The sequence below is a fragment of the Kitasatospora sp. NBC_00458 genome, assembly GCF_036013975.1.
In the GTDB taxonomy this organism is placed as follows: Bacteria; Actinomycetota; Actinomycetes; order Streptomycetales; family Streptomycetaceae; genus Kitasatospora.
The window spans coordinates 7,699,312-7,814,654 of record NZ_CP107904.1; the positions used below are offsets into that span (position 1 = coordinate 7,699,312).

89 protein-coding genes, 3 rRNA genes, 2 pseudogenes and 2 riboswitches (1 of these 96 running past the window's edge) are annotated in these 115,343 nt (G+C 73.5%); of the genes and pseudogenes, 55 read left to right on the top strand and 39 right to left on the bottom strand.

The window, feature by feature from the left end; translation table 11 throughout:
- Positions 1-117: 117 nt before the first annotated feature.
- The gene (locus OG550_RS31450) at positions 118-813 is read right to left on the bottom strand and encodes a FadR/GntR family transcriptional regulator (protein ID WP_327683267.1); all 696 of its coding nucleotides are present in this window, start codon (positions 811-813) and stop codon (positions 118-120) included.
- A 160-nt stretch (positions 814-973) separates the two neighbouring features.
- On the opposite strand from OG550_RS31450, the gene OG550_RS31455 reads away from it, so the two are divergent.
- Positions 974-1,528 (top strand): gluconokinase, encoded by a 555-nt coding sequence (locus OG550_RS31455; protein WP_327683269.1) that lies wholly within the window; start codon positions 974-976, stop codon positions 1,526-1,528.
- Positions 1,525-2,913, top strand: coding sequence for a GntT/GntP/DsdX family permease (locus OG550_RS31460; protein ID WP_327683271.1), 1,389 nt, complete (start codon positions 1,525-1,527; stop codon positions 2,911-2,913). The genes OG550_RS31455 and OG550_RS31460 overlap by 4 nt, the downstream gene beginning before the upstream one ends.
- A gap of 107 nt (positions 2,914-3,020) precedes the next feature.
- Here the strand turns inward: OG550_RS31460 and OG550_RS31465 are convergent, their stop codons facing one another.
- The 7 genes from OG550_RS31465 to mmuM all read right to left on the bottom strand — a co-directional run bounded on the left by OG550_RS31465 (position 3,021) and on the right by mmuM (position 10,437).
- Entirely contained in the window at positions 3,021-3,557 is a 537-nt protein-coding gene (locus OG550_RS31465; RefSeq protein ID WP_327683273.1) for a hypothetical protein, read from the bottom strand.
- Positions 3,557-4,063, bottom strand: coding sequence for an amidase domain-containing protein (locus OG550_RS31470; protein ID WP_327683275.1), 507 nt, complete (start codon positions 4,061-4,063; stop codon positions 3,557-3,559). Before OG550_RS31470 ends, OG550_RS31465 begins: the two co-directional genes overlap by 1 nt.
- 90 nt (positions 4,064-4,153) lie before the next feature.
- Positions 4,154-5,749 carry a glycerol-3-phosphate dehydrogenase/oxidase gene (locus OG550_RS31475; RefSeq protein WP_327683277.1) on the bottom strand — a complete coding sequence of 532 codons (1,596 nt, stop codon included), beginning with the start codon at positions 5,747-5,749 and terminating at the stop codon, positions 4,154-4,156.
- Positions 5,750-5,899: 150 nt separating this feature from the next.
- Positions 5,900-7,426: a glycerol kinase GlpK gene (gene glpK / locus OG550_RS31480; RefSeq protein ID WP_327683279.1), complete on the bottom strand. Its 1,527-nt coding sequence runs from the start codon at positions 7,424-7,426 to the stop codon at positions 5,900-5,902.
- Positions 7,427-7,517: 91 nt separating this feature from the next.
- Positions 7,518-8,255 (bottom strand): MIP/aquaporin family protein, encoded by a 738-nt coding sequence (locus OG550_RS31485; protein WP_442906111.1) that lies wholly within the window; start codon positions 8,253-8,255, stop codon positions 7,518-7,520.
- Between the two features lie 339 nt (positions 8,256-8,594).
- Positions 8,595-9,359: an IclR family transcriptional regulator gene (locus tag OG550_RS31490; RefSeq protein WP_327683283.1), complete on the bottom strand. Its 765-nt coding sequence runs from the start codon at positions 9,357-9,359 to the stop codon at positions 8,595-8,597.
- A 157-nt stretch (positions 9,360-9,516) separates the two neighbouring features.
- Positions 9,517-10,437, bottom strand: a complete 921-nt coding sequence (gene mmuM, locus OG550_RS31495; RefSeq protein WP_327683285.1) for a homocysteine S-methyltransferase — start codon at positions 10,435-10,437, stop codon at positions 9,517-9,519.
- 187 nt (positions 10,438-10,624) lie between these two features.
- Here mmuM and OG550_RS31500 point away from each other — a divergent pair, with 187 nt between their 5' ends.
- The 3 genes from OG550_RS31500 (at position 10,625) to OG550_RS31510 (ending at position 14,391) form a co-directional block, all read left to right on the top strand.
- Entirely contained in the window at positions 10,625-11,629 is a 1,005-nt protein-coding gene (locus OG550_RS31500) for an NUDIX hydrolase (RefSeq protein WP_327683287.1), read from the top strand.
- Positions 11,630-11,669: 40 nt separating this feature from the next.
- Positions 11,670-12,218 carry an NUDIX domain-containing protein gene (locus tag OG550_RS31505; RefSeq protein ID WP_327683289.1) on the top strand — a complete coding sequence of 183 codons (549 nt, stop codon included), beginning with the start codon at positions 11,670-11,672 and terminating at the stop codon, positions 12,216-12,218.
- A 136-nt stretch (positions 12,219-12,354) separates the two neighbouring features.
- Positions 12,355-14,391: an acetoacetate--CoA ligase gene (locus tag OG550_RS31510; protein WP_327683291.1), complete on the top strand. Its 2,037-nt coding sequence runs from the start codon at positions 12,355-12,357 to the stop codon at positions 14,389-14,391.
- Positions 14,392-14,535: 144 nt separating this feature from the next.
- Here OG550_RS31510 and ptsP read toward each other — a convergent pair whose 3' ends face one another.
- Both ptsP and OG550_RS31520 read right to left on the bottom strand, forming a co-directional pair.
- Complete coding sequence (ptsP, locus tag OG550_RS31515) at positions 14,536-16,206, bottom strand: phosphoenolpyruvate--protein phosphotransferase (protein WP_327683293.1); 1,671 nt, start codon at positions 16,204-16,206, stop codon at positions 14,536-14,538.
- Positions 16,207-16,308: 102 nt separating this feature from the next.
- Positions 16,309-16,758, bottom strand: a complete 450-nt coding sequence (locus tag OG550_RS31520; RefSeq protein ID WP_327683295.1) for a PTS sugar transporter subunit IIA — start codon at positions 16,756-16,758, stop codon at positions 16,309-16,311.
- Positions 16,759-17,424: 666 nt separating this feature from the next.
- On the opposite strand from OG550_RS31520, the gene OG550_RS31525 reads away from it, so the two are divergent.
- The 14 genes and pseudogenes from OG550_RS31525 (at position 17,425) to OG550_RS31590 (ending at position 34,712) form a co-directional block, all read left to right on the top strand.
- Positions 17,425-18,948 (top strand): 16S ribosomal RNA (locus tag OG550_RS31525).
- Positions 18,949-19,227: 279 nt separating this feature from the next.
- Positions 19,228-22,348 (top strand): 23S ribosomal RNA (locus OG550_RS31530).
- An 85-nt stretch (positions 22,349-22,433) separates the two neighbouring features.
- Positions 22,434-22,550: ribosomal RNA gene (gene rrf, locus OG550_RS31535) — 5S ribosomal RNA — on the top strand.
- The 16S, 23S and 5S rRNA genes sit together here, the layout of an rRNA operon.
- Before the next feature lie 97 nt (positions 22,551-22,647).
- A complete protein-coding gene (locus OG550_RS31540; protein ID WP_327683297.1) occupies positions 22,648-23,268 on the top strand; it encodes a CDP-alcohol phosphatidyltransferase family protein in 621 nt (206 codons plus the stop codon).
- A 124-nt stretch (positions 23,269-23,392) separates the two neighbouring features.
- The gene (locus OG550_RS31545) at positions 23,393-25,888 is read left to right on the top strand and encodes a mannose-1-phosphate guanyltransferase (RefSeq protein WP_327683299.1); all 2,496 of its coding nucleotides are present in this window, start codon (positions 23,393-23,395) and stop codon (positions 25,886-25,888) included.
- Between the two features lie 152 nt (positions 25,889-26,040).
- Positions 26,041-26,916 (top strand): annotated as a pseudogene (locus OG550_RS31550) (DUF881 domain-containing protein); the annotation flags it as partial.
- A gap of 248 nt (positions 26,917-27,164) precedes the next feature.
- The gene (locus OG550_RS31555) at positions 27,165-27,497 is read left to right on the top strand and encodes a small basic family protein (RefSeq protein WP_327683302.1); all 333 of its coding nucleotides are present in this window, start codon (positions 27,165-27,167) and stop codon (positions 27,495-27,497) included.
- Between the two features lie 421 nt (positions 27,498-27,918).
- Complete coding sequence (locus OG550_RS31560) at positions 27,919-28,941, top strand: DUF881 domain-containing protein (RefSeq protein WP_327683304.1); 1,023 nt, start codon at positions 27,919-27,921, stop codon at positions 28,939-28,941.
- A 115-nt stretch (positions 28,942-29,056) separates the two neighbouring features.
- Positions 29,057-29,929 (top strand): FHA domain-containing protein, encoded by an 873-nt coding sequence (locus tag OG550_RS31565; protein WP_327683306.1) that lies wholly within the window; start codon positions 29,057-29,059, stop codon positions 29,927-29,929.
- 182 nt (positions 29,930-30,111) lie between these two features.
- Positions 30,112-30,807: a transcriptional regulator FtsR gene (ftsR, locus tag OG550_RS31570; RefSeq protein WP_327684296.1), complete on the top strand. Its 696-nt coding sequence runs from the start codon at positions 30,112-30,114 to the stop codon at positions 30,805-30,807.
- A 75-nt stretch (positions 30,808-30,882) separates the two neighbouring features.
- Positions 30,883-31,359 (top strand): bifunctional nuclease family protein, encoded by a 477-nt coding sequence (locus OG550_RS31575; RefSeq protein ID WP_030303568.1) that lies wholly within the window; start codon positions 30,883-30,885, stop codon positions 31,357-31,359.
- A gap of 303 nt (positions 31,360-31,662) precedes the next feature.
- Positions 31,663-32,322 (top strand): MerR family transcriptional regulator, encoded by a 660-nt coding sequence (locus OG550_RS31580; protein WP_327683308.1) that lies wholly within the window; start codon positions 31,663-31,665, stop codon positions 32,320-32,322.
- A 93-nt stretch (positions 32,323-32,415) separates the two neighbouring features.
- On the top strand, positions 32,416-33,156 hold the full coding sequence (locus OG550_RS31585; protein WP_442906112.1) for a SanA/YdcF family protein: 741 nt from the start codon (positions 32,416-32,418) through the stop codon (positions 33,154-33,156).
- An 89-nt stretch (positions 33,157-33,245) separates the two neighbouring features.
- Positions 33,246-34,712 (top strand): DNA polymerase IV, encoded by a 1,467-nt coding sequence (locus OG550_RS31590; protein ID WP_327683310.1) that lies wholly within the window; start codon positions 33,246-33,248, stop codon positions 34,710-34,712.
- Between the two features lie 184 nt (positions 34,713-34,896).
- On the opposite strand, the gene OG550_RS31595 is transcribed toward OG550_RS31590, so the two are convergent.
- Both OG550_RS31595 and OG550_RS31600 read right to left on the bottom strand, forming a co-directional pair.
- Positions 34,897-36,387 (bottom strand): MFS transporter, encoded by a 1,491-nt coding sequence (locus OG550_RS31595; RefSeq protein WP_327683312.1) that lies wholly within the window; start codon positions 36,385-36,387, stop codon positions 34,897-34,899.
- A gap of 166 nt (positions 36,388-36,553) precedes the next feature.
- The gene (locus OG550_RS31600) at positions 36,554-37,921 is read right to left on the bottom strand and encodes a PRC and DUF2382 domain-containing protein (RefSeq protein WP_442906113.1); all 1,368 of its coding nucleotides are present in this window, start codon (positions 37,919-37,921) and stop codon (positions 36,554-36,556) included.
- 223 nt (positions 37,922-38,144) lie between these two features.
- A riboswitch (glycine riboswitch) is annotated at positions 38,145-38,248 on the top strand.
- Between the two features lie 244 nt (positions 38,249-38,492).
- Between OG550_RS31600 and gcvP the strand changes: the two genes are divergently transcribed.
- A complete protein-coding gene (gcvP, locus tag OG550_RS31610; RefSeq protein ID WP_327683314.1) occupies positions 38,493-41,393 on the top strand; it encodes an aminomethyl-transferring glycine dehydrogenase in 2,901 nt (966 codons plus the stop codon).
- A gap of 190 nt (positions 41,394-41,583) precedes the next feature.
- Here gcvP and OG550_RS31615 read toward each other — a convergent pair whose 3' ends face one another.
- The gene (locus OG550_RS31615) at positions 41,584-41,775 is read right to left on the bottom strand and encodes a DUF5999 family protein (protein ID WP_327683316.1); all 192 of its coding nucleotides are present in this window, start codon (positions 41,773-41,775) and stop codon (positions 41,584-41,586) included.
- A 371-nt stretch (positions 41,776-42,146) separates the two neighbouring features.
- Positions 42,147-42,719 carry a hypothetical protein gene (locus tag OG550_RS31620; protein WP_327683318.1) on the bottom strand — a complete coding sequence of 191 codons (573 nt, stop codon included), beginning with the start codon at positions 42,717-42,719 and terminating at the stop codon, positions 42,147-42,149.
- A gap of 368 nt (positions 42,720-43,087) precedes the next feature.
- Between OG550_RS31620 and OG550_RS31625 the strand changes: the two genes are divergently transcribed.
- Together OG550_RS31625 and OG550_RS31630 are read left to right on the top strand one after the other, a co-directional pair.
- Entirely contained in the window at positions 43,088-44,593 is a 1,506-nt protein-coding gene (locus OG550_RS31625; RefSeq protein ID WP_327683319.1) for a glutamate--cysteine ligase, read from the top strand.
- Positions 44,594-44,742: 149 nt separating this feature from the next.
- A complete protein-coding gene (locus OG550_RS31630) occupies positions 44,743-45,531 on the top strand; it encodes a CPBP family intramembrane glutamic endopeptidase (RefSeq protein ID WP_327683321.1) in 789 nt (262 codons plus the stop codon).
- A 101-nt stretch (positions 45,532-45,632) separates the two neighbouring features.
- Here the strand turns inward: OG550_RS31630 and OG550_RS31635 are convergent, their stop codons facing one another.
- From OG550_RS31635 to OG550_RS31660, 6 genes are all read right to left on the bottom strand, one after another.
- Complete coding sequence (locus OG550_RS31635) at positions 45,633-46,166, bottom strand: HAD domain-containing protein (protein WP_327683323.1); 534 nt, start codon at positions 46,164-46,166, stop codon at positions 45,633-45,635.
- 100 nt (positions 46,167-46,266) lie between these two features.
- A complete protein-coding gene (locus tag OG550_RS31640) occupies positions 46,267-47,580 on the bottom strand; it encodes an MFS transporter (RefSeq protein ID WP_327683325.1) in 1,314 nt (437 codons plus the stop codon).
- Between the two features lie 61 nt (positions 47,581-47,641).
- Positions 47,642-48,343, bottom strand: a complete 702-nt coding sequence (locus tag OG550_RS31645) for a dienelactone hydrolase family protein (protein ID WP_327683327.1) — start codon at positions 48,341-48,343, stop codon at positions 47,642-47,644.
- A 53-nt stretch (positions 48,344-48,396) separates the two neighbouring features.
- Positions 48,397-49,809, bottom strand: a complete 1,413-nt coding sequence (locus OG550_RS31650; RefSeq protein WP_327683329.1) for a sugar porter family MFS transporter — start codon at positions 49,807-49,809, stop codon at positions 48,397-48,399.
- Between the two features lie 259 nt (positions 49,810-50,068).
- Positions 50,069-50,701: an FMN-binding negative transcriptional regulator gene (locus OG550_RS31655; protein WP_327683331.1), complete on the bottom strand. Its 633-nt coding sequence runs from the start codon at positions 50,699-50,701 to the stop codon at positions 50,069-50,071.
- 14 nt (positions 50,702-50,715) lie between these two features.
- Positions 50,716-51,387: a pyridoxamine 5'-phosphate oxidase family protein gene (locus tag OG550_RS31660; RefSeq protein WP_327683333.1), complete on the bottom strand. Its 672-nt coding sequence runs from the start codon at positions 51,385-51,387 to the stop codon at positions 50,716-50,718.
- A gap of 34 nt (positions 51,388-51,421) precedes the next feature.
- Between OG550_RS31660 and OG550_RS31665 the strand changes: the two genes are divergently transcribed.
- The gene (locus OG550_RS31665; protein ID WP_327683334.1) at positions 51,422-52,759 is read left to right on the top strand and encodes an aminotransferase class I/II-fold pyridoxal phosphate-dependent enzyme; all 1,338 of its coding nucleotides are present in this window, start codon (positions 51,422-51,424) and stop codon (positions 52,757-52,759) included.
- A gap of 156 nt (positions 52,760-52,915) precedes the next feature.
- Positions 52,916-54,136: a GDSL-type esterase/lipase family protein gene (locus OG550_RS31670; RefSeq protein WP_327683336.1), complete on the top strand. Its 1,221-nt coding sequence runs from the start codon at positions 52,916-52,918 to the stop codon at positions 54,134-54,136.
- 144 nt (positions 54,137-54,280) lie between these two features.
- Here the strand turns inward: OG550_RS31670 and OG550_RS31675 are convergent, their stop codons facing one another.
- A complete protein-coding gene (locus OG550_RS31675; protein WP_327683338.1) occupies positions 54,281-55,639 on the bottom strand; it encodes an NAD(P)/FAD-dependent oxidoreductase in 1,359 nt (452 codons plus the stop codon).
- Positions 55,640-55,938: 299 nt separating this feature from the next.
- Between OG550_RS31675 and OG550_RS31680 the strand changes: the two genes are divergently transcribed.
- The 3 genes from OG550_RS31680 (at position 55,939) to OG550_RS31690 (ending at position 57,640) form a co-directional block, all read left to right on the top strand.
- Positions 55,939-56,694 (top strand): HipA family kinase, encoded by a 756-nt coding sequence (locus OG550_RS31680; RefSeq protein ID WP_327683340.1) that lies wholly within the window; start codon positions 55,939-55,941, stop codon positions 56,692-56,694.
- Positions 56,691-57,107, top strand: a complete 417-nt coding sequence (locus tag OG550_RS31685; RefSeq protein WP_327683342.1) for a DUF3037 domain-containing protein — start codon at positions 56,691-56,693, stop codon at positions 57,105-57,107. Before OG550_RS31680 ends, OG550_RS31685 begins: the two co-directional genes overlap by 4 nt.
- A gap of 83 nt (positions 57,108-57,190) precedes the next feature.
- On the top strand, positions 57,191-57,640 hold the full coding sequence (locus OG550_RS31690) for a MarR family winged helix-turn-helix transcriptional regulator (protein ID WP_327683344.1): 450 nt from the start codon (positions 57,191-57,193) through the stop codon (positions 57,638-57,640).
- Here OG550_RS31690 and OG550_RS31695 read toward each other — a convergent pair.
- Entirely contained in the window at positions 57,618-60,026 is a 2,409-nt protein-coding gene (locus tag OG550_RS31695; RefSeq protein WP_327683346.1) for a HelD family protein, read from the bottom strand. The two genes, OG550_RS31690 and OG550_RS31695, sit on opposite strands and share 23 nt — an antisense overlap.
- A 118-nt stretch (positions 60,027-60,144) precedes the next feature.
- Between OG550_RS31695 and purB the strand changes: the two genes are divergently transcribed.
- The gene (gene purB, locus OG550_RS31700) at positions 60,145-61,575 is read left to right on the top strand and encodes an adenylosuccinate lyase (protein ID WP_327683348.1); all 1,431 of its coding nucleotides are present in this window, start codon (positions 60,145-60,147) and stop codon (positions 61,573-61,575) included.
- A gap of 19 nt (positions 61,576-61,594) precedes the next feature.
- Here the strand turns inward: purB and OG550_RS31705 are convergent, their stop codons facing one another.
- The gene (locus OG550_RS31705; RefSeq protein ID WP_327683350.1) at positions 61,595-63,145 is read right to left on the bottom strand and encodes an MFS transporter; all 1,551 of its coding nucleotides are present in this window, start codon (positions 63,143-63,145) and stop codon (positions 61,595-61,597) included.
- A gap of 308 nt (positions 63,146-63,453) precedes the next feature.
- Positions 63,454-63,617, top strand: a riboswitch (cyclic di-AMP (ydaO/yuaA leader).
- Between the two features lie 3 nt (positions 63,618-63,620).
- Between OG550_RS31705 and OG550_RS31710 the strand changes: the two genes are divergently transcribed.
- The gene (locus OG550_RS31710; protein WP_327683352.1) at positions 63,621-64,607 is read left to right on the top strand and encodes a M23 family metallopeptidase; all 987 of its coding nucleotides are present in this window, start codon (positions 63,621-63,623) and stop codon (positions 64,605-64,607) included.
- 591 nt (positions 64,608-65,198) lie between these two features.
- On the opposite strand, the gene OG550_RS31715 is transcribed toward OG550_RS31710, so the two are convergent.
- Positions 65,199-65,918, bottom strand: coding sequence for a DUF2470 domain-containing protein (locus OG550_RS31715; protein WP_327683354.1), 720 nt, complete (start codon positions 65,916-65,918; stop codon positions 65,199-65,201).
- 246 nt (positions 65,919-66,164) lie between these two features.
- On the opposite strand from OG550_RS31715, the gene OG550_RS31720 reads away from it, so the two are divergent.
- Positions 66,165-67,451, top strand: a complete 1,287-nt coding sequence (locus tag OG550_RS31720) for an MFS transporter (RefSeq protein WP_327683356.1) — start codon at positions 66,165-66,167, stop codon at positions 67,449-67,451.
- Positions 67,452-67,519: 68 nt separating this feature from the next.
- Here OG550_RS31720 and OG550_RS31725 read toward each other — a convergent pair whose 3' ends face one another.
- The 3 genes from OG550_RS31725 to OG550_RS31735 are packed head-to-tail and all read right to left on the bottom strand — an operon-like array spanning position 67,520 to position 70,141.
- The gene (locus OG550_RS31725; protein WP_327683358.1) at positions 67,520-67,927 is read right to left on the bottom strand and encodes a RidA family protein; all 408 of its coding nucleotides are present in this window, start codon (positions 67,925-67,927) and stop codon (positions 67,520-67,522) included.
- A gap of 25 nt (positions 67,928-67,952) precedes the next feature.
- The gene (locus OG550_RS31730) at positions 67,953-68,705 is read right to left on the bottom strand and encodes an IclR family transcriptional regulator (RefSeq protein ID WP_327683360.1); all 753 of its coding nucleotides are present in this window, start codon (positions 68,703-68,705) and stop codon (positions 67,953-67,955) included.
- Positions 68,702-70,141 carry a sugar kinase gene (locus OG550_RS31735; RefSeq protein WP_327683362.1) on the bottom strand — a complete coding sequence of 480 codons (1,440 nt, stop codon included), beginning with the start codon at positions 70,139-70,141 and terminating at the stop codon, positions 68,702-68,704. Before OG550_RS31735 ends, OG550_RS31730 begins: the two co-directional genes overlap by 4 nt.
- A 177-nt stretch (positions 70,142-70,318) precedes the next feature.
- Between OG550_RS31735 and OG550_RS31740 the strand changes: the two genes are divergently transcribed.
- The 5 genes from OG550_RS31740 to OG550_RS31760 all read left to right on the top strand — a co-directional run bounded on the left by OG550_RS31740 (position 70,319) and on the right by OG550_RS31760 (position 77,200).
- Complete coding sequence (locus OG550_RS31740) at positions 70,319-71,644, top strand: alanine racemase (protein WP_327683363.1); 1,326 nt, start codon at positions 70,319-70,321, stop codon at positions 71,642-71,644.
- 119 nt (positions 71,645-71,763) lie between these two features.
- Entirely contained in the window at positions 71,764-73,380 is a 1,617-nt protein-coding gene (locus OG550_RS31745; protein ID WP_327684302.1) for an N-acyl-D-amino-acid deacylase family protein, read from the top strand.
- Positions 73,377-74,045, top strand: a complete 669-nt coding sequence (locus tag OG550_RS31750) for a bifunctional 4-hydroxy-2-oxoglutarate aldolase/2-dehydro-3-deoxy-phosphogluconate aldolase (protein WP_327683365.1) — start codon at positions 73,377-73,379, stop codon at positions 74,043-74,045. Before OG550_RS31745 ends, OG550_RS31750 begins: the two co-directional genes overlap by 4 nt.
- Positions 74,046-74,377: 332 nt before the next feature.
- Complete coding sequence (locus tag OG550_RS31755) at positions 74,378-75,973, top strand: alpha-amylase family glycosyl hydrolase (RefSeq protein WP_327683367.1); 1,596 nt, start codon at positions 74,378-74,380, stop codon at positions 75,971-75,973.
- A gap of 132 nt (positions 75,974-76,105) precedes the next feature.
- Positions 76,106-77,200 carry a hypothetical protein gene (locus OG550_RS31760; RefSeq protein ID WP_327683369.1) on the top strand — a complete coding sequence of 365 codons (1,095 nt, stop codon included), beginning with the start codon at positions 76,106-76,108 and terminating at the stop codon, positions 77,198-77,200.
- Positions 77,201-77,273: 73 nt separating this feature from the next.
- On the opposite strand, the gene OG550_RS31765 is transcribed toward OG550_RS31760, so the two are convergent.
- Positions 77,274-78,245 (bottom strand): GlxA family transcriptional regulator, encoded by a 972-nt coding sequence (locus OG550_RS31765; protein WP_327684303.1) that lies wholly within the window; start codon positions 78,243-78,245, stop codon positions 77,274-77,276.
- Between the two features lie 267 nt (positions 78,246-78,512).
- On the opposite strand from OG550_RS31765, the gene OG550_RS31770 reads away from it, so the two are divergent.
- Together OG550_RS31770 and OG550_RS31775 are read left to right on the top strand one after the other, a co-directional pair.
- A complete protein-coding gene (locus OG550_RS31770) occupies positions 78,513-79,424 on the top strand; it encodes an NAD(P)-dependent oxidoreductase (protein ID WP_327683371.1) in 912 nt (303 codons plus the stop codon).
- Entirely contained in the window at positions 79,421-80,044 is a 624-nt protein-coding gene (locus OG550_RS31775; protein WP_327683373.1) for a maleylpyruvate isomerase N-terminal domain-containing protein, read from the top strand. Before OG550_RS31770 ends, OG550_RS31775 begins: the two co-directional genes overlap by 4 nt.
- Positions 80,045-80,136: 92 nt before the next feature.
- Here the strand turns inward: OG550_RS31775 and OG550_RS31780 are convergent, their stop codons facing one another.
- Together OG550_RS31780 and OG550_RS31785 are read right to left on the bottom strand one after the other, a co-directional pair.
- Entirely contained in the window at positions 80,137-80,406 is a 270-nt protein-coding gene (locus OG550_RS31780; protein ID WP_327683375.1) for a hypothetical protein, read from the bottom strand.
- 481 nt (positions 80,407-80,887) lie between these two features.
- Positions 80,888-81,721 (bottom strand): (2Fe-2S)-binding protein, encoded by an 834-nt coding sequence (locus OG550_RS31785; RefSeq protein ID WP_327683377.1) that lies wholly within the window; start codon positions 81,719-81,721, stop codon positions 80,888-80,890.
- A 366-nt stretch (positions 81,722-82,087) separates the two neighbouring features.
- Here OG550_RS31785 and OG550_RS31790 point away from each other — a divergent pair, with 366 nt between their 5' ends.
- Positions 82,088-83,425 carry a sensor histidine kinase gene (locus OG550_RS31790; protein ID WP_327683378.1) on the top strand — a complete coding sequence of 446 codons (1,338 nt, stop codon included), beginning with the start codon at positions 82,088-82,090 and terminating at the stop codon, positions 83,423-83,425.
- A 57-nt stretch (positions 83,426-83,482) separates the two neighbouring features.
- Here the strand turns inward: OG550_RS31790 and OG550_RS31795 are convergent, their stop codons facing one another.
- Positions 83,483-84,253: a transposase gene (locus tag OG550_RS31795; RefSeq protein ID WP_327683248.1), complete on the bottom strand. Its 771-nt coding sequence runs from the start codon at positions 84,251-84,253 to the stop codon at positions 83,483-83,485.
- Positions 84,254-84,494: 241 nt separating this feature from the next.
- On the opposite strand from OG550_RS31795, the gene OG550_RS31800 reads away from it, so the two are divergent.
- Entirely contained in the window at positions 84,495-85,178 is a 684-nt protein-coding gene (locus tag OG550_RS31800) for a response regulator transcription factor (RefSeq protein ID WP_327683380.1), read from the top strand.
- A gap of 397 nt (positions 85,179-85,575) precedes the next feature.
- Here OG550_RS31800 and polX read toward each other — a convergent pair whose 3' ends face one another.
- Positions 85,576-87,303 carry a DNA polymerase/3'-5' exonuclease PolX gene (gene polX / locus OG550_RS31805; protein ID WP_327683382.1) on the bottom strand — a complete coding sequence of 576 codons (1,728 nt, stop codon included), beginning with the start codon at positions 87,301-87,303 and terminating at the stop codon, positions 85,576-85,578.
- 487 nt (positions 87,304-87,790) lie between these two features.
- Here polX and OG550_RS31810 point away from each other — a divergent pair, with 487 nt between their 5' ends.
- The 3 genes from OG550_RS31810 to OG550_RS31820 all read left to right on the top strand — a co-directional run bounded on the left by OG550_RS31810 (position 87,791) and on the right by OG550_RS31820 (position 90,927).
- Entirely contained in the window at positions 87,791-88,609 is an 819-nt protein-coding gene (locus OG550_RS31810) for an ATP-binding protein (protein WP_327683384.1), read from the top strand.
- A 219-nt stretch (positions 88,610-88,828) separates the two neighbouring features.
- On the top strand, positions 88,829-89,458 hold the full coding sequence (locus tag OG550_RS31815; protein ID WP_327683386.1) for a winged helix-turn-helix domain-containing protein: 630 nt from the start codon (positions 88,829-88,831) through the stop codon (positions 89,456-89,458).
- Positions 89,455-90,927 carry an MFS transporter gene (locus OG550_RS31820; RefSeq protein ID WP_327683388.1) on the top strand — a complete coding sequence of 491 codons (1,473 nt, stop codon included), beginning with the start codon at positions 89,455-89,457 and terminating at the stop codon, positions 90,925-90,927. Before OG550_RS31815 ends, OG550_RS31820 begins: the two co-directional genes overlap by 4 nt.
- A 310-nt stretch (positions 90,928-91,237) precedes the next feature.
- On the opposite strand, the gene OG550_RS31825 is transcribed toward OG550_RS31820, so the two are convergent.
- Together OG550_RS31825 and OG550_RS31830 are read right to left on the bottom strand one after the other, a co-directional pair.
- Positions 91,238-91,924 carry a DUF6629 family protein gene (locus tag OG550_RS31825; RefSeq protein WP_327683390.1) on the bottom strand — a complete coding sequence of 229 codons (687 nt, stop codon included), beginning with the start codon at positions 91,922-91,924 and terminating at the stop codon, positions 91,238-91,240.
- 351 nt (positions 91,925-92,275) lie between these two features.
- A pseudogene (locus OG550_RS31830) lies at positions 92,276-93,115 on the bottom strand (DMT family transporter); the annotation flags it as partial.
- 307 nt (positions 93,116-93,422) lie between these two features.
- Here OG550_RS31830 and OG550_RS31835 point away from each other — a divergent pair.
- The gene (locus OG550_RS31835; RefSeq protein WP_327683392.1) at positions 93,423-93,686 is read left to right on the top strand and encodes a dsRBD fold-containing protein; all 264 of its coding nucleotides are present in this window, start codon (positions 93,423-93,425) and stop codon (positions 93,684-93,686) included.
- Positions 93,687-93,954: 268 nt separating this feature from the next.
- Here OG550_RS31835 and OG550_RS31840 read toward each other — a convergent pair whose 3' ends face one another.
- On the bottom strand, positions 93,955-95,511 hold the full coding sequence (locus tag OG550_RS31840) for an MFS transporter (protein WP_327683394.1): 1,557 nt from the start codon (positions 95,509-95,511) through the stop codon (positions 93,955-93,957).
- Positions 95,512-95,791: 280 nt separating this feature from the next.
- Between OG550_RS31840 and OG550_RS31845 the strand changes: the two genes are divergently transcribed.
- The 3 genes from OG550_RS31845 to OG550_RS31855 all read left to right on the top strand — a co-directional run bounded on the left by OG550_RS31845 (position 95,792) and on the right by OG550_RS31855 (position 97,892).
- Positions 95,792-96,484, top strand: coding sequence for a TetR/AcrR family transcriptional regulator (locus OG550_RS31845; RefSeq protein WP_327683396.1), 693 nt, complete (start codon positions 95,792-95,794; stop codon positions 96,482-96,484).
- Positions 96,485-97,077: 593 nt separating this feature from the next.
- On the top strand, positions 97,078-97,356 hold the full coding sequence (locus OG550_RS31850; protein WP_327683398.1) for a hypothetical protein: 279 nt from the start codon (positions 97,078-97,080) through the stop codon (positions 97,354-97,356).
- Positions 97,353-97,892, top strand: a complete 540-nt coding sequence (locus OG550_RS31855) for an RNA polymerase sigma factor (RefSeq protein WP_327683400.1) — start codon at positions 97,353-97,355, stop codon at positions 97,890-97,892. The genes OG550_RS31850 and OG550_RS31855 overlap by 4 nt, the downstream gene beginning before the upstream one ends.
- Positions 97,893-98,727: 835 nt before the next feature.
- Here the strand turns inward: OG550_RS31855 and OG550_RS31860 are convergent.
- On the bottom strand, positions 98,728-99,582 hold the full coding sequence (locus tag OG550_RS31860) for an alpha/beta fold hydrolase (protein WP_327683401.1): 855 nt from the start codon (positions 99,580-99,582) through the stop codon (positions 98,728-98,730).
- Positions 99,583-99,729: 147 nt separating this feature from the next.
- On the opposite strand from OG550_RS31860, the gene OG550_RS31865 reads away from it, so the two are divergent.
- The gene (locus tag OG550_RS31865) at positions 99,730-100,167 is read left to right on the top strand and encodes a MarR family winged helix-turn-helix transcriptional regulator (RefSeq protein ID WP_327684305.1); all 438 of its coding nucleotides are present in this window, start codon (positions 99,730-99,732) and stop codon (positions 100,165-100,167) included.
- Between the two features lie 125 nt (positions 100,168-100,292).
- On the opposite strand, the gene OG550_RS31870 is transcribed toward OG550_RS31865, so the two are convergent.
- Positions 100,293-101,303 carry a hypothetical protein gene (locus tag OG550_RS31870; RefSeq protein WP_327683403.1) on the bottom strand — a complete coding sequence of 337 codons (1,011 nt, stop codon included), beginning with the start codon at positions 101,301-101,303 and terminating at the stop codon, positions 100,293-100,295.
- A 380-nt stretch (positions 101,304-101,683) separates the two neighbouring features.
- Here OG550_RS31870 and OG550_RS31875 point away from each other — a divergent pair, with 380 nt between their 5' ends.
- The 7 genes from OG550_RS31875 to OG550_RS31905 all read left to right on the top strand — a co-directional run bounded on the left by OG550_RS31875 (position 101,684) and on the right by OG550_RS31905 (position 112,272).
- The gene (locus tag OG550_RS31875) at positions 101,684-103,345 is read left to right on the top strand and encodes a DUF3604 domain-containing protein (RefSeq protein ID WP_327683405.1); all 1,662 of its coding nucleotides are present in this window, start codon (positions 101,684-101,686) and stop codon (positions 103,343-103,345) included.
- A 77-nt stretch (positions 103,346-103,422) separates the two neighbouring features.
- The gene (locus tag OG550_RS31880) at positions 103,423-104,271 is read left to right on the top strand and encodes a polysaccharide lyase (RefSeq protein WP_327683406.1); all 849 of its coding nucleotides are present in this window, start codon (positions 103,423-103,425) and stop codon (positions 104,269-104,271) included.
- Positions 104,272-104,336: 65 nt separating this feature from the next.
- A complete protein-coding gene (locus tag OG550_RS31885; protein ID WP_327683408.1) occupies positions 104,337-105,902 on the top strand; it encodes an ABC transporter substrate-binding protein in 1,566 nt (521 codons plus the stop codon).
- 188 nt (positions 105,903-106,090) lie between these two features.
- Positions 106,091-107,050: an ABC transporter permease gene (locus tag OG550_RS31890; protein ID WP_327683410.1), complete on the top strand. Its 960-nt coding sequence runs from the start codon at positions 106,091-106,093 to the stop codon at positions 107,048-107,050.
- Positions 107,047-107,982: an ABC transporter permease gene (locus tag OG550_RS31895; RefSeq protein ID WP_327683412.1), complete on the top strand. Its 936-nt coding sequence runs from the start codon at positions 107,047-107,049 to the stop codon at positions 107,980-107,982. Before OG550_RS31890 ends, OG550_RS31895 begins: the two co-directional genes overlap by 4 nt.
- Positions 107,979-109,973: a dipeptide ABC transporter ATP-binding protein gene (locus OG550_RS31900; RefSeq protein WP_442906114.1), complete on the top strand. Its 1,995-nt coding sequence runs from the start codon at positions 107,979-107,981 to the stop codon at positions 109,971-109,973. Before OG550_RS31895 ends, OG550_RS31900 begins: the two co-directional genes overlap by 4 nt.
- Positions 109,974-110,217: 244 nt before the next feature.
- A complete protein-coding gene (locus OG550_RS31905; RefSeq protein WP_327683414.1) occupies positions 110,218-112,272 on the top strand; it encodes an outer membrane protein assembly factor BamB family protein in 2,055 nt (684 codons plus the stop codon).
- A 112-nt stretch (positions 112,273-112,384) separates the two neighbouring features.
- On the opposite strand, the gene OG550_RS31910 is transcribed toward OG550_RS31905, so the two are convergent.
- Positions 112,385-113,311, bottom strand: a complete 927-nt coding sequence (locus OG550_RS31910; protein ID WP_327683416.1) for an AEC family transporter — start codon at positions 113,309-113,311, stop codon at positions 112,385-112,387.
- A gap of 183 nt (positions 113,312-113,494) precedes the next feature.
- Here OG550_RS31910 and OG550_RS31915 point away from each other — a divergent pair, with 183 nt between their 5' ends.
- A complete protein-coding gene (locus OG550_RS31915; protein WP_442906197.1) occupies positions 113,495-113,938 on the top strand; it encodes an HD domain-containing protein in 444 nt (147 codons plus the stop codon).
- Between the two features lie 84 nt (positions 113,939-114,022).
- Here the strand turns inward: OG550_RS31915 and OG550_RS31920 are convergent, their stop codons facing one another.
- On the bottom strand, positions 114,023-115,343 hold the 3' portion of the coding sequence (locus OG550_RS31920) for a sulfatase family protein (protein WP_327683420.1). The gene runs 68 nt beyond the window's last position; 1,321 of the gene's 1,389 nt are visible here — the last part of the coding sequence; its start codon lies off the right edge, out of view — the gene reads right to left on this strand; its stop codon occupies positions 114,023-114,025.

Consider the following 115,343-nt stretch of genomic DNA (forward strand, 5'->3'; position numbering starts at 1 on the left):
CCGGAACGCGCCCCTGCGCACCACTCTGCCCTGTCGTACCCGGACTATGCGCGCGAATCCGCCGAACTGACACCAAATCGTGTGATCGGGCCCAGAGCGGCCGAAACCCCGGCGGGCTCAGCCCAGTTGGCGGCCGAGCTCCTCCAGTGCGCCCGCCACGATCGTCCGCATCGCCCGCTCCGCGTGCTCGGCGTCCCCCGCGCAGACCGCCTCCGCGACCTCGCGGTGCAGCCGGATCGCGTACGGCTCGGGCTGATGGGGCATCAGATGGTACTCGGTCCTGCCGGTCAGCACCGCCCCGACGGTGTCGCCGAGGTGCGCGAACATCTCGTTGCGGGAGGCTCGCAGCACGGTGGCGTGGAACTCGATGTCGTGCCGGAGGAAGGCGGCCAGGTCGGCGGCGCGCGCGGTCACCGTCAACTCGACCGCCAGGGCGCTGAGTCGGCGCCGTTCGTCGTCGGTGGCGTGGTGCGCCGCGAGGGCGGCCGCGGCGGGTTCGACGGCCAGCCGGAGCGAGCCGAGGGAGCGCAGCTGCGCGGGCCGGTCGGCGCCGGCCAGCCGCCAGCGGATCACCAGGGGGTCGAAGACGTCCCAGTCCGACTTGGGCTGCACGGTGATCCCGACCCGGCGGCGGGAGGCCACCATGCGCATCCCCTCCAGGATCCGCACCGACTCGCGGACCACGGTCCGCGACACCCCGAACCGCTCCTCCAGCTCCTCGGCGCGCAGGACGGCGCCTTCGGGAACCTCCCCGGACGCGATGGCCGGCCCCAGCTCCGCGAGCAGTCGGCCGGGCAGCCCCTGGATCTCCATCCGCCCAGCCTAGACGCCCGGGCGGGGCGCGGAGCCCCCGACCCCGGTCCGCAGGGCGCGCCAGCCCTCCAGTAAAAGTATGACGATTTGATTTCTAGCACTTGAATACGTCATATCTTTGAGGCGATAGTGGCGGCCAGGCAACGAAGGAGCACCACCCATGGCTCTCAGCGTCGAGAACCACGACACCCGGGAGACACCCCTCACCGTCGTCGTGATGGGCGTCTCGGGCGTCGGCAAGACCACCCTGGCCCGCCTCCTGGCAGACCGCCTCGGCCTCCCCTTCGCCGAGGCGGACGACTTCCACCCGGCCGCCAACATCGCCAAGATGTCGGCCGGCACCCCGCTGGACGACCAGGACCGCGCCCCCTGGCTGCGCGCCGTCGGCGCCTGGCTGGCGGAGCGCACCGAGGCGGGCACCGGCGGCGTGGTCACCTGCTCGGCGCTGAAGCACGGCTACCGCGACATCCTCCGCGCCGCCTGCCCGGACGCCTGGTTCCTGCACCTCTGCGGCGGTCACCGGCTGGTCGAGGACCGGCTCGCCCACCGCACCGGCCACTTCATGCCGACGTCGCTGCTGGACTCGCAGTACGCCGCCCTGGAACCCCTCGGCGCGGACGAGCGAGGCGCCGTCCTGGACGTCGGCCCGTCCCCCGAACAGCTCGTCGAGAAGGCCGTGGCGCTGCTGCGGCCCGTCAATGGAGACCTCGCGTGACCACCCTCCTCGCGGCCGCCCCACCGGCCCTGCCGCACACCGACAGCGACATCCGGCTGTTGATCGCGGTCCTGCTCAGCATCGGCGCCATCGTCCTGCTGATCACCAGGCTCAAGCTGCACCCGTTCCTGGCCCTCACCCTCGGCTCGGGGCTGCTGGCGGCCGTCGCGGGCGCCCCCTTCGACAAGCTGCTAGGCAGCTTCTCCACGGGCTTCGGCGCCACCGTGGCCGGCGTCGGCCTGCTGATCGGCCTGGGCGCGATGCTCGGCAAGCTGCTCGCCGACTCGGGCGGGGCGAACATCATCGCCGACACCGTGCTTGCCCGTTCCGGCCCGAAGGCGCTGCCCTGGGCGATGGCGCTGATCGCGGCCGTGCTCGGCCTGCCGCTGTTCTTCGAGGTCGGTGTGGTCCTGCTGATCCCGATCGTGCTGCTGGTGGCCCGCCGGGGCAACGTCCCGCTGATGCGGATCGGCATCCCGGCCCTGGCCGGACTCTCGGTCCTGCACGGCCTGGTGCCGCCGCACCCGGGCCCGCTGGTCGCCGTCGACGCGCTGAACGCCGACCTCGGCATCACCCTCGCCCTCGGCCTGCTGATCGCCGTCCCGACCCTGGTCGTCGCCGGGCCGCTGTTCGCCCGCGTCGCCGAGCGCTGGGTCGGCCCGCTGGAGGTCCCGGAGAACACCGCCCCGGCCGGGACCGCCGAGCGGCCCGAGCACACCCCGTCCTTCGGTGCCGTCCTGGCGACCATCCTGCTGCCGGTGGTGCTGATGCTCGGCAAGGCGCTGGCCGACGTCGTCGTCGACGACCCGAAGGCGCTTCCGCAGCGGGTGTTCGACTTCATCGGCTCGCCGCTGATCGCCCTGCTCGCCGCGACCCTGCTCGGCATGGTCACCCTCGGCAGGGCGGCCGGGTTCGACCGGAACCGGATCTCCGACACGGTCGGCAAGTCGCTCGGCCCGATCGCCGGCATCGTCTTCATCGTCGGCGCGGGCGGCGGCTTCAAGCAGACCCTGATCGACGTGGGCGTCGGCAACGCGGTCAGCGAGTGGTCCGCCCGGTGGCACATCTCGGCGCTGCTGCTCGGCTGGCTGATCGCCGTGCTGATCCGCCTCGCCACCGGGTCCGCGACGGTGGCCACCATCACCGCGGCCGGCATCGTCGCCCCGCTGGCCGCCGACATGTCCTCCACCCACGCGGCCCTGCTGGTGCTCGCGATCGGTGCCGGCTCGCTGTTCTTCTCGCACGTCAACGACGCCGGCTTCTGGCTGGTGAAGGAGTACTTCGGGATGAGCGTCGGGCAGACCCTGAAGTCCTGGTCGGTGATGGAGACGGTGATCTCGGTGGTCGCGATCGCCCTGATCATGCCGCTCAGCCTGATCATCTAGCGGTACCGGGGGCCGGCCGGCGCGGGCCGGCCCCGGAAACGGCGGACGGGCGGGCGCTCCTCGAAGGAGCGCCCGCCCGTCCGCCGTTCAGGCCGGTTCCGGCGGAGTCACCGCACGGCCGGCGGCAGGGTGCCGCCGGGTGTCGCCGGTGCCCAGGTGGGCGGGGCGGCGGCCTCCTGCGGGTCGGTCTCCCGCAGCAGGACCCGCCAGCCGTCCGCGCCGCCGATCCCGTCGAGGCGCAGCTTCAGCTGTTTGACCTGCCGGCTGCGCTCGAAGTAGAGCACCACGGACTGCCGGACCGAACCCTCGCCGTGGAACTCGGCGGTCACCGGGCCCCGCGCCCCCTCCTGGAAGCTCCGGACCCAGTTCTCCGCCGTGGTGCCGGCCTCGGCGGCCGACCCGTCGGAGGTGGCCAGCGCCGCCAGCTCGTCGTGCGAGCCGTCGGCGAGCCGCCACACCACCTCCTGGGTGAGCCGCAGGCTGCCGGTGGAGGGGTAGCCGACGACCCTCAGCGGCTCGTGGCCCGCGTAGTCGTCGGCGTACCGCAGCCCGTCGTCCCCGGAGAGCCACCAGGCGGTGGCCCCGGAGGCGGCGACGGCGGCTGCGAGGGCGGCGGCGGTCGCCGCCTTCCACCGGCGAGCCATCAGGAGCGGCCCAGCGGGCGGACGATCCAGAACCGCTCGACCGGCGTGCCGAAGCGGCGCTGGCGGGCCAGGGCGTCGTAGAGCGTGGTCTGGTCGGTCGGACCGTGCTGGCGCAGTTCCATCTTCCGTCCGTAACTCACCACGACGGCGGCGTGGTTGATCCCCCGGTCGGTGTACCACTTGAAGAACACCAGGTCACCGGGCTTGGCCGAGTGCACGCTCATGATCGACTGCGTGTACCGGTAGCCGGTCAGGTGATTGTAGAGGTTCTGCGCGGCGGACCAGGTGTAGCTCTTGAAGGGCTTCCAGAACAGGTAGCCCTGGTCCCACCAGGCGTAGTCCCGGGTGCGGTCGCCCTGCCGGGTCCGCATGCCGCCGCCGTGGTACAGCGCCTTGGAGACGAAGTCGGTGCAGTCCTGGCCGTACTCGCGGCGGACCCCGATGCTGCGCCGGGCCCGGTCCGCGGTGCCGTTGCCGTAGACGCCCGCGTAGCTCGCGGTGGTCACGCCGGCCGGGGCGCCGCCCGGGCCCGGACACGCCGGAGGGCGGGCACCCCCAGCCCTGGGGTGCCCGCCCGGCGCGGTCCGGCCGCGGCCCTACTTGCCCTGGCGCTTGCCCAGGAAGGCCTCGACCTCGTTGCGGATCTCCGGCGTGTCCAGACCGCGGACGGTCATCGTGGTGCGGCGGCGCAGCACGTCGTCCACGGTGTACGCCCACTCGCTGTCGGCCGCGTAGGCGACCTGCGCCCAGACGTCCGGGCCGTCCTCGTGGATCGGCCGGCCGAGCTCCGGGTTCTCGTCGATCATGCGGGCGATCTCGAAGGAGAGGGTGCCGTAGTGGCTGGCCAGGTGCCTGGCCACCAGCGGCTCCATCCGGGAGCCCGGCTCGCGGTCGATCAGCAGGCGGTGCGCGACGGCGTTCGGCGCGCCGACGCCCGGCAGCGGGACGGTCGCGGCGATCGGGGACATGTCCTCGCCGAGGGAGGTGCCGGGCACGTGGGCCAGCTTCTCCAGCACGGTCCGGCCGATGTGCCGGTAGGTGGTCCACTTGCCGCCGGCGACCGACAGCATGCCGCCCTTGCCCTCGGTGACGACCGTCTCGCGCTTGGCGGCGGCGGTGTCGCCGGGGCCGCCGGGCAGCACCCGCAGGCCGGCGAAGGAGTAGGTGATCAGGTCGCGGTCGAGGTGCTCGTCGCGGATCGCGTGCGCGGCCTCGCCCATGATCTGGTCGATGTCCGCCTCGGTGGCCCGGACGTCCTGCGGGTCGCCGGTGTACTCCTCGTCGGTGGTGCCGAGCAGGACGTGGTCCTCCCACGGGATGGCGAAGGAGACGCGGTACTTGTCGATCGGGATGGTCAGCGCGGCGCGCCACGGCGAGCGGCGCTTGACGACGACGTGGGCGCCCTTGGAGAGGCGGATCGACGGCGCGGCGCCGGCGTCCTCCATCCGGCGCAGGTGGTCCACCCACGGGCCGGTGGCGTTGAGCACCAGGCGGGCGTCGACGCCGAACTCGGTGCCGTCCAGGCGGTCCTTGAGGTCGGCGCCGGTGACCCGGCCGCCGGTGAAGCGCAGGCCGGTGACCTCTGCGTGGTTCAGCACGACCGCGCCGGCGTCGACGGCGGCGCGCACCGTCATCACCGCGACGCGGGAGTCGTTCATCTGGTGGTCGCCGTAGACGGCCACCGAGCGCAGGCCCTCGGTGCGCAGCGCGGGCACCTGCTGCGCGGCGTGCGCGGCGGTGGAGACCCGGCCCATGCCGTCGCGGAACGCCGAGAGGGCGGAGTAGAGGAAGACGCCGGCGCCGAGCTTGGGCGCGCTGTGCGGACCGCCCTTGTAGACCGGCACGAAGAAGGTCAGCGGGTTGACCAGGTGCGGGGCGACGTCGGTGGCGAGCGCGCGGCGCTCCTTGTGGTTCTCTGCGACCAGCCTGACCGCGCCGGTCTGCAGGTAGCGCAGACCGCCGTGGACCAGCTTGGAGGAGGCGCTGGAGGTGGCGCCGGCGAAGTCGCCGGCGTCGACCATGGCGACCTTCAGACCGGCCTGGGAGGCCGTCCAGGCGACGGCGGTGCCGAGGATGCCGCCCCCGATCACCAGCAGGTCGTAGGTGGCCTTGCCGAGCAGCTCGCGGGTCTCGGCACGGGAGGCGGTGTGGCCGGCGGTGCGCTCGGCGCCCAGGGTCGGGATGGTTGCCATGGTGTGTGTACGGCGCGCGCGGGTCGGGCGGCGCCGCTACTCCTCTCGGTGTGCGTACGGCCCCTGGGAGAGGCCGGGTCGGCCCGGTGCGGCGGGCCGGTGAAACGGGAGCGGGCCGGCCGGGGCACGGGGCCCCGACCGGCTTCGCGATCAGTTGTTCTCGTCCTCCTCCACCCAGCCCATGGTGCGCTCGACGGCCTTGAGCCACTTCTTGTACTCGCGCTCCCGGGTGGCCTCGTCCATGCGCGGGGTCCACTCGGCGGCGCGGTGCCAGTTGGCCCGCAGGGTGTCGAGGTCGCTCCAGAAGCCGACCGCCAGGCCGGCCGCGTAGGCGGCGCCGAGGGCGGTGGTCTCGGCCACGTACGGGCGCTCGACCGGGGCGTCCAGGACGTCGGCGATGTTCTGCATGAGCAGGTTGTTGCTGGTCATGCCGCCGTCGACCTTGAGGGCGGTGAGCTCGACCCCGGAGTCCTTCTGCATGGCGTCGACGACCTCGCGGGTCTGCCAGGCGGTGGCCTCCAGGACGGCCCGGGCCAGGTGGCCCTTGGTGACGTACCGGGTGAGTCCGGCGATCACACCGCGGGCGTCGGAGCGCCAGTACGGGGCGAACAGGCCGGAGAAGGCCGGGACGAAGTAGGCGCCGCCGTTGTCCTCGACGGTGTTGGCGAGGGTCTCGATCTCGGCGGCGGTCGAGATGATGCCGAGCTGGTCCCGCAGCCACTGGACGAGCGAGCCGGTGACGGCGATCGAGCCCTCCAGCGCGTAGACCGGCTTCTGGTCGCCGATCCGGTAGCCGACGGTGGTCAGCAGGCCGTGGTAGGAGTTGACGATCTTCTCGCCGGTGTTCAGCAGCAGGAAGGTGCCGGTGCCGTAGGTCGACTTGGCCTCGCCCTCGTTGAAGCAGGTCTGGCCGAACAGCGCGGCCTGCTGGTCGCCGAGCGCGGCCGCGACCGGCACGCCGGCCAGGTCGCCGACGGCCTCGCCGTAGATCTCGGCGGAGGAGCGGATCTCCGGGAGGACGGCCATCGGCACGCCCATCGACTCGGCGATCTTCTCGTCCCAGGCGAGGGTCTGGAGGTTCATCAGCATGGTGCGGCTGGCGTTGGTCACGTCCGTGACGTGCTTGCCGCCCTCGACGCCGCCGGTGAGGTTCCAGATGACCCAGGTGTCCATGGTGCCGAAGAGGATGTCGCCGGCCTCGGCGCGCTCCCGCAGGCCCTCGATGTTGTCCAGCAGCCAGCGGATCTTCGGACCGGCGAAGTAGCTGGCCAGCGGGAGGCCGGTCTCGCGGCGGAAGCGGTCCTGGCCGACGTTGCGGCCCAGCTCGCGGCAGAGCGCCTCGGTCCGGGTGTCCTGCCACACCAGGGCGTTGTGCACCGGCTCGCCGGTGTGGCGGTCCCACAGGACGGTGGTCTCGCGCTGGTTGGTGATGCCGATCGCGCGGATGTCGTCCTTGGTCAGGCCGGCCTTCTCCAGCGCGCCGCGGACGACCGACTGCACCCGGGTCCAGATCTCGGCGGCGTCGTGCTCGACGTAGCCCGGCTGGGGGAAGATCTGCCGGTGCTCCTGCTGGTCGACGGAGACGATCCGGCCGTCCGCGCCGAAGATGATGCAGCGGCTGGAGGTGGTGCCCTGGTCGATCGCGGCGATGTAGTTGCCAGTGCCAGTGGAGGTCATGAGGGTCCTCGGCTCGTTCAGCGGTGTTCGGGGGTGGGTGGGTCCGACTCTCGGTCAGTCCCCGTGCTCGGGTCGGGTGGAAACCCGTGGGTCAGAACGCGACGTGGTACAGGCCGCCGGCCAGCAGGCCGCCGATGACGGGGCCGACCACCGGGATCCAGGCGTAGGACCAGTCGGAGCCGCCCTTGTTGGGGATCGGCAGCAGCGAGTGGACGATGCGCGGGCCCAGGTCGCGGACCGGGTTGATGGCGTACCCGGTCGGGCCGCCGAGCGACAGGCCGATGCCGACCACGGTGAAGGCGACGATCAGGATGCCGGTGCCGGAGAGGCCGAGGCCCTTGGTGAGGCCCTGGGTGAGGATGCCGAGGCAGAGCACGAAGGTGCCGATGACCTCGGTGAGCAGGTTCTGGACCGGGTTCCGGATCTCGGGACCGGTCGAGAAGATGCCGAGGGTGGGCTCCTGGTTGGCCTGGAACTGGCCGAGGTAGGTGAGCCAGACGAAGACGGCGCCGATCATCGCGCCGAGCAGCTGGGAGCCGAGGTAGAGCGGGACCTTGCCCCAGTCGCCGCTGTCCACGGCGAGGGCCAGGGTGACGGCCGGGTTCAGGTGGGCGCCGGACTTCGGGGCCGACATGTAGGCGGCGATCATCACCGCGAAGCCCCAGCCGAAGGTGATCGCCAGCCAGCCGGCGTTGAGGGCCTTCGACTTCTTGAGCGTCACGGCGGCACAGACGCCACCGCCGAGAAGTATCAGGGCGGCGGTGCCGAGGGTTTCGCCGACGAAGATGTCGCCGTTGGAGAACGCGGACACAAAGACTCCCTTGTCCATATGGCCCGGAGGTGCGGGTGGGGGCAGGGGCCGGGCGACCGCGGGGGCGGGTGAGCGCTCTGTGGGATCGAGTCGCACGGCCATCGTTCGACAATGTCGACCGTCATGCGGAAGCTTCCTCCCCGGGTCGCCCTCTCGTCAAGGCCGGGTTACGCAGCTGTGACCCTTCGCTGGTCCGGCTACTCGGTGTCACCGGTTGGATAGTTGCGATTTCGGACAAAACGGTAAGGCGCGGACAGGCGACTCGCCTGTCCGCGCCTCAGCGTGAACGTCGTGTTTCCGGTGGACGCCCGGTTCCCCGGCGCCGCCGTCCCGGCCCGGGCCTCCCGGGGGCCGGGGTCAGAACCGCCCGGCGCCCAGGTCCCGGGAGATCGCCCGTGCGGCGCTGCGCACCGACGCGACCAGCGAGGGCCGCACGAAGCCGTCCTCGCAGACCCGCTCCACCGCGCCGCTGACGCAGACCGCGCCGACCGGGTTGCGCCGCCGGTCCTGGATCAGCGCGCCGATCGAGGCCACGCCCTCCCAGGTCTCCTCGACCGAGTCCGCCCAGCCCCGTTCGCGGGTCAGCGCCGCCTCGGCGTCCACGTCGGCCGCCGAGGTCAGCGTCCGCGCGGTGTACGGCTCGAACGGCCCGTCGCCGAGCTCGCCGCGCGCCACCGGGTCGTACGCCAGCAGGACCTTGCCGAGCGCGGTGGAGTGCAGCGGCTGCATCGAGCCGACCTCCAGCACCTGCCGGGTGTCGTCCGGCCGGAAGACGTGGTGCACGATCAGCACGCCCTGCTGGTGCAGCACCCCCAGGTAGACGGTCTCCCCGGCCGCCCTGGCCAGGTCGTCCGCCCAGACCAGGGCCCGGGCGCGCAGCTCGTGCACGTCCAGGTAGCTCTGGCCGAGCCGCAGCAGCTCCGCGCCCAGCTGGTACTTGCCGCTCTCCGGGTCCTGCTCCACGAACCCCTCCTGCTGGAGGGTCCGCAGGATGCCGTGCGCCGTCCCCTTGGCCAGGTCCAGCGCCGTCGCGACCTCCGACAGGCCCAGGCGGCGCTCACCGCCGGCCAGCAGGCGCATGATCGCGGCGGCCCGGGAGAGCGACTGGATCGGGCCGGGCATTGGTACCTCCGCGCTGACAGGCGGTCGACAATGTCGACCGCAGTGGTAACGGCACGAGTCTGCCAGGCCGCGGCCCGTCCGTGCACCTTCCCCCTCGGTAACCTCACCCCGGGAGCCCGGCGGAGCACCGCGCGGGCCGGTCAGGTCGGGCCCGGCCTCAGGAGCGTACGCGGGCCACCTCGTCGGCCAGCTCCCGGATCCGGTCCGGCCCCACCCGGCAGCAGCCGCCCACCAGCCGCGCGCCGTCCGCCAGCCACCCGGCCACCCGCCCCGCCGCGAACGTCGGCGCGCCGCGCCACCGCCCGGCCCCGGCGTCCCAGCCCTCGCCGCTGTTCGGGTACGCCACCACCGGCTTGCCGGTCACCCGCGCCGCCAGCGCCACCGCCCGGTCCGCCTCCCGCGGATCGCAGCAGTTCACCCCCACCGCCACCACCTCGTCCACCTCCGCGGCCAGCGCGAACGCCTCCGCCAGCGGCTGCCCCGCCCGGGTCCGCCCGCCCGCCGCGCCGAACGACAGCCAGGCGGGCACCCCGAGCCCGCGCACCGCCCGCAGCAGCGCCCTGGCCTCGTCGGCGTCCGGCACCGTCTCCAGCGCCAGCAGGTCGGGCCCGGCCGCCGCCAGCACCTCCAGCCGCGGCCGGTGGAACGCCTCCAGCTCGGCCACGCCCAGGCCGTAGCGGCCCCGGTACTCGGCCCCGTCCGCGGTCACCGCCCCGTACGGCCCCACCGACGCCGCCACCCAGCGCCGCCGGCCGGGCGCCCCGCCCGCGGCCTCCCGGGCCAGCTCCACGCTGAGCGCCAGCAGCCGCTCCGCCCCCGCCCGGCCCACCCCGCACCGGGCGAACCCCTCGAAGCTCGCCTGGTAGCTCGCGGTGATCACGACCTCGGCCCCCGCGTCGAAGTACGCCCGGTGCGCGGCCGCCAGCGCCTCCGGCGCCTCCAGGAGCAGCCGGGCCGACCACAGGGCGCCCGACAGGTCGTGGCCGGCCGCCGCCAGCTGTTCGGACAGCCCGCCGTCCAGCACCAGCGGACCGGCCGCCAGCGCCGCGGCGAAGTCCGGCGGGGGAGTGCCGGGCATGGGACCTCCTCGCAGCGGAACACCTGGTCACAGCCTACGGGCGGGCCGCCGCCCGGTCCCCGGAAAACCATTTGCCGCAGAGGCAACCGGTCGCTACGTTGTGCTCATCCCGAGAACGACGACCCCGACAACGACGACACCGGCCACCACCGGCGACGAGGCACCGGCCGACGGAGAGGAGCGCGCCGTGACCACCCCACCCGACACCGCGGACGGCGCGGCCGCCGAGCAGGAGTGGCTCGCCTCCTACGACCCCCGCGCCTACACCCCGGTCGCCGTCACGGTCGACGTGGTCGCCCTGACCCTGCGCCACGGCTGCCTGCACGTCCTGCTCGTGGAGCGGGCCCTCCCGCCGTACCAGGGCCGCTGGGCACTGCCCGGCGGCTTCCTGCGGGCCGGCGAGGAGAGCCTCGACGAGGCCGCCGCCCGCGAGCTCGCCGAGGAGACCGGCCTGCACGGCACCGTCGAGGCCGCGGCCGCGCTCAGCCGGATCCACCTGGAACAGCTCGGCACCTACGGCGCCACCGACCGCGACCCGCGCATGCACGTGGTCGCCGTCGCCTACCTCGCCTTCGCCCCCGACCTGCCCGACCCGCAGGCCGGCACGGACGCGGCCCGGGCCGCCTGGCACCCCGTCACCGACCTCGACCTCCGGCCGACCGGCCGGCCCGAGACCGCCGGTGCACCCGCCGACACCCACGGGGGTGGCGTCGGCCGGTGCACCGGCCCCCACACCGCTCCACCGGCCGCGGAGGCGCCCCCCGCGGGCGGGACCGCCCCGATCGAGCTGGCCTTCGACCACGCCCGGATCCTCACCGACGGCCTCGACCGCGCCCGTGCCAAGATCGAGTACAGCCCGGTCGCCACGGCCTTCCTCCAGCACGACTTCACCATCCCCGAGCTGCGCGCCGTCTACGAGGCCGTGTGGGACGAGAAGCTCCACCCCGGCAACTTCCACCGCAAGGTGCTCTCCGTCCCCGGCTTCGTCCGGGGCACCGGCACCACCACCAAGCACGGCGGCGCCCGCGGCGGCCCGCGCGCCCGGACGTACCACGCCGGCGACGCCCGCCTCCTCCACCCCGCCCTGCTCCGCCCCGCACGCGAGGACGAGGCCGGCGGAGCGCCGGGCGGGGTGCCGGACGGGGTGCCTGGGCGGGCGACCGGGGAAGCGGCGGGAGAGCTGATCCGATGACCGGCCCCGGCACCCGGCCGACCCGCACTACCATCCGGCCATGACGACTCACGAGGCCGAAGCGGTGCTCCACCGACCCAACTCGCACTGCCACTTCTGCGGCACCCCCTACCCCACCGGCACCGACGGCTGGCCCCGCGCCTGCCCGCACTGCGCCGAGATCAGCTACCGCAACCCGCTCCCCGTCGTCGTCACCCTCCTCCCCGTCACCCGGGACGACGCCGCCGACGGCCTCGTCGTCATCCGCCGCACCATCGAGCCCGGCTACGGCGAGCTCGCCCTCCCCGGCGGCTACGTCGACTACGGCGAGAGCTGGCAGCAGGCCTGCGTCCGCGAACTCCGCGAGGAGACCGGCATCCCGGCCGACGCCGCCGACATCACCCTGGTCGCCACCGACTCCGACACCCGGGGCGGCTTCCTCTGCCTCTTCGGCCTGCTCCCCGCCCGCCCGTTCACCACCCTCCCGGCCTCCCGGCCCACCGACGAGACCGACGGCTGGCAGCTCTCCACCCCCGACACCCCACTCGCCTTCCCCTTCCACACCCGCGTCTCCCTCTCCTGGTACAACGGCGAGTTCAGCCGCCCCTGACCAGCGCCTGACCGCGCCGGGCAGACCCTGGCGCACCGGCCGATCACGTGGCAGGGTCTGCACCGACAGCCCCCAACCGGACGCGGGCCCTGCCACAAGCAGCCCCGTCCTTACCACCGGCCGGGAGACCACCACCGTGAGCACCCCACCCCAGGACCAGCCGCTCTGGCGCCCCGCCCCCGCCCGTGCCGCCAGCACCGGGATCGTGGCCTTCCAGGCCTGGGCCGCCCGACACCACGGAGCCCCGGCCGCCCCGCTCGCACCCACCGCCTCCGACGAGGAGGCCGCCGCCCGCTACGCGGCCCTGCACAGCTGGTCCGTCGAGGACCTCGACCGCTTCTGGACCGCCGTCACCCAGTGGTTCGCCGTCTCGATGGGCACCGCCACCGACCCCGACGGGCCCACGGGGGTCCTGCCCGACCCCGCGATGCCCGGCGCCCGGTGGTTCCCCGGCAGCACGGTCAACTACGCCGAGCACGCCCTCCGCCACGGCGAGGACCCGGCCAACGCCGACAAGCCGGCCATCCTCCACCTCGACGAGACCACCGAGCAGCCCGTCACCCTCACCTGGGCCGAGCTCCGCCGCCAGGTCGGCGCCCTCGCGGCAGCCCTCCGCGCGCACGGCATCGGGCCCGGCGACCGCGTCGGCGCCTACCTCCCCAACATCCCGCAGGCCGCCGTCGCCCTCCTCGCCACCGCGGCCGTCGGCGCCGTCTGGACCAGCTGCGCCCCCGACTTCGGCGCCCGCAGCGTCCTCGACCGCCTGCAGCAGATCGAACCCGCCGTCCTCTTCGCCGTCGACGGCTACCACTACGGCGGCAAGGACCACGACCGCACCGAGGTCGTGGCCGAACTCCGCCGCGAACTCCCCTCGCTGCGCGCCGTCGTCCACGTCCCCCTGCTCGGCGCACCCGCCCCGGACGGCGCCCTGCACTGGGACGACCTGGTCGCCGGCGACGTCCGGCCGGTCTTCGAGGCCGTCCCGTTCGACCACCCGCTCTGGGTCCTCTACTCCTCCGGCACCACCGGTCTGCCCAAGGCCATCGTCCAGAGCCAGGGCGGCATCCTCGTCGAGCACCTCAAGCAGGCGGGCCTCCACCTTGACCTGGGCCCCGAGGACCGCTTCCTCTGGTACACCTCCACCGGCTGGATGATGTGGAACTTCCTCATCGCCGGCCTCCTCGTCGGATCCACGATCGTCACCTACGACGGCAGCCCCGGCCACCCCGACACCGGCGCCTTCTGGTCCGTCGCCGCCCGCACCGGCGCCACCGTCGTCGGCACCTCCGCCGCGTACGTCATCGCCAGTCGCAAGGCCGACCTCCACCCCGGCCGGGACCTCGACCTCTCCGCGGTGCGCTGCATCGGCACCACCGGCTCCCCGCTCCCGCCCGACGGCTTCCGCTGGATCTACGACGAGGTCAAGGAGGACGTCTGGCTCGCCTCCGTGAGCGGCGGCACCGACGTCTGCTCCTGCTTCGTCGGCGGCGTCCCCACCCTCCCGGTGTACCTCGGCGAGATCCAGGCCCCCTGCCTCGGCGCCGCCGTCGAGTCCTGGGACGTCCAGGGACACCCGCACACCGACGAGGTCGGCGAACTCGTCGTCACCAAGCCCCTCCCGTCGATGCCCACCGGCTTCTGGAACGACCCCGAGGGCACCCGGTACCACGACAGCTACTTCGACACCTACCCCGGCATCTGGCGCCACGGCGACTGGATCACCGTCACCTCGCGCGGCACCGTGGTCATCCACGGCCGCTCCGACTCCACCCTCAACCGGCAGGGCGTCCGGATGGGCTCCTCCGACATCTACGAGGTCGTCGAGCGGCTCCCCGAGATCGCGGAGTCCCTGGTCATCGGCCTGGAGGAGCCCGACGGCGGCTACTGGATGCCGCTCTTCGTGGTCCTGGCCCCCGGCGCCGAACTCGACGACGCCCTCGTCGGCCGCATCCGCACCGCACTGCGGACCGAGCTCTCCCCGCGCCACGTCCCCGACGAGGTCATCGCCGTCCGCGGCCTGCCGCACACCCTCACCGGCAAGCGCATCGAGGTCCCGGTCAAGCGCCTGCTCTCCGGCACCCCGCTCGACCAGGCCGTCAACCCCGGCTCCGTCGACAACCTCGACCACCTGCGCTTCTTCGAGCAGCTCCGGCGCGACCGCGCGGCGAAGTAGCCGACCCCGCCGGCCCCGCCGGCAAGGCCCGCGCGCTGCCGCTGCTCCCGGACACGCCGAAGGGGCCCCTCCACAGCCACAGTGGAAGGGCCCCTTTCGCAGCGGAGGGGAAGCGCGTCGCCGCGCTCCCGCCCGCCCACGCGACTACTCGCCGGACAGCACCTGCTGGGCCGCGGCGCGCGCCTCCTCGGCGCTGTCCGCCGCCCGCGCGGCCTCGGCCGCCCGGCGGCACTGCGCCAGCGTGTACTTGGCCAGCGTGGACCGCACGTAGGGGATCGACGCCGCCCCCATCGACAGGCTGGTGACCCCGAGGCCGGTCAGCACCACGGCCAGCAGCGGGTCGGAGGCGGCCTCGCCGCAGACGCCGCAGCTCTTGCCGGCGGCCGCGGCCGCGTCGGCGGAGAACGCGATCAGGTCCAGCAGGGCCGGCTGCCACGGGTCCTGGAGCCGCGCCAGCGCGCCCACCTGGCGGTCGGCGGCGAAGGCGTACTGGGCGAGGTCGTTGGTCCCCAGGGAGAGGAACTCGACCTCCTGCAGGATCGAGCGGGCCCGCAGCGCGGCCGACGGGATCTCGACCATCGCGCCGAACTTGGCGTTCAGCCCGGCTTCACGACACGCGTCGGCGAAGTCCTTGGCGTCCTTGCGGTCGGCCACCATCGGGGCCATCACCTCAAGGTGCACGGGCAGGCCCTCGGCCGCCGTGGCCAGCGCGCGCAGCTGGGTCTGCATGACCTCCGGGTGCTCCAGCAGCGTCCGCAGACCGCGCACGCCGAGCGCCGGGTTCGGCTCGTCTGCGGGGGTCAGGAAGTCCAGCGGCTTGTCCGCGCCCGCGTCCAGCGCCCGGACCACGACCCGGCCCTCCGGGAACGCCTCCAGCACCTTGCGGTACGCCTCGACCTGCTTCTCCGCGCTGGGAGCCTTCGCCGAGTCGTCCAGGAAGAGGAACTCGGTCCGGAACAGACCGACGCCCTCCGCGCCCGCCTCCAGCGCGGCCGGCAGGTCGGCCGGGCCGCCGATGTTCGCCAGCAGCGGGACCTTGTGCCCGTCCGAGGTCGCACCCGGACCGGAGGACGCGGCCAGCGCGGCCTTCCGCTCGGCGGCCGCCCGGCGCAGCTCCTCCTGCTTCTCGGCGGTCGGCTCGACCAGGACGTCGCCCGAGCTGCCGTCCACCGCGACGACGCTGCCCTCGGCGACGTCGGACGCGCCCGGCAGGGCCACCACGGCCGGGACGCCCATGGCCCGCGCCAGGATGGCGCTGTGGCTGGTCGGCCCGCCCTCCTCGGTCACGAAGCCGAGCACCAGCGTCGGGTCCAGCAGCGCGGTGTCGGCCGGGGCGAGGTCCCGGGCGAACAGCACGTAGGGCTCGTCGCTGTCCGGGACACCCGGCATCGGCACGCCCAGCAGCCGCGCCACGATGCGGTTCCGCACGTCGTCCAGGTCGGCCACCCGGCCGGCCAGGTACTCCCCGGCCGAGGCGAGCAGCGCGCGGTAGGCGGCGAACGCGTCGTAGACGCCGCGCTCGGCGCTGCTGCCGACGGCGATCCGGCGGGCGACGTCGGCCATCAGCTCCGGGTCCTGGGCCATCAGGGCCTGCGCCTCCAGCACGGCCTGCGCCTCGCCACCGGCCAGGTTGCCGCGGGCGATCAGGTCCGCGGCGACCGCCTCGACGGCGGCCTGGGCGCGGGCCTGCTCACGCGGCGCGTCCTCGGTGGGGATCTGGGTGGCCGGCGGCTCCAGAACCGCCGTACCCATGTGCCGCACCTGGCCGATCGCGACCCCGTGGCTGACACCCACGCCGCGCAGCGTCTTCTCCATGTATGTCTCCGCTGAGGGAAGCGGCCCCGCCGGGTACCGCTGTGTGCCGGGACGCCCCGTCCGGTGCGGAGGGGCGGATGTGTCGGGAAGGACTGAGAGGGGTCAGCTCCAGCTGAACAGGGCGTCGCCCACGGCGACCTCCCCGTTCTCGCGGACGCCGATCAGCGCGTCGGGCGCCGCCTCCAGGGCGACGATCGGCGAGATCGGCGACTTGCCGGCGGCCTCGACGGCGGCCGGGTCCCACTTGATGACGGCCTGGCCGCGGGTGACCGTGTCCCCCTTGTTGACGAGGAGCTCGAAGCCCTCGCCGTTGAGCTGGACGGTGTCGATCCCGAGGTGCGTCAGCACACCGTGCCCGTCCGCGTCCACGACGACGAACGCGTGCGGGTGCATGGAGACGACCACGCCGTCCACCGGCGCGACGGCCTCGGTCGGGCGGCGCACCGGGTCGATCGCAGTGCCGGGGCCGACCATCGCACCCGAGAAGACGGGGTCCGGCACGCCGGCGAGCCCGACGACCTTGCCGGTCAGCGGCGACGTCACAGTGGTCATGGTTGAGCCTCCCAAGTGCGCAGTACAGGCGAGCGGCCGCGAACAGCGGCAGGGTGATCGAATGCAGTGATCGACTGAAGCCTAGATCATGTCAACTTCGGACATCTTCTGACATTCCCAGGCGAAGCGCCCCGCCTGCCCGCCCTCACCAGCTGGCCATCTCGCCGACCGCTAGTGGTCTAGTCCTCTTGGCCGATGCGCCGCACTCTACAGGCATCTTGGCGAATCGGGACCATTGCTGTATATGCTCGCGAGAGCAACAAATCACGCGTCCGACCGGGTGATGCCCGGCGCGGCTCGATTCGCGCTCCGGCCGACGACCCGCTATGGTTGGGCGAGTCGCCACGAGTTGGCGGTTAACACCAGGTTTCAGATACGAAAAGCACCGGTTAAGCAACGGTAAACGGATCTGCTAAGCTGGAATCACGAACGAAGCGCCCGGAGGGCCGGTGTGAAAGCCGCCTGAAGGAAGTGTCCGTTCCTTGAGAACTCAACAGCGTGCCAAAAGTCAACGCCAGATATGTTGACATCCCCGGCCTCAGATCATCTGGGGTTGGAGATTCCTTTTGAAGTAAAACACTAGCGAGGACGCAGTGCGCGGGACCGCCCTATTCCGGTGGTTGCCGTGCCGCTCAACGCGGGTGTCGACCGGATTACCGGTAAACATTCACGGAGAGTTTGATCCTGGCTCAGGACGAACGCTGGCGGCGTGCTTAACACATGCAAGTCGAACGGTGAAGCCCTTCGGGGTGGATCAGTGGCGAACGGGTGAGTAACACGTGGGCAATCTGCCCTGCACTCTGGGACAAGCCCTGGAAACGGGGTCTAATACCGGATATGACCTTCCTCCGCATGGGGGTTGGTGTAAAGCTCCGGCGGTGCAGGATGAGCCCGCGGCCTATCAGCTTGTTGGTGGGGTAATGGCCTACCAAGGCGACGACGGGTAGCCGGCCTGAGAGGGCGACCGGCCACACTGGGACTGAGACACGGCCCAGACTCCTACGGGAGGCAGCAGTGGGGAATATTGCACAATGGGCGAAAGCCTGATGCAGCGACGCCGCGTGAGGGATGACGGCCTTCGGGTTGTAAACCTCTTTCAGCAGGGAAGAAGCGCAAGTGACGGTACCTGCAGAAGAAGCACCGGCTAACTACGTGCCAGCAGCCGCGGTAATACGTAGGGTGCGAGCGTTGTCCGGAATTATTGGGCGTAAAGAGCTCGTAGGCGGCCTGTCGCGTCGGATGTGAAAGCCCGGGGCTTAACCCCGGGTCTGCATTCGATACGGGCAGGCTAGAGTGTGGTAGGGGAGATCGGAATTCCTGGTGTAGCGGTGAAATGCGCAGATATCAGGAGGAACACCGGTGGCGAAGGCGGATCTCTGGGCCATTACTGACGCTGAGGAGCGAAAGCGTGGGGAGCGAACAGGATTAGATACCCTGGTAGTCCACGCCGTAAACGTTGGGAACTAGGTGTTGGCGACATTCCACGTCGTCGGTGCCGCAGCTAACGCATTAAGTTCCCCGCCTGGGGAGTACGGCCGCAAGGCTAAAACTCAAAGGAATTGACGGGGGCCCGCACAAGCAGCGGAGCATGTGGCTTAATTCGACGCAACGCGAAGAACCTTACCAAGGCTTGACATATGCCGGAAACATCCAGAGATGGGTGCCCCCTTGTGGTCGGTATACAGGTGGTGCATGGTTGTCGTCAGCTCGTGTCGTGAGATGTTGGGTTAAGTCCCGCAACGAGCGCAACCCTTGTTCTGTGTTGCCAGCATGCCTTTCGGGGTGATGGGGACTCACAGGAGACTGCCGGGGTCAACTCGGAGGAAGGTGGGGACGACGTCAAATCATCATGCCCCTTATGTCTTGGGCTGCACACGTGCTACAATGGTCGGTACAAAGGGCTGCGATGCCGCGAGGCGGAGCGAATCCCAAAAAGCCGGCCTCAGTTCGGATTGGGGTCTGCAACTCGACCCCATGAAGTTGGAGTTGCTAGTAATCGCAGATCAGCATGCTGCGGTGAATACGTTCCCGGGCCTTGTACACACCGCCCGTCACGTCACGAAAGTCGGTAACACCCGAAGCCGGTGGCCTAACCCGTAAGGGGAGGAGCCGTCGAAGGTGGGACCAGCGATTGGGACGAAGTCGTAACAAGGTAGCCGTACCGGAAGGTGCGGCTGGATCACCTCCTTTCTAAGGAGCACATAGCCGCTTGCAGGCGAATGTCCTGCACGGTTGCTCATGGGTGGAACGTTGACTATTCGGCACGGTTGGGACTGAGTCTCTTAGTACTGCTTCGGCGTGGAAGAGAGTCTTGGTCTGGATCGTGTCGGGCACGTTGTTGGGTCCTGAGGGAACGGCCGTATGGTCGTTGCTTCAGTGATGCCGGTCCCATGCGAGGCGGTCTTCGGGTCGTTGAGCGTGGGTGTCTGGTCGTTGTTTGAGAACTGCACAGTGGACGCGAGCATCTGTGGCCAAGTTTTTAAGGGCGCACGGTGGATGCCTTGGCACCAGGAACCGATGAAGGACGTGGGAGGCCACGATAGTCCCCGGGGAGCCGTCAACCAGGCTTTGATCCGGGGGTTTCCGAATGGGGAAACCCGGCAGTCGTCATGGGCTGTCACCCATACCTGAACACATAGGGTATGTGGAGGGAACGCGGGGAAGTGAAACATCTCAGTACCCGCAGGAAGAGAAAACAACCGTGATTCCGGGAGTAGTGGCGAGCGAAACCGGATGAGGCTAAACCGTATTGGTGTGAGACCCGGCAGGGGTTGCCGATACGGGGTCGTGGGATTTTTCTTGACCGGTCTGCCGGCCGGTCGGCGAGTCAGAAACCGTATGGATAGTCGAAGGACATGCGAAAGGTCCGGCGTAGAGGGTAAGACCCCCGTAGGCGAAATCTGTACGGCTCGTTTGAAGAACTCCCAAGTAGCACGGGGCCCGAGAAATCCCGTGTGAATCTGGCGGGACCACCCGCTAAGCCTAAATATTCCCTGGTGACCGATAGCGGATAGTACCGTGAGGGAATGGTGAAAAGTACCGCGGGAGCGGAGTGAAATAGTACCTGAAACCGTGTGCCTACAAGCCGTGGGAGCGTCGTTCATCAGCTTGCTGGTGGGCCGTGACTGCGTGCCTTTTGAAGAATGAGCCTGCGAGTTTGCGGTGTGTAGCGAGGTTAACCCGTGTGGGGTAGCCGTAGCGAAAGCGAGTCCGAATAGGGCGGTTGAGTTGCATGCCCAAGACCCGAAGCGGAGTGATCTAGCCATGGGCAGGTTGAAGCGGAGGTAAGACTTCGTGGAGGACCGAACCCACCAGGGTTGAAAACCTGGGGGATGACCTGTGGTTAGGGGTGAAAGGCCAATCAAACTCCGTGATAGCTGGTTCTCCCCGAAATGCATTTAGGTGCAGCGTCACGTGTTTCTTGCCGGAGGTAGAGCACTGGATAGGCGATGGGCCTCACCGGGTTACTGACCTTAGCCAAACTCCGAATGCCGGTAAGTGAGAGCGTGGCAGTGAGACTGTGGGGGATAAGCTCCATGGTCGAGAGGGAAACAGCCCAGAACACCGACTAAGGTCCCTAAGCGTGTGCTAAGTGGGAAAGGATGTGGAGTCGCAGAGACAACCAGGAGGTTGGCTTAGAAGCAGCCACCCTTGAAAGAGTGCGTAATAGCTCACTGGTCAAGTGATTCCGCGCCGACAATGTAGCGGGGCTCAAGCACATCACCGAAGTCGTGTCATTGCAGCATATAGGGCCAACGCCTGCTGTGATGGGTAGGGGAGCGTCGTGTGCCGGGTGAAGCGGCGGTGGAAACCAGTCGTGGACGGTACACGAGTGAGAATGCAGGCATGAGTAGCGATACAAGAGTGAGAAACTCTTGCGCCGATTGACCAAGGGTTCCTGGGTCAAGCTGATCTGCCCAGGGTAAGTCGGGACCTAAGGCGAGGCCGACAGGCGTAGTCGATGGACAACGGGTTGATATTCCCGTACCCGCTTTGAAGCGCCAACGCTGAACCAGGTGATGCTAAAGCCGTGAAGCCGGCCCGGAGTCTTCGGACAAAGGGACGTGGTGGAGCCGCTGAACCAAGTCTGTATTAGGTGAGCGATGGGGTGACGCAGGAAGGTAGTCCAGCCCGGGCGGTGGTTGTCCCGGGGTAAGGGTGTAGGCCGAGTGATAGGCAAATCCGTCACTCATTGAGGCTGAGACCTGATGCCGAGCCGATTGTGGTGAAGTGGATGATCCTATGCTGTCGAGAAAAGCCTCTAGCGAGTTTCATGGCGGCCCGTACCCCAAACCGACTCAGGTGGTCAGGTAGAGAATACCGAGGCGTTCGGGTGAACTATGGTTAAGGAACTCGGCAAAATGCCCCCGTAACTTCGGGAGAAGGGGGGCCATTCCTGGTGACGGCACTTGCTGCCAGAGCTGGGGGTGGCCGCAGAGACCAGCGAGAAGCGACTGTTTACTAAAAACACAGGTCCGTGCGAAGCCGTAAGGCGATGTATACGGACTGACGCCTGCCCGGTGCTGGAACGTTAAGGGGACCGGTTAGCTCCACTTCGGTGGGGCGAAGCTGAGAACTTAAGCGCCAGTAAACGGCGGTGGTAACTATAACCATCCTAAGGTAGCGAAATTCCTTGTCGGGTAAGTTCCGACCTGCACGAATGGCGTAACGACTTCTCGACTGTCTCAACCATAGGCCCGGTGAAATTGCATTACGAGTAAAGATGCTCGTTTCGCGCAGCAGGACGGAAAGACCCCGGGACCTTTACTATAGCTTGATATTGGTGTTCGGTTCGGCTTGTGTAGGATAGGTGGGAGACTTTGAAGCAGCAACGCCAGTTGTTGTGGAGTCGTCGTTGAAATACCACTCTGGTCGTGCTGGATGTCTAACCTGGGTCCGTGATCCGGATCAGGGACAGTGTCTGGTGGGTAGTTTAACTGGGGCGGTTGCCTCCTAAAGAGTAACGGAGGCGCCCAAAGGTTCCCTCAGCCTGGTTGGCAATCAGGTGTTGAGTGTAAGTGCACAAGGGAGCTTGACTGTGAGACTGACGGGTCGAGCAGGGACGAAAGTCGGGACTAGTGATCCGGCGGTGGCTTGTGGAAGCGCCGTCGCTCAACGGATAAAAGGTACCCCGGGGATAACAGGCTGATCTTCCCCAAGAGTCCATATCGACGGGATGGTTTGGCACCTCGATGTCGGCTCGTCGCATCCTGGGGCTGGAGTAGGTCCCAAGGGTTGGGCTGTTCGCCCATTAAAGCGGTACGCGAGCTGGGTTTAGAACGTCGTGAGACAGTTCGGTCCCTATCCGCTGTGCGCGTAGGAGTGTTGAGAAGGGCTGTCCCTAGTACGAGAGGACCGGGACGGACGAACCTCTGGTGTGCCAGTTGTCCTGCCAAGGGCATGGCTGGTTGGCTACGTTCGGGAGGGATAACCGCTGAAAGCATCTAAGCGGGAAGCCTGCTTCGAGATGAGCACTCCCACCTCCTTGAGAGGGTAAGGCTCCCAGTAGACGACTGGGTTGATAGGCCGGATATGGAAGCCCTGTAAGGGGTGGAGTTGACCGGTACTAATAGGCCGAGGGCTTGTCCTCAGTTGCTCGCGTCCACTGTGTTGTTCTGAAACAACGACCCCCACATCAGGTCACGGTGTGGGTGCGGTTGACAGTTTCATAGTGTTTCGGTGGTCATAGCGTGAGGGAAACGCCCGGTTACATTCCGAACCCGGAAGCTAAGCCTCACAGCGCCGATGGTACTGCAGGGGGGACCCTGTGGGAGAGTAGGACGCCGCCGAACAATTCTTCTAGAGAAGCCCCCGCCGGGGAACCGGACGGGGGCTTTTCTGTTGTAAGGTCGACGTGCGAAGTTGCCACACATGACAGGAGGCTCCCGGGTGGAGGTCCAGGAGACGCGGGTCCAGACCGATCGCGTCCTCACCATCCCCAACCTGCTGAGCATGGGCCGGCTGGTCGGTGTTCCGCTCTTTCTCTGGCTGATTCTCTGGCCGGTGTTCGACGGACCGAACAACGACGGGTGGGCATTGCTGATCCTGATGCTCAGCGGCATCAGTGATTACCTGGACGGGAAACTCGCCCGCCGGTGGGGGCAGGTCAGCCGGGTGGGGCAGCTGCTCGACCCGCTGGCGGACCGGCTCTACGTGCTCTCCACACTCCTCGGTCTGACCTGGCGTGAGATCCTGCCGTGGTGGCTGACGGCGATCCTGCTGGCCCGTGAGCTGTTTATCGCGGCGCTGCTGCCGATTCTCAACCGGCACGGCTACGGGCCGTTGCAGGTGAGTTTCCTGGGGAAGGCGGCGACATTCAATCTGATGTACGCCTTTCCGCTTCTGCTGCTCGGCGCCGGTGACACCTGGATCGCCCAGCCGGCCGAGATCGTGAGCTGGGCGTTCATCTGGTGGGGGACGGCCCTCTACTGGTGGGCCGGCATTCTTTACGCCGTTCAGGCGCGGCAGATCGTCCGGGGCGGCCCGGCCTCCTCGGCGTCCACGGTCTGAGACGTGATCTGAGAGAAGTCCCACGGCGACACGGTGCGTCGGACGATACCTTCCGGGTAGAGAACCTCTGGAACGGTTTGATGGACCTGCAGGGTCCACCACCGCGAAGGAGGACGCACCCGTAATGAAAGCCGTTGTAATGGCAGGGGGCGAAGGCACCCGACTCCGCCCGATGACCTCCAGCATGCCGAAGCCGCTGCTTCCCGTGGCCAACAGGCCGATCATGGAGCACGTGCTTCGGCTGCTGAAGCGGCACGGCCTCTCCGATACCGTCGTGACCGTCCAGTTCCTGGCCTCACTGGTCAAGAACTACTTCGGTGACGGTGAAGAGTTGGGCATGAATCTCACCTATGCCAACGAGGAGACGCCGCTCGGCACTGCGGGGAGTGTCAAGAACGCCGAGGACGCGTTGAAGGACGACTCCTTTCTGGTGATCTCCGGTGACGCACTGACCGACTTCGACCTCTCTGAATTGATCGAGTTCCATCGCAGCAAGAACGCACTGGTCACGGTGTGTCTCACCAGGGTGCCCAATCCCCTTGAGTTCGGTATCACGATCACCGACGACGAAGGCCGGGTGGAGCGCTTCCTGGAGAAGCCGACCTGGGGGCAGGTCTTCTCCGACACGGTGAACACCGGTATCTACGTCATGGAGCCCGAGGTCTTCGACTACGTCGCGGCCGGCGAGTCCGTCGACTGGTCGAGTGACGTGTTCCCGCAGTTGCTCAAGGAGGGCAAGCGGGTCTACGGGTACGTCGCCGAGGGCTACTGGGAGGACGTGGGCACCCACGAGAGCTACGGCAAGGCCCAGGCGGACGTCCTGGAGGGCAAGGTCGACGTCGAGATCGACGGGTTCGAGATCTCGCCCGGCGTGTGGGTCGCGGAGGGGGCCGAGGTCGACCCCGAGGCGGTGCTCCGCGGGCCGCTGTACATCGGGGACTACGCCAAGGTCGAGGCCGGGGTGGAGATCCGCGAGCACACCGTGCTCGGCAGCAACGTGGTCGTGAAGCGCGGCGCGTTCCTGCACAAGGCGGTCGTCCACGACAACGTCTACGTGGGACCGCAGAGCAACCTGCGGGGCTGCGTGGTCGGGAAGAACACCGACGTGATGCGGGCCGCGCGGATCGAGGACGGCGCGGTGATCGGGGACGAGTGCCTGATCGGCGAGGAGTCGATCATCGCGGCCAACGTCCGGGTCTACCCGTTCAAGACCATCGAGGCCGGCGCCGTCGTCAACACCTCGGTGATCTGGGAGTCGCGCGGGCAGGAGCACCTGTTCGGGCTGCGCGGCGTCTCCGGGATCCTGAACGTCGAGATCACCCCCGAGCTGGCCGTCCGGCTGGCCGGCGCGTACGCCACGACGCTGAAGAAGGGGGCGACCGTCACCATCGCGCGTGACCACTCGCGAGGTGCGCGGGCGCTGAAGCGGGCGATGATCTCGGCACTGCAGACCAGTGCGATCGACGTCCGCGACCTGGAGAACGTGCCGATGCCGGTGGCCCGGCAGCACACGGCCCGGGGCAGTGCCGGCGGGATCTTCCTGCGGACCACTCCCGGGGTGCCGGATTCGCTGGACATCCTCTTCTTCGACGAGCGCGGGGCCGACCTGTCCCAGGCCGGGCAGCGCAAGCTCGACCGCGTCTACGCGCGGCAGGAGTACCGGCGGGCCTTCCCCGGCGAGATCGGGGACCTCACCTTCCCGTCCAGCGTCTTCGACGCCTACGCGGGGAACCTGCTGCGGGCCGTGGACACCACGGGCGTGCGCGAGGCGGGGCTCAAGGTGGTCGTGGACACCGCGCACGGGAGTGCGGGGCTCGTCCTGCCGAGCATCCTCGGCCGGCTCGGGGTCGAGGCGCTGAGCGTCTCCAGCGGGCTGGACGAGTCGCGGCCCACCGAGGACGCCGAGGAACGACGGGCCGGGCTGGCCAGGCTGGGCGAGCTGGTGGCCTCCTCCCGGGCCGCGTTCGGGGTGCGCTTCGACCCGGTGGGCGAGCGGGTGGCCTTCGTCGACGAACTGGGCCGGGTGATCGACGACGACCGGGCGCTGCTGGTCCTGCTGGACCTGGTGGCGGCCGAGCGGCGGAGCGGCCAGGTGGCGCTGCCGGTGACCACGACGCGGATCGCCGAGCAGGTCGCCGCTTACCACGGCACCCAGGTCATCTGGACCACGACCACACCGGACGACCTGGCCAAGGCGGCCGCCGCCGAGGGCACGGTGTTCGGTGGTGACGGGCGCGGCGGGTTCGTCGTTCCCGAGTTCAGCGGGGTGCTGGACGGGGCCGCGGCGTTCGTCCGACTGGTCGGACTGGTGGCCCGGACCCAGCTCACGCTGAGCCAGATCGACGCGCGGATCCCGCAGGCGCACATCCGCCGGCGGGACATCGCGACGCCGTGGGCGGCGAAGGGCATGGTCATGCGCTCGGTGGTGGAGGCGGCCGGGAGCCGGCAGCTGGACACCACCGACGGGGTCCGGGTGGTCGAGGCGGACGGGCGGTGGACGCTGGTGCTGCCCGACCCGGCCGAGGCGGTCACCCACCTGTGGGCCGAAGGCCCGGACGACGAGGCGACCGAGGCGCTGCTGGACGAGTGGGCGGCGGTGGTCGACGGCGCCGGACGGTGACGACCGGAGCCCGGTGACGGGCGGACGGCGGGGCGGGCGGCCGGGTGCCGCACCGTCCCGCTGTCCGTTTCGGGCGGTTGGTGGCGGTCGGTCCCGTTTGGCGTGTGTGCAGGTCAGGGGCTGTGCACAGGCCCCCCGTTCGCCGTGGGACGATGGTCCGCATGTCAGCGACGCCGACGCCGAGTGCCAGCAGTGGACGGTACAACCGTCCGGATGCCTCGATGTCCCTGCTGACCAGCGTCATGGACCACAGCCTGGACGAGGGGTACGCCGAGGCGGCCGCGGCGCGGGGCGGGGGCGGTCCGTACCGGATACCCGGCACGACCAGGGGCCTGCTCACGCTGGGGGCCGGGCTCGCCCTGGTCGGCGCGGTCCTCACGGTCGGGGCGGTGAACGCGCACAAGGCCGAGCCGACGCTCGCCAAGGAGCGCGACGCCCTGATCCACCGGATCAACGACTCCAACGGCTCGGCGGACCAGCTCCAGAAGCAGGTCCAGGACCTGCGGCGGAAGGTCGACAGCACCCAGCGGCAGGCGCTCGCCCCGGGTGAGGGCGACGCCGCCGTGCTGGCCGGTGCGGTCGGCCTGGGGGAGGTGACCGGCCCGGGAGTGAAGCTGGTGCTGGAGGACGCGGCCGGTACCGGCGCCGGCGGGAACGTGGACCCGCGGGCCGGGCAGGGGTTCTCCAACAGCGGACGGTTGCGGGACCGCGACCTGCAGCTGGTGGTGAACGGGCTCTGGGCCTCCGGGGCGGAGGCCGTCGCGATCAACGGGCAGCGGCTCACCGCGCTCTCCGCGATCCGCGCCGCCGGTGAGGCCGTGCTGGTGGACAACCGGCCGCTGGTGCCCCCGTACACCGTGCAGGCGCTGGGGGACGGGCCGAAGCTGGTGGGCGCCTTCGAGAGCGCCATGGCAGGCCAGTACCTGCGACTGCTGCAGGAGAAGTACGGCATCAAGTCGACCATCTCCGCGCAGAAGAACCTGACACTGCCCGCGGCCGTCGGCGTCACGCTGCGGACCGCCCAGCCGGCACCACCCGAACCCTCGCCGACCGTGTCCCCGTCCGCCTCCGGGGAGGCGTCCCCGCCCGCCGGTCCGGTCACGCCGTCGGCCACCGGCAGCGCGAGCCCCTCGGCCAGTGCCTCGCCGTCCGCGAAGCCGAGCGGACAGACCGGGGGGAAGCGCTCGCCGAGCCCCTCCGCCAGGACCACGACCGGCCACCCGACCACCGCGACCACCACCGGGTCGTCCTCCGCAGCGACAGGAGCAGCTAGACCGTGATTGCCGTACTGGGTCTCGTGATCGGGGTCGTCGTCGGGCTCGTCGTCCAGCCCGAGGTGCCGGACGCCGTCGTGCCGTACCTGCCGATCGCGGTGGTGGCGGCGCTGGACGCGGTGTTCGGCGGTGTCCGCGCGATGCTGGACGGGATCTTCAACGACAAGGTGTTCATCGTCTCCTTCCTCTCGAACGTTGTGGTGGCGGCGCTGATCGTCTTCCTCGGCGACCAGCTGGGCGTGGGCTCGCAGCTGTCCACCGGCGTGGTCGTCGTCCTCGGTATCCGGATCTTCTCCAACGCCGCTGCGATCAGGCGCCATGTCTTCCGCGCCTGAGCCGGGCCGCGGACGGGCGGCGGAGGAGAAGGTGGACGGATCTGCGGGAGATGTTGTGCGCGAGGACGGTGGCGGGGAGCGCGGGCCGGTGCCGGTGGAGGCCTCGGCCGGTGACCGGGAGGAGAAGCGCGGGGAAAGCTCTGCGGACCGTGCGGTGACCCAGGACGGGACCCGGGTCGGGACCCGGACCGGGACCCCGGTCGACGGGCGTCCCGAGGAAGGGGCTGCTGACGGGGAGCCGGCGGAGGACGGGGGGACGACCGTCTCCCCGGCCCCCGGAGCGCCGGAGGACGGCGCCCTGGAGGAGCCGCCGGGGGAGTCCCCGGAGGAGCCTGCGGTCGAGGCCGCAGTGCCCGTTCCGGGGCGCGCCCCCGAGGTGATTCCTGCGCCCGCGCGTGCGCCTCTGGCGGAGGCCGCGGCGGTGCCGGAGCCGGTGCGCCGGCCGGAGCCGCCGACCGAGGCCGACGTGAAGACCGAGGCTGACGTGAAGGCTGACGTGAAGGCGGAGGCGGAGGCGAAGGCCGAGGCCGGGGCGGAGCCCGGGCCAGGGCCGCAGCCGGAAGCGGAGTCCTCCGCGTCGTCGGTGCCCCTGACCGTGTCGGTGCCCGTGTCGGTGCCTGTGGTGGAGACCGGAGCGGCGAAGGCGTCCGAGCCGCTCGCCGCCGCCGGACCGGGGTCCGCCCCGGAAGCCGCGCCCGCGTCGGGCGCCGACGACCGGGCCGAGGGGCGCAGGAGGATGAAGGCCGCACTCTGGCCGCCGCGGCTGTCGCGCGGCCAGCTGGTGGTGGCGGTGCTGCTGTTCTCGCTCGGACTGGCGCTGGCGATCCAGGTCCGCTCCACCAACGACCACCACAGCCAGCTGCGGGGTGCGCGGCAGGAGGACCTCGTTCGCATCCTCGACGAACTGGACAGCCGTCAGCAGCGTCTCCAACAGGAGAAGGCGGAGCTTGAGCAGTCCCTGGCCAAGTTGGAGAACAGCTCCAACCAGGCCAAGGAGGCCCAGGAACAGACCAGGAAGAAGGTGACGGAGCTCGGCGTACTGGCCGGGACCGTCCGAGCCACTGGTCCGGGCATCGTACTGACGGTCGATGATCCCCAAGGGCAGGTGAAGGCAGATATGCTGCTGGACACCCTGCAGGAACTCCGAGCGGCGGGGGCGGAGGCGATTCAGATCAACGATGTGCGCGTGGTGGTCGACACCTACTTCACGGACGTGTCCGGCGGCGGTGTGCAGATCGACGGCAAGAAGGTCTCGGCGCCCTACCGGTTCACCGTCGTGGGGAACCCGCAGGACCTCACACCCGCGCTGAACATCCCGGGAGGTGTGGTCCGCACGCTGGAGAGCCATCAGGCGCGCGCGACCATCTCCCAACAGCAGAAGGTGCTCGTCGACGCACTCGTCGAACCGAAGACGCCGCAGTACGCCAAGCCGGCTCCGAAGTGAGCATCACACCCGGAGTTCCACACCAGCCGGTCCGACCAGCCGTCGGGCCCGCAAGCTGTCCGAGGTCCTCACCCTGCCCCGCGGGCGGGTCTGTCACACGCAAGGGGATTCGCCCGTGAGTTTCTTCTCCAAGTTGTTCGGTCGTAACAAGGGCCGCGACGCGGCCGCCGTCGAGGCGCCCACCGCGCGCCACCGCCGGGACGACGAGCCCGCCGTGCCGGGCATGCGCCCCGCCCCCGAGGGGTCGGAGTACGCCGAGCGCCCGCTGTTCCGGGACGGCGCCCAGTACGCCGGGAATCAGGGGGGCTACGGCGCGTCGGTTGACCCCTCCGGCGCCCCGCGCATAGGTTTCCCGTCAGGACCCTCAACCTCTGGTGGAGGGTTTGCCCCGGACCCGTACGCCGGGCACAACCCGTCGGGTGTGCCGCGCCAGGAGGCTGTGAACATGGCTGGCCCCACTCCGTGCTCCAGGTGCGGCAACCAGAACCCGGCCGCGGCCCGCTTCTGTTCCAACTGCGGCTCGGCGCTGCGCGGCGGCCTGCTGCCCGAGGGGTCGGCGGAGACCACGTCGACGATCTCGATCTCCGGCCTGGAGTCGTACGACCCCAACACCACGACCGGGACCGGTACGCCGGCCCTCTCGGCCGAGGTGCTGGCCGCGATCGACGCGCTGCCCCCGGGCTCGGCGCTGCTGATCGTCCAGCGCGGCCCGAACTCCGGCAGCCGGTTCCTGCTGGACTCGGACAAGACGACGGCCGGCCGCCACCCGCAGGGTGACATCTTCCTGGACGACGTCACCGTCTCCCGCAAGCACGTGGAGTTCCGGCGGACGCCCGGCGGTGGCTTCACCGTCGCGGACGTGGGCAGCCTCAACGGCACCTACGTCAACCGGGAGCGGATCGACGAGGTCGCGCTGAACAACGGCGACGAGGTGCAGATCGGGAAGTACCGGCTGGTCTTCTTCGCCAGCCACAACCGGGGGTACTGAAACCAACGTCGGCAGGAGCCCGAGTGAGCACGAATACCCCTTCATCTCCTCTCGGGGCGGCCACCCCCGCGCCGTTCGGCCCCGTGCCGGACAACGGCTCGCGCGGGGTGGTCGCGGCCCCCAGGCAGCCGGTCCGTCCGGACCGGACCGCCGGGGGCGGCCGGCGCCGCGGCGGTGTCGAACTGCTCAGCATCGGCGCGGTGCTGACCTTCCTGCGCGACGACTTCCCCGAGGTCACCATCTCCAAGATCAGGTTCCTGGAGGCGGAGGGCCTGGTCGAGCCCCAGCGCACGCCCTCGGGGTACCGCAAGTTCAGCCCGGCCGACGTCGAACGGCTGGCCTACGTGCTGCGGATGCAGCGCGACCACTACCTCCCGCTGCGGGTGATCCGCGAGCACCTCGACGCGATCGAGCGCGGCGAGGCCCCGCCCGCCCTGCCCGCCGCCGACGCCCGGCCGGGGCCGATGGAGGAGGCGGACCGCGAGCTGACCGCCTCGGCCGAGGCCTCCGCCGGGGTCCGGCTGGGCCGGGCGGAGCTGCTGGCCGCCGCCGAGGCCGGTGAGCGGGAGCTGGCCGAGTGGGAGGCGTACGGGCTGGTCCTGCCCGGGCCGGACGGCGGGTACGACGGCGAGGCGCTCCAGGTGGCCAGGCTGGTCGCCGAGCTGGGCCGCTACGGGCTGGAGCCGCGCCACCTGCGGGCCATGAAGGCCGCCGCGGACCGCGAGATCGCCCTGGTCGAACAGGTGGTGGCACCCCTGCGGCGGCACCGGAACCCGCAGACCCGGGCGCACGCCGAGGCCACCGCGCGGGAGCTGGCGACCCTCTCCGTGCGGCTGCACGCGGCGATGGTCCAGGCCGGTCTGCGGACTCGCTCCTGACCTGCGCCACCGCGCTGACCAGCACCGTCGGCGCTGCGCTTTCATATCCGGGTCGGGAGCCATAGGGTTGCGTGTGTGAATGAGCTCGACGTCGTGGGTGTCCGGGTGGAGATGCCTTCCAACCAGCCGATCGTGCTGCTCCGGGAGGTCGGCGGCGATCGGTACCTGCCGATCTGGATCGGCCCCGGCGAGGCGACTGCGATCGCCTTCGCCCAGCAGGGCATGACGCCGGTGCGCCCGCTGACGCACGACCTGTTCAAGGACGTCCTGGAGGCGCTCGGCCAGCAGCTCACCGAGGTGCGGATCACCGACCTGCGGGAGGGCGTCTTCTACGCCGAGCTCGTCTTCGCCGGCGGGGTCGAGGTGAGCGCCCGCCCGTCCGACGCGATAGCGCTGGCGCTGCGGACCGGGACGCCGATCTACGGGAGCGAGGAGGTGCTCGCCGAGGCGGGCATCGCGATCCCGGACGAGCAGGAGGACGAGGTCGAGAAGTTCCGCGAGTTCCTCGACCAGGTGTCGCCCGAGGACTTCGGCGGGAGCGGCCCGCAGTAGGGCGTGCCGCGCGGGTCGAGGTGTCCCCGCGCCTGAGCCGCCCCCGGTGGGTGTGACCCGGGGTGAGGCGCCCCGTCGGCCTGCGGGCCCGCGGGCCGTAAGTGCGCCGCCGTTTTGCCAAACCGCGTCCACCTACCCACACTAGGGGCACGAAAAACCACTCTCTTGAGTGATGTGGTCTGCCCGCCACGGCGTGGCGATCGTTGACGGGCCATAGGGGACTGCCTACCGTCAGGAGGGGCTGCCCGGGTGTCCGACGCCCGTGGTCTGGGTTGCCCGCAGCACGAGTGGACGGAGGTAGGCATGACCGGCACCGGCGATGAAGCGGCCGTGGGAGGCCTGTGCACCGTGCACATGCCGCGCACCGCCCGCAACGTGACCGAGCTGCCCCGCACGGAACTGCCCCGGGTGGGCCGGTTCCCGGCGGTCCAGCCCGGCCAACCGGCCATCGAGCGGCTCGCGCCCACGTCCGAGCTGATCGGCTACCGCGGTCCCACGGCCTGCACCGCGGCGGGGATCACCTACCGCCAGTTGGACTACTGGGCCCGGACGGGCCTGTTGGAGCCCAGCGTCCGTGCGGTCTACCCGGCGAGCAGCCATCGGCTCTACAGCTTCCGCGACATCCTGCTGCTGAAGATCGTCAAGCGGCTGCTGGACGCCGGCGTCTCGCTGCAGAACATCCGTGTCGCGGTCGCCCACCTGCAGTCCGCCGAGGTCTGCGACCTGCCCGGGCTGACGCTGATGTGCGACGGCGCGACGGTCTACGAGTGCGTCACGCCGCAGCAGGTGGTCGACCTGCTGAAGGGCGGCCAGGGGGTCTTCGGGATCGCCGTCGGCGCGGTCTGGCAGGAGCTGGAGCTGACCCTCGGGCGGCTGCACGCGGAGCGGACCGACACCGGGGAGACGGTGGTCGGGCACGACCCGGCGGACGAACTGGCGCAGCGCCGCAACAGGGCGGTCTGAACGAGGATCTGACGAGGCCGCGGGCCCGGACGGGGAACCGTCCGGGCCCGCGGCCTCGTCGTGCCCGGTGGTGAACCGAGAGAGGGAGGGCACGTGCGGTTCGGCTCCGGCATCCCCGGTCTGTTGGCGCGCAGGGCGGTGCGGCTCGGCGTCCGGTTGCGGCGGCGGCGGGCACAGCGACGGCTGTTCCAGCTCGCGACGGTGTGCTGCTCGCTGGCACTCGCGCCGAGCGCCTGGCTCTGGACCTCGGCGGGCGAACGGGTGGGCACCGTGGCGACCGCGCCCGAGGCACCGGTGGCGGTGGTGTTCGGCGCCGGGCTCTTCGACGGCAGGCCCTCGCCCTACCTGGCGCACCGGCTGGACGCGGCGGTCGAGCTGTTCGAACGGCGGAAGGTCCAGGCGATCCTGGTGACCGGGGACAACGGCCGGGACAGCTACGACGAGACCGACGCGATGCGGCGGTACCTGATCGAGCACGGGGTGCCGGACGTCCGGGTGGTCGGCGACCACGCGGGCTTCGACACCTGGGACTCCTGCACCCGGGCGCACCGGATCTTCGGGGTGGACCGGGCGGTGCTGGTGAGCCAGGACTTCCACGTGCGGCGGGCGCTGGCGCTCTGCCGGGCGGCCGGCATCGAGTCGTACGCGGTGGGTGTGCCGGAGGTGCGGGACGCCACCTGGCTGTACGGCGGGCTGCGGGAGATCCCGGGGGCGGGGAAGGCGGCGCTGAACGCCTGGCTGCGGCCGGACCCGCTCTTCCTGGGGCCGCGCGAGCCGGGGATACCGCGGGCGCTGGCGGACGCGGGGGCGGGACCGGGGGCGGCGGGCGGGTAGGACGCCGCCGGGGGCGCGGGCAGGGCTCGGCGGTCGGGCCGGCGGCCCGGTTCGCACGGGCTGTCGGACCCTTGCGGCATGATCGGCCCGTGCGGTCACTGCCGAGCATCATCCACCTCGACATGGACGCCTTCTTCGCGGCGGTGGAGCAGGCGTCCAAGCCGAGCCTGCGTGGGAAGCCGGTGGTGGTCGGCGGGCTCGGCGGGCGTGGGGTGGTGTCCACGGCGTCCTACGAGGCGCGGAAGTTCGGGGTGCACTCGGCGATGCCGATGGCGCAGGCCCGCCGGCTGTGCCCGAACGCGGCCTTCCTGGCGGGGCGCTTCGAGGCGTACCGGTCGGTGAGCGAGCTCGTGATGGGGCTGCTGCGGGAGCTGTCGCCGCTGGTGCAGCCGCTGAGCCTGGACGAGGCCTTCGTCGACCTGGAGGCCGGTCCGTACGGCGCGCTGCTGGCGGAGGCCGAGCACCGGACGGGCGAGCGGCTGGTGCTGGCGCTGGCCGAGGACCTGCGCGCGGACATCCACCGGCGGACCGGGCTGACCGCCTCGGTTGGGGCGGCCGGGTCCAAGCTGATGGCCAAGATCGCCTCGGAGCGGGCCAAGCCCGACGGGCTGGTGATGATCGAGCCGGGGCAGGAGCGCGCGGTGCTCGGGCCGATGCCCGTCCGGGCGCTGCCGGGGATCGGCCCGGCCACCGAGCAGGTGCTGCGCCGGGCCGGGCTGGACTCGGTGGCCGACCTCGCCGCGGCGGGGGAGGGTGAGCTGGTGCAGCTGCTGGGGAAGGCCCACGGCACCGGTGTGTTCCAGATGTCGATAGGGCTGGACGACCGGCCGGTGGTGGCCGACCAGGACGCCAAGTCGGTCTCGGTGGAGGACACCTTCGAGGTGGACCTGGCCGACCGGGACCGGATCCTGCGGGAGGTGGAGGCCCTGGCGGCGCGGTGCGTCCGGCGGCTGCGGGGCGCCGGGCGGTCGGGGCGGACGGTCGTGCTGAAGGTGCGGCGGTTCGACTTCTCGACGCTGACCCGTTCGGAGACGCTGCGCGGGCCGACGGACGACGAGGCGGTGATCACCGAGACGGCCCGCCGGCTGGCTTCGCAGGTGGACGTCACCGGTGGGGTGCGGCTGCTGGGCGTCGGGGTGGCGCAGCTGGCCGACTACACCCAGGAGGACCTGTTCGCGCAGGCCGTCCGGGAGGAGGCGGCCGCGGCCGGGCACGGGCACGGGGACGGCCCGGACGAGGAGGCGGAGGCGGACCGCGAGGAGGCGGCGTCTGCCGCGCGGCGCTGGCTGCCCGGGCAGGACGTGCACCACGCGGAGTTCGGGCCGGGGTGGGTGCAGGGCAGCGGGGTGGGGCGGGTGACGGTGCGGTTCGAGACGCCGTGGAGCGGGCCGGGGAGGGTGCGGACCTTCGCGGTGGAGGATCCGGCGCTGGAACCGGCCCGGCCGCTGCCGCTGCGGGGGAGCGGCGGTGCGGACGGTGGTGGCGCGGAGGGCGGTGCCGACGGGGGCGGCGGTGCGGACGGGGCGCGGACGGAGGACGGCGCGGGCGGCGGCTGAGGCACCGGCCGGGGGCCGGTGCGGCGGGCCGGGCCGCGGGCGGTGGGAACGGAGCGGCCCCACCCGGCAGGGGAGCCGGGTGGGGCCGCGTGCGGTTCCGGGCCGCGGACGGTCGCGATGCCCTCGCGGACCGTCCGGGTCCGGTCCCCGCGCCCTGTCCCTGGGCGCGGGGCCGGACGCCTCGTCAGGCGTCGGTCTTCACCGGCCGGGGGCCGGAGGTCAGGTCCGCGACCTCGTTGCCGTGGGCCACGATCGTGGCGGGCTTGACGGTGCGGATCAGGAACGGGACGGCGCCGGCGATCACGCAGACCACGGCGGCGGTCCAGAACGCGTGCTGGTAGGCGTCCAGGGTGGGGAGCGCGATCGGGATCGGCAGCTTCATGGTGTCGCCGGTGAGGATGGCGGCCATGACGGCGGTGCCGATCGCGCCGCCGACGGTGCGCAGCACGGCGTTCATGCCGTTGGCGATGCCGCTCTGCTCGACCGGGACGGCGCCGTTGATGTAGGCGGGCATCGCCGAGAAGGCGAGGCCGATCCCGAGGCCGAAGATCGCCGAGGAGAGGTAGATGTCCGCCTCGTGGCTGTGCCGCACGGCCAGGTAGGCCATCGCGACGGCGCCGAGGACCCCGCCGAGGACCAGCGGCAGACGCGGGCCGCGGCGGGCGATCAGCAGGGCGCCGACCGGGGCGGCGACCATCGAGCCGAGGGCGGACGGCAGCAGCATCACGCCGGCGTGCAGCACGGTGGCGGTGAAGCCGTAGTGGGCGTACTTCTCCGGGGTCTGGGCGAAGTTGCTGATCACCATGAACGAGCCGTACATGCCGAAGCCGATCAGCAGGCCGGCCAGGTTGGTGAAGGCGACGGCCGGGCGGGACATCATCTTCATGTCGACCAGCGGGTGCTTGACCTTGACCTCGATGACGCCCCAGACCAGTGCGACCACGGCGGCGACGGCGAACAGCCCGAGGGTGCGGGTCGACGTCCAGCCCCAGGTGTTGCCCTGGCTGACCGCGACCAGCAGGGCGGAGAGCCAGCCGGCCAGGGTGATCGCGCCGAGCGGGTCGGCGCCGCCCTCCTTGTCGGTGACCGGGTCGGTGGGGACCCGGACGGCGACCAGGGCGACCGCGAGCAGGCCGAAGAACAGGCCCATCCAGAAGATCGACTTGTAGCTCCAGTGCTCCAGCAGGAGGCCGGTGGCGACCAGGCCGAGGCCGCTGCCGACACCCATCGAGGCGCTGATGGCGGCGACGCCGCCGGTCACCTTCTGCTTGGGCAGCTCGTCGCGGACGATGCTGATGGCGAGCGGGAGCACGCCACCGCCGGCGCCCTGCAGGACGCGCGCGACGACCAGCCACGTGAAGGAGTGGGTGGAGACGGCGAGCGCGGAGCCCGCGACCAGACCGGTCAGCGAGATCAGCAGCATCGGCTTGCGGCCGCGCAGGTCGCCGAAGCGGCCGAGCAGGGGCGTGAGCACGGCGGCGGAGAGCAGATTGGCCGTCATCAGCCAGGTGATGCTGGAACCGGAGACGTTCAGTTCCTTGGCGAGCGAGGGCAGGATCGGGACGACCGCGGTCTGCACCACGCTGAACGACAGCATCGCCAGGATGAGGGCCGGCAGGACCCGGGCGGTGCTCTGCTTCTCGGCCGCGGTGGTGGGCTGTGGTGCCTCACTCACGGTTGCTTCCTCCCGTACATAGTGAATGAACTGAAGTAACCATGCCGGGAGATACTTCAGAGTGTCAAATATCCATTGGTTAAGCCTTGGCAAAGTCGAAGGGTTCGGCCGGCGCGGAACGCAGAAGGACCCCGGCCGGATCGGCCGGGGTCCTTCGGGTCCGGGGTCAGACCAGGGGCCTGAGCGGGAGCGGGCGCACCGAGTCCTCGGGGGTGGGGGAGACGGGACCGACCGGGGGGACGGACGAGTCCGGCGGGGTGTGCGCGGCGGGCGGGGGAGAGGCCGGGGCGGTCGCGGTGTCGTCGTGGACCTCGACGTGCTCGCGCCGCAGTTCGTCGCGGATCACCTCCTCGGTGGTGTACCGCTCCACCACCAGGCGGACCCGCTCGATCGGCGCCAGGTACTTGCGGACCACCGGGCGCTCCTCGCGCAGGGTGACCTCCTCCACCGCCTCGGCGATGTCCTTATCGCTCAGCGCGGCCCGCTCGGCCTCGCCGACCGGCATCCGCTCGACCCGGACCCGCTCGCGGACCACCGGGACCCGGCGCTCGACCGGCTCGCTGGTCACGTACTTGCGCAGCTTCGCGGTGCCGACGACGTGCCACTCGGTCGTGATGTCCAGCCGCTCCTCGCGGCAGGTGATCTCCACCGGGCCGCCGGGGGCGGACGGGGCCGGACCGCCGGCCGGGCGCGGGGCGGCGGCCGGGGAGGGCTGGGCGGTCTGCGCGGCCGGCTGCTGGGAGCCCGCGGCCGGGGAGGGCGCCGCGGTGCTCTGCGGGCGCGGCTCCGCCGCCGGGGGCGCCGCGACGGGCGTGGGGGTGGCGAGGGTTCGCACGTTGGCCTCCGTGCCGGGGTCGGCCGGCTTGCCGGGGCCGGCTGCCGGGCTGGTGGTGGGGGTGGCCGCGGTGGACGCGGCGGTGTGGAAGGTGAGCGACTTGGCGGGTGCCGCGGCGGACGGAGCGGGAGAGGAGTCCCGGATGCCGGCCGCCGTCCCCGCCAGTGCCGCGGTGCCCGCGAGGGGTGCGCCGTTCGACGGGGCGGTGTCCGTGCCGGGTGAGCCGTTCGAGGGCGTGCCGTTCGGGGTGCCGTTCGAAGGGGTCCCGTTCGAGGGGGCGGCGGCCGGGGTGCCGTTCGAAGGGGTGCCGTTCGACGCGGTCGTCCCGAAGTCGAGGTCGGCCGGCTCGGAACCGGAGCCGTCGCCCGCCGGGGGCTGCCCGTCCAGCACGGTGTCCAGCCCGTAGTAGCGGTAGAGCTGGAGCTCCTGGGCCGGCGACAGGTGCTGGCCCACGCCGAAGTCCGGTGACTCCTTCACCAGCGACTTGTCGTACGGCACCCGCAGCTCGTCACCGGAGAACTCGCTCGTGGTGAGGGGGACGAAGGCGTCGCGGCCGAAGATGCCGGTCCGCACGGCGGCCCACTCGGGCCGGCCGGTGGCGTCGTCGAGGTACACCTCGTCGATGGTGCCGATCTTGTCTCCGTTGCGGTCGACCGCCTTGTGGCCGATGAGGTCCCGGGGGTCGATATCGGTCTGCACTCTTTCCTCCAGTGCGCTGATCCTGCGGAATCCCCGCAGGACGGCGGCCGGCCCGCCCGTCCTGCCCGCCACTTCACACCAAAAGCCATGAACCGGACGCCCGCGACCGGGGCGGGGCCGGACGGGCCGGGCGGTGCGCCGTCCGGGTCACGGGCGAACCGGCCGAGTGACCTGACGCACCCGTGATCGAAGGGCCTCCCGCTGGTACCCTGGGCCCGACCGCCGAGCCCGCGCGGGAGAGTCCCCGACAGTCGAAAGCGCTGGTCGGGGCGCCGAAGGAGCAACTCCTCCCCGGAATCTCTCAGGCATCCGTACCGTGTGGGCTAGGTCACTCTGGAAAGCAGGGCAGGACTGCGGGCGAGGGAGCCGGCGGACACCACCCTCACCGACGGTGCAAGCCGGCGGGGCGCGCCCACCGCGCCCCCGCGCGGGTGAAGCTCTCAGGTCCCGATGACAGAGGGGGAGGCCTGTCGGGTTCGTCCGCCGCAGGCCGCTCCGCTGTTCTCCGCAGCGGCGAAGCCGTCCGGCGTACGTACCCCCGCCGGTCCGTGACCAGGAGGCCTCGACCACCATGAACGCCCAGCCGAACTCGGGACGCCCCACCACCCCCGCGACCCTCACCGAGCTCGAACAGGCCAGCCCCTTCGAGAACCGCCACATCGGCCCCGACGCCGCGGCGCAGGAGAAGATGCTGGCCCAGGTCGGTTACGGCTCGCTGGACGAGCTGGCCACGGCCGCCGTCCCCGAGGCGATCCGCTCCATCACCGCCCTCGACCTGCCCGCGGGCCGCAGCGAGGCCCAGGTCCTCGCCGAGCTGCGCGAGCTGGCCGGCCGCAACCAGGTGCTCCAGCCGATGATCGGCCTGGGCTACTACGGCACCTTCACCCCGCCGGTGATCCTGCGCAACGTGCTGGAGAACCCGGCCTGGTACACCGCCTACACCCCGTACCAGCCGGAGATCTCGCAGGGCCGCCTGGAGGCGCTGCTCAACTTCCAGACCCTGGTCTCCGACCTGACCGGGCTGGCCACCTCCGGCTCCTCCCTGCTGGACGAGAGCACCGCGGCCGCCGAGGCGATGGCGCTCGCCCGCCGCGTCACCAAGGTCAAGGGCGGTGTCTTCCTGGTCGACGCCGAGACCCTGCCGCAGACCGTCGCGGTCATCAACACCCGCGCCGTGCCGACCGGTGTCGAGGTCGTCGTCGCCGACCTGTCCGCGGGCATCCCGGCCGAGATCGCCGAGCGCGGCGTCTTCGGCGTGCTGCTCCAGTACCCGGGCGCCTCCGGTGTGGTCCGCGACCTCACCCCGGTGATCGAGCAGGCCCACGGCCTCGGCGCGATCGTCGCCGTCGCCGCCGACCTGCTGGCGCTCACCCTGCTCAAGTCCCCGGGCTCGCTCGGCGCCGACATCGCCTGCGGCACCTCGCAGCGGTTCGGCGTGCCGATGGGCTTCGGCGGCCCGCACGCCGGCTACCTCGCGGTGCGCGCAGAGTACGCCCGCTCGCTGCCCGGCCGCCTGGTCGGCGTCTCCGTCGACGTCGACGGCAACCGCGCCTACCGCCTCGCGCTGCAGACCCGCGAGCAGCACATCCGCCGCGAGAAGGCCACCAGCAACATCTGCACCGCCCAGGTGCTGCTCGCCGTGATGGCCTCGATGTACGCGGTCTACCACGGCCCGGACGGCCTGGCCGACATCGCCCGCCGCACCCACCGCTACGCCGCCGCGCTGGCCGAGGGCCTGACGGCCGGCGGCGTCGAGCTGCTGCACGGCGAGTTCTTCGACACCGTCACCGCCGTCGTCCCGGGCCGCGCCGCGGAGATCGCCGCCGCCGCCCGCGCCAACGGCGTCAACGTGTACCAGGACGGCGAGGACCGGATCTCGGTCTCCACCGACGAGACCACCACCCGCGAGCACCTGGCGGCGGTCTGGGCGGCCTTCGGCGTCGAGGGCGTCGAGGTGGCGGAGGGCGCCGAGGCGCTGCCCGCCGCGCTGCTGCGCGAGGACGAGTACCTGACCCACCCGGTCTTCCACAGCCACCGCTCGGAGACCGCCATGCTGCGCTACCTGCGCCGCCTGTCGGACCGCGACTACGCGCTGGACCGCGGCATGATCCCGCTGGGCTCCTGCACCATGAAGCTCAACGCGACGACCGAGATGGAGCCGGTGACCTGGCCCGAGTTCGGCCAGCTGCACCCGTTCGCGCCGGTCGACCAGGCCGCGGGCTTCCTCACCCTGATCCGCCAGCTGGAGCAGCAGCTCGTCGAGGTGACCGGCTACGACGCCGTCTCCATCCAGCCGAACGCCGGCTCCCAGGGCGAGCTGGCCGGCCTGCTGGCCGTCCGCGCCTACCACCACGCCAACGGCGACACCCAGCGCGACGTCTGCCTGATCCCCTCCTCCGCGCACGGCACCAACGCCGCCTCCGCGGTGATGGCGGGCATGCGCGTGGTCGTCGTCAAGACCCTCGTCGACGGCGACGTGGACGTGGCCGACCTCAAGGCCAAGATCGAGCAGCACCGCGACCAGCTCTCCGTGCTGATGGTCACCTACCCGTCGACCCACGGCGTGTACGAGACCGAGATCACCGACATCTGCGCGGCCGTGCACGAGGCGGGCGGCCAGGTCTACGTCGACGGCGCCAACCTGAACGCCCTGGTCGGCCTGGCCAAGCCGGGCAAGTTCGGCGCGGACGTCTCGCACCTGAACCTGCACAAGACCTTCTGCATCCCGCACGGCGGCGGCGGCCCGGGCGTCGGCCCGGTCGCGGTCCGCGCGCACCTCGCGCCGTACCTGCCGAACCACCCGCTGCAGCCGGAGGCCGGCCCGGCCACCGGCGTCGGCCCGATCTCGGCCGCGCCGTGGGGCTCGGCGGCCATCCTGCCGATCTCCTGGGCGTACGTCCGGCTGATGGGCGGCGAGGGCCTCAAGCGCGCCACCCAGGTCGCGGTGCTCAACGCCAACTACATCGCCAAGCGGCTGGCGCCGCACTTCCCGGTGCTCTACACCGGCCCCGGCGGCCTGGTGGCGCACGAGTGCATCATCGACCTGCGCCCGCTCACCAAGGAGACCGGCGTCTCGGTGGACGACATCGCCAAGCGCCTGATCGACTACGGCTTCCACGCGCCGACCATGTCGTTCCCGGTGGCCGGCACGCTGATGATCGAGCCGACCGAGTCCGAGGACCTGCACGAGATCGACCGGTTCTGCGACGCGATGATCGAGATCCGCGCCGAGATCGAGAAGGTCGGCTCGGGCGAGTGGGCCGCCGAGGACAACCCGCTGCGCAACGCCCCGCACACCGCCGCCACGCTGGTCGGCGACTGGGCGCACGGCTACTCGCGGCAGGAGGCCGTCTTCCCGGCCGGGGTGAACCCGTCGGACAAGTACTGGCCGCCGGTCAGCCGGATCGACGGCGCGTACGGCGACCGCAACCTGGTCTGCTCCTGCCCGCCGCTGGACGAGTACGGCGTCTGACGCAGGACCGGTACGGCCGGTCCGCACGGACACGGATGGGGCAGGGCCCCGGCGGAGCGTTCCGCCGGGGCCCTGCCCTGTGTTCCGTGGAGGTCCGGGCCGGTCGGTACCCGGGCCGGTCGGTTTCCGGTGGTTCGGTACTCGGTGGTTCCGTGCCCGGTGGTTCCGTGCCCGGCCGGTCCGGGGCGGGTCAGCCCGCCTGGACGGTCTGGCGGCGGGGAGCGATCACCCGGCCGTCGGGCAGCAGCTCGCCGGTGTCCTCGAACAGCAGGACGCCGTTGCAGAGCAGGCTCCAGCCCTGCTCCGGGTGGCAGGCCACGGGGACGGCGGCCTCGCGGTCCTCGGACTCGGCCGGCGGGCACTCAGGACGGTGCTGGCACATGTGTACCCTCGCTTCGCTCTGCGATCCTCCCCGTGACACGGTGCCGCCGGTCTGCCGTCGGGCGCTGCCGCGGTGGTCGGATTCTGTCCGGCGCCGGGCCAGGTGTGGACCGGCACTCAAGTGGGTAGGACAGCAGGTCCTTCCACGCTGGTTCCCAGTGTCGGCATCCGGGGACGCGCGCGCAGCGATTTCGTGACATGCGCCACAACCCCCGGGCAGAGATCACCCGTTCGGGTGGATTCGGCGTGCGGCCGGTTCCAGGTGGGCCATCCGGCGCCCGGCCCGGACGGGCCATGCCGAATGGCCCGCCCGGGCGATGACCGGGCGGGTCGGGGTGCGAGCGGGCGGTGCGCCGGGTGGGGCGCCCGACCTCAGGGCGAGCCGAGCAGCAGCGGTCGGCCGATCGGCGTCCGGGCCAGCAGCGGCAGCAGCTCGGCGGCCGGGTGGGCGCGGTGCGCGGTGACCCCGAGCGGCGCCGGTGCCAGCGGGATCAGCAGGTCCGAGCCTGTGTCGCCGTCCGGACCGTGCAGCCACAGGGCCGTCGCGTACTGGCCGGGGAAGGTCAGCAGCCGGGGCTGCCGCCGGGCCCTGGAGGACTGCGCGAGCTGCCAGGCCTGGCGCAGCGCCCGGACCGTCGAGTCCAGGTAGGGACCGGCGGTGAAGTGCGAGAAGGTGTGGCCCTCGGCCCCCTGCACCACCTCGGCCGCGGCGGCCACCTCGGCGCCGTCCTTGATCAGGAAGCGCCACCCCGTCCGCCGGGCGGCGGCGAGGTCGGCGCGCGGCCCGTCCAGGACGTGGACGGCGAGCGGATGCGCGGGGAGCAGTGCTCCGGTCGGATGGCGGAGCGCGGCGGCGGCGGGCTGGCGCAGCGCGGTCTCGGAGTCGAGTGCGGCGAGGACGGCGCGGAGCGCGCTGGGCGGGGGCTGGGGGGTCTGCAGAGTCATGGCAAGGTCGCCTCTCCGTGCGAGATCGGCGTGCGAGTGCGGCATACCGGCATGGCATGGTGCGTCGACGGTGACGGAACCTGGGCCTTGTCCGGTTGGGCAGGATCGCGGTGCCGGCGCGGCCGCCGTCGACTGGTGGTCTCGGGCTGAAAGCGGGCCGGGCCGTGGGGCAGTGCGAATTCTACTCGAACAGGTGCGCAGGGTGACCTGTTTATCACAGGCGGTGGCGCCGAGCAAGTCGGCAGATTAGCTGAAACGGCATCAGTTCCCTTGCATTGCAAGCCGATCGAAGCGTTCGGGTATCGATCTTCCGGGTGGGCATGATGCTTGCACGGTCGGTCGGCCGGCCGGCTCAGGAGGAGGGGATCATGGGCGAGAAGGTCGTGGCGACGCGGGCGGACCTGTCGGACCGGCAGCTCTACCGGCGCAAGCTGCAGTCCTGCCTCGACGTGTTCGGCCGAATGCTCCAGGAGGACAGGTTCGACCGGCCACGGGCCGTGATGGGGCTGGAGATCGAGCTCAACCTGGCCGACGAGCAGGGCCTGCCGGTGATGAACAACGGGCAGGTCCTCACCGCGATCGGCTCCAGCGACTTCCAGACCGAGCTCGGCCGGTTCAACATCGAGGTCAACATCGCGCCGCACCGGCTCTGCGGGCACGTCTTCGACGAGCTGCGCGAGGAGATCGACACCGGACTGCGCTACGCCGACCGGCGGGCCGGGGAGGCCGGGGCGCGGATCGTCATGGTCGGGATCCTGCCGACCCTGGAGCACGGCCACACCGGGCTGGACGCGATGTCCCACAACCAGCGGTACAGCCTGCTCAGCGACCAGATCCTGGCCGCCCGGGGCGAGGAGATCACGCTGGACATCGAGGGGGTCGAGCACCTCCAGCTGGAGTCCATCACGATGGTGGCCGAGGCGGCCGCCACCTCGCTCCAGCTGCACCTGCAGGTGACGCCCGAGCGGTTCTCCTCGGTCTGGAACGCCGCCCAGGCGATCTGCGGTCCCCAGCTCGCGCTCGGTGCCAACTCGCCGTTCCTGTTCGGCCGGGAGCTGTGGCGGGAGACCAGGCCGGTGCTCTTCCAGCAGGCCTGCGACACCCGTTCGGCGGAGCTCAAGGCACAGGGGGTGCGCCCCATCACCTGGTTCGGCGAGCGCTGGGTCGACTCGGCGTACGACCTGTTCGAGGAGAACCTGCGGTACTTCCCGGCGCTGCTGCCGATCTGCGACGACGAGGACCCGGTGAAGGTGCTCGGTTCCGGCGGCGTGCCCCGGCTCGCCGAGATGCGGCTGCACAACGGCACCATCTACCGCTGGAACCGCCCGGTGTACGACGTCAGCGGCGGGGTGCCGCACCTGCGGGTGGAGAACCGGGCGCTGCCGGCCGGGCCCACGGTCGCCGACACGCTCGCCAACGCGGCGTTCTACTACGGCGTGGTCCGGGTGCTGGCCGAGCAGTCGCGGCCGATCTGGACCAGGCTGCCGTTCGAACGGGCCGACGAGAACTTCCGGCAGGCGGCCCGCTACGGCGTCGACGCGGTCTTCCAGTGGCCGCGGCACGGCCGGGCCGGACGCGGCAGCGCGCTGACCGCGGTGCCCGCGGTCGACCTGGTGCTGGGCGAACTGCTGCCGATGGCCCACCAGGGACTGGACGCCTGGGGCGTGGAGCCGGCCGACCGGGACCGCTACCTCGGCATCATCGAGCAGCGCTGCCTGCGCCGGACCAACGGCGCCGCCTGGCAGAGCGCGACCTTCCACCGGCTGCGCGAGCAGTACGGGATGGACCGGCCGGCGGCGCTGGCGGCGATGACCCGGCGGTACATGGAGTACTCGCGCGGAGGGGAGCCGGTGCACACCTGGCCGGTGGGGTAGGGCCGGTCCCGGTGCCCCCGGTGCCCCCGGCTGGTCTCGGGCCGGTCCACCGGGGGTGCCCGGGACGCGCTGTGGAAGGATGACCGCTCCGGTGGTCGGCCGACGGCCGGAGCGACGCCCGTCCGCCGCCGTCCGTGCTGGAGCACCTGGTGACCACCGTCCCGACCGAACCGGAGACCGCGAAGCCCACCCGCCGGCTGCTCGGGGTCGAGCTGCTGACCGTCCTCGGCCTCTCGCTCGGGGCCAGCGGCATCGGTGCGCTGATCAGCTTCGCGGGTTCGCTCACCGAACCGCTCAACCTGGGCCGGCAGGTCGCCACGCTGAACGGCTCGCGCGCCCCCGGCCGGCCCTGGCTGGACCTGCTCTGGCAGCTGTACTACGTCGGCCGCGGTCTGATGCCGGTCGTGCTGGTGGGCTACCTGCTGGTCCGCGAGGGCGTGGCGCTGCGGGTGCTCGGCTTCGACCTCGGGCAGAAGCTGCGCGACCTCGGCCGGGGTACGGCGGTCGCGGCCGCGATCGGCGGTTCGGGACTGGTGCTGTACCTCGCCTCGCAGGCGGCCGGCTACAACCTGACGGTCGCGCCGTCCGGGCTGCCGGACGTGTGGTGGCGGATCCCGGTGCTGGTCGCCTCGGCCTGGCAGAACGCGATCCTGGAGGAGGTCGTCGTCCTCGGCTACCTGCTGCGCCGGCTGGGGCAGCTGGGCTGGTCGTGGCCGGCGGCGGTGGCGGCGAGTTCGCTGCTGCGCGGCTCCTACCACCTGTACCAGGGGGTCGGCGGGCTGGTCGGCAACATCGTGATGGGGGTGGTGTTCTGCCTGCTGTACCGGCGGTGGGGGCGGGTGATGCCGCTGGTGGTGGCGCACGCGCTGATCGACACGGTGGCCTTCGTCGGGTACGCGCTGCTGGCCGGTCACGTGAGCTGGCTGCCGACCGGGTGAGGCGGGGCGGTACGGGCGGGGCGGTACGGGCACGGCGCGGGTGACGGCCCGGCCGACCGGTCCGGGCGGCGGGTCCGGGTGGCGGGTCCGGGCGGCGGGGGTCAGCCGGCCCCGGGGCGGGCGGTCGGCAGGCGCAGGGCGCCGGGACGCGGCGGCCGGGCCAGCAGCCGGTCCACGTGGCGGCGTTCGAGGCCCTGGCCCGGGTCGATCGGCAGCAGCACGCGGTCACGGCGCCAGAGCGCGTTGCGGACCAGCCGGCCCGGGATGAGGTCGTCGACCCAGGCGAACGGCCGGCCGGCCGCGTAGCGCAGCAGCGGGGCCCACTTGCGGGCGGAGAACAGCTCCATCAGCGGGACGCGCGGGTCGCCGGGTTGCGGCGTGTAGCCGGTGAAGCGGACCACCGGCAGGTCCGGCAGGCCGACCGCCGGGGCGATGTGGGTGTTGGCGTGCTCCTCCCACGTGGTGGCCCACACCAGTTCGTAGCTGCCGGCCAGTTCGCGCAGCCAGCTGCCGTGCCGGGCGGAGAGCAGCACCGTGTAGCCGAGCAGGGTGTGCGCGTCGAAGTCGGCCTCCGGGGCGGGACAGACCGGGTTGAGCACTCCGTCGACGTCCAGGAACAGCAGTGGCTTCGGCATCGGGCGCCCCCCAGGTCTCACTCGTCGTCACCTGGTCGGACGAGCCCCGCCTGCCGGTGGTTGCCCGCCGAAGGGCGCATACGGGGGCGCACGGGGTGCGTCAGCGGGTGGGGGCGGGTTCCGTGCGCGGTGCGGCCGGGCCGTCCGCGGCGTCGTCGGCACCGCTCTCGGCGCCGGCACCGGCCGGACGCCTGGAGAGCCGGCGGACCTGGGGCTCCAGCAGCACCGCGGCGCTGAGGAGGAGGCAGAGCACGGCGCAGGCCCAGAGCGCGCCGGAGAGGCCGAGCACGACGGCGGCGGGCCCGGCCAGCGCCGTGCCGAGCGGCGCCAGCGAGAGCGAGCCGAGCTCGTCGTAGGCGGCGACCCGGGAGAACGCCTCGGCCGGGATCTCCTGCTGGAGCGCGATCATCCAGTTGACCCCGAAGACGGTGACCCCGACGCCGGAGAGGAACATCGCCGCCGCCAGCACCGGCAGCGGGGCGGACAGCGCCAGGGCCGGAGCGGGCGCGCCGAACAGGAAGACGCCCCAGTTGCCGACCAGCAGGATCCGGCGCGGCTGCCAGCGCGCCATCAGCACGCCGGTGGCGACCAGGCCGACGCCGTAGGCCGCCATCGCGAGCCCCCAGTCGCGGGCCCCTCCGAGCCGCTCCTTCGCGACGATCGGCCCGTACACCGCCTCCACCGCGCTGATGCAGGCGACCAGGACCGAGAACTGGAGCACGATCACCCAGAGCCAGCGGCGGGAGGCGAACTCCTGCCAGCCCTCGCGCAGGTCGCGCAGCATCCCGCCGCCCGCGGCCGGAGCGGCGGGCGGCACCGTCTCCAGGAGGAACCGCAGCGCCGCGGCGATGAGGAAGCAGCCGGAGTCCAGGGCGAGCACCCAGCCGGGACCGACCGCGGCGGTCAGCGCGCCGCCGAGCGCGGCGCCGCCGATCTGGGCGGCGTTGAGGCCCATCCGGTACACCGAGAAGGCGCGGGCGGCGTGTTCCGGCGCGACGCTCTCCAGGACCATGCCCCCGGAGGCGGGGGAGTAGAACGCGTAACCGGCGCCGCCGCCGGCGGAGAGCAGCATGAGCTGCCAGAGCGGGGCGTTCCCGGCCAGCACGACCGCGGCGAGGCCCGCCTGCGCGACGGCGCTGAAGAGGTTGGCGCCGACCATGACGTGGTGGCGCGGCAGCCGGTCCGCGACGGCGCCCCCCAGCACCAGCAGCAGCACGGTGGGCAGCAGCCGGGCGGCGGTGACGTAGCCGACCTCGGCGGTGGAGCCGCCGCCCTCCAGGACCGCGAACGCGGTGGCGATGGGGGCTCCGGCGTTGCCGAGACCGCCGATCACGGTGGCGGCGGTCTGGATCCTGAAGTTGCGGCTCGCCCAGGCGAACCGGCGGTGTGGCGCGGGTGGGGGTTGGCTCTGCACCCGGCGACCATGCCAGGGGGGCGGACAGCTGTCCAGGGAGTTTCGGGCCTTACCGGAGGGGTCAGCCGAGGTGGCCCCGGAGGAAGCTGAGGGTGCGCTGCCAGGCCGCCCGGGCCTGGAGGGGGTCGTAGGTGCCGAGCGGGTTCTCCTCGTTCATGAAGGCGTGCCCGGCCGGGTAGAAGTGGATCTCCGGACGGATGTCGGTGGCCTCGCCGATCCGGGTCGCCGCCTCGTCCACGGCCGCCATCGGGATCGACCGGTCGTGTTCGCCGAAGTGGCCGAGGACGTGCGCGGTCAGGCCCCGGTACTCGAAGTCCGGGTCGGGCGGCAGGCCGTAGAACGGCACCGCGGCGGCCACCCGGTCGCCCTCGGCGGCGGCCAGCAGGAGGGCGAAGCCGCCGCCCATGCAGAAGCCGACCACCCCGACCGCGTCGCCGACCACGCCGTCCAGGCCGAGCAGGTGGTCGACCGCGCCGCGCAGGTCCCGGACGGCCTGCTCGACCGGCAGCTCGCGCTTGAGCCGGGCGGCCTCGGCGCTGTCGTGGGTGGTGGCACCGCCGAAGAGGTCCGGCGCCAGGACGGTGAAGCCCTCGGCGGCGAACCGGTCCGCGACCCCGGCCAGGTACGGGGTGAGCCCCCACCACTCCTGGACCACCACCAGGCCGGGGCCGAGGCCCTGCGGCGGGCGGGCCAGGTACCCGTGGGCCTCGCGGCCGTTGCTCGGGAAGACGACGTTCTGCCGGGAGCCGTGCTGGTCGGGCATGGCTTCCTCTCGGGGACGGGCCGCGCGCGGCGGCGTGGACGTCGGCGCGGGGCTCAGCCCATCTCCTCCAGGGCGCGGCCCTTGGTCTCCTTGATGCAGAAGGCCACGAACGGGATGGAGAGCAGGGCGAAGACCGCGTAGATGACGTACGTCGCCGACAGGTTCCAGTCGGCGAGGTCGGGGAAGCTGACGGTGATCGCCCAGTTGGCGATCCACTGGGCGGAGGCGGCGACGGACAGGGCGAGCGCGCGGATCCGGTTCGGGAACATCTCGCCGAGCAGCACCCAGACCACCACGCCCCAGGAGAAGGCGAAGCAGAACACGAAGACGTGGGCGGCGACGAGGGCGACCGTGGCGTGGGTGTCGTCCAGGGTGGCGCTGTCGCCGGTGCCCTGCCGGAAGGAGAACGCCCAGGCGGCGGTGCCCAGCGCCACGGCCATGCCGGCGGAGCCCGCCAGGGCGAGCGGCTTGCGGCCGATCCGGTCGACCAGGGCGATCGCGACCACCGTGCCGACGACGTTGACGATCGAGGTGGAGAGGCTGATCAGCAGCGAGTTGGACTCGTTGATGCCGACCGACTGCCAGAGGAAGGAGGAGTAGTAGAAGATCACGTTGATGCCGACGAACTGCTGGAAGACGGAGGCGCCGATGCCGATCCAGACGATCGGCAGCAGCCCGAACCGGCCGCCCAGCAGGTCCTTCAGCCGCGGCTTGTGGCTGGACTCCAGCACCGCGCGGATCTCCGCGACCCGGGCGTCGAGGTCGACGGCGTCGCCCTCGACCTCGCGCAGCACCTTGCGGGCCTGCTCCTCGCGGTGGTCGGCGATCAGGTAGCGCGGGGACTCCGGGATGGCCAGCGCCATCAGCCCGTAGACGAGGGCCGGGATGGTCTCCACACCGAGCATCCACTGCCAGGCCTGGATGCCGCCCAGGTGGCCGGTGGACTCGCCGCCGGCCGCCTGGTTGAGCGCCCAGTTGGCCAGCTGGGAGACGGTGATGCCGAGCACGATCGCCAGCTGCTGGAAGGATGCCAGCCGGCCGCGGTAGGCGGTCGGGGCGACCTCGGCGATGTAGGTCGGTGCGATGACCGAGGCGATGCCGATCGCCACACCGCCGACCACCCGCCAGGTGGCCAGCACCTCGATGCTCGGCGGGAACATCGAGCCGACGCCGCTGACCGCGAAGAGGACGGCGGCCAGCAGCATGGTGCGGACCCGGCCGAGGTGGTCGGCCAGCCGCCCGGCGGCCACCGCGCCGGCCGCGGAGCCGAGCAGGGCGATGGCCACCACGAAGGCGGTCTCGCCGTTGCCCACCCCGAAGTGCTTCTGGATGCCCGTCACCGCGCCGTTGATGACCGCGCTGTCGTAGCCGAACAGGAAGCCGCCCATCGCGGCGGCCGCGGAGATGAAGACGACGTGTCCGAGGTGGGCCTCACCGGAGGCCGGATGGGTCTGGGTACTGGACACGTGCGCTCCCCGGGTGGACGGCCCGCCCCACGGCCGAGCGGGCAGGATTCGTGTCACATTCGACCAGCGGTGGTCGGGTTCCGCCCGAATTCGGGCTGATCGGGTGACTTGGCGTCAGCCCGGCTACCCCGGCACCCGGGTTCCATGCGGGGTGCCGGGGTGCCGGGGTGCCGGGGTGCCGGGGTGCCGGGGTGCGCGCTCGTGTCGGGGTGCCGGGGCGGGGCGTCGTGGCCGGACTGCGTGCCGGGCCGCGGCCGGACTACGGCCGGGGCGTCTGGCGGCGGGCGTTGCGGCGCAGCAGCTGCGCGCGGGTGCCCGCGTCCAGGCCGGCTCCGCGTTCGGCGAGGCGGTCGGCCAGCGCGTACTGCTCGGCCGGCGGCTTCTTGTCGTCGAACTTGAACTTGGCGCGGACCTCGCGGACCGTCAGCCGCAGCCCGCGCAGGCCGGGCAGGAGCCGGCCGAACGCGCTGTCGCCGGGGAGCACCCGGGTCTGCGGGGTCTCCGGCTGGAAGTGGGCCAGCTGGCGGTTGAGGATCTCCGCCTTGCCGGCCGCGTCCTCGACGATCTCGGCGGTGGCGTGGAAGTGCACCGAGGCGTAGTAGCTGGTCGGTGTGCCGGGTTCGCCGCGCCAGTGGCCGGGGGCGAAGGCGTAGTCGTCGGTGACCGCGAGGGTGACCTCGGGGTCGTCCCGGACGGCGGCCAGCAGCGGGTTGGGGGCGGCGAGGTGGAGCAGGATCTCGCCGCGCCCGGCGTCCAGCAGGAAGTGGGTGGGGACGAGGACGGGGCCCCGGCCGGGCCCGCCGTTGGCGGCGAGCAGGCCGAAGTCGCGCCCCTCGGCGAGCCAGGCCCGCCACTCGGCCTCGTCGCCGCGGTCCCAGGAACGGATCAGCACCGGTGCGCCCCCCGTCAGGCCGTCAGGTCGCGGAGGTTGGCGGGCAGCGGCACGGTGGTGGAGGCGTCCGGCTCCGGGGTGCCGTAGCCGCTGGTGACCGGGACGATGCCGGCCCAGTGGGGCAGGCCGAGGTCCTCGGGGTCGTCGTCGGCGAGGTCGGCGCGGGTCTTGGCGGAGACCTCGTCGAGGTCGAGGCGGATCACGGCGGTGGCGGCGAGTTCCCTGGCGTTGGCCGGGCGGACCTCGGCGGAGCGGCCGGGGACGACCTGGTCGACCAGTGCGTCGAGGGCGACCGTCAGCTCGTCGGGGTCGGTGACCTGGTGGGCCGTTCCGTGGGCGACCACCGAGCGGAAGTTGATCGAGTGGTTGAACGCCGACTTGGTCAGCACCAGCGCGTCGACCAGGGTGACGGTGACGCAGACCGGCAGGCCCCGGTCGCCCCCGGCACCGCGCAGCGGCCGGCTGCCGGTGGAGCCGTGCACGTAGAGTCGGTCGCCGACGCGGGCGTGGATGGTGGGCAGTACGACCGGGGCGCCGTCGGCGACGAAGCCGAGGTGGCAGAGGTAGGTGGCGTCGAGGATGGCGTGGATCGCCTCCCGCTCCCAGGTGGCGCGGTCCTTGTAGCGGGTGGGAGTGGTGCGCGGGGTGCGGGGGTAGGACGCTTCGCCGTCCGCTATGGTCGACATGACAACCTCTATGTACTAGTGCATAATCTGTTTTGTGCTAGGAGACTATCGGATCACCGGTCGGCGTGCCAGCGAAATCGCGGCCGACGTCGAGCAGGGCGTCAGCAGTGGCCGACTGGCCCCCGGCACGGCGCTGCCGCCGCTGCGCGACCTCGCCGCCGAACTCGGCGTCAACCCCAACACCGTGGCCGCCGCCTACCGGCTGCTCCGCGACCGGGGGGTGATCGAGACCGCCGGCCGCCGCGGCAGCCGGATCCGCCCCCGGCCGGCCCACACCCCGCGCGACCAGCTCCGGCTGCCCGTCCCGCCGAACGCCCGCGACCTCTCCAACGGCAATCCCGACCCGGCACTGCTGCCCGACCTCACCCCGGCCCTCGCGGCCGCCGCCGAGGCCGCCCGCCGCAACCCGGTGCGCTACGGCACCCCGGCCGCCGACCCCGGTCTGCTCGCACTCGCCGGTGCGGCCTTCGCCGCCGACGGCCTGCCGTCCGGGCCGATCGCCGTCGCCTCCGGCTCGCTCGACACCATCGAGCGGATCCTGGCCACCCGGCTGCGCCCCGGCGACGCCGTCGCGGTCGAGGACCCGGGGTGGGGGAGCCTGCTCGACCTGCTGCCGGCGCTCGGACTGCGGGCCGCGCCGGTCCGGCTGGACGACGCGGGCCTGCTGCCCGACGCGCTGGCCGACGCGCTCGCCGACGGCGCCCGCGCGGTGGTGGTGACCAGCCGGGCGCAGAACCCCACCGGGGCGGTGCTCACCGCGGACCGGGCCGCCGACCTGCGCGCGGTGCTGGCCGGCCACCCGGACGTCCTGCTGATCGAGGACGACCACGGCCACGGCATCGTCGACGCGCGCTACCACCCGCTGGCCGGTGCCGGATCGGCGCACTGGGCGGTGGTCCGCTCGGCCGCCAAGGCCTACGGTCCGGACCTGCGGCTCTCGGTCGCGGTCGGCGACGAGGACACCATCGGCCGGGTGCTCGGGCGCCAGCGGCTCGGGGCCGGCTGGGTCAGCCATCTGCTCCAGTGCACGGTGGCCGAGCTGTGGCGCACCGACGCGGCGCCGGCCGGCCGGGTCGCCGCCGCCTACCGGGCGCGCCGGGACGCGCTGATCGTCGAACTGGCCGCGCGCGGGATCGGGGCGCACGGCGCGAGCGGGCTCAACGTCTGGGTGCCGGTGCCGGACGAGACCACCGCGCTGGCCTCCCTCGTCCAGCGGGGATGGGTGGTGGCGCCCGGCGCGCGGTACCGGCTGCAGTCCCCGCCCGGCCTGCGGATCACCGTCGCCGAGCTCGACCCGGCGCAGGCGCGGCAGCTGGCGGACGACCTGGCCGCCGTCCTCGGAACGGGCGGGGCCGGTTCGCGACTGATCTGAACCGGCCGGTAACCCAAAGAGAAATACGGTGCAGATACCTAGCGGTAACAAGCGCGAGCATGTCATCTTCATCGCGCCACCGGCCGGCGGCCCACCCTCACCTCCGCGTCTCCCCGTCCCCACCATGCGGGCGAGACCGACCGCAGGAGTTCCGCCGTGCCCGAAAACCGTTCGAGCATCATCCGCAGGACCACCTCCTGGCGAGGGCGACTGCTCACCGCAGCCCTCGCACTCCCGCTGGCCACGGCCATGGCCACCGCCGGGCTCGTCGCCGGCACCGCCGCGCCGGCCCGGGCCGCCGCCGGTGCGCCCGCCGCCGTCCCCACCGGGCCGACCGCCAGCGTCACCCTCGGCGACAGCTACATCTCCGGAGAGGCCGGCCGCTGGAAGGGCAACTCCGTCGCCTCCGGCGGGAGCCGGGCCGGCACCGACCGGGCCTGGAGCGGCAGTGCGGCCGACCCGGCCAAGGTCTACGGCGCCACCTACGCGAGCGGGTGCGACCGCTCGGACGTGGCCGAGGTGCGCAGCGCGCCGACCGTGGCCCAGACCCAGATCAACCTGGCCTGCTCGGGCGCCGTCGCCGAGAACGTCTTCCGCGCCTCCAACGGCGGTCGGCCGTTCAAGGGCGAGGCCCCGCAGGCCGACCAACTCGCCGCAGTGGCACGGCAGTACGCCGTCAAACTGGTCACGCTCTCGGTCGGCGGCAACGACCTCGGCTTCGCCGACGTGATCGAGGCCTGCGTCGCCGACTACCTCGTCTGGTACTCCTACTGCCACGACGAGCAGCAGGGCGAGGTCGACGCCCGGATGCCGGCGGCGATGGCCGGGGTCGGCAAGGCGGTGGACGAGGTCCGCGCCGTGATGGCGGGCGCCGGGTACGCGGCCGGCGACTACCGGATCGTGCTCCAGTCCTACCCCTCGCCGATCCCCCGCGCCGCCGAGATCCGCTACCCGGAGAGCGGTTGGAGCCGCTCGGACACCGGCGGCTGTCCGCTCTGGAACGGTGACGCGGACTGGGCGCGGGACTCGCTGGTGCCGCAGATCTCCCGGTCGCTGGCCGGTGTCGCGGCCGCCAAGGGGGTGCAGTTCCTCGACCTGTCCGACATGCTGCAGGGGCGCGAGGTCTGCTCGAAGGCCACCCGGCAGGCCACCTCGACCAGCGCGCCGTCCGCCACCACCAGTGAGTGGGCGCGGTTCCTGGACGGCGGGCTCAACGCCTCGCAGGGCGCCCTCCAGGAGTCGCTGCACCCCAACTACTACGGGCAGTCGGCGCTCGGGCGCTGCCTGACGCTGGTGTTCGGCAAGGCGGGCGGCAACTGGGCGTGCCGCAACACGGCGGGGCAGGACGCCAACGGGATGTACCTGACCGCGAAGTAGCGGCCGGAGACCGGCCGGTGCCCCTTCCCGCGGTCGTCGGGGGAGGGGCACCGGTTCCGGCTCTTCGGGGCGTCGGGGGCTGTCCGGGGGTGTTCGAGGGTGTTCGGGGCGCTGCTGCCGGGCCCCGGGCGGACGCCCGGCCGGTCAGCCCTTGGCGAGCAGGGCCTGGGCGTGCGCCTTCACCTGATCCTTCGTCAGATAGGCGTCGGTGTACTCGAAGTCGCGCAGTCGGGCGGGCTGGCGGGCCAGGAGCCCGGTGCGGACGAAGTCGTCGCCGGCGGTCGCGTTGAGCAGCCAGTTGGCGCCGACCCGGAACTTGGCGGCGTTGGTGCGCATCGCCATCAGGTGGTATCCGCGCGCCACCACCTGCGCCGGCACGCCGCGCAGTTCCACGCCGACCGGCTTGGAGACGGCGTCCTTGCCGCCGAGGTCCACGACCAGGCCCAGGTCCTTGTGGTAGTAGGGCTCCAGGGGCTGGTTGCGGAGCGCGGCGATCACGTTGCCTGCCACCGCCCGGCCCTGGCGGGCCGAGTGCTGGGCGGTCGGCGGGCAGACCGCGCCGTCGCCCTTGGCGAGGTCGGGCACGGCGGCCGCGTCGCCGAGCGCGAACACACCCTCGAACTGCGGCACGCGCATCTCCGCCGTCACCGCGATCCGGCCCCGCACGGTCTCGGCGTCGAGGGTGCCGATCAGCGGGCTGGCCGCGACGCCCGCCGTCCAGATCAGCGTCCGGCAGGGCAGTACCCGGCCGTCGGTGAACTTGACCGACTCCGCGCCGACTTCGGCCACCGAGACGCCCAGCGACACCTCGATGCCGCGCCCGCGCAGTACCTCCAGCGCGGCGGTGCCGAGCGCGTCGCCGAGTTCGGGCATCAGCTTCGGGGCGATGTCGATCAGGTGCCACTTGATCTGCCGGGCGTCCAGCCGCGGGTAGCGGAGGGCGGCCGCGGTGGTGAGCCGCTGCAGGCAGGCGGCGGTCTCGGTGCCGGCGTAGCCGCCGCCGACCACCACGAACTGGAGCCGGGACTCGCGCTCGCGCTGGTCCACGGTGGCCGAGGCGAGGTCGAGTTGGGCGATCACGTGGTCACGGACGTAGGTCGCCTCGGCGAGCGTCTTCATCCCGCGCGCGTAGTCCGTCAGGCCGGGGATGTCGAAGGTGCGGGTGACGCTGCCGGGCGCGAGGACCAGGTAGTCGTACTTCAGCGCCACCACCTCGTCGGTGATCTTGCGCACCACGCACACCTTGGAGCCGGGATCGACGCCGATCGCGCCGCCGGGGACGATGTGGGTGCGCCGCAGCGTCCGGCGCAGCGAGACGGCCACCGACTGCGGGGTGAGCACGCCGGCCGCCACGTGCGGCAGCAGTGGCAGGTACAGCTGATAGCTGAACGGCGTGACCAGGGAGATCTCCGCCTCCGAGGGAGAGAGCTTGCGCTCCAGGCGGCGCGCGCACTCCAGCCCGGCGAAGCCGCCGCCCACGATCAGGATCCGGGGTCGTTCCATCGTGCGTCCCTCACAGTGCAGGTCGTTCAGTCACGGTGCCGGTCGTATAGAGGTGCCGGTCGTACGGGAGGTGCAGGTCGTACGGAGAGGTGTCGTACGGAGAGGTGCAGGTCGCGCGTCCGTGCAGGGTGGTGCGGGGTGGTGCGGGGAGGCGCCGGCCGTGCCCGGGCGGACGTCCGCCCCCGACTACTGTCCGCCACACTCGCACGGAGCAGCACGGGCTGCCACCGGGACGACCCGGGAGGGCGAGCCGGCCGACTGACACCCGCCCCCTGCATATGCCCGATAGGCTGTCGGCCGTGCTCCCCGAGGTGACGGCGGTCCGATACGTGACGCCACTGCGAGAAGGCGGCTCGATGCCGGGCCTGGTCGAGGCCGACGACCGGCGGCTCTACGCGCTGAAGTGGGTCGGTGCGGCGCAGGGCCGCAAGGCGCTGGTCGCGGAGGTGCTGGCCGGGGAACTCGGCCGGCGGCTCGGCCTGCCGGTGCCCGAACTGGTCGCCGTCGACCTGGACCCGGTCCTGGCCCGCAGCGAGCCGGACCCGCAGATCCAGGACCAGATGCGGGCCAGCGGCGGGGTCAACCTCGGTATGGCCTTCGTCAGCGGTGCGCTCAACTTCGACCCGCTCTGCTTCGAGGTGGACTCCGGGCTGGCCGGGCAGGTGCTCTGGTTCGACGCGCTGATCGGCAACGTCGACCGCTCCTGGCGCAACCCCAACCTGCTGGTGGCCACCGGCGGACTGCGGCTGATCGACCACGGTGCCAGCCTGATCTTCCACCACCACTGGCCCGGCGCCGCCGCCTGGACCCGCCGTCCGTACGACGCCTCCGACCACGCGCTGCTGCGCGCCGAGCCGGACCTGCTCGCGGCCGACAAGGCGCTCGCCCCGCTGGCGGAGACGGCGATCGCGGAGGCGGTCGCGCAGATCCCCGACGTCTGGCTGGTGGACGAGCCCGGGTTCGACTCCCCCGAAGCGGTGCGCGCCGCGTACCGCGCCCAGCTGACCGAACGACTGGCCGGTCCGCGCGACTGGCTGCCGGAGGTGTCCGCGTGACCGGGCCGATCCGGTCGGCGCTGCCGGCCGTCGCCGAGCTGCACGACTACGAGTACGCGGTGATCCGGGCGGTGCCCCGGGTGGAGCGCGGTGAGTGCGTCAACGTCGGCGTGCTGTTGTACTGCCGGCAGAGTTCGCACCTGGCGGCGCGGACGCACCTGGACCAGGCGCGGCTGCTGGCGCTGGACCCGGTGGCCGACGTGGCCGGGGTGCGGCGGGCGCTGCACGGGATCGAGGCGGTCTGCCAGGGCGGCCCGCAGGCCGGTCCGGCGGCGGCGGACAGCCCGGGGCAGCGGTTCCGCTGGCTGGCCGCACCGCGCAGTGCGGTGGTCCAGCCGGGGCCCGTGCACACCGGGCTGACCGCGGACCCGGAGGCCGAGCTGCGGCGGCTGTTCGACCAGCTGGTGCTCTGAGCGGTGGGGCGGCGGTTCGGCCGCCGGATCTTTGCTGTGATCAAATCTTGAGTTACTGAAGCACTCGGTCGTACCCTGACCTCATGGGTTCGACAGCGACGACGACCGTACCGACCAACGCCCAGCTGATGGAGGCGCTGGCCGCCGTCGGCGCCGCGTACTTCCAGGACTTCGCGGCCGCCGCGGCCCGGCACGGTCTCTCCTCCTCGCAGGCAAAGGCGCTCGGCGCCGTCCAGGAGCCGGTGCCGATGCGCGCCCTGGCGGGCCGTCTCGGCTGTGACGCCTCCAACGTCACCGGGATCGTCGACCGCCTGGAGTCGCTGGGCCTGGCCCACCGCGAGGCGGCGGCCGGCGACCGGCGGGTCAAGATCGTGGTCATCACCGATCAGGGCCGGGAGATCCTGGGGCTGATCCGGGGCGAGATGGAGCGGACCCACCACGCCATCGGGACCATGACCGACGAGCAGCGGGTGGCGCTGCACTCGATCTGCCTCCAGGTCCTCCCGGTGCTCAGCGGCCGGTCGGCCCCGTAGGGTCCGCCGCTCCCGTGGTGCCCGTGGTCTCCGCGGTGCCCGCGGGGCTCGCCACGGCCGTCGGCTCCCCGGGCGGCTGACCCTGCTGCGCCGACAGCTCCGCCGCGAGCGGGGCCGGCAGTGGGCCGTGGTGGAGCAGGGTCAGCCGCCGGGCGGCCCGGGTGAGCGCGACGTACAGGTCCGAAGGCCCCTGGGCGAGCAGCCCGGCCGGGTCGACCAGCACCACCGAGTCGAACTCCAGGCCCTTGCAGGCCCGGACGGTCAGGGCGCCGAGGCCGGCGGCGAGCGCGTCCGGGGCGATCACCCCGAGGGTGCCCGGCGCCGCGGGGAGCCCGGCGAGGGCGGCGGCGTAGTCGCCGTCCGGCACCGGCACCGCGCGCGGCCGGTCGTCGGTGCTCCGGACCGACTCCGGCGGCCGCCGGGCCGGGTCGTGCACCCGCAGGACGGCGGCGGCCAGGGCCATGACCGCGGCCGGGGTGCGGTAGTTGACCGTGAGCCGCTCCTCGCGCCAGCGGCCCGGCAGTTCGCGGTCCATCACCTCGGCCCAGGACCGGGCACCGGCCGGCGAACCGGTCTGGGCGAGGTCGCCGACCACGGTCAGCGAACGGGCCGGCACCCGGCGCATGACGGCCCGCCAGGCCATCGCGGACAGCTCCTGGGCCTCGTCGACCACCACGTGCCCGTACGCCCAGCTGCGGTCGGCGCCGGCGCGTTCGGCGGTGCTCCGGTACGGGCCGGCGTCGTGGAACCGCTCGGCGAGCAGCTCGGCGTCCAGGGTCGGATCGTCAGACTGGCCGGTGCCGGTGAGCACGCCCCGGGCGTACCGCAGGTCATCGGCGTGCGCCCGGTCGGCGGCGCGGGCCCGGGCCCGGGTCACCGAGGGGTCCTCGCCGAGGAGTTCGGCGGCCTCGTCGAGCAGCGGGACGTCCCCGGCGGTCCACGCCGAACCCGGCGGGCGGAGCAGGGCCCGCCGCTCGGCCGCCGCGAGCCCGGGGGCGGCCGCGGCCAGCAGTCCGGGATCGGAGAGCAGCCGGTCGATCAGCCGGTGCGGCGTCAGGACCGGCCAGAGGGCGTCCAGCCGGGCGCGGACGTCCGGCTGCGCCCAGAGCTCGCGCGGCGCGTACCGGGCCTCCTCCTCGTCGTACGGGTGGCCGAGGGTGAGCGACTGCTCGACGGCGAGGGCGTCGAGCAGGGTGCGGAGGAAGAACACCCGGGCGCGGTTGTGCGGCAGCCGGAGCCCCCGGGCGGCCTCCCGGGCCTCGGCGCAGACCCGTCGGGGCAGCCGCAGCTCCCCGCCGAGGGCCACCGGATCGCCGTCGGGCAGCAACTGGTGTGCCGCGACGGCGCGTTCGACCACGTCCGCCATCCACGGGCCGCCCTTGACCGCGGCGGTGGCCGGAGCGTCCTCGCCGGTGGCCCGGACACCGGGGAACAGCTCCCCGACGGTGCGGAGCACCACCCCGGTCTCGCCGAGCTCGGGCAGCACCCGGCCGATGTAGCGGAGGAAGGCCGGGTTCGGGCCGATCACCAGGATGCCGCGGCGCTCCAGCACCGCGCGGTGCGTGTACAGCAGATAGGCGGCGCGGTGCAGCGCGGTGACGGTCTTGCCGGTGCCGGGCCCACCCTGGACGACCAGCGCGCCGGGCAGCGGGGCGCGGATCACCCGGTCCTGCTCGGCCTGGATGGTGGCGACCACCGTGTCCATCCGGCCGGTCCGCTCCCGGTCGAGCGCCGCCAGCAGCGCGGCCTCGCCGACCAGCGTGCGCCGAGCGTCCTCGGGGAGGGCGGCCAGGTCGAGCGCCTCGTCGTCCAGTCCGGTCAGGGTGCGGCCTTCGGTGCGCAGGTGGCGGCGGCGGACCACGTCGCCGGGCTCGGCCGGGGTGGCGGTGTAGAACGGGCGGGCGGCGGGGGCGCGCCAGTCGAGCAGCAGCGGCTCGTGGCCGTCGTCGGTGAGGCCGGTCCGGCCGACGTAGCGGGTGGTGCCGTCACGGTGGTCGAGGCGGCCGAAGCAGAGGCCGCGTTCGACGGCGTCGAGCCGCGCGGTGTGGCGGGCGGCCTCGGCGGCGCGGAGCTCGCGCTCCAGCCGGGCCTGGTGGGTGCCGCCCGGGCCGGCTCCGGCGCCCGCGGCGGCGAGGTCGCGGCGGGCGCGGGCGCGGGCTCCGTCGAGTTGGGCGTAGAGGGCGGTGAGCTGCGCCTGTTCGGCGTCCAGGGCCTCGGCGTGGTGGGGCTCGGGGTGGTGGGGCTCGGAGCCGGCGTGGTCGGGTTCGGGGGCGGTGCGGTGGGGCCCGGGCGCGGCGGGGTGGTGGCGCTCGGCGGGGTGGGCCCCGGGCGGGCGGGGCGCACCCGCGGGGAGCGGAGTGGTGGGAACCGCTGGAGATTCGCTCATCGATGTGGTATCCTTGCGGCGTAAGACTTCTGCGGACACGTGCGGTGAGTGCTCAATTGCCGCAGCCTACCCGATCCGGCGGCGTTCGGGCTGACCTCGGCTGTTAGGCTTGCGAAGCGTGAGCGCGAAGCCCCAGATCCCCAATGTCCTGGCCTCCCGGTACGCTTCGGCGACCCTGGCCCAGCTGTGGTCCCCCGAGCACAAGGTGGTGCTGGAGCGGCACCTCTGGCTTGCCGTCCTGAAGGCCCAGCAGGACCTCGGCGTCGAGGTGCCGGCCACGGCCGTCGCCGACTACGAGCGAGTGCTCGACCAGGTCGACCTCGGCTCGATCGCCGCCCGTGAGCGGATCACCCGGCACGACGTCAAGGCCCGGATCGAGGAGTTCAGCGACCTCGCCGGCCACGAGCAGATCCACAAGGGAATGACCTCCCGGGACCTGACCGAGAACGTCGAGCAGCTGCAGATCCGGCAGTCGCTGGAGCACGTGCGCGACCGCACCGTGGCCGTCCTGGTCCGGCTCGGCCGCCTCTCCGCCCAGCACACCGAGCTGGTCATGGCCGGCCGCTCCCACAACGTGGCCGCGCAGGCCACCACCCTGGGCAAGCGCTTCGCGACCGTCGCGGACGAGCTGCTGGTCGCCTTCCGCCGCCTGGAGGAGCTGATCGCCCGCTACCCGCTGCGCGGGATCAAGGGCCCGGTCGGCACCGCCCAGGACATGCTGGACCTGCTCGGCGGCGACACCGACAAGCTCTCCGAGCTGGAGCGCCGGGTCGCCGCGCACCTCGGCTTCGACAACGTGCTCACCAGCGTCGGCCAGGTCTACCCGCGCTCGCTGGACTTCGAGGTGCTGACCGCCCTCGTCCAGCTGTCCGCGGCCCCGTCCAGCCTGGCCAAGACGATCCGTCTGATGGCCGGCCACGAGCTGGTCACCGAGGGGTTCAAGGAGGGCCAGGTCGGCTCCTCCGCGATGCCGCACAAGATGAACACCCGTTCGTGCGAGCGCGTCAACGGCCTGGCCGTCATCCTGCGCGGCTACGCGTCGATGACCGCCGAGCTGGGCGGCGACCAGTGGAACGAGGGCGACGTCTCCTGCTCCGTGGTCCGCCGGGTCGCGCTGCCGGACGCCTTCTTCGCCTTCGACGGCCTGCTGGAGACCTTCCTGACCGTCCTCGACGAGTTCGGCGCCTTCCCCGCCGTGATCGAGGCCGAGCTGGACCGCTACCTGCCGTTCCTGGCCACCACCAAGGTGCTGATGGGCGCGGTCCGCGCGGGCGTCGGCCGGGAGACCGGGCACGAGGTCATCAAGGAGCACGCCGTCGCCTCCGCGCTCGCCATGCGCGCCGGCGCCCGGGAGAACGAGCTGCTGGACCGCCTCGCGAACGACGGGCGGATCCCGCTCGACCGGGCCGCGCTGGACGCGCTGCTGGCCGACCGGCTCTCCTTCACCGGCGCCGCCGGTGCCCAGGTCGCCGAGGTCGTCCGGCAGATCGAGGCGGTCGCGGCCGCCCACCCCGAGGCCGCCAAGTACGCCCCGGGTGACATCCTCTGACGTTCCGTCAGGCCTTCCGTCAGGCCTTCGAGGGCCCCGTCGCCGTACCGGTGGCGGGGCCCTCGCCGTGCCCGGACGCCCCCGGCGCGAGGTGGCCCGGGTCCAGCGGCGGGCCGTTGGTGGAGCAGGAGTAGCGGCAGTCCGGCTCGGCCACCGGGTGGTCCTCCGGGGCCAGTACGTTGCCGCGGACGGTGGCCAGCGCGGTCAGCCCGCCGGCCACCAGCAGCCCCGCGCAGATCAGCATCGCGGTGTGGAACGCCGCGTCCACCGAGGCCGGCACCTGGTAGGCGTCCCCGCTCAGCCCGGCCAGGGCGGGCAGCGCGGCGACCGCGAGCAGGCCGGCCGCCCGGGCGGCGGCGTTGTTGACGCCGCTGGCGATGCCCGCGTGCCGCACCTCCACCGCCGCCAGCACCGTCGCGGTCAGCGGCGCGACCAGCAGCACCATTCCGGAGCCCATCACGGTGACGGCCGGCAGCACGTCCGTCCAGTACGAGGCGTCCGGGCCGATCCGCAGCATCAGCAGCACCCCGGCCGCGCAGAGCAGCGGTCCGACGGTGAGCGGCAGCCGGGGCCCGATCCGCTTGCCCAGCCGGCCGGCCCGCGCGGAGAGCGCCAGCATCAGCACCGTGATCGGCACCAGGGCCACCCCGGAGACCAGCGGGGAGAAGCCGGAGACGATCTGCAGCTGCACGACGAGCAGGAAGAAGACCCCGCTGAACGCCGCGTAGACGGCGAGGGTGACCAGGTTGACCGCGGTGAACAGGCGGGACGAGAAGAGGCCCAGCGGCAGCATCGGCTCCGGCGTGCGGCGCTCGACGACGACGAAGGCCACCCCCAGCAGGATCCCGGTCGCCCCGGTGAGCCATACACCGGGGGAGAGCCCCTCCCCGGCGGCGGTGAGCGCATAGGTGAACGTGCCCAGGGCCAGCGCGGCCAGCACCGCGCCGAGGACGTCGAACCGCCCGCTGGAGGCCTCGTCCCGGCTCTCCGGCACGTGCCGGGCGGCCACCGCGACGACCAGCACGGCCAGCGGGACGTTCAGCAGGAAGATCCACCGCCAGCCGGGCCCGTCCACCAGCCAGCCCCCGAGGAACGGTCCGACCGCCGCCGACACCCCGCCGAGTCCGGACCAGAGGCCGACCGCGGCCGAGCGGTCCTCCGGGTGGAAGACCGCCTGGAGCATCGCCAGCGACCCCGGGGTGAGCAGCGCCCCGCCGACGCCCTGCACCGCGCGGGCGGCGACCAGGACCTCGATGGTGGGGGCGGCGGCGCAGGCCGCCGACGCGACGGCGAACCAGACCACGCCGAGCAGGAAGATCCGGCGCCGGCCGTACCGGTCGCCGAGCGCGCCGCCGAGCAGGATCAGTCCGGCCAGGGTGAGCAGATAGGCGTTCAGAGTCCACTGCAGGGCGGAGAGCGGGGCGTCGAGGTCGACGCCGATCCGGGGCAGCGCGACGTTCACGACGGTCCCGTCGAGCATCGCCAGGCTGGAACCGAGCACCGTCGCCAGAAGTACCCAGCGACCCTGCGCGGTGCCCAACCGCAGGGTGCCGGCCTCGGAGGTGGCCACGGCCCGATCGTCCGCCCCGGGGGCCTACGTGACAAGGGTCACCGGGGGCGTGTCGGCGAATGGCTTTCCGTGAGTGATCGTGTGCGGAACGGTCCGGAAATCGGCGGAGGGTCGTGGATCAGTGGCACGCGGTGAATTGATTGTGTGCGTACTGTGCAGCCGATCATTCGGAGCGTGACGGGCCCCGGGGGTTTTGTTGCGGGTTCAAGAGATCGACATTGCTTCACTCGGACGGATGAGTTTTAGTTCAGCGACCGCCCGGCGTCAGCCCGGGTGGCCACCGGGTGGAACGCCTAGTCCTGCCGCTGCCCGGTGGTACGCAACGAACTCTGTACGGCAGGAGCGGGGGACCCAAAGGTAAGTCGCCGGACCGGAATTCACGGTCCGGCTTGGGGTGAAGCCGCCTTGATGCGGCCGGGCAACTCCAGCCCGAACCCGACAGCTCACCTCGCAGGCGTCGGAGAGGACATTCCCCATGCCCGCACAGGCTCGTCGTATCGCCCTGCCCCGCGCCGTCCGCATCGGCATCGCCACCGCCGTCACCGGCGCCGCCTTCGCCCTCCCGCTGGTCACCACCGTCAGCGCCCAGGCCCACGAGGCCCCGGCCGCGAAGCCCCACACCAGCACCTGGACCGGCGCCGCCAGCGTCGACGCCACCCCGGCCGCTCCGGCCGCCGAGACCGCTCCGGCCGCCCAGGCCGAGGCGAGCTACAAGGTCGTCGGCGGGGATACCCTGTCGAAGATCGCCGCCGCCAAGAACGTCCAGGGCGGCTGGGAAGCCCTCTACGAGCACAACCGCTCGGTCATCGGCGCCAACCCGAACCTGATCTACCCGGGCCAGCAGCTCGGACTCGGCGGCAAGGCCGTCGAGTCCGCGAAGCCCGCCGCGCCCGCCGCCAAGCCGCAGGCCTCGCAGGACTCGGCGAAGCCGGCCGCCAAGCCGACCGCGCCCGCCGCGAAGCCCGCCGCCCCGGCCGCCAAGCCCGCTGCCCCGGCCGCCAAGCCGGCTCCGGTCCAGGCCGCGAAGCCCGCCGCCCCGGCCCCCGTCGCCGCCTCCGGCTACGTCGCCCCGCTGGCCGGCGCCAAGCTCGGCACCGCCTACGGTGTGGCCGGCTCGATGTGGTCCTCCGGCCACCACACCGGTGTCGACTTCTCCGCTGCCACCGGCACCCCGCTGCGCGCCATCGCGGCCGGCACCGTGGTGAAGGCCGGCAACGGCGGCGCCTACGGCAACGAGGTCGAGATCAAGCTCGCCGACGGCAAGTACGCCCAGTACGCGCACCTGTCCTCGATCGCGGTGAAGGTCGGTCAGACCGTCACCGCCGGCCAGCAGATCGGCCTCTCCGGTGCGACCGGCAACGTGACCGGCCCGCACCTGCACTTCGAGATCCGCACCGGCTCGGAGTACGGCTCGGACATCGACCCGATCGCCTACCTGCGGGCGCACGGCGTCTCGATCTGACCCGTCCGGTCGATTCGAGCGGCCTGAGGGTCTGAGGGCTTGAAAGCCTGAGGGTCTGAAGGACTGAGGGGCTTGAAGGCCTGAGGGTTTGAAAGTCTGAAGGCTTGAAGGCTTGAAGGCCTGAACGGCCTTGGCGGTCGGACCGGTCCGATTGGGCGGACCGGTCCGACCGAATACCAGAACCACCGCTGGGTGCGGGGTGAACGACCTCCCGGGATGGTCATGTCGGGTGACCGCTCGACCGGGTGATCGCCGCACCACCAGTGGATCCACGGGCGCGGGACACGCCCGTTCGACCGGCCCGGTTCGCGAAACCTCCTTTCGCGAACCGGGCCGGTCGTCTTTGTTTTCACCCCCCCTGACTCGGGGGGAATTCCTTCGGCGTTTTCCCGGCGGAGTCCGGTCGCGGGGTGGGGCCGTGGAGCGCCGGCCGGGGTCGCGGGTCGCGGGTCGCGGGGTCGCGGGTGTGGGTGCGGTCGACCCGGTGGGGTGTTCGCGGGGCTCCTGGCCGTCCGTCACCGGCGCGTGGGTGACCGGCGGGCGTCGGGACGGCCGCTCCGCCGGGTCGGGTGGTGGGGCGCGCCGGGGCGCTCAGGGCCGGTGGGCGGGCTCCGCATGCTGGGCGGCGGTCAGCAGCTGGTGCACGCGGTGCCCGAAGTCGTCGGCGTCGTGGGCCGGTTCGGGGAAGACCAGACGCACGTCGCGGTGGCCGTGCGGGTGGTCGAGGCGGAGCACCAGGCCGTACCGGTCGAGGGCGAGCGGACGGACGTCGGGCCGCTCGGTGAGCAGCTCCTGGTCGAGGAGGCGGGTGAGCACCTCCAGGGCGTCCGAGTGGTCGTCGGCGAGGTGGGTCAGCATGCCGGCCTCGTAGCGCGCGAGCGGGTCGGGCGCGGCGAGCGCGAGGTCGGCGCCGGTGAGCGCACTGGTGCCGTACGGGGTGGAGAGGACGGCGTGGGCGACGTCCAGGCGCAGGTGGACGCTGAGGCCGTCGTCGGCGAGGTGGGCGAGGTGGAGTCGCCCGGCCAGGGTGAGGCGGCCGCGGACCCGGTCGCGGACGGCGACCGGGGCGATGTCGGTGAGGTCGAGGACGACGGGGAGGCCGTCCTGCTCGCGGGCGGTGGCCAGGGTGAGCGGGGCGTCGAGCGGTGCGCGCAGCCGGATCCGGGAGCCGTGCACCGACACGGGGGTGGTGAGTTCGTGGTGCTCGCCGCAGGCGCGGACGACGACGGAGGAGGCTGCGCAGAGCAGGCTGCCGACCCGTTCGGCGGCGGTGGGCTCGGGGACCTCGGCGTCGATGGGGGTGGGGCTCATGGCAACCTCCGGCTAGTTAGGTGAGCCTAACCTAATGACTTGCATGGCGGTAGGCAAGGCGGCGCGGTCGTCCCGCGCGGTCGTCCTGGGCGGGTGAGTGGAGGGGGAGGTGTGCGCGGACCGATATGCCGCGCTTGCAAGTAACCGGCGGTCGGTCGTATTGTCGACGCTGGTAGTTGCGCACGCAATGGTCTGCTGCGCGGTCGACCGGTACCCCCTGCAACGCTCCGGAAAGCGGTCCCTCTCATGCCCCTCGCGCTCCTGGCGCTGGCGATCAGCGCCTTCGGCATCGGCACCACCGAGTTCGTGATCATGGGCCTGCTGCCCGAGGTCGCCGGCGACTTCTCGGTGTCCATCCCCACCGCCGGCCTGCTCATCTCCGGCTACGCGCTCGGCGTCGTCGTCGGCGGGCCGCTGCTCACCGTCCTCGGTACCCGGGTGCCCCGCAAGGGCATGCTGCTGATGCTGACCGGCCTGTTCATCGCCGGGAACCTGGTCTCCGCGGTGGCCCCCGCCTTCGGGCTGCTGATGGCGGGACGGATCCTCGCGGCCTTCGCGCACGGCGCGTTCTTCGGCATCGGCTCGGTGGTCGCCGCCGACCTGGTCGCCCCCAACAAGCGGGCCGGTGCGATCGCCCTCATGTTCACCGGGCTCACCGCCGCCAACGTGCTCGGTGTGCCGATGGGGACCCTGCTCGGCCAGCACTTCGGCTGGCGTTCCACCTTCTACGTGGTCGCCGGGCTCGGGGCGATCGGCTTCGCCGGCATCGCCGCGCTCGTCCCCGTCCAGCCCAGGCCGGAGGGCGCCCGGCTCGGCGCCGAGCTGGCGGTCTTCCGGGCCCCGCAGATCTGGCTCGCGCTGACCATGACGGTGCTCGGCTGGGGCGGCATCTTCGCGATGTTCACCTACATCACGCCGATGATGACCGAACTCGCCGGCTTCTCCGCGTCCAGCGTCACCTGGCTGCTCTTCCTCTTCGGCGTCGGCCTCTTCGTCGGGAACCTGTTCGGCGGCTGGTTCGCCGACCGCGCGCTGATGCGCAGCCTGTACGTGATCATCGCGGTCCTCACGGTGCTGCTGTTCGCCTTCACCTTCACCGCGCAGAGCAGGGCCGGTGCGATCGTCACCATCCCGTTGATCGGGGTGTTCGGCTTCGCGACCGTCGCCCCGCTGCAGAAGCGGGTGATGGACCAGGCCGCGGGCGCGCCCACGCTCGCCTCGGCCGCGAACATCGCCGCGTTCAACCTGGGCAACGCGCTGGCCGCCTGGCTCGGCGGGCTGGTCATCTCGGCCGGGCTCGGCTACCAGGCGCCGAACTGGGTGGGCGGGCTGATGGCCGCCGGGGCCCTCGGCGTGACCGTGCTCTCCGGTGCGCTGGAGCGGCGCTCGGGCCTGCGCGGTGCCGGACGGGCGGTGGCGGAAGGTGGCGCGGTCCCCGGTGTTCCCGGCTCCGGCTCCGGCGACGGCTCTGCCGCCGGTGGGACCGCCGGTGCCGCGTCGCCGGTGGCGGGGGCGGTGGCCGCCCGGAGGTGAGGCCCCGGTTGCGTCGAAGGGCCCGGACGGGAAGCCGTCCAGGCCCTTCCGCGTACGGGGGCGCGGCGTCAGCCGACGACGGCCTGGGCGTCGATCTCGACCAGCATCGGCTCCTGCGGCAGCTCGACGAAGATCGTGGTGCGGCAGGGCTTCACCCCGCCCGGCTTGATGTTCTCGTCGATGAACGCGGCGTACACCTCGTTCATCAGCGGGAAGTCGGCGCGCTTGGTGAGGTAGACGCGGAACATCACCACGTCCTCGATCGTCGCGCCGCCCGCCTCGACGATCGCCTTGACGTTCTCCAGCGTCCGCCGGGTCTGGGCCTTCACGTCACCGTGGAACAGGTACTCGCCGGTGGCCGGGTCCTGCGGGCCCTGGCCGGAGACCTGGAGGATCGGGCCCTTGCGGACGCCCTGGGAGAACATCCACGCCGGGGCGGGGGCGCCGTCGGTGCGGATCTCGGTCTTGTCGCTCATGAGCTTCCTTCGTTCCGGTGATTGCTCAGGTGGTCGGCGGGGTCTGGCCGCAGTCGGCGGAGACGGCCCGGGTGGTGGCGAGCAGGTGGGGCAGCAGCTCCAGCACCTGCTCGTACGGGAGGACGACGTCAGGGACCGAGATCGAGGCGGCGGCGACCACCCGGCCGCTGGCGTCCCGGATCGGCGCCGCCACGCAGTTGATGAACGCCTCGTGCTCGGCGTGGTCCTGAGCCCAGCCCTGGACGGCGACCTTCTCCAGCTCGGCCAGCAGCGCCTCGGGAGTGGTCAGGGTCCGGGCGGTGTGCGGGGTGAAGTCGATGCCGGCCACCACCCGGCGGCGCTCGGGCACCGGCAGGTCGGCCAGCAGCACCTTGGAGACGGCGGCGCAGTGCAGGGCCGCGCGCAGGCCGATCCGCGAGTACATCCGCACCGGGTGGCGGGAGTCGTACTTGTCGATGTAGACCACCTCGCCGCCCTCGTACGCGGCCAGGTGCACGGTCTGGCCGGTGGCCGCGTTCAGCTCGGCCAGGTGCGGTGCGGCGATGCGGCGGACCCCGCGCTGTTCCAGGGCCAGGCCGGAGAGTGCGAAGAGGCCGGCGCCCAGGTGGTAGCGGTAGGCCGGGTCCCGGTAGACGAACCGTTCCTCTTCGAGGCTCTGGAGCAGCCGCAGCACGGTGGTCTTGTGCACGCCGAGCACCTCGGCGAGCTGGTCCAGGGAGCGCTCGCCCTCGCCGAGCTCGGCGAGGATGCGCAGGGCGCGGGTGACGGTCTGGCTCATCGTGCTCCAAGGGCCGGGGAGGCGGCCGGTCGGGGGTCGGCGGCACCGCCCCCGGGCGCCGGTGCCGAGACGGGCGCGGCCGTCGTGGGGGCGACCGGTCCGGACGCCCCCGCCGCGGGGGCCGTCCCGGCGGGTGCGGCCGCGGGCAGTACAGGGGACACGATGCCATCCGCCGACACCCGGGTGGCAGCCCAGTCCTCCGGGGAGGCGGCGAGCAGGGCCTCGACCACCGGCTCCGGCGGCAGCTCGGCCTGGTCGCCGTGGGCGGTCAGCGCGCAGGCCGCGCTCAGGTGGCCCAGCCGCAGCCGGCGCCGCTGGTCGAGGCCGCGCACCGTCCCGGCCAGGTAGCCGGCGGCGAAGGCGTCGCCCGCGCCGGTCGCCTCGACCACCTCGACGGTCAGGGCGGGCTCGGTGACGGCGGTTCCGTCCCGCTCCAGGGCGGTGACCAGCCGGGCGGCGTCCTTGACCACCACGGTCGCGGGGGAGGGGAAGCGCCGGCGCAGCGCGTGCGGGTCGCCGGTGCCGAAGGCGGCCTCGGCCTCGTCGGCGCCGAGCAGCAGCAGGTCGGCCGCGTCCAGCAGCGGCGGCAGCACCGAGACGTCGCGGTCGCGCCAGAGCGCCGGGCGCCAGTTGAGGTCGAAGCTGACCAGCCGGCCCGGGCGGCGCTCGGCGAGCAGCGCGCGGAGCAGGGCCAGGCAGTCGTCGGAGAGCGCCGCGGTGATGCCCGACAGGTGCAGCAGGCGGGCCCCGGCCAGCAGGCGGGCGGCGGCCGGGTCGGCGAGCAGCGCGGGGGAGAGCGCCGCGGCGGCGGAACCGCGCCGGTGGTAGTGGAGCCGGCTGCGGCCGGGCCCGAGGTCGTGCCGGTCGCCGGTGGTGCCGCCGACCTCCTTGAGGTACACGCCGGTCGGGCGGTGGGGGTCGACGGCGACCGCCGACACGTCCACCCCCCGTGCGGTGAGTTCGCCGAGCAGGCGGCGGCCGAAGCCGTCGTCGCCGACCCGGCTGATCCAGGCGCTCGGCACGCCCAGCGCGGCCAGGGCGCCCGCCACGTTCGATTCGGCGCCGCCGACGGAGAGCCGGAACGCCTCCACCGACTCCAGGGGGCCGGGGCGGTCGGGCAGCAGGACGGCCATCGACTCGCCCACGCAGACGGCGGCCGGGGCGGTGGGCGGGGCCGGGGCGGTGGGCGGGGCGGTGGGGTCGGGGGCGGTGCGGGGGTCCGTACCGGTGGGGCGGTCGGGTGATCCGGGAGCGGGCGGGGCGGCGTCGGGCGCCCCGGTTCCGACCGCGTCCGCTCCGGTTGCGTCCGCTCCGCGTGCGTCCGGGCCGGTCGTGCCCGGTCCCGGTGCGTCCGGCCCGGTCGCCGACGGGTCGCCGAGTGACGGGGTACCGGGCGTGGGGGTGCCCGGGCTCACGGCGGCGTCCTGTCGTGGCATCTGCTGGGCTCCTCGGATTGCTGCGGCCGACCGGGTGGGGGTGCTGCGGCCGACCGGGTGGCCCGCCTGCCGCGGGCGACCGTCGTTGACCTTCGTCCGGCGCCGATGCTAGAACCGTGTTGCCAGCATGTGCAACCCTCGTTGCACATGTTGCAACACGGCAAATGGAGGAAGACGGTGGACCAGACCTTCGCAAGCAGCGGCACCGGGCCGGGCATCGACACCGCGGCGGTGGCGGCCCTCGCCGACGAGTCGCTCGACTGGCGGTTCAAGGCGCTGCCGCCCGCGGCCTGGGGCCTGAGCGTCCGGGACTACCTGGCCACCGGCCCCGCGCTCGCCGACCTCGGCACCCCGCTGCTCACCCTCGACGCCGGCGCGCTCGACCACAACCTGCGGACCATGGCCGCCTGGTGCGCCGACGCCGGGCTGGCGCTCGCCCCGCACGGCAAGACGACCATGGCCCCCGCGCTCTGGCAGGCCCAGCTGGCCGCCGGCAGCCACGGCATCACCCTCGCCAACCTGCCGCAGATCCGGGTCGCGCGAGCCTTCGGTGTCCAGCGGGTGCTGCTCGCCAACACCCTGCTCGACCCGGCAGGCCTCGGTTGGCTGGCCGGCGAGCTGGCCGCCGACCCGTCCTTCGCCTTCACCTCCTGGGTGGACTCCACCGCGAGCGTCCGGCTGATGGACGACGCGCTGCGCGCGGCCGGCGCCGAGCGGCCGGTCGAGGTGCTGGTCGAACTCGGCGGCCCGGGCGGGCGGACCGGCGTGCGCACCGTCGACGAGGCGGTCGAGGTCGCCGCCGCGGTGCTGCGCGCGCCCACGCTGCGACTGGCCGGCATCGGCGGCTACGAGGGCGCGCTGGCCCACGACGCGAGTGCGGACGGCCTCACCGCCGTCCGCACCTACCTGCGGAGCCTCGCCGAGTTGCACGGGCGGCTGGCGAGCGCGTACCCCGACGGCTCGGCGCCCGTGGTGACGGCCGGCGGCAGCGCCTACTTCGACCTGGTGGCCGAGGAGTTGGGGGCCCTGCCGGACGCGTTCGTGGTGTTGCGCTCCGGCGCGTACATCGCCCACGACGACGGGTTCTACCGCGGGATCTCCCCGCTCGCCCGGGGTGCGGGCGCGGCTGCCGGTGCCGGTGCCGGTGCGGTGCCGCTGCGCAGTGCGTTGCACGGGTGGGCCCGGGTGGTCTCCCGGCCGGAGCCGCAGTTGGCGCTGCTGGACGCCGGGAAGCGCGACCTGCCGTTCGACGAGGGACTTCCGGAGCCCCAACTCGTCCGCGGGGGAGCCGAGCTGACCGGAACATCGGCGCGGATCACCGCGCTCAACGATCAGCACGCCTTCCTGCGGGACGCCGGCGACCTCGCGCCCGTCGGCGCCGTGCTGCGACTGGGTGTCTCGCACCCGTGCACCGCCTTCGACAAGTGGACGCTGATCCCGGTGCTGGACGACGCCTCTGCCGCCGAGCCGAAGGTCACCGGACTGGTCAGGACGTTCTTCTGATGGGTCGACAGGGCGAGCCGGTCGGGCCGGCCGAGCCGGCCGGGCAGGTCGGGCCGGTCGGGCAGGGCGACCCGGTCGGGCAGGGCGACCTGGCCGGGCAGGTCGGGCGGGCCGGTCGGATGGGTCGGGGCCCCCGGGAGGTGGTCTTCAAGGGGGCCACCGTCGTCGACGGCACCGGCGCCGACCGGTACCGGGCCGACGTCCGGATCGCCGACGGGATGATCGCGGAGATCGGCCACGGCGTGGACGGGGCACGGGTGGTGGACGCCACCGGGCTGGTGCTGGCGCCCGGGTTCATCGACATGCACGCCCACTCCGACCTCGCCCTCCTGCTCGAACCCGAGCACCCGGCCAAGGTCACCCAGGGCGTCACCTGCGAGGTCCTCGGCCAGGACGGCCTCTCCTACGCCCCGGTCGACGACCGCACGCTGCCCGCGCTGCGCCGCCAGATCGCCGGCTGGAACGGCGACCCGGAGGGCTTCGACTGGGACTGGCGGACGGTCGGCGGCTACCTGGACCGGTTGGACCGGACCGGCCCCGCCGTCAACGCCTGCTACCTGGTGCCGCACGGGTCCCTGCGGATGCTCGCCGTCGGCTGGGACAACCGGGCCCCGAGCGCCGCCGAACTCGACCGGATGCGCGCGGCGTTGGCACAGGGGCTGGCCGAGGGCGCGGTCGGGATGTCCAGCGGGCTCACCTACACCCCCGGGATGTACGCCGACACCGCCGAGCTGGTCGAACTCTGCCGGGTGGTCGCCCGGTACGGCGGCTTCCACGCGCCGCACCAGCGTTCCTACGGTGCGGGCGCCCTGGAGGGCTACGCGGAGATGGTGGAGATCGCCAGGAGGTCCGGCTGCCCGCTCCACCTGACCCACGCCACCATGAACTTCGGCGTCAACCAGGGCCGGGCCGGCGAACTGCTCGCCCTCGTCGACCGGGCCCTCGACGAGGGCGTGGACCTCACCCTGGACAGCTACCCCTACCTGCCCGGATCCACCACCCTCGCGGCACTGCTGCCCAGTTGGTCCACCGAGGGCGGCCCGCGCGCCACCCTCGACCGGCTCGGCGACCCGGCGGCGCGCGAGCGGATCCGGTACGAGGTGGAGGAGAAGGGCAGCGACGGCTGCCACGGCGTGGTCACCGACTGGGCCACCATCCAGCTGTCCGGCGTCCGCAACCCGGAGCTGGCCGGCGCCGTCGGCCGGACCGTCGCCGAACTCGCCGCCGAACAGGCCCGCAGCGGCACCGAGGTCTTCCTCGACCTGCTGCTCCGCGACGAGTTGGCCACCACCATCCTCCAGCACGTCGGCCACGAGGAGAACGTCCGGGCGATCATGCGCCACCGCGCGCACACCGTCGGCAGCGACGGACTGCTGGTCGGCGCCCGGCCGCACCCGCGGGCCTGGGGCACCTTCCCCCGGTACCTGGCCCGCTACACCAGGGAGGCGGGCGTGCTCACGCTGGAGGAGACCGTCGCCCGGATGACCGGACGGCCCGCCGCCCGGCTCGGGCTGGACCGGCGGGGCCGGATCGCCCCCGGCCACCACGCCGACCTCGTCCTGTTCGACCCCGAACGCGTCCAGGACGCCGCCACCTTCGACCGGCCGCGGCTGCCCGCCGTCGGCATCGAGCACGTCTACGTCAACGGCACCGCCGTCGTCCGGCAGGGCCGCACCACGGGCGCCCGCCCGGGGCGGGCACTGCGCCGAACCGAACGAGGAACCCGAGCCGCATGAACTCCCAGCCCGTCCCCGCCGATCCCGCCGTGGTCGCCGCCGCGCGCGCGGCACTGGCCGCCGAACCCGTGATCGCGGTCGTCCGCGCCCCCCGGATACCCGACGCCGCGGCACTCTGCGACGCACTCGCCGAGGGCGGCATCACCTGGACCGAACTCACCTTCACCACACCGGATGTGACGAGCCATCTGGAGCGGGCGGCCCGGGCTGCCCAGGCCGGCCGGCGGGTCGGGGTCGGCACGGTGCTGACCGCCGAACAGGCCGAGCAGGCGCTCGCCGCCGGTGCCTCCTTCCTGGTCACCCCCGGGGTGCGGCCCGAGGTGGCGCGGGTCGCGCACGCCGCGGGGGTGCCGGTCGTGCTGGGCGCCCTCACCCCGACCGAGGTGGCCCGGGCCGTCGACCTGGGCGCCGCCGCCGTGAAGATCTTCCCCGCGCGGGCGTTCGGCCCCGGCTACTTCAAGGACCTGCGCGGGCCGTACCCGGACGTTCCGCTGGTCGCGTCCGGCGGCGTCAACGCGGGGAACGCGGGGGAGTTCCTCGGCCAGGGCGCGCTCGCGGTCTGCGCCGGGACGGACGTGGTGCCGCCGGACGCGGTCGCGGCCGGGGACTGGGCGGAGATCACCCGGCGGGCGAAGGCCTTCGTGGAGGCGTGCGCGGTGCGGTAGCGGCGGGGGCCCGCGCGGCTGCCCGGGTGCCTGCGGGGCGCGGGTGCGCGGGTGGGCAGGCGAGCGGGTGCGCGGGTCCTGGCCGGTCCTGGCCGGTCCTGGCCGGTCCGGGAGCGGCCCGGGAGCGGCCCGGGAGGGGTGCGGGGCGCGGGAGAGGGGAGCGGGAGGGGCGCTGGAACGGCGCGGGAGGGGCGCGGGGCAACCCGGGGGCTCCTCCCGCGGCCGGCCCCCGGCGCCCGTTCCAGGGCCGGGAGTGGCCGCTGCGGACTGTTGGGACGGCCGGGATTCAACGAGAATCGATAGCCCCCGGCACCCGGCAGGAGGATCCACCCATGACCTCGACCCGCCCCGGCCCCGACTGGCTGGCCGACGCCGTCCTCTACCAGATCTACCCGCAGAGCTTCGCCGACTCCGACGGCGACGGAATCGGCGACTTCGCGGGCATCACCGAGCACCTCGAACACCTCGCCTGGCTGGGCGTCGACACCGTGTGGCTCAACCCGTGCTTCGCGTCGCCGTTCCGCGACGCCGGGTACGACGTCGCCGACTACCTGACGCCCGCACCGCGCTACGGAACCGCCGAGGACCTCGCCGCCCTGGTCGAGGCCGCGCGGCGCAAGGGCATCCGGGTCCTGCTGGACCTGGTCGCCGCCCACACCTCGGACCGCCACCCGTGGTTCCTGGTCTCCGCCGAGGACCCGTCCGACCACCGCTACATCTGGTCCGACCGGCCGGTGGACGGCTTCGTCGCCTCGCCGGGCAGCCGCCCGGGCTGGTACCGGCCCAACTTCTTCGACTGCCAGCCGGCCCTGAACTTCGGCTACGCGCGGGAGGATCCGGAGCAGCCCTGGCGCCAGCCGGTGGACGCCGAGGGGCCGCGCGCCAACCGCGCCGCACTGCGCGGCATCATGGACCACTGGCTCGGCCTGGGCCTGAGCGGCTTCCGGGTCGACATGGCCTCCTCGATGATCAAGGACGACCCCGGCTTCGCGGAGACCGGCAAGCTCTGGACCGAACTGCGCGACTGGCTCGACCGCTCGCACCCGCAGGCGGCCCTGTTCGCCGAGTGGGGTGACCCGGCCGCCGCCGTGGGGGCGGGCTTCCATGCGGACTTCTTCCTCCAGTTCGGCGGCGCGGACCACGGGTTGCCGCTGCGCTCGCTCTGGAACAACGACGCCGGGACGGTCGAGGAGTACTGGAAGCAGGGCCCCTGCTACTTCGAGGCCGAGGGCCGCGGTACGCCCCGGGTGTTCCTGGACGCCTGGCGCTCGGCCGCCGAACTCACCGAGGGCGCCGGGTACATCGCGCTTCCCACGGCCAACCACGACTTCTCCCGGCTGGCCACCGGGCCGCGCACGGAGGAGCAACTCGCCCCGGCGTTCGCCCTGTTGCTCACCTGGCCCACGCTGCCGGCCGTCTACTACGGCGACGAGATCGGCATGCGGTACCTGCCCGGGCTTCCGGACGTCGAGGGCAGCGTGCTCGGCCCGCGGTACAACCGGGCCGGCTCGCGCACCCCCATGCAGTGGACCCCCGGCCCGAACGCGGGCTTCTCGACGGCCCCGGCCGAGCGCCTCTACCTGCCCGTCGACCCCGGGCCGGGCCGGCCCGACGTCGCGACCCAGCGGGCCGACCCGACCTCGCTGCTGCACACCGTGCGGCGGCTGATCGCGCTGCGCCGGGCCCACCCGGGGCTGGGGGCGGCGGGGTCGGTGGAGGTCCGGCATGCCGGGTACCCGCTGGTGTACACCCGCGCCGGGCGGTACCTGGTGGCGGTCAACCCGCGGCGCGAGCCGGCGGTGGTGGCGCTGGACGGCGTGGTGCCGGAGGGCCTGGCGGCCCGGCCGCTGGACGTGCAGGGCGTGCGGGTGGCCGGCGGCGAGCTGCGGGCGGACGGCTTCTCGTACGGGGTCTTCGAGCTGGGCTGACGCGGGCGGGAGGTCCGGTGCGGTGATCGGGGGCGGGCTTGGGCCCGCCCCCGATATGGTTGTACACTGCATCCAGATGGTTGCATTTACCATCCTTCTTGGAAGTCGTCACCGGAGGACGGACCACACCCCATGAGCACACCCCCGACCGCCGCCGCAACGCCCGACCTGCGGCACTCGCTCAAGCACCTGGCCGTCCACCTGCTCACGCCGCTGCTGATGTGCCTCGGCATGGCACTCGCCTACCAGGGCGCGTTCCACCAGCCCGAGCCCCGCCACCTGCGGGTCGCCGTCGTCGGCACCACCGACCAGGCACGCGGACTGGCCCACGCCGTCCAGGCCCGGGCCGGTTCCGCCCTGGACGTCGCCACCCTGCCGGACCGGGCCGCCGCCGAGCAGCGGCTGCACGACCGCGAACTGGTCGGCGCGTTCCTCCCGGACGACCGGCACCCCGAACTGCTCGTGGCCAGGGCCGGTTCGGACACCTCGGCGATGGCCGCCGAGAAGGTGTTCCAGCGCGTCACCGCGGAGCAGGGCCTGCCGCTGGCCGTCACCGACCTCGCGGCCCCGAGCGGGGGCGACCCGACCGGCCAGGGCCTGTTCTTCCTCCTGGTCGCGCTCAGCATCGGCTCCTACGGGAGCGTCGCGGTGATCGGTGCGGCCGGTGCGGCCCTGGGCATGCGGATCCGGGTGCTGGTCGGGCTGGCGACCTCGCTGGCGGTCAGTGTGATCGGGATCCTCACGGCCGGACCGGTCTTCCACGTCGTGGACCACGACCTCGCCGGAGTGTGGGCGCTCGGCTGGCTCTACTCGGCCGGGGTGATCGGGATCGGGATCGGACTGCACACCTTCCTGAAGCGGTGGACCACGCTGGCGATGATGGTGCTGTTCGTGATGCTGAACTTCACCAGTTCCGGCGGCGTCTACCGCCCCGACCTGCAGAACGGGTTCTTCGGCGCGCTGCACACCTTCTGGGCCGGCGCCGGCTTCCTGGAGGGCGCGCGCAGCCTGCTGTACTTCGGCGGCGGCGCCGGGTTCGGCGGCCACCTGGTGACGCTGGTGCTGTGGCTGGTGGCGGCCGGCGTGCTGGTGGCGGGCGCGGCGCTGGTCGAGAAGCGCAGTCGGGCGGGTGCGGGTGCGGCTGCGGGTGCGGTCGGGAGCGGGAGCGGGAGTGGGAACGGGAGTGGGAGCGCGGAGGAGGAGATGGAGGAGGCGGTCGCGGTCTGAGCGAGCCGTTCGGTGGACGGTGATGCGGTGGCGGTGGCAGGACGGGGAGGGGGCGAGGGCCGGGGGCGACCGCTCAGGGCCCGGCGGTGGACCCCCGGGCGGCGAACGCGCGCCGGTAGTCGGTGGGCGAGACGCCGACCCGGGCCGTGAAGTGGCGGCGGAGGTTGGCCGCGCTGCCGAGGCCGCTGAGCCCCCCGATCCGCTCGACCGGCAACTCGGTGGCCTCCAGCAGGTACTGGGCGAGTGCGAGCCGCTGGTGCAGCAGCCACTGCAGCGGGGTGGTGCCGGTCGCGGCCTGCAGGCGGCGGAAGAAGGTCCGCGGGCTCATCCGGGCCTGCCGGGCCAGGTCCTCGACGGTGAGCGGGCGTTCGAGGTTGGCGGTGGCCCACTGCAGGACCGGGGCCAGGCTGTCGTCGTCCGCGACCGGTACCGAGAGGTCCACGAACTGGGCCTGCCCGCCGGGCCGGTGCGCCGGAACCACCATCCGCCGGGCGAGTCGGTTGGCCACCCGCGCGCCGAGGTCCCGGCGGACGATGTGCAGACAGAGGTCCAGTCCGGCGGCCACCCCCGCGCTGGTCAGCACATCGCCGTCGTCCACGTAGAGCACGCTGTCGTCGACGGTGACGCCTGGGTACCGCTTGGCCAGGTCGGCGGTGTGCGACCAGTGCGCGGTGGCCCGCCGTCCGTCGAGGATGCCGGCGGCCGCGAGCGCGAACGCGCCGGTGCAGAGCGATACCATGCGCGCTCCGGCCGCCGCCGCGCGCCGGAGTTCCGCGACGAGCGCCGGGGGCACCTCGCGCTCCCCGGACACGCAGGCGTCCGGGACGGAGGTGACGACCACGGTGTCCGCGTCCGCGAGGGCGTCCCAGCCGTACTCGGCGCGCAGCGAGAAGCCGAACGCGGGGGCGGCGGGGCCTCCCGCGCCGGAGGAGGGCGCGGTGGGCCCGGCGGGTGCGGCCGGTGCGGGCGTCTCCGCGCAGAGGCGCAGGTCGTACCAGCGGTCGGCCAGGTCGGGTTGGGGGATGCCGAACACCGCGCAGGCCATGCCGAGTTCGTAGAGGTCCCAGAGCGGGATGTCGGCGTGGTCGAGGACGGCGATCGCGACGGTGCCCGGGGCGGTGGACGACGAGGGGCCGGTCGGTACCGGGTCGGCTGGCGGCGAGGTTCGCGGCGGTGATGCGGTCACGGTGTCCCCCTGGCAGGAATAGTGCGGCGAAGGGCAATCCTGCCACTGTCGGTGCCCCGGCCCCGGCTGTGAGGGTGGTCGATGTCGATCAGGACCGTTGTCGTTCGTCCCTCTGGAGCACTCCACATGCCGTACACCCCTGCCCTCGTACCAGTCGCCGTGCCTGCCGGGGCCTGCGCCGATCCCGTCACCGTCCTCGGGCTCGGCGCCATGGGCACCGCCCTGGCCGGAGCCCTGCTCGACGCCGGCCGCGCCACCACCGTGTGGAACCGCACCCCCGCCAAGGCCGGGCCGCTCGTCGCCCGCGGCGCCGCCCACGCCGCCACCGCGGAGGAGGCGGTCACGGCGAACGAGCTGATCGTCGCCTGCGTCCTCGACTACGCCGCACTCCGCGCGGTCCTGGCGGGGCGGGAAGGAGCCCTCGCCGGGCGGACCCTGGTCAACCTCACGTCCGGATCGCCCGAGGAGGCCCGCGAGTTCGCGGGATGGGCCGCCGCACACGGACTCGGCTACCTGGACGGGGCCGTCATGATCACCCCGCCCGGCATCGGCGGCCCCGATGCGATGCTGCTCTACAGCGGTGAGGCCGGTGCGTTCGCCCGCTACCGCGACGCCCTCACCGTGTTCGGCGACCCGGTCGACCTCGGCCGGGACCCGGGGGCCGCGAGCCTGTACGACGTGGCGCTGCTCGGCCTGATGTGGTCCTCGCTCAGCGGCTGGCTGCACGGAGCGGCCCTGGTCGGCGCGGACGGGGTGACGGCCACCGACTTCACGCCGGTCGCCAACCGCTGGCTCGCCGGAGCCGTCACCGGATTCGTCTCCCGGTACGCGGCCCAGGTCGACGCCGGGAGCTACCCCGGCGACGACGCCAGCCTCGACGTCCACCGCGCCGCCATGGCCCACCTGCTGCACGCCGGGCGGGCCCGCGGACTCGACACCGCGCTGCCCGCGCTGCTCGCCGACCAGGTCGACCGCGCCATCGCCGCCGGCCACGGGGCCGACAGCTACGCCCGCCTGGTCGAGGTGATCGGCGAGTGACGGCGCTCCCGACCACCCGGGTCGACTGGCCCGGTCTCGTCACCCGGGCCGCCGGGGCGACGACCGCCGTCCTCGCCGGGGCCGCCGACGCCGACTGGACGCGGCGCCCGGCGGGCAGCGCGTGGACCTGCCGGGAGACGCTCGACCACCTCGCGCTCGGGGTGCTCGGTTACGCGGGCCTCCTCACCGCGCGGCCGACCGACCGGTACATCGCCCTGTTCGGTTCGCTGGATCCGGCCGCACCCGTCCCGCACTGCCTGGAGGGGCTGCGGATCGCCGCGGCGCTGCTGGCGGCCACCGTCCGCGACGCCCCGCCGGAGGCCCGCGCCTGGCACCCGTGGGGGCACTCGGACTCCTCGGGCTTCGCCGCGATGGCGGTGGTCGAACTCCTCGTCCACGGCTGGGACCTGGCGGGCGCGCTCGGTGTGGCGGAGGGACCGGACGGGGGCGGGGTCCTGCCGGAGCGGCTGGCCGCTCCGGCCGTGGCCCGGCTGTTCCCGGCGGCGCCGGTCGGCTTCGCGGCCGGTGACACGCTGCTGTGGTGCACGGGACGCGCGGCACTGCCCGGCCTCGGTCGGCGGCCGGCCGGGGAGTGGAGCTGGGACGGGCGGGTGCGGTAGCCGCGGGGGTGGGGGCGGGTGGCCGGACCCGCACCCGCCGGGGCCGTGGGGCGTGCCTGACCCGCCGGGCGTGCCGGGCACCGGCGCGCGGGTCAGCCGTGCCGGCCGGCGGTGCGGCGGAGCAGGCCGGTGACGATGCCGCTGAACCCGCCCGCCGCCCAGAGGACGGCGGCGAACGGCGCGAGGTAGGAGGGCCAGGCGAGCCGGCCGACGGCCACCGCCGTACCGAGCACCGCAAGCCCTCCCGCCACGGCGGTCAGGGCGCGCGGCCACCCGGCCGCCGACCGCATGGCGGCGAGGCCGAGCCGGTGCGCGGCCCCGGCGGTGAGCAGCGCCGCCGGGAGGAGGAGTACGGACAGCACACCGGGACGATAACCCGGGGCTGGGTCGGGCGTGGGGGCTGGTGCTGGTGCTGGTGCTGGTGCTGGTGGTGGTGCCGGCTCGGGACCGGGACCGGGGTGCGCGTCGCCGGACGGGTGCGGCGGCCTGCGTCCGCGGCTCTCGCTCGTCCCGACGCTGCCCGCGCGGTCGCCACGACGTACGCCGTGCCCGGCGGGCACGGCGGGCCCGGCACATGGAACGAGGCCCCGCCACCGGCCCCGCCGTTCCACGGTCCGGGGGCGGAGAGCCGTACGGCCTGCCCCTGGAGGCGGTCGAGGGCTCCAACCCGTCGAGATCGTCGGCCGGTTGGGCCGGTTGGGCCGGTTGGGCTGGGAGCGCGGGCGCGCCACCGCTGACGACGTACCCGGAGCGGACGGTTCCCGCCGCTCGTGCGGCACGGTTCCGAGGCGTGTCCTGGGCCGGGCGGGCCCGGGGCCCGCACCAGGGGACTGTGCGTGGCGTTCAGGAGCGGCGCGGTGGACGGGTGAAGCAGCAGTCCCCGCAGACGCCCGCCTGCGGGCCGATGCGGTAGTAGAGGCAGCAGCTGTTCCGGCGGAACGCGGTGCCGCCGAGCGCTCCGGGATCCCCGGGGATCCCGGGGACCCTGGTCGCGAGCAGCGTTCCGGTGCCGGCCAGCGGCGGCCGGGCGAGCACCTGGGCGACGAGCGCCCGGGCCCGGGCCGGGCCGTGGGGCGCGGGGGTGCTGCCGGGCTGCGCGGCGGTGTGCACGTCGAGCATGCGCAGGGCACCGGCGAGGGCCGACGCGGTGTTGCCCCGGAGCAGCCCGTCGGGGAGCGGGACCACGGCCCTGACGGCCTCCTCCAGGGCCGTCAACTGTCCTTCGACGACGGACCGGTGGAAGCGGTCGACGAGGGAGCCCCGGTCCGCCTGCGCCGGTCGGTACGGCGTCCAGAGGTCGATCGGCCCCTGCTCGGGGACCCGGACCCGCGCCAGGTCGGGGTCGAGCTCGGGCACCTCGCCGAGCAGGACGGCCGCGCCGAGACCCACCGAACACAACCGGGCGGCCAGTCCGAGGTGCAGGATCGACGCGGCCACCCGCGTCTCGGCCGTGCCGAGCCGCCGGGCGACCTCCCGCACCCGGCCGGTCAGCAGCCCGTCCGGGCCGGGGGCGTAGAGGTCCCGCAGCGGACGGAAGCCCGGTGGCGGGCCCTCGCCGGGGGAGCGGGCGACGTCCAGGGCGAAGTAGGGGCCGACGGCGGTGAGCCGACCGTAGTCGGGAGCGCCGTTCGAGTCGGGTCGGGGCGGGACGCCGGGAGACGTACGGGCCTGGGGCATCGGGCGGGTCCTCCGGTTCCGGGCTGCGCGGGTGCGTGGGCGTGCGGGTGCGTGGGGACGTGCGGTCGGCGTGGCGGCGGCGCGGTCCCGGACGGCGGAGTCGCCGGTACGTCGTGCGGGCGCCGGTGCCGGTGCCGGCGCCGGTACGGATGAACGGTACCGTGCCCCGGCGGCCGGAGCCGGGTGTCCCGGACGCGGCGGGGAACCGCCCTCCGCGCCGCCCCGGAGCCGCGCCGGACGGTGGTTCAGGGGTGTCGCACCTCCGGCCGGGGCGAGGACCCGGCCCGTGTCCGGGAAACGGGTCCCACCTCCTTCGCCCCTTGGGCCGCCCGGGTGACCGTCCGGCCGGATCGTAGGCTCATGCGCATGCGTGCTGACCCTCCGGCGGACCGTGTGCGGGCCCGTTCCGGGACCGACCTCCGTCCCGCCACCGACCGTTCCGGCCCCTTCCCCCGCCCCGCCCGGACCCGCCGACCGCTGGCCGCCGTTGCGGCACTCCTCCTGCTCGCGCCCGTCGCTCTGGCGCACGGGGGTGAGCACGCCGCCGCGCTGCTCATCGCGGTCATGGCCGCCCTGGCGGTCTCGGTGGCGGTCCTTCCGTGGCCGTCGCCGTCGCGACGGGTGACGCTCGCGACGGCGGCGGGCGCCGTGGCCGCCGCGTCGCTGCTGCTGGACGCCGTGTACACGGGGCCGTACCGACTCGCCGGTCTCTGGCTGCCGTTCGAGTGGCCGGCCCTCGTGGTGCTGGCGGGGCGGGTGGTCCGCCGGGCGCGCGGTCGGTGGGCCGGCGTGGTCGGCGCGGCCGTGGCGGCGGCGGTGGTCGCGGTACCGCTGCGGTTCACCGCTCGGGTGCCGGAAGGAGGATGGACCGGCTCGCTGATCGCCGTCCTGCTGTCGGTGGTGCCGCTGGCCGGGGTGGTCGGGGCGGGCCTCTACCTGCGGGCACTGGACGCCCGGCGGGAGCGTGCGGTGGCCCGGGCCCGGCGCGAGCAGCGGCTGGAGGTGGCGCGGGGGCTGCACGACTCCGTCGCGCACGAGGTCACCGGCATCGTGCTGGAGGCCCAGGCGGGCCAACTGCCCGGCCAGGAGCCGGAGGAGACCGCCGAGTTGCTGCGCCGACTGGAGGAGGCCGGGCTGCGGGCACTGGACTCGATGGACGCCATGGTCGGTGCGCTGCGGGAGCCGCAGCCGGACGAGGAGGAGGGCGGGGGCCGCGACGGGCGCGGGGCGGCCGGCGGGGGTGCGGCGGGCCGGGTGACCGGCGCGACCCGGTTGCGCGGGCTGGCCGATCTGCCGGAACTGGTCGGCCGGTTCACCACCACGGGCGCGGTCCGGGCCCGCCTGGAGGCGGCGCCGGAAGCCGTCGGGCTGCTGACGGGGGAGGCGGAGGGCACCGCGTACGCCGTCGTCCTGGAGGCGTTGACCAACGTCCGCAGGCACGCGCCCGGGGCCGTCGACGTGGTGGTGCGGGTGGCGGTCGGTTCGTCGGGCGGTCCACGTGGCGGCCGTACGGTGGAGGTGTCGGTGACCGACGACGGCGGTGGCGGACGCGGCGTCAGGGGGCTCCTGCGGCGCCGTCCGGGCAGTGGCGGCACCGGCCTGGTGGGGCTCGCCGAGCGCGTCGCCGCGCACGGCGGGGTGCTGGAGTCGGGGCCGCGGCGGCCGGCGGGCTGGCGGACCGGCTGCGTGCTGCCCGCCCGCTAAAGGTTGTTGCAGAAGTCTGGGTGTGGGCAGGTCGGGGTGTGGTCTGACCTGCTGGTTTCATCCAGTTCGGGCGAGGTTGTGCATGTGGGCGACGGCCTGCACCGCGTGGTGCAGGCCGTCGCCCTTCTGTCGGCAGTCGCGGAGGATCTTGTAGTTCTTCATGCGGGCGAAGGTGTGCTCGACGCGGGCGCGTACGCGTCGGTGTTCGGCGTTGTCCTCCTCCTGGGCCCGCAGGAGGGGACGGCCGGCGCGTCTGCGGTGCGGGACGACGAGGCCGGTGTTGATGTAGGCGCCGTCGGCGAGGACGGTGGTGCCGGAGCAGGTGGCGGGCAGGTCGGAGGTGCGCCACGCGTGCGCGTCGGCCTTGTTGCCCGGCACGGGGCGGGCGGTGGCGACCACGAGGCGGGTGTCGGCGTCGACGACGACCTGCACGTTCGCGGAGAAGCGGTAGTTGCGGCCGGAGGCGGCGATGCTGCGGTCGCGCACGGGGACCAGGGTGCCGTCGACGATCCACAGCCGCTCCACGCCCGGTTGCGGGCGTGGAGCGGCTTCGAGGGCCAGGAGCGGGCCCAGGCGCTGGACGACGCGGCAGACCGTGGCCGTCGAGATCCCGAACAGCGGCGCGAGCCGGCGCATCGTGAGATTGGTCCGGTAGTACACGGCGACCAGCAGGACCCGGTCGGGCAGCGGCAGGCACCACGGCCTGCCACCGCCCGGCCCGTTGCCACCCCGCTCCCGCACCACCCGCACCAGGCCCTCGAACTGCCGCATCCGCAGACCTGTGAACGTCTCCACCCAGACCGGCTCAGCCCGCAGCACCCCACCCATACCGGAGAAATGCCCAGTCCCGGACCTTCCGGAACAAGCTTTAGGGGCGACCGCGCCCGCCCCCGAGGCGGGTTGCTTCGGCTTCGCCGACCGCGACGCGCGGTTCCGGGGCGAGGAGCCGCGCGCCCGGCCGTGCTGTGCGACGGCGGGCGGACCCGACCTCCGGGGCCGGTCCGCCCGGGCCCCGCCCGAGCCCGAGCGGGCCGCGGGCGGGCGGCGCCGTCGTGCGAGACTGCCCTCCGTGACGAGCCCGAACGCAGAGCCCATCCGGACGCTGATCGCGGACGACCAGGAGGCCGTGCGCCGCAGCGTGCGGCGGATCCTGGAGGCGCAGCCCGACATCGCGGTGGTCGGCGAGGCGGCCGACGGGGTCGCCGCGCTCGAACTCGCCGGGGAGCTGCGTCCGGACGTCGCGCTGGTGGACATCCGGATGCCGCGGATGGACGGCCTGGAGCTGACCAGGAGACTGGCCGGTCCGGGCGCCGCCGTGCCGGTGCGGGTGGTCGTGCTGACCACCTTCGACCTCGACGAGTACGTCTACCCGGCCTTGCAGCACGGAGCCTCGGGGTTCCTGCTCAAGCGCTCCGGTCCGGCGCTGCTGGCCGAGGCCGTCCGGGCGGCGGCGGGCGGGGAGAGCCTGATCAGCCCGTCGGTCACGGTGCGGCTGCTGCAGCACGTCACGGCGCCGCGGCGGTCGGACCGGCGGTCGGCTCCGGCCGCGCCCCTGACCGGACGCGAGGTGGAGATCGCCGGGCAGGTCGCCGCGGGTCGGACCAACGCCGACATCGCCGCCGAGCTCTTCATCTCGCCGGGCACCGTGAAGACCCACGTCGCGAGCATCCAGCGCAAGCTCGGGGTGGCGAACCGGGTCGGCATCGCCGTGCACGCCTGGGAGATGGGGTACGCCGTGCCGACGGCGTCGTAGCCGGGCGGTGCGCCGGCGGAGGTCTCGTGGCCGGGCGGGAGGTGGCCGGACGGGACGTGGCCGGGCGCCTCGGGTCGGGACCGGACGTGTGGAACCTGCGAGGTGGGGGTGGCCTCCGGACGACACGTCCTCCGGCCGAACAGTTCGATCGTCGACCGAGGTACCAGCGGCAGACCCTGATCCGTCTCGATCTGTCGCCACTGCCTCCTGCGGTCGAACTCCCTCATCTACCTCGCAGGTCCATATCCATGATGCTCCTCGCCCGTCCGACATACCAGGGGTTTCCGTAAGGAATTCCATCGAATCGGACATCGCGGGCCCGTGCTGCCGGGCGGGGCGGGGCGGGGCGCTGTGGGGGTGGGGCGCTGCTGGGGTGAGGCGCTGCGGGGCGGGGCGATCAGCGCAGTGCGTCCTTGCGCAGGAACCGCTTGAGCCGCTGCCAGGGCCAGGTGTTGATCACGTCCTCGGCGGTCAGCCAGGCCCGCTGCGCGGTGCCGATCCCGTAGCGGGGGTAGGCCAGGTGCGGGGTGGCGTGCGCGTCGCTGTCGACCGAGAACCGGACCCCGTGGCGCCTGGCGCGCAGCACGTCCTCGTCGCGCAGGTCGAGGCGCTGCGGCGAGCTGTTGATCTCGACGGCCGTGCCGGTGCGGGCGGCCGCCGCGAAGACGGCGTCCAGGTCGACGTCGATCGGTCCGCGCCGGCCGATCCGCCGGGTGGTGAGGTGGCCGATGACGTGGACGTGCGGGTTCTCGCAGGCGCGGATCAGGCGGCGGGTCTGGGTCGCCCGGTCGGCGCCGAAGTGGGAGTGGACCGAGGCCACGCACACGTCGAAGCCGGCCAGGAAGTCGGCCGGCCAGTCCACCGTGCCGTCCGGGCCGATGTTCAGCTCGGTGCCGTGCAGCAGTCGCATCCGGCGGTGGCGGCCCGCGAGTTCACGCAGCCGCTCGCGCTGGGCGAGCATCTTCTCGTCCGTCATCCGCTGCATCACCAGGTCGGGCGCGTGGTCGGTGACGGCGTAGTAGGCGTAGCCGCGGGCGGCCGCCGCGTCGATCATGTCCTCCAGGCCGGCCAGGCCGTCGGTCAGGTCGGTGTGGGTGTGCAGGTCTCCGCGGAGATCGGCCTCGGTGACCAGGTCCGGCAGCTCGCCGCGCAGCGCCGCCTCGATCTCGCCCCGGTCCTCCCGCAGCGGCGGCGCGATCCACGGCAGGCCGAGCGCCGCGTAGACCTCCACCTCGGTCGCCGAGACGACCTTGTCCCCGCTCCCGGCGTCGAACAGCCCGTACTCGGAGAGCTTCAGGCCGGCCCGCACCGCGATCGTGCGGAGCCTGATGTTGTGCGCCTTGGAGCCGGTGAAGTACACCAGTGCCGCGCCCCAGTCCTCCTCCGGCACCACGCGCAGGTCCACCTGGAGGCCGTCGGTGGTGCGGACCGAGGTCTTGGTCGGACCGCCGGCGATCACCTCGGCCACGTACGGGAGCCCGGTGAGCGCCGCCATCAGCGGCGCCGAGTCCTCGGCGGTGGCCAGCACGTCGATGTCGCCGACGGTCTCGCGCATCCGCCGCAGCGAACCGGCGTACGCGCAGCGGGTGCAGCCCGGGACGGCCGCGAGCGCCGCGACGATCTGCTCCGCCTGCGCGGTGGCGACGTCCAGCAGGGTCCGCCCGCCGGACTGCCGCATCAGCTCGATGCCGTGCAGGATCTTCTCGCCGCTGCGTTCGCCGAAGCCCGCCAGCCCGGTCAGCCGGTCGGCCCTGATCGCCTCGGCCAGCTCGTCGACGGAGGCGATGCCGAGGTCGCGGTAGAGCGCGAGGGCGCGTTTGGGGCCCACGTTGGGGACGGACATCATGGCGCGCGCCCCGGCCGGGATCATCGCGCGCAGCGACTCCAGCGCCTCGATCCGGCCGGTGGAGAGGTACTCGGCGACCTTCTCGGCGGTGGACCTGCCGACGCCGGGGATCTGCTGGAGCTCCTTGGCGCCGAGCCCGGCGATGTCGTCGGGGTGGCCGCCGACCGCCCGGGCGGCCTTCTCGTAGGCGCGGGCGCGGAAGGCGTCCCCGCCGGTGATCGAGATCAGGTCGGCGTACTCCTGGAGCAGCTCCCTGACCTGGTCGTTGAGCCGGGCCATGGGGTCAGTCTAGGTTCGGCGGCCGGTTCCGGCCGTGCGGCGGCGCAGGGCGCGGGTGGTGGGTGCGAACGGCGGGCGCGGGTGGTGGGCGCGGGTGGTGCGCGGGTGGTCGGACGGTGCCCGGGCACGGTGGCGGGGCGTGTGTCGTTGGGTGGGACGGGCACCCGGGCGCGGTCGGTCGGGCCCCCCGGGGCCGGGCGGGAGCCAGGGGCTGCGGGGGCGTGCGGACGGTGGGTCCGGGGGTGCTCTGGGAGTGTTCGGGGGCGGGGTGCGCGTGATCCAGGGCGCGCGCTGGTCCGGTGCGCCCCGCCGGTCGGCGGGTGGCGGCTCCGCCGGTCGGCGGGGTGCCCCGGTCGGCCGCGGGCCGGGAGCCGGATTGTCACCCGGGCGGCTCTGACACAGGCTGGGTACCGGACCGGGGAAGCGGTCCGTGCCGGCTTGCCGGGGATTCTGCGGAGACGGTCCGCGAGGGACGAGGGGCGGGGCGATGGCCGGCGGGAAGCTGTGGGACTACGTGGCGTCGGGCGCCCGGGCGCTGGGCGGGTTCGGTCCGCGGGCGCGGGCCGGGGCGTCGGCGGGTGCGTGGCTGCTCAAGGGCTCCGGCGGCGGCCGGCCGGGCGGTGCGACCGCGCCGGGCGCGGTCCCGGCCGTCGGGGGTCCGGGCGGTCCGGGCCGGTTCGGCTCGGGCGGGATGGTCGGGCCGCAGCCGCTGTCGAGGACCGAGCTGGAGCGCCTGAGGTGGACGGACCGGGTCGGCGGCTGTGTGCCGGACGCGCGGCACGTCCAGGTCGCCGACGTGGTGCGGCGGGTGCTGCGGGGCGGTGGCCGGTCGGCGGCGGTGTCGGTGCTGATGCCGGTCGGCCTGCCGGTGGTGGCGGCGGACTCCCGGCGGCTGGAGGCGGCGCTGGCCGCGCTCGTCGACCACGCGATCCGGCGCAACCCGCCCGGTGTCCGGGTGCTGGTCAGGGTCGACGCGGTCCCCGGCCCGGGCGGCCCGGGCAGGCTGGGGTTCCCCGGGGCGTCCGCGGTGCCGGAGGTCCCGGTGGGTGAACTGGCGCGGGTGGAGCTCAGGGTGGTGGACCGCGGGCCGTCGGAGATGCCCGAGGCGCGGCACTGGCTGATAGCCGGGGCGCGGACCGGCGAACCCGGCGGCCCCGACGGCGGGCGCGGCCCGGGCGGACCGGCCGGGCGCGTCGGGCCGTCCGTGCCGGCGCTGGCCCGCGCCGCCGGGGGGCGGCTGGGCGTGGAGCAGACGCCGGGGGGAGGGGTCACGGTGGTCCTCGTGCTGTCCGTCGCCGGCGACTGACGGCCGAGCCCCGTACGGCGGTGCCTCGTACGGCGGTGCCCCGTACGGCGGTGCCCCGTACGGCGGTGCCCCGCGGGTCCGTGCCCCTACGACCGTGCCCCGCAGGTCCGGGCCCGCGGGCCCGTGCCCCGCGCCGGGGCCGCGGCGTTCGACGGAACCGCAAAGACTTCTTCGCAAAAACCCTTTGCGAAGAACTGTTGGCTGTCCTATGGTGCTGCCATGACCGAAGACCGCAGGTGGCCGCACAGCCCGGATCCGCAGACCGATGTCGTGCTCGACGCGAAGGGGCTGCGCGCCCTGGCCCACCCCGTGCGCGTGCAGCTGATCGGGCTGCTCCGCAAGTACGGCCCGTCCACGGCCACCAGGCTCGCCGAGCAGCTGGGGCTGAACTCGGGCGCGACCAGCTACCACCTCCGCCAGCTCGCGGCGTCCGGGTTCGTCGCGGAGGACACCGAGCGCGGCAATGCCCGTGACCGGTGGTGGAAGGCGGTCCACCAGGTCACGTGGTGGACGGACACCGACCTCGCGGACGAGGACCCGGAGGCGGCGCTCGGCTACCTGCGGTCGATCGTCGCGGCCCATACCGTCACCGCGCAGACGGCGCTGAACGCCTACGAGACCATGCCGACCGCCTGGCGGCACGCCCTGGACCTCAGCGACTCGGTCCTCCAGCTCACCCCGGAGGAGGCCCGCGGGCTGGCGGGGGAGCTCACGGAGGTGGTCGCGCGCTACCGGCGGGCCGACCCGGTGGAGCCCGGGCCCGAGGGCACCGAGCGGGTGGCTGTGGTCGTCCACGTGCTGCCCGACCCGATCACGACGGCGGCGAAGGAACTGGAGGAGCGATCATGACCACGCGAACCACCGACCTGCCCGGTGCCGGGACCACTGCCGTCGCCGCGGTTGCCGGGCCGCGCAGCCTCCGGCCCCTCGTGGGTGTGCTGACGGCGATGGCCGTGTCGCTGACCGGGACACGGGTGTCGGCCATCGCGCTGCCGTGGTTCGTGCTCGCCACCACCGGCAGCGCGACCATGACCGGTCTGGTCGCCTTCGCCGAGCTGACACCGTACGTGCTGGTCAAGGCCCTCGCCGGGCCGGTGGTCGACCGGATCGGCCCGCGCGTCGTCTCCTGGACGACGGACGCGGTGAGCGCCGTCGCGGCCGGGCTGGTCCCCCTGCTGCACGGCCTCGGCCTGCTGCCGTTCTGGCTGCTGCTGGTCATGGTCGCGGTCATCGGCGCGGCCCGCGGCCCGGGGGACTTGGCCAAGGAGGTCATGGTCCCCGAAGCGGCCGACCGGGCCGGCGTTCCGATGGAGCGGGCCACCGGCCTCTCCGGCGTCACGGAGCGGCTGGCCTCCACGGCGGGCCCGGCGGTGGGCGGCGGGCTGATCGCCCTGGTCGGCCCGATGGCCGGACTGACCGTCAACGCGGTCGCCTTCGCACTGGGCTCGCTGGTCATCGCGCTGGCGCTGCCGCGGGGCATGGGCCGGGCGGTGGCGTCACCCGCGGCCGGGGCCGGGCCGGCGGGGGAGTCGGATCGCCTGTCCGAGGCGCCGGCCGGGAGTGGCGCGGCGCCGGTGGCCGGCCGCCGGGCCGTGGACGCGGGCGGGCGTGCGGTGGAGGAGCAGCCCGGGTACTGGCGGATGTTCGGCGAGGGGTTCGCCTTCCTCCGGGGCGAGCCGCTGCTGCTGACGATCGTCGTCATGGTCGCGGTGACCAACCTGCTGGACGCCGGGTTCTTCACGGTCCTGGTCCCCGTGTGGGCCCGGGAGTCGGGCGGCGGCCCGGCCGCCATCGGCCTGATCGGGAGCGCCTGGGGGATCGCGGCGGTGGCGGGCAGCCTCATCGCGGCCGCGTTCGCCCACCGGCTGCCGCGCCGGACCGTGTTCTTCGTCGGCTTCCTGCTCTGCGGCGCCCCGCGCTTCCTGGTGCTGGCCGTCGACGCGCCGATGGGTGTCGTCCTCGCGGTCTTCGCGGTGGGCGGTTTCGGCTCCGGATTCCTCAACCCGATCCTCGGCGCCGTCCAGCTGGAGCGTGTACCGCGCCACCTGCTCGGCCGGGTCAACGCCCTCGGCGACTCGCTGGCCTGGGCCGGCATCCCGCTGGGCGGCCTCCTCGCGGGCTCGGCCGTGGCGCTGGCCGGTCTCATACCCGTGCTGTTCGTGTGCGGCGGCCTGTACTTCGTCACCACGACCCTGTCCGGTCTGCGGCCCGAGTGGCGTGAGATGGACCGGCGGCGCGGCCGTGGACCGGTGGCGGCCGCCGCCGCGAGCAGCAGTCCGGCAGAGGAGCCGGTGGCCGCTGCCCGGGTCGTCGCCTGACCCGGACGACCGCACCGGCCTGATCCTGATCCTGACCAGGCCGGGGCGGGCGGGGAGAGCTCCGGTCCGGCCCGTGGCTCCGGCCCGGCCCGGCCCGGCCCAGCCCGGCCCGGTCGGGCGGGCGAGCGGTCCGTCGGGGCGGATTCCAGCCGCAGCTGCTCCGGTGCCTCGGCGAACGGGGGCCGGAAGGACCCACCGCAGCCGGGCACTCTGCGGGCGGCGGCCTCCGGGCGGGCGCGGTCCGAACGGCGCGCCGTCCGGGCGGGCGCCGACCTGCGGCAGCCGCGTCAGGAACGGGGAGCCGGGGTGGTCACGACTGTCGGGTCACGGCGGTCGGGTCCCGCCGGTCGGGGACCGGTCCGGGAAAACCCGACCAGCGGAGGAGGAGAACGGAGACGAGCGCGGCCAGCGCGCACCAGGTCGAGATGAAGGCCAGTCGCCAGAGCAGGGCGCAGAGTACGGCGCCGGCGCCGGTGAGGAGACCGAGCAGGCGGAGCAGCCGGTCTCCGCTGAGGAGGAGGGAACCGACGGTGGCGAGGAGGTAGCCGACGAGCAGAAGGGCGGAGTGGGGGACGCCTACTCCGTAGGTGAGGGTGTGCGTGTGCTCGGTGACGGTCACCGGGTGGAGGGTGACGGCGAGGGACAGCGGGACGGCCACCAGGACACCGAGGAGGGAGACGGCCGTGAGCAGTCGGCGCCGGGCCGGGCCGCCGTCGGTCGCGCACCGGACCCCGACCGGGACCAGGACGGGGAGGAGCGGCAGGGCGATCACCGCCCACGCCGTGCCCGCCCAGCGGGCCGGGCCGGAGGGCAGGTCGCCGTCGGCGCCCGACCAGACCGCGGCCTCGATCAGCTGGTGCACACCCAGGACGAGCGGGAGGGCGGCGAGCGGGAGCCGTTCGGGCCACCCGGCACGGTGGGCCCGGACCAGGCAGAGGACGCCGATGGCCGACACCGTGCCGCCGACCACCAGATCCGCCCGAGCGCTCCAGCACATGCGGGGTGTTCCGGTGGCCGGTCAGCCGGTGTCGGCGGGCGGGTCGGCCGGGCCGGTACCGCCGTCGTCGCCGGGGCCACTTCGGTCCTTGTGCTCCACCGCGCTCCCTTGAGTCCCGTTCGTCCGAGTGCTGCTCCGTCGGCTCCTGCGGCCGTGGGCCCCGTTCCCGTGGGTCCCGTCCTCCTGATCGGCGGCTCGCCTTGCCCCGTCCCGCCCGTCCTGCCCGCCTCGTCCGTCCCGCCCGCCTTGTCCGTCCCGTCCGTCCCGTCCGGCTCCTCCATCCTCCTGGTCCGTGCCGTCCTTGTCGCCGCGGACCTCGGCGGCACCGTCCCGGGCTTCCCCGACGGCACCGGGCATCGCGGGGTGGCGGCCGATCACCACCACTCCGATCACGATGGCGAGCAGTCCGGCGATCTGCCACGCCAGGGCACCCGGGGTGAACCGGAGCCGGTCGCCGAGGAAGCCGACCGCGCAGGCGATTCCGGCGATCGGCTGGGCGGCGGTCAGTGCGGGCAGCGACATGCGCAGCGGCGCGGCCTCGAAGGCGCTCTGGACCAGCAGCAGCCCGACCACGCCCGCCGCGACCACCGCGTACGGCTGCCAACTGCGCAGCACCGCGTCCAGGCCTTGGTCGTCGAGGCGCAGGGTGGTGGTCCGGGTGAGCGCGTCCTGGAGGCCGTAGAGCAGTCCTGCCGCGAGGGCGAGCAGGGTCGCCTCCTCGAACAGCGGCATCCGGCGGGCCAACGACACCAGCAGCAGCGTCAGGCCGACCACCGTGCCCACCACCAGCCAGTGCCGCAGCTCGCTCGCCGGTGGGCCGCCGCCGGTCGGCCGGCCGGCCACGATGAACGCCGTCACCCCGGCGGCGAGCAGCACCACACCCGCCCAGCCCGAACGTCCCAGCGTCTGCTTGGTCAGCACCCGGGAGAGCGCCATGGCGAAGATGAGGTTCGTGGCGAGCAGCGGTTCGACGAGTGAGACCTCGCCCTGGTTCAGGGCGAGGGCGGAGAGGATCAGCCCGCAGACCATGAAGCCGGTGCCGAGCAGCCACTCGCGCATCTTCAACAGGTCCAGCAGCAGTCGCCAGCGGAGCATGTCGGCACGCGGAGCCCGCTGCGCGGCGTGCTGCTGGAGGACGAAACCGAGACCCAGACAGCAGGCGGCGCTCAGTGCCAGGACGAAGACCGCCACGAAGGGACCACCCGAAGGTCGTTGCCCGCGCCGCACCGCCGGGTCTCCGGAGGCCGGGCTTCCGGAGTGCGGGAGGACCTCCGTGCGAAGCCGCCCTCCGGGAGCGTCCCGCGGCGTTGGCGCGCTGTCGTCAGCCTACCGCCGGGGCAGGGCGCCGACCCGCGGAACGGCGCCCCGGAGGCAGGGCGCGGCGCCCGCTTGCCGCCGCCGTGGTGGCGGGCGCACGCTGGTGTGAGCGGCCGCCACGGGGCCACCACCCGTACCGGTCCGAGCAGGCGCGACGGGGGTCGGCGCCAGGAGGTGTGGCATGCACAACCAGTGGGATGTGGAGCTGAGTTTCGAGGAGGACGGCGTCCACACGGGATGCGACGCGAGGCTGACCGGGGCGCGAGCACCGGGCCTCACGGCGCACGGTGAGGCGACGAGGAGCGCGGACGACCGTCCGCTCGCCCGGATCGGCGAGGAGGTCGCGGCCTCGCGGGCCCTGGAGGCGCTGTCCCGCAAGCTGCGGGCCCAGGCCACCGGGGAGATCGAGGACGAGGGTCACCGGCCGGGCTACCTGATCTACTGACACGGCGGAAGCCCCGGACGCCCCCGACGCTCCGGACGCCGTGGACGCCGTGGAAACGGCGGACCCCGGACCGGCCCCGAACGGTGAACCCGCCGCCGTCCCGGACGGGACGGGCGGACTTCGGCCGGTCCGGTCCCGGCCGTCGGCCGCCGTCCCCGCGGGCGTCGGGCGGAGACGGCGGGCCCGGTCCGGTCGGTCCGGTGGGCATCCGGTGCGGCCCGAAGCGCCGGCGGGTGCCGCAGCCCGGTCCGGTCAGCCGGTCAGCCGGTCAGCCGGTTCGCGGGGGCAGCGGTTCGGCGGCCGGCCTGCGGGCCGGGACGAACAGCACCGCGATCACCGCCGCCACACCGAGCAGGGCGGCCGTGACCACGAACGCCCGGTCGTACCCGGCGGCCAGTGCGGCCAGCGGGGTGTCACCCTCCTCCGTTGCCCGGCGGGTGGCGGACACCGCCAGGGTCGACAGGACGGCGAGGCCGATGCTGCCGCCGCACTGCCGGCCGGCGTTGAGCAGGCCGCTGACCAGTCCGGCCTCCCGGGGATCGACTCCGGAGGTGCCCATGGCCGTGTTGGCGACCATGCAGATGCCGACCCCGACGCTGGCCACGAGGGACGGTCCGACGAAGCCGGTGAGGTAGTCGGAGTCCACGCCGAGTCCGGCGAACCAGAGCATCCCGAGGCCCGAGAGCAGCAGCCCGCCGGTGAGTGTGACCCGTCCGCCGAACCGGGCGGTGAGCCGGCCGGCGACCATGCTGCCCGCCGCCGTCCCGGCGCAGAACGGCAGGAACGCGGCGCCGGCCGCGAGCGGGCCGTAGTGCAGGACGTTCTGCAGGAGCAGCGAGCAGAAGTAGAAGCCGACCAGCATCCCGGCCCCGAGCAGCGTGACCACCGTGCTCGCCACCCAGGCGGTGCGGGCGCGGAGCACGCCCAGCCGGACGATCGGTGCCTGAGCGAACCGGGCCTCCCAGAGCAGGAAGGCGAGGCCGAGCAGGACGGCGGCGGCGAGGGTGCCGAGGGTCCGGGCCGAACCCCACGGATGGCGGTCGGTCTCCATCAGTCCGTAGACCAGGGCGGTCATCGCACCGGTGCCGAGTACGGCGCCGAGCACGTCCGGACGGCCGGTGCGCGGCGGGCGGACGGCCGGCACCGAGCGCGCCGCCAGGACGACGCCGACCAGCACGATCGGTGCGTTGACGAAGAACACCCAGCGCCAGTCGAGCAGGTCGGTCAGCACCCCGCCGAGCAGGACGCCGAGCGCGCTTCCGCCGGCCGTCACCATCGACCAGATGCCGAGCGCCCGGGCCCGGGCCGGGCCCTCGGCGAACGTCACCATGATCAGTGTCAGGCCGATCGGGGCCAGCACCGCGGCCGCGACGCCCTGGCCGGCGCGGGCGGCGACCAGCTGAGCGGGCGACTGGGCGAAGCCGCCGAGGACCGAGGCGATCCCGAAGAGCACCAGGCCGGCGAGCACCGCCCGGCGGTGTCCGACCAGGTCGGCGATGCGGCCGCCGAGCAGCAGCAGCCCGCCGAACGCCAGGGCGTAGGCGTTGACCACCCAGGGCAGCGCGCTGTCGACGAAGCCGAGCGCCTCGCTCATGGCGGGGAGCGCGATGTTCACGATGCTGGCGTCGAGCGTGACCATCAGCTGACAGAGGCAGACGGTGGCGAGGACGAGGCCGGGCTTGATGTGGGGCGCGTGCGGGGCGTGCGGGGGGTGTGGTGCCCGTGGGGCGGAGCCCTTGGCGGGGGTCGGTTCCCGGGCGGGCGATGTCCCGGACGGCGCCTCGGGCGTGGCCCGGGCAGGGGTGGGTGGCGCGGCTTCGGGCATGATGACCTCCGATGCGAACGTTGTTCGCGTAAGGTAAGCCTTAGTAGTCGACGGGTGCAAGCGCGCCTGTGGAGGGGGTGGGTTGGCGGAGCCATGGCAGGATGGCGGCGTGTCGGAAGAGAGCGGTCGGCCGGGCGCCGGCGGACGTGAGGCGGGTCGTGGGGCACACGCCACGGGCGGGACCGCCCCCCTGGCCGGGCCTGCCGCGGCGCCCGAGAACCCGCTGACGGCTGCGCCCGAGCCTGTGCCTGAGTCTGCGCCCGAGCCCGAGCCTGTCCCTGTGCCCGAACCTGCGGCGGCGGGTACGGGCGAGGCCGTGGAGGCGCGTGGCCGTTACGGGCGCAAGCGCCCGCGGCCGGGGCTGACCACGGCGGGCGTGGTCGCCGCCGGGCGGCGGGTGATCGAGCGTGACGGGATCGACGCGCTCACCATGCGCGCCGTCGCCACCGAACTCGGCACCGCGCCCGCCTCGCTCTACCGGCATGTGGCCGATCGCGAGGCGCTGCTGCTCGCGGTCCTGGAGGAGATCGCCGAGGGCCTGCCGGTCGACGTCCCGGCTGCCGATCCGCAGTCCCGGTTGCTGCGGCGGCTGCTCGACGCCCACGACTACATGGCCGGTCACGCCTGGGTGCTGCACGTCCTGATCCGGGGCGAGCTGGTGGCGGAGAACGCGCTGCCCTTCAACGACGCCTGCCTCGCCGACCTGATGTCCGCCGGGATCCCGCCCGAGCGGGCGCTGTCCGCGTTCCGCGCCTGCTGGCAGCTGGTCGTCGGCGAGCTGCTCACCGAGCACCCCGTCAGGCCGCCCCGCGAGCCGAGTCAGCGCCGCGCCGTGTACGAGGGGGTGGACCCGGCGCGGCTGCCGGCGCTGGGGCGGGTGCTCGCCACGCTCGGGTACGTCGGGCTGGGGGAGCGGTGCGGGGAGCTGGAGGTGGCGCTGCGAGCGCTGATCGGCGGTCTGGCGCGGGGCTGAGGTCCTGCCGGGGGAGCAATCCGGCGGCGGTCAGATCCAGGCGCGGTCCGTCCGATCGAGGTGCCCGAGCCGGGGGTTCGCGTGGTCGGGGGAGCCGCGCCCCGGCGGCGTGCACGAGCGGTGGACAGGTCATCCTCGGGCGCACGAATGGGACTGGTGGAAGCGCGGAGCTCCACCCCCGCACTATGCCTCGATCCGGGTGTCTGCCCTTCCCTCCGTCAAAGGGGGCAGTGCTGACGTCCCCCCGCAGCCGAGGCCTTGCCCAAAAGATCTTGCTACCTGGACTAAACACTGGGCGCCGCCCGACCGTCTATGTAGGTGACTGGCACTCCCATGTCAGCTGGTTGGGCCCGGCCGCCGAGCTCCGGGCAAAGAGTCATCGGCGGCCGGACCGACCGATCCTGTTCGATCCCCCGCCACTTCAGCGGGCTGAGAGTCACCCCGTGCCCACATTTTGACTATAAATGACAACCTTTCGGATCGGCTTGCATATGAGATCCCGACGGGCAAATACTGCTGCCGCAACGCAGTTCGAACTCCCGGGGTGACTTCGCCCGGAGCCCCCGGGTGATCCAACACGACATGGGAGTGCCGTGACCGTCAACAATCGCTCCACCGGCAAGCGGATTTTCCGGGAGGCGCGGAGCTGGGCCACCTCGACCGTGGTCGTCGCCACCGAAGTTGTGGGTCGATTCACAGGTCCCCACACCACGGCCGACGAGATCACCAGCTACATCCACATCGGCTCCATTGCCGCCCTGGGCGTCCAGTTGGTCATCATGGCCGGCCGGCGCGGCTATCGAGCGCTCAACCTCCGTGGATCCGTCAATCTCGCGTGGGGAGCGGCCGGCCCCGACTCGGACGGCCAGTGATCCGGGCAACCGAGTCCAGTGGGAGCGAGGCGGGAACCCCCGTCTCGCTCCCACTGGAGTTTGAGGCGTTCTACATGGAAAACCTTCGCAGGGCACTCGTCTATGCGGTACAGAGAGGCCTTGACCTCCCCAGCGCAGAGGAGGTCGTCAGCGACGCGTTCCTAGCCCTGTATAGAAGGTGGGACCATGTCATGACGCTTGCCAACCCAGCGGGCTACCTCTTCACCACCGTGCGAAATGCAGCCATCAACCATTTCCGGCGGCGCCAATGGGAAGTTCCCCACGACCTACAAGCCGGCGGCAAGCGCGTCGGGCCCGATATCGTCGAAGAACCCGATCATAGTCGCATGGAAATCCTGCAGCTGATCGATCAGCTGCCATCAAGGCAGGCGGAAATCATGCGACTAATAGCAGCTGGAATAGAGTATCGAGAAATCGCCCAGATTCTCATTCTCAAGGAATCTACGGTCAGAGTCCACGTGCGCGCGGCTCGAATGAATCTTCAACGTCTTCTCGATGACAACTCGGCAGTTTAATCAGCCGGCACACGCTCGCCCTGCGGGCTCTCCTTTCGCATGTCGCAGGCTGACAGACAGTAGGCCAAACTTTTCTGGGCAAACTGCGCCCAGATATGCGCCGTGCCCGGTGAGACGCCGAAAAGGTCGGCGACCACGATTGGGTGAGGATCGGTCACAGTCTCCATCACGGCGGTGTTTCGAGCACTGGTGACGGGCAGGCCGTGCTGCTTCATGGGCTCGTAGAAGCCGGTCGCGACACGGGGTCGGCTGGGCAGGCGGTCAGGAAGTAGGAATCGGCGGCCGTCATGGTCTGCTGGAGCGAGGTTCGATTCGGGTGACTTGCAGGGCGTAGAGCTGGACGGGGGGCTCCGGTGATGCGGACTTCGATCGGGAGTGACTCGCCGTTGAGGCAGCGACGCACGCAGGACCTTCCCTGCGGCGACATCCGAAGGAGGGACCTGTCGTCGCGCCCGCAGTCAACGCACGCCGACTGGGTGACAGCCGATCCGTGGCCGGAGGCCGCGAGCGCGCGAAGGAGTCCGGTCCAGGGGCGGCGGTGAGTACGGGGACGGCGTGGTCAGCGCGGACGGGTTGTCCGCGATGTGGTTGTCGAGTTCTCGGGCTGCTGGCTGCGAGCCCCAGGCGCGGGCGCGCTCAGGGACGACCTGAGCCGCCCCGGCGTTCAGGCTGTCGCCGACCGTCTCCCGAAGGTGGCCGATCGGCCGTGCTCAGGCCTCGGCGAGTTCGAGCCGGGCGTGCTGCTTGTGATTCACGGCCGGCCGGGGCGACGGATGACGGTCCGGCGCGCTGTCAGCGGGACGGGACCGGCTTCGCCGAGAGCCGGCCGCCCCAGTCACCCCGGCCCGTGGTCAGGGTCGGGGGCGAGGAAGGTGGTGAGGTGCCGGTTCAGTTCGTCCGGGCGGGCTGCCGGGAGGGTGTGGTGGGAGGTCTCCGGGAGGACCGCGACGGTGGCGGAGGGGAGCAGCCGGCGGGTGCGGTCGGCCAGTGCCGCGGCGTCGTGGGTGCGGCTCCGTTCCGCGAACAGGACCAGCACGGGCGCGGTGAGCGCCTGCAGTCGCTGCCGGGTGGGGCGCGGGCCGGTGACCGGCCGGGCGGCGGGGAAGCCGGCGTACCCGAGCGCGTACAGCTCCCGCCAGGTGGGGTCGAGGGCGGTCCCGCCGCTCTCCCAGTCGAGGTAGGAGCGGGCCTTGGCGGCGGTACGCGGCGGTACGAAGAGGGGCAGGACCCGCAGCAGGTAGCCGGGGCGGAAGCCGGCGAAGCACTGGGTGGGGTCGAGGAGGACGAGGCGGCCGACCCGGGCGGGCGCGTGCAGGGCGTACCGGAGGGCGGTCCACCCGCCGTAGGAGTGGCCGACGAGGTCGGCGGTGGGCACGTCGAGCGGGGTACCGGAGGGGACGCTGCGGCCCGGGTCGCCGATCAGGTCGACGGCGAGGACGCGGTGGCCGGCCCGGGCGAGCGCGGCGACGTTGGCGGACCAGCAGGCGGAGGTGGCGCCGCCGCCGTGCAGCAGGACGACGGGGCGGCCGTCGCGCGGGCCGCAGGCGTTGACCCGGGTGGTGCCGTGGGGCGTCCGGACGTCGAGTGCCTCGGTGGGGACGGGCCAGCGGGCGAGGGCGTCGTCGTAGGCGGAGAGGAAGGCGGCGAGGGCCGGGTCGGCGGCGGGGTCGGCGGCGGGGTGTGCGGACATGGGTACCCCCGGGGATGATGGAGTCGCTCGCCGAACATGCATCTCGTCCGACGTGTATCTCGCTGGGCATGTATCTCGCTGAGCGAGAGAATACGCCCGAGTGACCCCCGAGGAAAGGACACCAGGGTGGAGCAAGCGCAGCCGCCGATGCGGCTGGTCCATCTGCTGCGTGGGCTGACCGTCGAACTCGACCTGTTCGGGGCCGAGTTCGCGACGCAGCACGGCCTGCACCCGACCGACCTGCGGGCGCTGGTCCACCTGTTGGACGCCGCCCGGGCCGGAACCGTGGTCACCCCCGGGCGGCTCGGCGACGCGCTGCGGCTGAACTCGGCGGGGACGACCGGCCTCGTCGACCGGCTGGTGCGGCTCGGCCTGATCCGGCGCGAGCGCGATCCGGAGGACCGCCGCAAGGTCAGGCTGCTGGTCGAGGACCGGGCGGTCGAACTCGGGGAGTCCTTCTTCGGCGGGCTCATCGCCGACCTGGTCGCCGCGATGGGCGGCTTCGAGGAGGCGGAACTGGCGGTCGCGGAGCGGTTCCTGACGGCGATGAGCGGAGTGGTGGCCGCGGCCCGCTCGCAGGGGTGACGGGACAGCGGTGCGGGCCGGGCGGGGCGGCGTCCGGGTCCGGGTTCGGGTCCGGGACCGGGCGATGCGTCGACCCCGGGGCACGGCCCCTGCGCCCGCCGCAACCGCCCGGCCCCGTCGGCCCGTTACGGCCGAAGTCCGGCGAACTCCTCCAGTACGGCCACCCGCAGCTCGTGCGCGCCGTCCGCCCGGGTCTGCTCGTAGTACAGGTACCAGCGGCCGCGCGCGGCGACCACGTCGGCGTACCGGACGTTCAGCCAGGGGCCGTCGGTGGTCAGCCGGTCCCACCGCCGCAGGTCGGCGGAGACGGCCAGGCCGCAGCGTTCCTCGTAGTTGCCGGCGGCGTCGGCCGAGCCGTCGTAGAGCGCGAGCCAGCCGCCGTCGCCGTCCGGGAGGACGGCGGTGATCCGGGACTCGTACGCGTCCCAGGCGGTGTCCGGGCCGACGTCCAGGACCTCGGCGTCCCGGCCGGGCGGGGCGGTGAACCGCAGGCCGTCGGGGGAGTCGGCGAGCGCGGTCGGCTGGACGGTGAGACCGGTGGTGTGGATGTCGGCGGACGCGTGGGCGCGTTCGCGTTCCTCGGCGGTGAAGGCGCGGGCGCGCGAGACGGTGCTGAACAGCCGGACGGTGCCGTCGTGTTCGAGCAGGTACGGGTCCTTGACGCCCTCCGTGGCGGTGCCGGCCGCGGTGAGCACCGGGGTCCGGGTGGCGAGGTCGAAGGCATCCGGTGAGGCGGCCCGGACGGCGTCGATCCGCCAGCGGTTGTCGGCCGGGTCGACGTAGCTGAGGTGGAGCAGGTAGCCGCCGTCGCGGGGGAGCAGGGCGAACCGCTCCATCGACGGGGAGCCGAGCTCGGCGCGCTCGACCGACCAGAGGTCGTGGAACTCGATGCCGTCCCGGCTCTCGGCCACCGCGCAGCGCCAGCCCCGGTCCTGGCCGCCGTCGCCGCCCGCACCGTCCGCCGCGCCGGTGCCGCGCGGGCGGCGCTCGCGGTAGGTGAGCAGGAAGCGGTCCCGGTCGGCCTCGTAGCGGATGCTCGGGCAGCCGGCCCAGTAGCCGGGGCCGGGGTGCTCGGGTGCGCGGACGAGGACGGACGCGCTGAGGTCGGGCGGTGCGGGCAGGTCGGTGATCGGCATGGCCGGTGGGTCGTCCTCACGGGAGGCAGCAGGTACTCCGGGAGTTTCTATCAGATCGATAGAAAGTTTCGCGGAAGTGACCCTGGACGACTGGTCGGCCCCCGGCCAGCGAGGGTCTGATTGTGCCTGATGGGCTTCTGTGAAGCCTGTGTTTCTTCCTGTGGCGATCGGGCAACGCCGATCGGCCCGGTCTTGACCACCGCCGAAGGATCGGGGAAGACTTCTTCTCACAGTCGATCAAAGAGGGTCGACCCACCACGCCGACCGACCACCGAAGGTGATCGTCAGCCCGGACCGCCACGGACCCCGTCCGCTACGGACCCCGTCCGCCACGGACCCCGGAGCGTGACGGACCCCGCACCGCAGAGGAAGCCCGCCCGATGACAGCCCCCACCACCGACGCACCCGGCTACGGCGGTCTCGGCCTGTACGTCGGCGACATCCACAACCACTGCGGGATCAGCTACGGCCACGGCCCGGTCGAGGACGCGTACGCCAACGCCCGCCTCCAGCTCGACTTCGCCAGCGTCACCGGGCACGGCTGGTGGCACGACCTGCCGGAGCGCACCCCCGAACTGGCCTCGCTGGTCGACTACCACACCGAGGGCTTCGCCCGGCTCGCCGACCGCTGGGAGCACGTCCAGGAGGTGACCGCCGCCGCCCACGAGGACGGCCGGTTCGTCACCTTCCAGTCCTTCGAGTGGCACAGCCTCGCCTACGGCGACCACTGCGTGTACTTCGACGGGCCGCGCGGCGAGATCATCCGGGCGGGCAGCCTGGAGGAACTGCGCGGCCGGCTGCGCGCCCTCGCCGCCGAGGGCGTCCGGACCTGGGCGCTCCCGCACCACATCGGCTACGGGACCGGGCGGCGCGGCATCAACTGGGACGCCTACACCGAGGAGTTCGCCCCGGTGGTGGAGATGATGTCGATGCACGGCTGCGCCGAGTCCGACGAGGCGCCGCGCACCTACCTGCACACCATGGGCCCGCGCGACACCACCGGGACGGCCGTGCACGGGCTGCGGCTCGGCCACCGGTTCGGGTTGATCGGCTCCACCGACCACCACAGCGCCTTCCCCGGCAGCCATGGCCACGGCCGGCTCGCCGTCTGGGCGCCCGAACTGACCCGCCGGGCGGTCTGGGACGCGATCGAGCAGCGGCGCACCTACGCGATCACCGGTGACCGCATCCTGCTCGCGGCCTCCGTCAACGGCGCGCCGATGGGCGCCGGGACGGTGTCGGCCGACCGCCGCCGGATCCGGGTGACGGTACAGGGCCGGGACGCGCTCGACCACGTCGAGGTGGTCCGCAACGGTGTGCCGATCCACCGCCTCTCCCGGCCCGAACTGCTCGGCGCGGCGGTCCGGTCCGCCGCCTTCGACGGCACGCTCGGCTTCGCCGTCGGCTGGGGCAAGCGCGAGACGCCCGTCCACTGGGACGTCGTGCTGCGGGTCGAGGGCGGCGAGCTGCTGGACGTCCAGCCCCGGCTGCGCGGTTCGGAGACGGTCGCACCGGCCGCCGCCGAGCCCGCCTCGTACCGGCCCTCCGACTGGCGGCGCACCGGTCCGGGCGAGCTGCGGCTGCGGACCGTCACCGAGGGCAACCCCAACACCGCGACCGACGCCACCCAGGGCTTCTCGCTCGCCGTGTCGGGCGACGACCGGACCAGGCTGACGGCGGTCGTCAACGGGGTCGAGACCTCGTACGCCGTGGGCGAGCTGCGGGAGGGCCCCCGCACGGGGTTCACCGGCGGGTTCGTCTCCGGTGCCTTCCGCTTCGACCGGGCGGTGCCCGCCCGGGAGCTCACCGCCGAGCTGGACCTGGTCGACGAACGGCCGGGCGGCGACGGCGACTTCTACCACGTACGGGTCCGGCAGCTGAACGACCAGTGGGCGTGGTCGAGCCCCACCTGGGTCGGCCGGGCCGGCGACGGCGGGCGCGCCGGCGGTTCCGGCGGGGGTGCCGGTGCGGGCCGGGCCGCCGGTACCGGTCGGGACGGCGCCGCCGGGCCGGCGGGGGCCTCCTGTCGACGGGCCGGCTGACGCCTGGAACCCCGTCGTCGGCCGGCCGCCCCGGTCACCGTCACCCGAACCCGCACGCCCCGAGGAGCACCGAACCCATGACCCCGTCCCGTCCCACCCTGCGCCGGCTCGCCGGCACCGCCGTCGCCGCCGCCCTGCTGACCGGCACCCTGGCAGCCCCGGCCGCCGTCGCGAGCACCGCCCCCGGCGGCACCACCACCACCGCCAACGCCAACGCGACCAACGCCAACGCGACCAACGCCATCGGCACCGCCTCGACCACCGTCTTCTCCGACGACTTCGAGTCCGGCACCGTCGCCAACTGGACCCGCCAGCGGATCGACGGCAACGGCAGCATCACCGTCACCGCCGGGCCCGCCGGCGGCTCGGGCCTGGCCGGCCGGTTCAGCGTGCCGAACGACGGCCAGTCCTACCGCTCCGAAGTCGCCGTCAGCGCCCTGGGCTGGGGCAGCTACCGCTTCGCCTTCGCCGACTACCTGCCCGCCGACTGGGTGCAGACCTCGACCGAGACCATCGTCGCCCAGTGGCACGGCTACCCGCTCGCCGACGGCAGCGACACCAAGCCGCCGATCGCGCTCACCGTCAAGGACGGCAACTGGCGCCTCAAGGTGCACTGGCTGACCGACCCCTCCACCGTCGAGGAGGCCGTGATCCCGCTCGGCGCCGTCCAGTTCGGCCACTGGAACCAGTGGGCCTTCGACGTCACCTGGTCCACCGCCACCACGCCCGGATCGATCACCGTGCTCCGGGACGGCGTCCAGGTCGGCACCCGCAGCGGACTCAACAACTACCACCAGAACCAGGCGCCCTACTTCAAGACCGGCATCTACCGCGCCAACTGGAACCCCGCCAAGGGCATCCCCTACCCGACCGGCGGACCCGACGTGGTGCTCTACAGCGACAGCGTGGTCGTCACCAAGTACTGAGCCGGACGAGGGACTCCCTGCCCGACCGGCCCCACCGAAACCAACCACCAAGAGGTAGCAGCACCATGAGCGAAGCAGCCCGCCACCCCGGCCTGCACCGAAGAGGCTTTCTCGGCCTGAGCGCCGGAGCGGCCCTGCTGGCGGCGGGCTGCCGCTCGGCCACCGACCCGTCCCCGGGCGGTGACGCGGGCGCCACCGCCAAGGCCTCCGCAGCCGACCTGCAGATCGTGTACGGCAGCGCGCCCGACCCGACCCAGCTGCTCCACCGCGGCCCGGACACCCCGGCGTTCGTCAACCTCGTCCTGGACCGGCTGGTCGACCTCGACCCGAAGACCCTCCAGCCGGTGCCCTGGCTCGCCAGCTCGTGGGAGTGGAGCGCCGACCGGCTGAAGCTGGTGCTCAAGCTGCGCGAGGACGTCACCTTCCACGACGGACGCGCGCTCGACGCCGACGACGTGGTCTTCTCCCTGGTCGGCGCCACCAAGGCCTCCCAGGTCAAGCCGCTGCTGGAGCGGCTGGCCGACATCAAGGCCAGTGCGCGGAACGAGGTCACGCTCACCCTCGCCAAGCCCACCAGCAACCTGTTCGACGCGCTCGCCTTCAACCCCGTCGTCGACGCCCGGAGCTACGTCGAGGGCAAGGCCTCCGACAAGGTCAACGGCACCGGGCCGTTCACCTGGCAGGCGTTCAAGGGCGGCAACCAGCTCGACCTCGCCCGCTACGACCGCTACTGGCAGAGCGGGCGGCCCCGCTTCGAGCGGATCACCGTCCGCTCGGTGACCAGCAGCCAGGCGGGCCTGTCCGCGCTCCAGTCCGGGCAGGCGCACCTGATCGGCGCCGTCCCCGGCCGCGACCTCAAGGTGCTGGCCGGGAACCCCGGCTTCACCGTGCAGTCCGCCAAGGCCTCCTACCAGCAGGCGTTCCTCGGCGTGAACGTGGCCTCCAAGCCCTTCGACGACGTCCGGGTCCGCCAGGCGCTGCAGTACGCGGTGGACCGCGACCGCATCGTCGCCCAGGTCTACGGCGGCCACGCCGAGGCCAGCAGCCTGCCCTGGCCGTCCAACACCCCCGGCGTCACCCCGGACCAGGTCACCCGCTACCGGCACGACCCGGAGAAGGCCCGGGGCCTGCTCCGGGAGGCCGGCGCGGAGGGCGCCCGGGTGCCGCTCACCGCCGCCAACTCGCCGATCTTCACCTCGCTCGTCGAACTGGTGAAGTACGACCTGGAGCAGGCCGGCTTCGGCGTCGACGTGCAGCTGCTGGACAACGCGGCGATCCAGCCGAAGATCCAGCAGGGCACGCTGGAGGGCCTGTTCGTGGCCAACCACGGCATGGTCAGCGTCTCGCCGCTCAGCGGCATCACCGTCTCGGGGCCGCTCCAGGTCGGGAAGAACACCTCGCACGTGACCGACCCCGCCTACGCGCAGCTCCAGGACCGCGCCTTCGCGGCCGCCGACGATCAGGCCCGGGCCGACGTCAACCACGAGCTCTCCGAGTACCTGCTCGCGCAGTCCTTCCACATCACGCTCGCGCACGCCTGGGAGACCTACGCCTTCGCCTCCTCGGTGCACGACGTGTCCACGAGCGCGCTCGGCTACCTGAGGCTGACCGACACCCGCCGGGACGCCTGAACGCCCGTCCCTGGGCGTCCCGGCCCGTTCGGATCCGCGCGCACGGAACGCACCGCGCGCACCACACGCACTGCCCGAGCGCAGTGCACCGCCCCGCCCCGCCGACGCCGGCCCCGGGCGACCCCCACCGCCCGGGGCCGGTGAACCACCCGGCCCGCCCGCACTGCCCGACCACCCGGAGAACCCCCGTGCCGTACTGGACCAGAAAGGCCGCCGGAGCGCTGGCCACCCTCTGGCTCGCCTCGGTGGCCGTCTTCCTGCTGCTCCACCTGGCCCCCGGCGACCCGGTCTCGGCCGCCCTCGGCGCCGAGGCCGACCAGGAGCAGCGCGACCAGCTCAGCCGCCGGCTCGGCGTGGACCGGCCGCTGCCCGTGCAGTACCTCGGCTGGCTGCGCGGGCTGCTCACCGGTGATCCCGGACTCTCCTTCCACTACCGCGAACCCGTCACCAGGATGATCGGCCAGAGTCTCGGGTCCACCCTCCAGCTCGCCCTCGCCGCCGGCCTGCTGATGCTCGTCCTCGGCCTGCTGCTGGGAGCCGCGCTGGCCGCCGAGCGGCGCGGCCGGCTGGCCCGCGCCCTCGACCCGCTCACCACCGCGGTGCTGGCCCTGCCGGTCTACGTCACCGCCGTGCTCTTCGTCTTCGTCTTCGCCGTCCTGCTCCGGGTGCTCCCCGCCGGCGGTGAGAAGGACCTGTTCACGGCGCCCGACCTGGCCGTGCAGTACCTGGTGCTGCCCGCCGTCGCACTGGCCCTGCCGGGGTCGGTGGTGCTCGCCCGGCTGCTCGCCACCGAGATCCGCCGCACCCGGCAGGAGGAGTTCGTGCTCACCGCGGTCGCCAAGGGGGCCCCGCCCCGGCGGATCCTGCTGCGGCACGTGGTGCCCAACAGCCTGGCGCCGTTCTGCGTCGAGTTCGGGCTCAACCTCGGTGAGCTGCTCGGCGGGGCCGTCGTCGCCGAGCAGCTCTTCGCCCGGCACGGCCTGGGCCAGCTGCTGCTCGACGCCATCAACCAGCGCGACTACCCCGTCGCCCAGACCCTGATCATGCTCGCGGTCGCGGTGGCCGTCACCGTCCAGCTCGGTTCCGAGCTGCTGGTCGGCCGCCTCGACCCGCGGATCGCCCGCGCCGGCACCGGGGAGTCCCGATGACCACCAACGCCACCACCACTGGGACCGCCGGTGCGGCCGACGCCGCCGCAGACGCCGCAGACGCCGCCGGGGCGGCCGGTGCCGCCGATGCGGCCGCCGCCGGGACCCGCCGCCGGCGCGTCCTGCCCGCGCTGCCCGCCGCGCTGCGCGGCCGACGCGGCCGGACCGGGGCGTCGCTGGTCGCCCTGGTGGTGCTGCTCGGCCTGCTGGGCCCGCTGCTGCTCCCCGCCGACCCGTACCAGCAGGGCCGCGAGGCGCTCGCCGGACCCTCCTGGGACCACCCGCTCGGCACCGACGAGGTCGGCCGCGACCTGCTGGCCCGCGCGCTGTTCGGGGTCCGGATCGAGCTGCTGGTCTGTCTGCTGGCCGTCCCCGTCGCCGCCGTGCTGGGCACGCTGCTCGGGCTGCTGGGCGGGCTCAGCCGACTGCTCGGCGAGGCCGTCCAGCGCCTCTTCGACCTGCTGCTCGGCTTCCACGGCCTGCTGCTCGGCCTCGCCATCGCGCTGATCCTCAAGCCGGGCCTGGGCAGTGTGGTCCTCACCATCGTGCTCAGCGCCCTGCCCGTCTTCGGCCGCCAGGCCCGCGCCGCCCTGCTGGCGCAGCTGGCCCGGGACCACGTTGTGGCCGCCCGGGTGCTCGGCGTGCCGCGCGGGCGGACCCTCCGGCGGTACGTGCTGCCCAACGTCACCGACGCGGCCACCGCCCTGGTCGCCGTTGCGATGGCGCACGCGGCCAAGATCGAGGGCGGTCTGAGCGTCCTCGGGTTCGGTATCCAGCCGCCCACCCCCTCACTCGGCACGATGATCAACACCGGCAGCAAGTACCTCTTCCTGCACCCCGGTTACGCACTCGCGCCCGTCCTGCTGCTCGGCCTGCTGGTGTTCGGGCTGACCCTGCTCGCCGACTCGTTCAACCGGGAGAAGCTGCGGTGACCACGCCCACCGAGACCGCCCGCACCGCCGCCGACGGCCCCACCGTGGGCACCGGCCGCCCCGCGACCGCCGACCACACCGCGGCCGCCGCGGACCGCGGGGCGGGCCGTGCCGAACCGGCGGTGCCGCTGCTGGAGGTGGCCGGACTGCGGGTGGCCGCCGGGGCCCACGAGGTGGTCCATGGCGTCGACTTCACCCTCCGCCCCGGCGAGATCCTGGGCCTGGTCGGCGAGTCCGGCTCCGGCAAGACGCTCACGGCGCTCGCCGCCAACCGGATGCTCCCGCCCGGCTGCCGGACCACCGCCGGGACGGTCCGCCTCGACGGCACCGACCTGCTCGCCCTCCCCGAACCCGGCATGCGGGCCGTCCGCGGCCGCCGGATCGGGATGGTCTTCCAGGACCCGCTCGCCTACCTCAACCCCCGGATGCCGATCGGCCACCAGCTGGCCGAGGCCGCCCGGGTGCACGGAGCCTCCCGGGCCGCCGCCCGCGCCCGCGCGCTCGAACTCCTGGAGCTGGTCGGCATCCCCGAGCCCGGGCGCCGGTACCGCGACCGCCCGCACGAGTTCTCCGGCGGGATGCGCCAGCGCGTCCTGATCGCCATGGCGATGACCAACCGGCCCGACCTGCTGATCGCCGACGAGCCCACCACCGCCCTCGACCCCACCACCCAGGCGGACGTCCTCGACCTCCTGGTCCGGCTCCGTGACGAGACCGGCACCGCCGTCCTGCTGATCACCCACGACCTCGGCGTGGTCGCCCGGACCTGCGACACCGTCCAGGTCATGTACGCCGGGCGGATCGCCGAACGGGCCCCGGCCAAGGCCCTGCTGGCCGGGCCGCGGCACCGCTACACGGCCGGACTGCTGGCCGCCGTCCCCCGGTTGGACGGCCCGCCCGGGCGGCCGCTCACCGTGATCGGCGGCCGGCCGCCGGCCGCCGGCGAACCCCTGCCCGGCTGCGCGTTCGCGCCGCGCTGTGCCGCCGCCACCGCGCGGTGCACCGAGGAGGCGCCCGCCTGGGAGGTCCTCGGGGAGCGCGGGCACGCCTGCCACGTGCCGGTGCCGGTGCCGGTCCCGGCGGACGGTGAGGAGCGCGCCTCCGGGGACGGCGGAGCGGCGCAGGCCGGCGGACCGGCGGCGCCGGGCGTTCCGGCCGGGCGGCGGGCCGACTCCGCCGGCACGGACGGATCGTCCGGCCCGGAGCCCGCCGCTGTGGAGCCCACCGTCACGGACCCCGCCGCTGCGGTCCCCGTCCTGGTGGCCGAGAACCTCACCGTCCGCTACGGCCGCGGCCGCCGGAGCGCGCCCGCACTGGAGGGCGTCAGCCTCACGGCGGCGCCGGGCCGGGCCGTCGGGGTGATCGGCGAGTCCGGCTCCGGCAAGTCGACACTGGCCCGCGCCCTGCTCGGGCTGCTCCGCCCGCAGGGCGGTACCGTCCGGGTCGGCGGCCGTTCCTGGGCGGAGGTCTCGCCCGCGGAGGAGCGCGCGCTGCGCCGCCGGGTCCAGTTCGTCTTCCAGGACCCCTACGCCTCGCTCAGCCCGCGCATGACGATCCGGCAGACGCTGGCCGAACCGCTGCTCACCCACGGTCTGCCGCTCACCCGGGTCGACGAGCTGTGCGAACTGGTGGGGCTCCCGGTGGGGTTGCTCGACGCCCGGCCGCACCAGTTGTCCGGCGGGCAGCGTCAGCGGGTCGCGATCGCCCGGGCGCTCTCGGTCGGGCCGGAGGTGCTGGTGGCCGACGAGCCGACCTCGGCGCTGGACGTCTCCGTGCAGGCGCAGATCCTCAACCTCCTCCTCGACCTGCGCCGCCGGACCGGCGTGGGCCTGGTGTTCATCTCGCACGACCTCGCGCTGGTCCGCCACCTCTGTGACGAGGTGCTGGTGATGCGCCACGGCCGGGTGGTCGAACACGCCCCCGCCGCCGAGCTGTTCACCGCGCCCGCCCACCCCTACACCCGCGAGCTGCTCGCCGCCGCCTCGCACTGACGGGCACCCGGACGGACCCCGGCCCGCCCATGTGGCCCCCGTCCATGTGGCCCCCGACCGGGTGGCCCACCGGCCGCGCGTACCCCGCCCGGCCCGGGCCCGGCCCGAGCCCGGCCCGAGCGCCGGGTCGGGGCCGCGGGTGGAACCGCCCCCGCCGTGCACCGCCCCGCCCCATCCGCTGCCCCGCTGCCCCGCCGCACCCGCCGCCGCCGCCCCCCCCTGCGGCCCCCTTCCTAGGAGCGCCATGACGTCCGCACGCCCCTCCCGCCCGGTCCAGCCCTCCCGTGCCGCCCGTCCCTCCCGCCGCCAGCTCCTGCTCGGCGCCGGTACGGCCACGGCCCTGGCCGCCCTCGGCGCCGGACCCGCCGCCGCCGCGCCGCGCCCGTCCGGCCCCAAGGTGACCGGACTCGGCCCGGGGAACGCCGACTTCCCGCTGATGAGCGCCACCCTGCTCGGCGAGACCCTCTGGATCGGCTCGCGGAACCTCGCCCCCGCCAAGGTGGTCGGCTACCACGTGCCGACCGGTCGGGTCACGGCCACCGCGGCCCTGCCGACCGGCAACTTCGTGCAGGGCTCCGCCGCCCACGGGGGCCTCCTCTACCTGGGCGTCACGGACGCGCCGAAGGCCGTCAACCTCTACCGCCTGGACCCGGCCGACGGGAGCGTGCGCGGCCTCGTCAGCGTCCCCGGCGCCGACGTCCGGGACGTCGCGGTCGCCCCCGACGGCGTGGTGTACGCCACCGGACGGCAGAAGGGCCGTGCGGCCGGCCCCGGCCTGTACGCGTACGACCCGGCGACCGGCGTGCTCGCCGAGGTGGCCTCGCCCGCGCCGGGCGCCACCCAGGGCCGGGCCGTCGAGGCCACCGCGACCCACGCCTACCTGGGTGTCGGCAGCAACCTGGCGGGCGGCGGCGGGGCCACCCTCGCCAGCCTGTTCGCGGTGGAGCGGGCCACCGGCCGGACCACCGACATCACGCCGCCCGACCTGTCGGCCGACACCATCATCCGGCAGATCACCGCGCTGGGGGACGACCTGCTGGCCGTCTCCACCGAGGGCAAGCCCGCCCACGTCGCCTTCCTCGACCCGGCCACCCACGCGGTGCTGCGGTCGTTCCCGGTGCCCGGCACCAAGAGCATCACCAACTTCCAGCGCGTGGGCGACACCGTCTGGTTCACCTCCACCGAGCAGGGCGTCGTCTGGCGCTACCGGCTCGCCGCCGGGAGCCTGGAGCAGTTCGCCGTGCCCGTCCCGGACGGCAACACCTGGGGCCTCGGCCGGATCGGCGACACCCTGGTGGGCGTCACCGAGGGCGGTACCGCGTGGACCCTCTCCACGGCCACCGCCGCCGTCACCACCACCGACCTGGTGTCCGCCGGGGCGCCCGCCGAGGCCCAGCTCGGCATGTCGCTGGCGGCCCGCAACGGCCGCGTCTACGTCGGCGGCAACGGCTCGGTCGCGCTGCACGACCTGGAGGAGGGCACGGTGCGGAAGCTGCCCGTGCCCGGCGAGGCCAAGGACACCGTGGTCCTCGACGACGACACCCTCTACCTGGGCGTCTACTCCTCGCAGGGCATCTGGCGCTACAACCCGTGGGAGGACGCGGAGCCGGTGCAGGAGGCGAAGCTCCCGCAGGAGCAGAACCGGCCGCAGACGATCCGCTGGGACGAGGAGCACGGGCTGCTGCTGCTCGGCGTGCAGGCCGACACCACCGGCGGCGGGTCCTTCGTCACCTACCGGCCCGGCAGCGGCCGGCCCACCGTGCACGTCGACCCGCTCGGGCCCGAGCAGCTGGTCCGCGCGGTCGCGGCCGGGCACGGCCAGGCGTTCCTCGGCGGGGACAACGCCAAGACCACCGGCCCGCGCGGCGACCTCGCCGCCTGGGACCCGGAGGCGGGGCGCGAACTCTGGCGGACCGGCACGGACTTCGGCTCGGGCATCAGCAGCCTGGTGGTGCACGGCCGCCGGCTGTTCGGCATCACGGTGAACGGGCAGGCCTTCTCGGTCGACCTCAGGACGGCCCGGCGGCGCCCGGGCGGCGGCGTCTCCGCCCCGGTGATCGGCGTCCGCGCCGACCTGCGCGCGATCACCTCGGCGAACCCGCGCCTGCTGGTGGCGCGCGGCCGGGTGTACGGGATCAGCGAGCGGACGCTGTTCCGGCTCGACCCGGAGACGCTCGCGGCGACCGTGCTGGTCCAGGTGGACGCCGAGTGGTACAGCGGTGCGCGGGTGGCGGCCGACGACGAAGGCCTGCTGTACACGCTGCGCGGGCGCGAGCTGATCGCGGTGCGGGACCGCTGAGGCCGGGGGCGCCGCGGTAGCGCGGCGGTACGGCGACGCTGCGTCACGGCGGTACGGCGTTACGGCATTACGGCGACGCGGCGTTACGGGGAACGGGCGTTCGGGCCGGGGTTCAGGACGGCCCGAGCGCCCACCCGACCACCGACAGGGTCGCCATCGAGACCAGGGTCGAGGCCAGCACCGCGTCCCGGGCCAGCGCCGCGCCGTGGCCGTACTCGCGGGCGTACACGAAGACGTTCTGCGCGGTCGGCAGCGCGGAGAACAGGACCACGGTGAGCAGCTGGTGGTCCGACAGGTGGAGCACGAAGGCGCCCACCGCGTAGGCGGCCAGCGGCTGGACGACGGTCTTCGCCAGGACGGCCACCCCGACCTCCGCGTACCGGGAGGCGACGCCGACGGCCGGCCGGTGGCACAGCGAGAGTCCGAGGGCGACCAGGGCGGTCGGCACGGCCGCACCGCCGAGCAGTTCGCAGGAACGGTTCAGCTCGGCGGGCGCCCGCCACCCCGTCGCGGACAGCACGGCGCCCAGGGCCACCGCCAGCAGGATCGGGTTGCGCAGCGGCAGGGTCAGCGCCGCCCGGAGCCCCGCGCGCCGCGAGTCCAGCACCGTCAGCACGACGGGGGTGACCACCAGGATCTGGAACAGCACCACCGGGCCCACGAACGAGGCGTCGCCGAGCACCTGCACCGCCACCGGTATGCCCAGGTTGGCCGAGTTGACGTAGCCGGACGCCATGCCGCCGACCGCCCGCTCCGGCACGCCCCGCCCGAACAGCCGCTGCGAGGCCAGCAGGCCCAGCCCGCCCGCCACCGCCGTGCCCGCGGTGAACGCCGCCATCGAGGGGTTGGCGAACCGGTCCAGCGGGGTGCGGGCGATCATCAGGAACAGCGCGGCCGGCATGGCCGCGTGGAAGACGAACCGGTTCAGCACCTGCTCCGCCTGCTCCCCGAGCAGCCCGCTCCGGCCGAGCAGGTAGCCCACGGCGGTGAGCGCCCAGATCGGGGCGAAGCCGGAGAGCAGCGGGTGCAGGCTGGGCATGGCCACCTCGGCGGGTCCGGCACCCGGCGGGTTCGCCGCCGGGCACGGCTGCGGCCCCGCGGCGGGCCGGTCGGCACGCCGCGGGAGGGTCGCCGGAAGTCAACCAGGCGGCCGGGAGGCGCCCGAGGGCAGGGCCCCGCGACCGGCTCGGCGGGAGGGTCCTACGATGGCGGTGTGGAGTACCTGAGCCTGGCCGAGGTCGAACGGATCGCACGGACCGCCCACGCCGGGCAGACCGACAAGAACGGCCACCCGTACAGCGAGCACCTGGCGGCGGTGGCGGGCGGCGTCGCGGCGCGCGGCGGCAGCGAGGAGCAGATCGCGGCGGGCTGGCTGCACGACGCGATCGAGGACGACGCGCTGACCCGCGACTGGCTCGCCGGGGCCGCCCTCACGGACACCACCAAGGCGATCGTGGACGCGCTCAGCAAGCGCCCCGGAGAGCCCTTGGAGGAGTACACCGCGCGCATCCTGGCCACCCCCGGCGCCCTCCTCGTCAAGCGGGCCGACCTCGCGCACAACTCCGACCCGGCCCGGCTGGCGAGCCTCGACCCGGCGACCGCCGAGCGGCTGGCCGCCAAGTACCGGCGGACCCGCGAACTGCTGGGGCTGGACGACCGGGCCTGACCGGCGCGGGCCCGGCGCGGCCTGCCGTGGTTCGGCGTGGCCCGGCTCGGCGGGGGACCGGTCCGCACCGGCCCGCGTGGAGGGTCAGCCCGCCGCCGGCGCCGGGACGAAGCGCGCGAACGGGTCACCGGACCGGGCGCAGTGCCCGGCGAGCAGCGCACGGAACCGGTCGAGCAGCGCGGCGTACCGCGAGTCCACGGCCAGGTTGACCATCTCACCCGGGTCGGCGCCGAGGTCGAAGAGCTGCTCGCGGTGGTCGCCCCAGGCGTAGCAGACGTACTTGTGCCGCTCGTCGCGGATCATCCGGCCGAGGGCGTTGTTGAACCCGGGCAGCTCCCAGCGGGTCTCCACCACCACGGTCTCCCGGGGCGCCGGGGCCCGGACGCTGCGCCCCGGCAGGCCGGGCGGCGGGGTGACGCCCGCCAGGTCGCAGAGGGTCGGGATGAGGTCCGGGCCGGTGGAGACCAGCCGGTCGCTGACCGCGCCCGCCACCGTGCCCGGGCCGCTGACCAGGAACGGCACCCGCACCGACTCCTCGTACAGCGCCCACTTCTGGTTCCAGCGGTGCGCGCCGGCGCCGTCGCCGTGGTCGGAGCTGAACACCACCACCGTCTCCCGGCGCCTCCCGGGTGCGTCCGACGGCCCGCCGTCCGGCCCGTCGTCAGGTCCGCCGTCCGGTCCGTCGTCCGGCTCGTGGAGCGCCGTGAGGACCGTCCCCAGGTGCCGGTCGACCCGTTCGACGAGCGCGTAGTAGGCGTACCGGTACCGCCGCCAGTCGTCCTCGCGCCACTCCTCGGTGGGGTGGGTGTGTGCCCAGGCGCGCTGCGCGAGCCGGGGGAGCCTGGCCTCGTAGGGGGCGGGCGGGAAGTTGGCGGGCAGCGGAGGGCAGTCCGCGGCGGGCGGCGGGGCGGGCAGCGGTCCGGTCTTCGGGTCCTGGCCGCGCGCCCACTCGCAGATTCCGTGCGGCTCCAGGAAGGAGGCGACCAGCAGGAACGGCCGGTCGCGCGGCTCGCGGACGAACGCGGCGGCGGCGCGGGCCAGTCCGGCGTCGTCGCCGGCCGGGTGGATCCGGCGGAAGCCCCGCCCCTCGGGCAGGTCCAGTTCCGGCAGGTGCCACTTGCCACCGTAGCCGCAGTCGTATCCGGCCCCGGCGAACAGCCGGCCGAGCAGCGGCTCCGGCCCGCCCTCGTTCCCGGTGACCCCGAGGCCGCTGGGCAGGAGCCCGGTGAGCAGGCTGGCCCGGGACGGTGCGCAGAGCGGCTGGGCGCAGTACGCCTGCCGGTACCGGGTGCCGGCGGCGGCCAGCGCGTCCATGTGCGGGGTGGCGAGGTGGGGGTTCCCGGTGGCGCTCATCGCGTCGGCCGTCTGCTGGTCCGTCAGGACGACCAGGACGTTCGGCCGGTGG

Bases quoted from the DNA above. Each gene is read 5' to 3' on its own strand.
- OG550_RS31910 (WP_327683416.1), bottom strand. From the start codon at position 113,311: ATGCCCAGCCTGCACCCGCTGCTCTCCGGCTTCGCCCCGATCTGGGCG.
- OG550_RS31750 (WP_327683365.1), top strand. From the start codon at position 73,377: ATGAACTCCCAGCCCGTCCCCGCCGATCCCGCCGTGGTCGCCGCCGCG.
- OG550_RS31895 (WP_327683412.1), top strand. From the start codon at position 107,047: ATGACCACCAACGCCACCACCACTGGGACCGCCGGTGCGGCCGACGCC.
- OG550_RS31715 (WP_327683354.1), bottom strand. From the start codon at position 65,918: ATGAGCCCCACCCCCATCGACGCCGAGGTCCCCGAGCCCACCGCCGCC.
- OG550_RS31755 (WP_327683367.1), top strand. From the start codon at position 74,378: ATGACCTCGACCCGCCCCGGCCCCGACTGGCTGGCCGACGCCGTCCTC.
- OG550_RS31490 (WP_327683283.1), bottom strand. From the start codon at position 9,359: ATGCCCGGCCCGATCCAGTCGCTCTCCCGGGCCGCCGCGATCATGCGC.
- OG550_RS31660 (WP_327683333.1), bottom strand. From the start codon at position 51,387: ATGTCGACCATAGCGGACGGCGAAGCGTCCTACCCCCGCACCCCGCGC.
- OG550_RS31720 (WP_327683356.1), top strand. From the start codon at position 66,165: ATGCCCCTCGCGCTCCTGGCGCTGGCGATCAGCGCCTTCGGCATCGGC.
- OG550_RS31545 (WP_327683299.1), top strand. From the start codon at position 23,393: ATGAAAGCCGTTGTAATGGCAGGGGGCGAAGGCACCCGACTCCGCCCG.
- OG550_RS31505 (WP_327683289.1), top strand. From the start codon at position 11,670: ATGACGACTCACGAGGCCGAAGCGGTGCTCCACCGACCCAACTCGCAC.
- OG550_RS31690 (WP_327683344.1), top strand. From the start codon at position 57,191: ATGGGTTCGACAGCGACGACGACCGTACCGACCAACGCCCAGCTGATG.
- OG550_RS31465 (WP_327683273.1), bottom strand. From the start codon at position 3,557: ATGGCTCGCCGGTGGAAGGCGGCGACCGCCGCCGCCCTCGCAGCCGCC.
- OG550_RS31735 (WP_327683362.1), bottom strand. From the start codon at position 70,141: ATGCCACGACAGGACGCCGCCGTGAGCCCGGGCACCCCCACGCCCGGT.
- OG550_RS31730 (WP_327683360.1), bottom strand. From the start codon at position 68,705: ATGAGCCAGACCGTCACCCGCGCCCTGCGCATCCTCGCCGAGCTCGGC.
- OG550_RS31875 (WP_327683405.1), top strand. From the start codon at position 101,684: ATGACAGCCCCCACCACCGACGCACCCGGCTACGGCGGTCTCGGCCTG.
- polX (WP_327683382.1), bottom strand. From the start codon at position 87,303: ATGGCCCGGCTCAACGACCAGGTCAGGGAGCTGCTCCAGGAGTACGCC.
- OG550_RS31625 (WP_327683319.1), top strand. From the start codon at position 43,088: ATGGGCGAGAAGGTCGTGGCGACGCGGGCGGACCTGTCGGACCGGCAG.
- OG550_RS31835 (WP_327683392.1), top strand. From the start codon at position 93,423: ATGCACAACCAGTGGGATGTGGAGCTGAGTTTCGAGGAGGACGGCGTC.
- OG550_RS31820 (WP_327683388.1), top strand. From the start codon at position 89,455: ATGACCACGCGAACCACCGACCTGCCCGGTGCCGGGACCACTGCCGTC.
- ptsP (WP_327683293.1), bottom strand. From the start codon at position 16,206: ATGGAGAAGACGCTGCGCGGCGTGGGTGTCAGCCACGGGGTCGCGATC.
- OG550_RS31825 (WP_327683390.1), bottom strand. From the start codon at position 91,924: ATGTGCTGGAGCGCTCGGGCGGATCTGGTGGTCGGCGGCACGGTGTCG.
- OG550_RS31475 (WP_327683277.1), bottom strand. From the start codon at position 5,749: ATGGCAACCATCCCGACCCTGGGCGCCGAGCGCACCGCCGGCCACACC.
- OG550_RS31710 (WP_327683352.1), top strand. From the start codon at position 63,621: ATGCCCGCACAGGCTCGTCGTATCGCCCTGCCCCGCGCCGTCCGCATC.
- OG550_RS31865 (WP_327684305.1), top strand. From the start codon at position 99,730: ATGCGGCTGGTCCATCTGCTGCGTGGGCTGACCGTCGAACTCGACCTG.
- OG550_RS31455 (WP_327683269.1), top strand. From the start codon at position 974: ATGGCTCTCAGCGTCGAGAACCACGACACCCGGGAGACACCCCTCACC.
- gcvP (WP_327683314.1), top strand. From the start codon at position 38,493: ATGAACGCCCAGCCGAACTCGGGACGCCCCACCACCCCCGCGACCCTC.
- OG550_RS31485 (WP_442906111.1), bottom strand. From the start codon at position 8,255: ATGGACAAGGGAGTCTTTGTGTCCGCGTTCTCCAACGGCGACATCTTC.
- OG550_RS31675 (WP_327683338.1), bottom strand. From the start codon at position 55,639: ATGGAACGACCCCGGATCCTGATCGTGGGCGGCGGCTTCGCCGGGCTG.
- OG550_RS31580 (WP_327683308.1), top strand. From the start codon at position 31,663: ATGACCGGCACCGGCGATGAAGCGGCCGTGGGAGGCCTGTGCACCGTG.
- OG550_RS31520 (WP_327683295.1), bottom strand. From the start codon at position 16,758: ATGACCACTGTGACGTCGCCGCTGACCGGCAAGGTCGTCGGGCTCGCC.
- OG550_RS31790 (WP_327683378.1), top strand. From the start codon at position 82,088: ATGCGTGCTGACCCTCCGGCGGACCGTGTGCGGGCCCGTTCCGGGACC.
- OG550_RS31760 (WP_327683369.1), top strand. From the start codon at position 76,106: ATGAGCACACCCCCGACCGCCGCCGCAACGCCCGACCTGCGGCACTCG.
- OG550_RS31765 (WP_327684303.1), bottom strand. From the start codon at position 78,245: ATGGCCTGCGCGGTGTTCGGCATCCCCCAACCCGACCTGGCCGACCGC.
- OG550_RS31695 (WP_327683346.1), bottom strand. From the start codon at position 60,026: ATGAGCGAATCTCCAGCGGTTCCCACCACTCCGCTCCCCGCGGGTGCG.
- OG550_RS31450 (WP_327683267.1), bottom strand. From the start codon at position 813: ATGGAGATCCAGGGGCTGCCCGGCCGACTGCTCGCGGAGCTGGGGCCG.
- OG550_RS31860 (WP_327683401.1), bottom strand. From the start codon at position 99,582: ATGTCCGCACACCCCGCCGCCGACCCCGCCGCCGACCCGGCCCTCGCC.
- OG550_RS31885 (WP_327683408.1), top strand. From the start codon at position 104,337: ATGAGCGAAGCAGCCCGCCACCCCGGCCTGCACCGAAGAGGCTTTCTC.
- OG550_RS31635 (WP_327683323.1), bottom strand. From the start codon at position 46,166: ATGCCGAAGCCACTGCTGTTCCTGGACGTCGACGGAGTGCTCAACCCG.
- OG550_RS31620 (WP_327683318.1), bottom strand. From the start codon at position 42,719: ATGACTCTGCAGACCCCCCAGCCCCCGCCCAGCGCGCTCCGCGCCGTC.
- OG550_RS31725 (WP_327683358.1), bottom strand. From the start codon at position 67,927: ATGAGCGACAAGACCGAGATCCGCACCGACGGCGCCCCCGCCCCGGCG.
- OG550_RS31795 (WP_327683248.1), bottom strand. From the start codon at position 84,253: ATGGGTGGGGTGCTGCGGGCTGAGCCGGTCTGGGTGGAGACGTTCACA.
- OG550_RS31810 (WP_327683384.1), top strand. From the start codon at position 87,791: ATGGCCGGCGGGAAGCTGTGGGACTACGTGGCGTCGGGCGCCCGGGCG.
- OG550_RS31785 (WP_327683377.1), bottom strand. From the start codon at position 81,721: ATGCCCCAGGCCCGTACGTCTCCCGGCGTCCCGCCCCGACCCGACTCG.
- OG550_RS31870 (WP_327683403.1), bottom strand. From the start codon at position 101,303: ATGCCGATCACCGACCTGCCCGCACCGCCCGACCTCAGCGCGTCCGTC.
- OG550_RS31815 (WP_327683386.1), top strand. From the start codon at position 88,829: ATGACCGAAGACCGCAGGTGGCCGCACAGCCCGGATCCGCAGACCGAT.
- OG550_RS31615 (WP_327683316.1), bottom strand. From the start codon at position 41,775: ATGTGCCAGCACCGTCCTGAGTGCCCGCCGGCCGAGTCCGAGGACCGC.
- OG550_RS31880 (WP_327683406.1), top strand. From the start codon at position 103,423: ATGACCCCGTCCCGTCCCACCCTGCGCCGGCTCGCCGGCACCGCCGTC.
- OG550_RS31770 (WP_327683371.1), top strand. From the start codon at position 78,513: ATGCCGTACACCCCTGCCCTCGTACCAGTCGCCGTGCCTGCCGGGGCC.
- OG550_RS31645 (WP_327683327.1), bottom strand. From the start codon at position 48,343: ATGCCCGACCAGCACGGCTCCCGGCAGAACGTCGTCTTCCCGAGCAAC.
- OG550_RS31745 (WP_327684302.1), top strand. From the start codon at position 71,764: ATGGGTCGGGGCCCCCGGGAGGTGGTCTTCAAGGGGGCCACCGTCGTC.
- OG550_RS31905 (WP_327683414.1), top strand. From the start codon at position 110,218: ATGACGTCCGCACGCCCCTCCCGCCCGGTCCAGCCCTCCCGTGCCGCC.
- mmuM (WP_327683285.1), bottom strand. From the start codon at position 10,437: ATGCCCGGCACTCCCCCGCCGGACTTCGCCGCGGCGCTGGCGGCCGGT.
- OG550_RS31840 (WP_327683394.1), bottom strand. From the start codon at position 95,511: ATGCCCGAAGCCGCGCCACCCACCCCTGCCCGGGCCACGCCCGAGGCG.
- glpK (WP_327683279.1), bottom strand. From the start codon at position 7,426: ATGACCTCCACTGGCACTGGCAACTACATCGCCGCGATCGACCAGGGC.